Source organism: Pseudomonas syringae group sp. 247E2 (assembly GCF_032587795.1).
Lineage (GTDB): Bacteria > Pseudomonadota > Gammaproteobacteria > Pseudomonadales > Pseudomonadaceae > Aquipseudomonas > Aquipseudomonas amygdali.
Genome location: NZ_JAWHPK010000001.1, coordinates 1,142,568 through 1,257,392 on the forward strand (window position 1 = coordinate 1,142,568; position 114,825 = coordinate 1,257,392).

The 114,825-nt window shown below is 57.9% G+C and carries 106 protein-coding genes, 4 tRNA genes, 2 pseudogenes and 1 riboswitch (2 of these 113 running past the window's edge); of the genes and pseudogenes, 71 read left to right on the top strand and 41 right to left on the bottom strand.

Annotated elements, in window-relative coordinates; translation table 11 throughout:
- Together RYC18_RS05185 and RYC18_RS05190 are read left to right on the top strand one after the other, a co-directional pair.
- Positions 1-1,773 carry the final stretch of an NAD-glutamate dehydrogenase gene (locus RYC18_RS05185; protein ID WP_117139673.1) on the top strand. The gene continues 3,087 nt to the left of window position 1, outside the view, so 1,773 of the gene's 4,860 nt are visible here — the last part of the coding sequence; its start codon lies off the left edge, out of view; the stop codon is at positions 1,771-1,773.
- A 22-nt stretch (positions 1,774-1,795) separates the two neighbouring features.
- Entirely contained in the window at positions 1,796-2,011 is a 216-nt protein-coding gene (locus tag RYC18_RS05190; RefSeq protein ID WP_225231445.1) for a hypothetical protein, read from the top strand.
- Between the two features lie 402 nt (positions 2,012-2,413).
- Here RYC18_RS05190 and RYC18_RS05200 read toward each other — a convergent pair whose 3' ends face one another.
- From RYC18_RS05200 to acnB, 4 genes are all read right to left on the bottom strand, one after another.
- Positions 2,414-2,824: a hypothetical protein gene (locus tag RYC18_RS05200; protein WP_010194350.1), complete on the bottom strand. Its 411-nt coding sequence runs from the start codon at positions 2,822-2,824 to the stop codon at positions 2,414-2,416.
- Positions 2,805-3,968, bottom strand: a complete 1,164-nt coding sequence (locus RYC18_RS05205; RefSeq protein ID WP_010194353.1) for a polymorphic toxin type 44 domain-containing protein — start codon at positions 3,966-3,968, stop codon at positions 2,805-2,807. The genes RYC18_RS05200 and RYC18_RS05205 overlap by 20 nt, the downstream gene beginning before the upstream one ends.
- A 299-nt stretch (positions 3,969-4,267) precedes the next feature.
- Positions 4,268-4,840 carry a manganese efflux pump MntP gene (gene mntP / locus RYC18_RS05210; protein ID WP_005746742.1) on the bottom strand — a complete coding sequence of 191 codons (573 nt, stop codon included), beginning with the start codon at positions 4,838-4,840 and terminating at the stop codon, positions 4,268-4,270.
- A 278-nt stretch (positions 4,841-5,118) separates the two neighbouring features.
- The gene (acnB, locus tag RYC18_RS05215) at positions 5,119-7,719 is read right to left on the bottom strand and encodes a bifunctional aconitate hydratase 2/2-methylisocitrate dehydratase (protein WP_004665908.1); all 2,601 of its coding nucleotides are present in this window, start codon (positions 7,717-7,719) and stop codon (positions 5,119-5,121) included.
- A gap of 402 nt (positions 7,720-8,121) precedes the next feature.
- On the opposite strand from acnB, the gene RYC18_RS05220 reads away from it, so the two are divergent.
- The 5 genes from RYC18_RS05220 (at position 8,122) to RYC18_RS05240 (ending at position 12,825) form a co-directional block, all read left to right on the top strand.
- Positions 8,122-8,592 (top strand): DUF1289 domain-containing protein, encoded by a 471-nt coding sequence (locus RYC18_RS05220; protein WP_002554470.1) that lies wholly within the window; start codon positions 8,122-8,124, stop codon positions 8,590-8,592.
- Positions 8,593-8,688: 96 nt separating this feature from the next.
- On the top strand, positions 8,689-9,300 hold the full coding sequence (locus RYC18_RS05225; RefSeq protein ID WP_003368536.1) for a tRNA-(ms[2]io[6]A)-hydroxylase: 612 nt from the start codon (positions 8,689-8,691) through the stop codon (positions 9,298-9,300).
- Positions 9,301-9,449: 149 nt separating this feature from the next.
- The gene (locus tag RYC18_RS05230; protein WP_004659671.1) at positions 9,450-9,938 is read left to right on the top strand and encodes a MarR family winged helix-turn-helix transcriptional regulator; all 489 of its coding nucleotides are present in this window, start codon (positions 9,450-9,452) and stop codon (positions 9,936-9,938) included.
- 76 nt (positions 9,939-10,014) lie between these two features.
- Positions 10,015-11,223 carry an HlyD family efflux transporter periplasmic adaptor subunit gene (locus RYC18_RS05235; RefSeq protein ID WP_005746740.1) on the top strand — a complete coding sequence of 403 codons (1,209 nt, stop codon included), beginning with the start codon at positions 10,015-10,017 and terminating at the stop codon, positions 11,221-11,223.
- A 63-nt stretch (positions 11,224-11,286) separates the two neighbouring features.
- Entirely contained in the window at positions 11,287-12,825 is a 1,539-nt protein-coding gene (locus tag RYC18_RS05240; protein WP_005731352.1) for a DHA2 family efflux MFS transporter permease subunit, read from the top strand.
- Positions 12,826-13,008: 183 nt separating this feature from the next.
- Here RYC18_RS05240 and RYC18_RS05245 read toward each other — a convergent pair whose 3' ends face one another.
- A complete protein-coding gene (locus tag RYC18_RS05245) occupies positions 13,009-14,463 on the bottom strand; it encodes a TrkH family potassium uptake protein (RefSeq protein ID WP_004665905.1) in 1,455 nt (484 codons plus the stop codon).
- A 173-nt stretch (positions 14,464-14,636) separates the two neighbouring features.
- On the opposite strand from RYC18_RS05245, the gene RYC18_RS05250 reads away from it, so the two are divergent.
- Positions 14,637-15,197: a nitroreductase family protein gene (locus RYC18_RS05250; RefSeq protein ID WP_005781837.1), complete on the top strand. Its 561-nt coding sequence runs from the start codon at positions 14,637-14,639 to the stop codon at positions 15,195-15,197.
- Here the strand turns inward: RYC18_RS05250 and RYC18_RS05255 are convergent.
- The 6 genes from RYC18_RS05255 to RYC18_RS05280 all read right to left on the bottom strand — a co-directional run bounded on the left by RYC18_RS05255 (position 15,194) and on the right by RYC18_RS05280 (position 19,363).
- Positions 15,194-16,543, bottom strand: coding sequence for a sensor histidine kinase (locus RYC18_RS05255; RefSeq protein ID WP_005781839.1), 1,350 nt, complete (start codon positions 16,541-16,543; stop codon positions 15,194-15,196). The genes RYC18_RS05250 and RYC18_RS05255 overlap by 4 nt on opposite strands.
- Positions 16,544-16,629: 86 nt before the next feature.
- Positions 16,630-17,115 carry a Spy/CpxP family protein refolding chaperone gene (locus RYC18_RS05260; protein ID WP_003369834.1) on the bottom strand — a complete coding sequence of 162 codons (486 nt, stop codon included), beginning with the start codon at positions 17,113-17,115 and terminating at the stop codon, positions 16,630-16,632.
- A 109-nt stretch (positions 17,116-17,224) separates the two neighbouring features.
- On the bottom strand, positions 17,225-17,902 hold the full coding sequence (locus RYC18_RS05265) for a response regulator transcription factor (protein WP_002554461.1): 678 nt from the start codon (positions 17,900-17,902) through the stop codon (positions 17,225-17,227).
- Positions 17,903-17,909: 7 nt separating this feature from the next.
- Complete coding sequence (locus RYC18_RS05270) at positions 17,910-18,323, bottom strand: translation initiation factor 2 (protein WP_004659681.1); 414 nt, start codon at positions 18,321-18,323, stop codon at positions 17,910-17,912.
- Between the two features lie 142 nt (positions 18,324-18,465).
- Positions 18,466-18,765 carry a YciI family protein gene (locus RYC18_RS05275; protein ID WP_005781842.1) on the bottom strand — a complete coding sequence of 100 codons (300 nt, stop codon included), beginning with the start codon at positions 18,763-18,765 and terminating at the stop codon, positions 18,466-18,468.
- Position 18,766: 1 nt separating this feature from the next.
- Positions 18,767-19,363: a septation protein A gene (locus tag RYC18_RS05280; RefSeq protein ID WP_002554458.1), complete on the bottom strand. Its 597-nt coding sequence runs from the start codon at positions 19,361-19,363 to the stop codon at positions 18,767-18,769.
- Between the two features lie 65 nt (positions 19,364-19,428).
- On the opposite strand from RYC18_RS05280, the gene RYC18_RS05285 reads away from it, so the two are divergent.
- The 8 genes from RYC18_RS05285 to arfB all read left to right on the top strand — a co-directional run bounded on the left by RYC18_RS05285 (position 19,429) and on the right by arfB (position 26,476).
- Positions 19,429-20,292, top strand: coding sequence for a PHP domain-containing protein (locus RYC18_RS05285; protein ID WP_005754998.1), 864 nt, complete (start codon positions 19,429-19,431; stop codon positions 20,290-20,292).
- 13 nt (positions 20,293-20,305) lie between these two features.
- Positions 20,306-20,935 (top strand): L-threonylcarbamoyladenylate synthase, encoded by a 630-nt coding sequence (locus tag RYC18_RS05290; protein ID WP_002554456.1) that lies wholly within the window; start codon positions 20,306-20,308, stop codon positions 20,933-20,935.
- Positions 20,935-21,753 carry a segregation and condensation protein A gene (locus RYC18_RS05295; RefSeq protein ID WP_002554455.1) on the top strand — a complete coding sequence of 273 codons (819 nt, stop codon included), beginning with the start codon at positions 20,935-20,937 and terminating at the stop codon, positions 21,751-21,753. Before RYC18_RS05290 ends, RYC18_RS05295 begins: the two co-directional genes overlap by 1 nt.
- Before the next feature lie 15 nt (positions 21,754-21,768).
- Complete coding sequence (gene scpB, locus RYC18_RS05300) at positions 21,769-22,542, top strand: SMC-Scp complex subunit ScpB (protein WP_005781847.1); 774 nt, start codon at positions 21,769-21,771, stop codon at positions 22,540-22,542.
- A gap of 205 nt (positions 22,543-22,747) precedes the next feature.
- On the top strand, positions 22,748-22,939 hold the full coding sequence (locus RYC18_RS05305) for a DUF1289 domain-containing protein (RefSeq protein ID WP_002554453.1): 192 nt from the start codon (positions 22,748-22,750) through the stop codon (positions 22,937-22,939).
- Positions 22,940-23,123: 184 nt separating this feature from the next.
- Entirely contained in the window at positions 23,124-24,350 is a 1,227-nt protein-coding gene (gene rluB / locus RYC18_RS05310) for a 23S rRNA pseudouridine(2605) synthase RluB (protein WP_005781848.1), read from the top strand.
- 271 nt (positions 24,351-24,621) lie between these two features.
- On the top strand, positions 24,622-26,031 hold the full coding sequence (locus RYC18_RS05315; protein WP_005781850.1) for an amino acid permease: 1,410 nt from the start codon (positions 24,622-24,624) through the stop codon (positions 26,029-26,031).
- 31 nt (positions 26,032-26,062) lie between these two features.
- On the top strand, positions 26,063-26,476 hold the full coding sequence (arfB, locus tag RYC18_RS05320; protein ID WP_003314723.1) for an alternative ribosome rescue aminoacyl-tRNA hydrolase ArfB: 414 nt from the start codon (positions 26,063-26,065) through the stop codon (positions 26,474-26,476).
- Between the two features lie 259 nt (positions 26,477-26,735).
- Here the strand turns inward: arfB and RYC18_RS05325 are convergent, their stop codons facing one another.
- The 4 genes from RYC18_RS05325 to phhA form a co-directional block, all read right to left on the bottom strand.
- On the bottom strand, positions 26,736-27,935 hold the full coding sequence (locus RYC18_RS05325) for an MFS transporter (protein WP_054071201.1): 1,200 nt from the start codon (positions 27,933-27,935) through the stop codon (positions 26,736-26,738).
- Between the two features lie 138 nt (positions 27,936-28,073).
- Entirely contained in the window at positions 28,074-28,253 is a 180-nt protein-coding gene (locus RYC18_RS05330) for a hypothetical protein (RefSeq protein WP_002554448.1), read from the bottom strand.
- A gap of 454 nt (positions 28,254-28,707) precedes the next feature.
- Positions 28,708-29,064, bottom strand: coding sequence for a 4a-hydroxytetrahydrobiopterin dehydratase (locus RYC18_RS05335; RefSeq protein WP_005746723.1), 357 nt, complete (start codon positions 29,062-29,064; stop codon positions 28,708-28,710).
- Positions 29,065-29,099: 35 nt separating this feature from the next.
- Entirely contained in the window at positions 29,100-29,897 is a 798-nt protein-coding gene (gene phhA / locus RYC18_RS05340) for a phenylalanine 4-monooxygenase (RefSeq protein ID WP_316883989.1), read from the bottom strand.
- 268 nt (positions 29,898-30,165) lie between these two features.
- Between phhA and RYC18_RS05345 the strand changes: the two genes are divergently transcribed.
- On the top strand, positions 30,166-31,755 hold the full coding sequence (locus RYC18_RS05345) for a sigma-54-dependent transcriptional regulator (protein ID WP_316883991.1): 1,590 nt from the start codon (positions 30,166-30,168) through the stop codon (positions 31,753-31,755).
- A gap of 83 nt (positions 31,756-31,838) precedes the next feature.
- Here the strand turns inward: RYC18_RS05345 and RYC18_RS05350 are convergent, their stop codons facing one another.
- The gene (locus RYC18_RS05350) at positions 31,839-32,105 is read right to left on the bottom strand and encodes a DUF2790 domain-containing protein (protein ID WP_002554445.1); all 267 of its coding nucleotides are present in this window, start codon (positions 32,103-32,105) and stop codon (positions 31,839-31,841) included.
- 312 nt (positions 32,106-32,417) lie between these two features.
- Between RYC18_RS05350 and acs the strand changes: the two genes are divergently transcribed.
- The 14 genes from acs to astE all read left to right on the top strand — a co-directional run bounded on the left by acs (position 32,418) and on the right by astE (position 48,114).
- Positions 32,418-34,373 (top strand): acetate--CoA ligase, encoded by a 1,956-nt coding sequence (gene acs / locus RYC18_RS05355; protein ID WP_002554444.1) that lies wholly within the window; start codon positions 32,418-32,420, stop codon positions 34,371-34,373.
- Between the two features lie 528 nt (positions 34,374-34,901).
- On the top strand, positions 34,902-35,678 hold the full coding sequence (locus RYC18_RS05360; RefSeq protein ID WP_002554443.1) for an ABC transporter substrate-binding protein: 777 nt from the start codon (positions 34,902-34,904) through the stop codon (positions 35,676-35,678).
- 84 nt (positions 35,679-35,762) lie between these two features.
- On the top strand, positions 35,763-36,452 hold the full coding sequence (locus tag RYC18_RS05365) for an ABC transporter permease (protein WP_002554442.1): 690 nt from the start codon (positions 35,763-35,765) through the stop codon (positions 36,450-36,452).
- A complete protein-coding gene (locus tag RYC18_RS05370; protein ID WP_002554441.1) occupies positions 36,449-37,147 on the top strand; it encodes an ABC transporter permease in 699 nt (232 codons plus the stop codon). The genes RYC18_RS05365 and RYC18_RS05370 overlap by 4 nt, the downstream gene beginning before the upstream one ends.
- A gap of 1 nt (position 37,148) precedes the next feature.
- Complete coding sequence (locus tag RYC18_RS05375) at positions 37,149-38,261, top strand: succinylglutamate desuccinylase/aspartoacylase family protein (RefSeq protein ID WP_005781864.1); 1,113 nt, start codon at positions 37,149-37,151, stop codon at positions 38,259-38,261.
- Between the two features lie 22 nt (positions 38,262-38,283).
- Positions 38,284-39,048 carry an ABC transporter ATP-binding protein gene (locus RYC18_RS05380; RefSeq protein ID WP_002554439.1) on the top strand — a complete coding sequence of 255 codons (765 nt, stop codon included), beginning with the start codon at positions 38,284-38,286 and terminating at the stop codon, positions 39,046-39,048.
- Between the two features lie 135 nt (positions 39,049-39,183).
- The gene (gene argR / locus RYC18_RS05385) at positions 39,184-40,176 is read left to right on the top strand and encodes a transcriptional regulator ArgR (protein WP_004665895.1); all 993 of its coding nucleotides are present in this window, start codon (positions 39,184-39,186) and stop codon (positions 40,174-40,176) included.
- A 236-nt stretch (positions 40,177-40,412) separates the two neighbouring features.
- Positions 40,413-41,630 (top strand): aspartate aminotransferase family protein, encoded by a 1,218-nt coding sequence (locus RYC18_RS05390; RefSeq protein ID WP_005746294.1) that lies wholly within the window; start codon positions 40,413-40,415, stop codon positions 41,628-41,630.
- Between the two features lie 133 nt (positions 41,631-41,763).
- Positions 41,764-42,795: an arginine/ornithine succinyltransferase subunit alpha gene (aruF, locus tag RYC18_RS05395; RefSeq protein ID WP_005746295.1), complete on the top strand. Its 1,032-nt coding sequence runs from the start codon at positions 41,764-41,766 to the stop codon at positions 42,793-42,795.
- Positions 42,796-42,858: 63 nt separating this feature from the next.
- Positions 42,859-43,884: an arginine N-succinyltransferase gene (gene astA, locus RYC18_RS05400; RefSeq protein ID WP_004659722.1), complete on the top strand. Its 1,026-nt coding sequence runs from the start codon at positions 42,859-42,861 to the stop codon at positions 43,882-43,884.
- Positions 43,881-45,350, top strand: a complete 1,470-nt coding sequence (astD, locus tag RYC18_RS05405; RefSeq protein ID WP_316884004.1) for a succinylglutamate-semialdehyde dehydrogenase — start codon at positions 43,881-43,883, stop codon at positions 45,348-45,350. The genes astA and astD overlap by 4 nt, the downstream gene beginning before the upstream one ends.
- 48 nt (positions 45,351-45,398) lie before the next feature.
- Positions 45,399-46,745, top strand: a complete 1,347-nt coding sequence (gene astB, locus RYC18_RS05410) for an N-succinylarginine dihydrolase (protein ID WP_316884006.1) — start codon at positions 45,399-45,401, stop codon at positions 46,743-46,745.
- A 61-nt stretch (positions 46,746-46,806) separates the two neighbouring features.
- The gene (locus RYC18_RS05415; RefSeq protein WP_005731381.1) at positions 46,807-47,094 is read left to right on the top strand and encodes a hypothetical protein; all 288 of its coding nucleotides are present in this window, start codon (positions 46,807-46,809) and stop codon (positions 47,092-47,094) included.
- A 12-nt stretch (positions 47,095-47,106) separates the two neighbouring features.
- Entirely contained in the window at positions 47,107-48,114 is a 1,008-nt protein-coding gene (gene astE / locus RYC18_RS05420; RefSeq protein WP_002554431.1) for a succinylglutamate desuccinylase, read from the top strand.
- Between the two features lie 239 nt (positions 48,115-48,353).
- Here astE and RYC18_RS05425 read toward each other — a convergent pair whose 3' ends face one another.
- Positions 48,354-48,866, bottom strand: coding sequence for a 6,7-dimethyl-8-ribityllumazine synthase (locus tag RYC18_RS05425; RefSeq protein WP_005746300.1), 513 nt, complete (start codon positions 48,864-48,866; stop codon positions 48,354-48,356).
- Between the two features lie 126 nt (positions 48,867-48,992).
- Positions 48,993-49,159, bottom strand: a riboswitch (FMN riboswitch).
- A 212-nt stretch (positions 49,160-49,371) separates the two neighbouring features.
- Here RYC18_RS05425 and ltaE point away from each other — a divergent pair.
- The 7 genes from ltaE (at position 49,372) to RYC18_RS05460 (ending at position 55,334) form a co-directional block, all read left to right on the top strand.
- Complete coding sequence (gene ltaE / locus RYC18_RS05430) at positions 49,372-50,376, top strand: low-specificity L-threonine aldolase (protein ID WP_316884009.1); 1,005 nt, start codon at positions 49,372-49,374, stop codon at positions 50,374-50,376.
- Positions 50,377-50,520: 144 nt separating this feature from the next.
- Complete coding sequence (gene alaS, locus RYC18_RS05435) at positions 50,521-53,145, top strand: alanine--tRNA ligase (protein WP_316884011.1); 2,625 nt, start codon at positions 50,521-50,523, stop codon at positions 53,143-53,145.
- 93 nt (positions 53,146-53,238) lie between these two features.
- Positions 53,239-54,471, top strand: a complete 1,233-nt coding sequence (locus RYC18_RS05440; protein WP_002554427.1) for an aspartate kinase — start codon at positions 53,239-53,241, stop codon at positions 54,469-54,471.
- A gap of 171 nt (positions 54,472-54,642) precedes the next feature.
- Positions 54,643-54,831 carry a carbon storage regulator CsrA gene (gene csrA / locus RYC18_RS05445; RefSeq protein WP_002554426.1) on the top strand — a complete coding sequence of 63 codons (189 nt, stop codon included), beginning with the start codon at positions 54,643-54,645 and terminating at the stop codon, positions 54,829-54,831.
- Between the two features lie 62 nt (positions 54,832-54,893).
- Positions 54,894-54,984: transfer RNA gene (locus RYC18_RS05450), tRNA-Ser, on the top strand.
- A gap of 109 nt (positions 54,985-55,093) precedes the next feature.
- Positions 55,094-55,170: transfer RNA gene (locus RYC18_RS05455), tRNA-Arg, on the top strand.
- Between the two features lie 87 nt (positions 55,171-55,257).
- A tRNA-Arg gene (locus RYC18_RS05460) sits at positions 55,258-55,334 on the top strand.
- Between the two features lie 43 nt (positions 55,335-55,377).
- Here the strand turns inward: RYC18_RS05460 and bamE are convergent.
- Positions 55,378-55,869, bottom strand: a complete 492-nt coding sequence (gene bamE, locus RYC18_RS05465) for an outer membrane protein assembly factor BamE (RefSeq protein WP_316884013.1) — start codon at positions 55,867-55,869, stop codon at positions 55,378-55,380.
- 324 nt (positions 55,870-56,193) lie between these two features.
- Between bamE and mgtE the strand changes: the two genes are divergently transcribed.
- Positions 56,194-57,636, top strand: a complete 1,443-nt coding sequence (gene mgtE, locus RYC18_RS05470; protein ID WP_002554424.1) for a magnesium transporter — start codon at positions 56,194-56,196, stop codon at positions 57,634-57,636.
- 178 nt (positions 57,637-57,814) lie between these two features.
- Here mgtE and RYC18_RS05475 read toward each other — a convergent pair whose 3' ends face one another.
- From RYC18_RS05475 to RYC18_RS05485, 3 genes are all read right to left on the bottom strand, one after another.
- On the bottom strand, positions 57,815-58,141 hold the full coding sequence (locus RYC18_RS05475; RefSeq protein WP_002554423.1) for an Arc family DNA-binding protein: 327 nt from the start codon (positions 58,139-58,141) through the stop codon (positions 57,815-57,817).
- A 445-nt stretch (positions 58,142-58,586) separates the two neighbouring features.
- On the bottom strand, positions 58,587-58,772 hold the full coding sequence (locus RYC18_RS05480) for a PA3371 family protein (protein ID WP_002554422.1): 186 nt from the start codon (positions 58,770-58,772) through the stop codon (positions 58,587-58,589).
- A gap of 39 nt (positions 58,773-58,811) precedes the next feature.
- Positions 58,812-59,051 carry a hypothetical protein gene (locus tag RYC18_RS05485; RefSeq protein WP_016982656.1) on the bottom strand — a complete coding sequence of 80 codons (240 nt, stop codon included), beginning with the start codon at positions 59,049-59,051 and terminating at the stop codon, positions 58,812-58,814.
- 316 nt (positions 59,052-59,367) lie between these two features.
- Between RYC18_RS05485 and RYC18_RS05490 the strand changes: the two genes are divergently transcribed.
- From RYC18_RS05490 to RYC18_RS05535, 10 genes and pseudogenes are all read left to right on the top strand, one after another.
- A tRNA-Arg gene (locus RYC18_RS05490) sits at positions 59,368-59,444 on the top strand.
- Between the two features lie 683 nt (positions 59,445-60,127).
- A complete protein-coding gene (locus RYC18_RS05495) occupies positions 60,128-61,441 on the top strand; it encodes a metallophosphoesterase (protein WP_316884020.1) in 1,314 nt (437 codons plus the stop codon).
- Positions 61,431-62,519: a GTPase-associated system all-helical protein GASH gene (locus RYC18_RS05500; RefSeq protein ID WP_316884022.1), complete on the top strand. Its 1,089-nt coding sequence runs from the start codon at positions 61,431-61,433 to the stop codon at positions 62,517-62,519. The genes RYC18_RS05495 and RYC18_RS05500 overlap by 11 nt, the downstream gene beginning before the upstream one ends.
- A 219-nt stretch (positions 62,520-62,738) precedes the next feature.
- Positions 62,739-63,536 (top strand): TRAFAC clade GTPase domain-containing protein, encoded by a 798-nt coding sequence (locus RYC18_RS05505; protein WP_316884186.1) that lies wholly within the window; start codon positions 62,739-62,741, stop codon positions 63,534-63,536.
- An 11-nt stretch (positions 63,537-63,547) separates the two neighbouring features.
- Positions 63,548-64,411 carry a TRAFAC clade GTPase domain-containing protein gene (locus tag RYC18_RS05510; protein WP_316884024.1) on the top strand — a complete coding sequence of 288 codons (864 nt, stop codon included), beginning with the start codon at positions 63,548-63,550 and terminating at the stop codon, positions 64,409-64,411.
- Positions 64,396-66,471: a hypothetical protein gene (locus tag RYC18_RS05515; protein ID WP_316884026.1), complete on the top strand. Its 2,076-nt coding sequence runs from the start codon at positions 64,396-64,398 to the stop codon at positions 66,469-66,471. The genes RYC18_RS05510 and RYC18_RS05515 overlap by 16 nt, the downstream gene beginning before the upstream one ends.
- A 342-nt stretch (positions 66,472-66,813) precedes the next feature.
- A complete protein-coding gene (gene tnpB / locus RYC18_RS05520) occupies positions 66,814-66,957 on the top strand; it encodes an IS66 family insertion sequence element accessory protein TnpB (RefSeq protein WP_316884028.1) in 144 nt (47 codons plus the stop codon).
- Between the two features lie 17 nt (positions 66,958-66,974).
- A complete protein-coding gene (gene tnpB / locus RYC18_RS05525; protein WP_316884030.1) occupies positions 66,975-67,172 on the top strand; it encodes an IS66 family insertion sequence element accessory protein TnpB in 198 nt (65 codons plus the stop codon).
- Positions 67,173-67,188: 16 nt separating this feature from the next.
- Positions 67,189-68,719: pseudogene (gene tnpC, locus RYC18_RS05530) on the top strand (IS66 family transposase).
- A gap of 32 nt (positions 68,720-68,751) precedes the next feature.
- Positions 68,752-69,258: a hypothetical protein gene (locus RYC18_RS05535; RefSeq protein ID WP_316884032.1), complete on the top strand. Its 507-nt coding sequence runs from the start codon at positions 68,752-68,754 to the stop codon at positions 69,256-69,258.
- A 76-nt stretch (positions 69,259-69,334) separates the two neighbouring features.
- Here RYC18_RS05535 and RYC18_RS05540 read toward each other — a convergent pair whose 3' ends face one another.
- Complete coding sequence (locus tag RYC18_RS05540; RefSeq protein WP_316884034.1) at positions 69,335-71,749, bottom strand: DUF3772 domain-containing protein; 2,415 nt, start codon at positions 71,747-71,749, stop codon at positions 69,335-69,337.
- Between the two features lie 281 nt (positions 71,750-72,030).
- On the opposite strand from RYC18_RS05540, the gene RYC18_RS05545 reads away from it, so the two are divergent.
- The 4 genes from RYC18_RS05545 to RYC18_RS05560 all read left to right on the top strand — a co-directional run bounded on the left by RYC18_RS05545 (position 72,031) and on the right by RYC18_RS05560 (position 75,352).
- Positions 72,031-72,732 (top strand): glutathione S-transferase family protein, encoded by a 702-nt coding sequence (locus RYC18_RS05545; RefSeq protein WP_005754931.1) that lies wholly within the window; start codon positions 72,031-72,033, stop codon positions 72,730-72,732.
- A gap of 157 nt (positions 72,733-72,889) precedes the next feature.
- Positions 72,890-73,453 (top strand): TetR/AcrR family transcriptional regulator, encoded by a 564-nt coding sequence (locus RYC18_RS05550; protein WP_016982651.1) that lies wholly within the window; start codon positions 72,890-72,892, stop codon positions 73,451-73,453.
- Between the two features lie 128 nt (positions 73,454-73,581).
- Positions 73,582-74,310 carry an AraC family transcriptional regulator gene (locus RYC18_RS05555; RefSeq protein ID WP_316884038.1) on the top strand — a complete coding sequence of 243 codons (729 nt, stop codon included), beginning with the start codon at positions 73,582-73,584 and terminating at the stop codon, positions 74,308-74,310.
- Positions 74,311-74,389: 79 nt separating this feature from the next.
- Positions 74,390-75,352: a DMT family transporter gene (locus RYC18_RS05560; protein ID WP_316884042.1), complete on the top strand. Its 963-nt coding sequence runs from the start codon at positions 74,390-74,392 to the stop codon at positions 75,350-75,352.
- 21 nt (positions 75,353-75,373) lie between these two features.
- On the opposite strand, the gene RYC18_RS05565 is transcribed toward RYC18_RS05560, so the two are convergent.
- From RYC18_RS05565 to RYC18_RS05585, 5 genes are all read right to left on the bottom strand, one after another.
- A complete protein-coding gene (locus RYC18_RS05565) occupies positions 75,374-76,186 on the bottom strand; it encodes an oxidoreductase (RefSeq protein WP_316884044.1) in 813 nt (270 codons plus the stop codon).
- A gap of 77 nt (positions 76,187-76,263) precedes the next feature.
- Positions 76,264-77,265, bottom strand: a complete 1,002-nt coding sequence (locus RYC18_RS05570; RefSeq protein ID WP_316884046.1) for an NADP-dependent oxidoreductase — start codon at positions 77,263-77,265, stop codon at positions 76,264-76,266.
- Between the two features lie 75 nt (positions 77,266-77,340).
- Entirely contained in the window at positions 77,341-78,201 is an 861-nt protein-coding gene (locus tag RYC18_RS05575) for an alpha/beta hydrolase (protein WP_316884048.1), read from the bottom strand.
- Between the two features lie 16 nt (positions 78,202-78,217).
- Complete coding sequence (locus tag RYC18_RS05580; RefSeq protein ID WP_316884049.1) at positions 78,218-79,006, bottom strand: SDR family oxidoreductase; 789 nt, start codon at positions 79,004-79,006, stop codon at positions 78,218-78,220.
- A 333-nt stretch (positions 79,007-79,339) separates the two neighbouring features.
- Entirely contained in the window at positions 79,340-79,939 is a 600-nt protein-coding gene (locus tag RYC18_RS05585) for a TetR/AcrR family transcriptional regulator (RefSeq protein ID WP_316884051.1), read from the bottom strand.
- 116 nt (positions 79,940-80,055) lie between these two features.
- On the opposite strand from RYC18_RS05585, the gene RYC18_RS05590 reads away from it, so the two are divergent.
- From RYC18_RS05590 to RYC18_RS05600, 3 genes are all read left to right on the top strand, one after another.
- Positions 80,056-80,940 (top strand): alpha/beta hydrolase, encoded by an 885-nt coding sequence (locus RYC18_RS05590; protein ID WP_005781909.1) that lies wholly within the window; start codon positions 80,056-80,058, stop codon positions 80,938-80,940.
- Between the two features lie 45 nt (positions 80,941-80,985).
- Positions 80,986-81,300, top strand: coding sequence for a hypothetical protein (locus tag RYC18_RS05595; protein ID WP_002554386.1), 315 nt, complete (start codon positions 80,986-80,988; stop codon positions 81,298-81,300).
- A 257-nt stretch (positions 81,301-81,557) separates the two neighbouring features.
- Positions 81,558-82,589, top strand: a complete 1,032-nt coding sequence (locus RYC18_RS05600; RefSeq protein WP_004661284.1) for a methyl-accepting chemotaxis protein — start codon at positions 81,558-81,560, stop codon at positions 82,587-82,589.
- 68 nt (positions 82,590-82,657) lie between these two features.
- Here RYC18_RS05600 and RYC18_RS26315 read toward each other — a convergent pair whose 3' ends face one another.
- The 5 genes and pseudogenes from RYC18_RS26315 to RYC18_RS05620 all read right to left on the bottom strand — a co-directional run bounded on the left by RYC18_RS26315 (position 82,658) and on the right by RYC18_RS05620 (position 88,959).
- Positions 82,658-83,497 carry a methyl-accepting chemotaxis protein gene (locus RYC18_RS26315; RefSeq protein ID WP_410478349.1) on the bottom strand — a complete coding sequence of 280 codons (840 nt, stop codon included), beginning with the start codon at positions 83,495-83,497 and terminating at the stop codon, positions 82,658-82,660.
- Between the two features lie 15 nt (positions 83,498-83,512).
- Positions 83,513-84,547 (bottom strand): annotated as a pseudogene (locus RYC18_RS26320) (cache domain-containing protein); the annotation flags it as partial.
- A 219-nt stretch (positions 84,548-84,766) separates the two neighbouring features.
- Positions 84,767-85,096 carry a hypothetical protein gene (locus RYC18_RS05610; RefSeq protein ID WP_316884188.1) on the bottom strand — a complete coding sequence of 110 codons (330 nt, stop codon included), beginning with the start codon at positions 85,094-85,096 and terminating at the stop codon, positions 84,767-84,769.
- Between the two features lie 4 nt (positions 85,097-85,100).
- A complete protein-coding gene (locus RYC18_RS05615; RefSeq protein WP_316884070.1) occupies positions 85,101-87,173 on the bottom strand; it encodes a PAS domain-containing sensor histidine kinase in 2,073 nt (690 codons plus the stop codon).
- Between the two features lie 334 nt (positions 87,174-87,507).
- Positions 87,508-88,959, bottom strand: coding sequence for an NCS1 family nucleobase:cation symporter-1 (locus tag RYC18_RS05620; RefSeq protein WP_016982641.1), 1,452 nt, complete (start codon positions 88,957-88,959; stop codon positions 87,508-87,510).
- Between the two features lie 344 nt (positions 88,960-89,303).
- Here RYC18_RS05620 and RYC18_RS05625 point away from each other — a divergent pair, with 344 nt between their 5' ends.
- On the top strand, positions 89,304-90,023 hold the full coding sequence (locus RYC18_RS05625) for a GntR family transcriptional regulator (protein ID WP_005754903.1): 720 nt from the start codon (positions 89,304-89,306) through the stop codon (positions 90,021-90,023).
- Between the two features lie 10 nt (positions 90,024-90,033).
- Positions 90,034-90,765, top strand: coding sequence for an aspartate/glutamate racemase family protein (locus RYC18_RS05630; protein ID WP_002554379.1), 732 nt, complete (start codon positions 90,034-90,036; stop codon positions 90,763-90,765).
- Positions 90,766-91,009: 244 nt separating this feature from the next.
- On the opposite strand, the gene RYC18_RS05635 is transcribed toward RYC18_RS05630, so the two are convergent.
- Positions 91,010-92,245: a zinc-dependent alcohol dehydrogenase gene (locus tag RYC18_RS05635; RefSeq protein ID WP_316884079.1), complete on the bottom strand. Its 1,236-nt coding sequence runs from the start codon at positions 92,243-92,245 to the stop codon at positions 91,010-91,012.
- Positions 92,246-92,347: 102 nt separating this feature from the next.
- Complete coding sequence (locus tag RYC18_RS05640; RefSeq protein WP_002554377.1) at positions 92,348-93,253, bottom strand: LysR family transcriptional regulator; 906 nt, start codon at positions 93,251-93,253, stop codon at positions 92,348-92,350.
- A 172-nt stretch (positions 93,254-93,425) separates the two neighbouring features.
- On the opposite strand from RYC18_RS05640, the gene RYC18_RS05645 reads away from it, so the two are divergent.
- From RYC18_RS05645 to RYC18_RS05655, 3 genes are read left to right on the top strand one after another with little or no spacing between them, the layout of a single operon-like run.
- Positions 93,426-94,316, top strand: coding sequence for an NAD(P)-dependent oxidoreductase (locus tag RYC18_RS05645; RefSeq protein ID WP_004660684.1), 891 nt, complete (start codon positions 93,426-93,428; stop codon positions 94,314-94,316).
- A gap of 3 nt (positions 94,317-94,319) precedes the next feature.
- Positions 94,320-95,837, top strand: coding sequence for an aldehyde dehydrogenase family protein (locus tag RYC18_RS05650; protein WP_316884087.1), 1,518 nt, complete (start codon positions 94,320-94,322; stop codon positions 95,835-95,837).
- Positions 95,838-95,841: 4 nt separating this feature from the next.
- The gene (locus RYC18_RS05655) at positions 95,842-96,999 is read left to right on the top strand and encodes a M20 aminoacylase family protein (protein ID WP_057405045.1); all 1,158 of its coding nucleotides are present in this window, start codon (positions 95,842-95,844) and stop codon (positions 96,997-96,999) included.
- Positions 97,000-97,121: 122 nt separating this feature from the next.
- Here the strand turns inward: RYC18_RS05655 and RYC18_RS05660 are convergent, their stop codons facing one another.
- Positions 97,122-98,048 (bottom strand): LysR family transcriptional regulator, encoded by a 927-nt coding sequence (locus tag RYC18_RS05660; RefSeq protein ID WP_032638651.1) that lies wholly within the window; start codon positions 98,046-98,048, stop codon positions 97,122-97,124.
- 151 nt (positions 98,049-98,199) lie between these two features.
- Here RYC18_RS05660 and RYC18_RS05665 point away from each other — a divergent pair, with 151 nt between their 5' ends.
- Positions 98,200-98,982 (top strand): YqcI/YcgG family protein, encoded by a 783-nt coding sequence (locus RYC18_RS05665; protein WP_005733792.1) that lies wholly within the window; start codon positions 98,200-98,202, stop codon positions 98,980-98,982.
- A gap of 6 nt (positions 98,983-98,988) precedes the next feature.
- The gene (locus tag RYC18_RS05670; RefSeq protein ID WP_005781925.1) at positions 98,989-99,630 is read left to right on the top strand and encodes a LysE family translocator; all 642 of its coding nucleotides are present in this window, start codon (positions 98,989-98,991) and stop codon (positions 99,628-99,630) included.
- Positions 99,631-99,643: 13 nt separating this feature from the next.
- On the opposite strand, the gene RYC18_RS05675 is transcribed toward RYC18_RS05670, so the two are convergent.
- A complete protein-coding gene (locus tag RYC18_RS05675; protein ID WP_004664394.1) occupies positions 99,644-101,020 on the bottom strand; it encodes an L-serine ammonia-lyase in 1,377 nt (458 codons plus the stop codon).
- 129 nt (positions 101,021-101,149) lie between these two features.
- Here RYC18_RS05675 and RYC18_RS05680 point away from each other — a divergent pair, with 129 nt between their 5' ends.
- A complete protein-coding gene (locus RYC18_RS05680; RefSeq protein WP_002554369.1) occupies positions 101,150-102,061 on the top strand; it encodes a LysR substrate-binding domain-containing protein in 912 nt (303 codons plus the stop codon).
- 12 nt (positions 102,062-102,073) lie between these two features.
- Here the strand turns inward: RYC18_RS05680 and RYC18_RS05685 are convergent, their stop codons facing one another.
- The 3 genes from RYC18_RS05685 to RYC18_RS05695 form a co-directional block, all read right to left on the bottom strand.
- Entirely contained in the window at positions 102,074-103,402 is a 1,329-nt protein-coding gene (locus RYC18_RS05685; RefSeq protein ID WP_005746337.1) for a DUF3100 domain-containing protein, read from the bottom strand.
- Between the two features lie 519 nt (positions 103,403-103,921).
- Positions 103,922-105,313 carry a VOC family protein gene (locus RYC18_RS05690; protein WP_316884097.1) on the bottom strand — a complete coding sequence of 464 codons (1,392 nt, stop codon included), beginning with the start codon at positions 105,311-105,313 and terminating at the stop codon, positions 103,922-103,924.
- Between the two features lie 23 nt (positions 105,314-105,336).
- The gene (locus tag RYC18_RS05695; RefSeq protein ID WP_054994697.1) at positions 105,337-106,584 is read right to left on the bottom strand and encodes an aspartate aminotransferase family protein; all 1,248 of its coding nucleotides are present in this window, start codon (positions 106,582-106,584) and stop codon (positions 105,337-105,339) included.
- Positions 106,585-106,837: 253 nt separating this feature from the next.
- On the opposite strand from RYC18_RS05695, the gene RYC18_RS05700 reads away from it, so the two are divergent.
- Positions 106,838-108,328: an aldehyde dehydrogenase family protein gene (locus RYC18_RS05700; protein ID WP_005781933.1), complete on the top strand. Its 1,491-nt coding sequence runs from the start codon at positions 106,838-106,840 to the stop codon at positions 108,326-108,328.
- A gap of 42 nt (positions 108,329-108,370) precedes the next feature.
- Positions 108,371-109,657, top strand: a complete 1,287-nt coding sequence (locus tag RYC18_RS05705; RefSeq protein WP_316884102.1) for an FAD-binding oxidoreductase — start codon at positions 108,371-108,373, stop codon at positions 109,655-109,657.
- A 12-nt stretch (positions 109,658-109,669) separates the two neighbouring features.
- Here the strand turns inward: RYC18_RS05705 and RYC18_RS05710 are convergent, their stop codons facing one another.
- The gene (locus RYC18_RS05710) at positions 109,670-111,043 is read right to left on the bottom strand and encodes a sensor histidine kinase (protein WP_057405050.1); all 1,374 of its coding nucleotides are present in this window, start codon (positions 111,041-111,043) and stop codon (positions 109,670-109,672) included.
- Positions 111,040-111,702 (bottom strand): response regulator, encoded by a 663-nt coding sequence (locus RYC18_RS05715; RefSeq protein ID WP_002554362.1) that lies wholly within the window; start codon positions 111,700-111,702, stop codon positions 111,040-111,042. The genes RYC18_RS05710 and RYC18_RS05715 overlap by 4 nt, the downstream gene beginning before the upstream one ends.
- Positions 111,703-111,870: 168 nt before the next feature.
- On the opposite strand from RYC18_RS05715, the gene RYC18_RS05720 reads away from it, so the two are divergent.
- The 5 genes in view from RYC18_RS05720 to RYC18_RS05740 are tightly spaced (at most 38 nt apart) and all read left to right on the top strand, a layout consistent with a single transcriptional unit that may run on beyond the window.
- Entirely contained in the window at positions 111,871-112,134 is a 264-nt protein-coding gene (locus RYC18_RS05720) for a PepSY domain-containing protein (protein WP_002554361.1), read from the top strand.
- Positions 112,134-112,679: a cytochrome b/b6 domain-containing protein gene (locus tag RYC18_RS05725; protein WP_002554360.1), complete on the top strand. Its 546-nt coding sequence runs from the start codon at positions 112,134-112,136 to the stop codon at positions 112,677-112,679. Before RYC18_RS05720 ends, RYC18_RS05725 begins: the two co-directional genes overlap by 1 nt.
- 38 nt (positions 112,680-112,717) lie before the next feature.
- Positions 112,718-114,016, top strand: a complete 1,299-nt coding sequence (locus tag RYC18_RS05730; protein ID WP_316884110.1) for a sialidase family protein — start codon at positions 112,718-112,720, stop codon at positions 114,014-114,016.
- Complete coding sequence (locus RYC18_RS05735; RefSeq protein ID WP_002554358.1) at positions 114,013-114,633, top strand: hypothetical protein; 621 nt, start codon at positions 114,013-114,015, stop codon at positions 114,631-114,633. The genes RYC18_RS05730 and RYC18_RS05735 overlap by 4 nt, the downstream gene beginning before the upstream one ends.
- 10 nt (positions 114,634-114,643) lie before the next feature.
- Positions 114,644-114,825, top strand: partial view of an LTA synthase family protein gene (locus tag RYC18_RS05740; protein ID WP_046835375.1) — the 5' portion only. 1,852 nt of this gene lie beyond the right edge of the window; 182 of the gene's 2,034 nt are visible here — the first part of the coding sequence; the start codon lies at positions 114,644-114,646; the stop codon falls past the right edge of the window.

The following is a 114,825-nucleotide window of genomic DNA, read 5'->3' on the forward strand; positions in this document are numbered from 1 at the left end:
CGCCAGCGCCTGTTCAATCTGCCGCGCTCGTCCTGGACCGACTACGACACCAGCATCATGTCCGCTGGCGGCGGGATCTTCCCGCGCAGTCTCAAGAGCATCGCCATTACCGAACAGATGAAGGCGCGCTTCGACATCAAGGCTGACAAGCTGACCCCGACCGAATTGCTCCACGCGCTGCTCAAGGCTCCGGTCGATCTGTTGTGGAACGGCGGTATCGGCACCTACGTCAAGTCCAGCGAGGAATCGCACGCCGACGTGGGCGACAAGGCCAACGATGCGCTGCGCGTCGATGGCAACGAGCTGCGCTGCAAGGTGGTGGGCGAGGGCGGCAACCTGGGCATGACCCAGCTGGGCCGTGTCGAGTTCGGCCTCAATGGCGGCGCGACCAACACCGACTTCATCGACAACGCCGGTGGTGTGGACTGCTCCGACCACGAAGTGAACATCAAGATCCTGCTCAATGAGGTGGTGCAGGCCGGTGACATGACCGAGAAGCAGCGCAACCAGCTGCTCGAAAGCATGACCGACGAAGTGGGCCACCTGGTGCTGGGTAACAATTACAAGCAGACTCAGGCACTGTCGCTGGCAGCACGCCGTGCTTACGAGCGGATTGCTGAATACAAGCGTCTGATGAATGACCTGGAGGCCCGTGGCAAGCTCGACCGCGCCATTGAGTTCCTGCCTGCTGAAGAGCAGATCGCCGAGCGGGTGGCGGCCAAACAGGGCTTGAGCCGTGCCGAACTGTCGGTATTGATCTCCTACAGCAAGATCGACCTCAAGGAAGCGTTGCTGGAATCCCGAGTGCCGGATGACGATTATCTGGCGCGCGATATGGAAACTGCATTCCCGCCGTCGCTGGGTGCCAGATTTTCAACGGCCATGCGCAGTCATCGTCTGAAACGCGAAATCGTCAGCACCCAGATTGCCAACGATCTGGTCAACCACATGGGCATCACCTTCGTGCAGCGGCTCAAGGAGTCGACCGGTATGAGTGCTGCGGCTGTGGCTGGTGCTTACGTGATTGTGCGCGACATCTTCCACCTGCCGCACTGGTTCCGTCAGATCGAAGCGCTGGACTACAAGGTTTCCGCCGAGATCCAGCTGGCGCTGATGGATGAACTGATGCGTCTGGGGCGTCGTGCGACGCGCTGGTTCCTGCGCAGCCGTCGCAACGAGCTGGATGCCGGTCGTGACGTGGCGCACTTCGGTCCGCACCTTGCTGCACTGGGCCTCAAGCTTGACGAGTTGCTGGAAGACGGCCCTACCCGCGAGATCTGGCAGACGCGTTATCAGGCTTATGTCGAAGCCGGCGTGCCGGAACTGTTGGCGCGTATGGTGGCGGGTACGACGCATCTGTACACGCTGCTGCCGATCATCGAAGCCTCCGACGTTACCGGGCAGAACGCTGCCGACGTGGCCAAGGCGTACTTTGCCGTGGGCAGCGCGCTGGACATCACCTGGTACTTGCAACAGATCAGCAGCCTGCCGGTGGAAAACAACTGGCAGGCCCTGGCGCGTGAAGCGTTCCGTGACGATGTCGACTGGCAGCAACGGGCGATCACCGTGTCGGTCCTGCAAATGGCTGACGGCCCTTCGGAAATCGATGCGCGTCTGGCCCTGTGGCTGGAACAGCACTCGCTGATGGTCGAGCGCTGGCGTGCCATGCTGGTCGAGCTTCGTGCGGCAAGCGGCACGGATTACGCCATGTACGCCGTTGCCAACCGTGAGCTGCTGGACCTGGCCATGAGCGGGCAGAGCCTCACGATCTGATCCGCTTGTAACCGGTAGAGCCATGAAAAAACCGCATCGAGAGATGCGGTTTTTTTTGTGGTGCGACAAGCATGGCGCGTTGCGCCTAAGCGCAACCAGCTTGGATGTGGTGTTCCGTAAGGAGGTCGTCTCGGTCTGCATGATGGCCGTGCTGATTGTCTTTTTTGTATTGCTGGCAGGGCTCTTTAGGGCAGAAAGGGGTCAGATTCACCCACACATTGTTTCAGCCGGGCAATAACCTTAGGAGATGTTTTTTCGATATCGACCCTACCAGCCTATCAAGGTAGATGTCTATCGTTGCCCAGCGCTTAGGTGTGATGTCGATGCATTTTCGTAAACCTCTGTCGGTCCACCAAAAGAACACCATGAAGAAGTTCTTATCAGGGAATACATGACCAAACTCCGATGTCGCCTCCCCCGGTAGCATTCGCTGTCGTGTAATCTGGTCGTGAGTGTTCCAAATTAAGCGCAGTTCGTTCGGGGTTTCTTTAGGGTAGTGGACAATTACGCCGGGAGCAGCAAAATACCAAGCCACCAGCGGAGCTATCAATAGGAAAAGGAACAAGTAACGGACCTTGATTTTTTTGCATTTGTGCTCAATAACACGTGTTCCCCATTCTTGGGCGGCTGGTTGGGCACCTTAAGGCCGGAAAGGATCAGCGTCACCCTCACATCTCTTCAAGCGAGCCATAACGTCAGGGCCAGTTTTAGCAGTTTCGATGCGGCCTCTGCCATCGAGGTAGATGTCGATCACGCCGCCCCATTTTGGCGTAATTGCTATACACCTCCGCAGACTCTTTTCATTCCACCAATCAAAGTTCATAAAGAATTTCTCATTGGGGAAAATATGCCCGGTATCGTATGTGCCCTGACCCGGTAGCATTCCTTCTTTATGGATGTTGTGCTGGGTGTTCCAAATCACACGAAGCTCGTCTGTAGCTTCTTTAGAATAATGGACACGAACGACTGGGGTCGCCACGTACCAGAACAGCGCTGGAATAACTATGAATGCCCCAATAAGATACCGGGCCTTAATATTTTTCACAGACATGGACACTGGCGCCATCTCCCCATTCTGACGGTGTGACAGCGAGTACTTTGTCCATGATCATTCTTGCCGTGACGCCTCCGTTTGGATTCTCATAGAAGAGTTTAACGCCAATGCTAATAGAAATCCGATCCGGGACGTCATCCCATGCGCGCATCCCTTCTACGCCCTCAGTGGCATGAGGTCCTTTGAGTCTCTGATCTTCTTTGGCTTCGAATATCTGCTCTCCCCACCGTCGTAATTGATCAGAAACAATCTGCTCGACACCCGCGCCGTCTAAAAGGACGCTCTCACTGAGTCCTCCGGCCATGCCCACATAGCCGTAATGAATGTTGGACCAAATATCGTAGTAGTAGTCGTACTTGCCTTGCCTATGGCGATACCTGCCAAACTTCGCGTGGATCTTTGGTTTGTGGTCCCAATCACGACCCTGGCCTACTCGCTCAGTCCAAAGGATCATGGCTGCCGCCACGTTTGAAGCGCCGATAGCTTGAGGGCTGGTGTTCCCTATTTGGGCGTACCAAGGCAGGTCCATTTTTTTACGAGTCTCTTCCGCAACGTCATAGTTGAGCAGCTTATTCATCTTCAAGACGGAGGAGTGGTGGATATTGTTGTTCATCTCGTCTGCGATGTAGGTCGCCAGCTTTTCCATCATGTTCGGATGCGTACAGCCTTCAGGTCCATCATTTGGTACAGCTTCCTCTTCAGGTTTCTCACGGGCCGCATTTGGATTTACCAAAGCGTTCGCCGCCAAGGCTTTCTCCGTGAGCTTCGGGTCAGCCAACAAGGTCGCCATCTTCTCGTCGTCCACGGAACCGTCTGGTCGTAAGGCCCCCAGCGCCATGAAGTTAATAATGGTCGCGCCACCCGCGTCACCCATGACGAAGCCGCCACCAACATTATTGGAGCCCGTGATGATTGTCCCGCCGTGACTGGTTGGGCTTCCCAGGTGCGCCATAGGACGGCCATTCACTTGAATAGAGGGGAAACCCGAAGTGATGACCGCCCCGCACCCACAGGTATCACCCACACGTGCCGCGCCCATGCCGTTGATGTTGACGTCACCGGATGCAGAAGTGATTGGCGTTGTACCGTGACCCGGCAATGGGCAGGCGTGCTTGTCACCCAATCGAGCTGAAAAAATCATTGCAGGCCGTCCTTATGTCTTTGATCCGTAAACAATAACCAGCGTTTAGTTGACGCATGGGAGGCTATCGGAAACGTGAAAGGTGGTCTGTAGGAGAAGTCTTAATTTTCGCGTAGTGCCTTGAGAATCTGATCGGGATGTCATCTATATTTCTGGCTGTGCTGGGTGACATCGTTGTAGTGGTAACAAATCTTAGTGCCTGAAAGGTTCTGGCTGGTCGGCGGGGGGTGGTGTGAGAGGACGGCGGGTGTGAACCCGCCTCCTACTCGATTCTGCATTTATAGGTCTCGGGCCCTCAATCAGGCCGCCGCAGACAAGTGCTCATAAAGAATCGTTGCGCCAACCACGATCAGCACGATGCCGCCAACGATTTCAGCGCGCTTGCCGACCATGGTGCCGAGCACGCGACCGAGCATCACGCCAATGGTAACCATCACGGTGGTGGCCAGGCCGATAGCCAGCGCTGCGGCCATGATATTGACGTCGACAAACGCCAGGCCTACGCCGACCGCCAGTGCATCGATGCTGGTGGCGAATGCGGTGACTGCCAGTATCCAGAAGGAGTGTGAGCCGGGTTTTTCCTGCTCTTCATCGTCATCGTGCTTGATGCCGTTGTAGATCATGTGCAGGCCCAGCACCAGCAACAAGGTGAAGGCGATCCAGTGGTCCCAGCTTTCAGCAAAGCGGGCAGCGACCTGGCCGATGCCCCAACCGATCACCGGAGTGATGGTCTCGATAGCGCCGAATATCAAACCGGTACGCAACGCTTCGATAAAGCGCGGTTTATGCAGGCTTGCCCCTTTACCAAGGGCCGCAGCAAAGGCGTCCGTGGACATGGCAAGCGCGAGAAAGAGGAGGGAAATCGGGTTCACGGTTATATCCAGTCGGGCTATGAGTCAACGACGCAACCACACGCCCGACTTTAGGCATGGATGCATCGTTGGTCTCGCCAACCAGAAGGTGTCCGCACCACGGCATGCAGCCGAGAATGTTGATGCGAACGCTCAGTGACCGGAGTCAAGAGCAGGCTACTCCCCAACAAGGGCCGCTACTATAGCCATCCGGATGTGAAAAATATATGTACGGGGATGATTCAAACCAAAAAAACCCCATCACAAGGATGGGGTTCTTTTAACGCCTGCTTTCGTGCTTACACTTGAACGGCCGGGATGTTGGCGTTCGCAGCGGCTTCACGGAACTCGGCGATCTGATCGAAGCTCAGGTAGCGGTACACGTCCGCTGCCATGGTGTCGATCTGGTTGGCATAGCCCATGTACTCTTCGACGGTCGGCAGGCGACCCAGAATCGAAGCAACGGACGCCAGCTCGGCGGAGGCCAGGTAGACGTTCGCGCCGTCACCCAGACGGTTCGGGAAGTTACGGGTCGACGTCGACACTACAGTCGAGTTCGGTTCCACGCGTGCCTGGTTACCCATGCACAGCGAGCAGCCCGGCATTTCCATACGCGCGCCAGCCTTACCGTAGATGCCGTAGTAGCCTTCTTCGGTCAGTTGGTGAGCGTCCATCTTGGTCGGCGGCGACAGCCACAGACGCGTTGGCAGCTGGCCCTTGACCTGATCCAGCAACTTGCCCGCAGCGCGGAAGTGGCCGATGTTGGTCATGCAGGAGCCGATGAACACTTCGTCGATCTTCTCGCCCTGTACCGAAGACAGCAGGCGGGCATCGTCCGGGTCGTTCGGCGCGCAGAGCACAGGCTCTTTGACGTCGGCCAGATCGATTTCGATGATTTCGGCGTACTCGGCGTCCTTGTCGGCTTCCAGCAGCTCCGGGTTGGCAACCCAGGCTTCCATCGCCTGAGCACGACGCTCCAGGGTGCGCGGATCACCGTAACCCTGTTCGATCATCCAGCGCAGCAGGGTGATGTTCGAATTCAGGTATTCGATGATCGGCTCTTTGGCCAGCTTGATGGTGCAACCGGCAGCCGAGCGCTCGGCAGAGGCGTCGGACAGCTCGAAAGCCTGCTCGATGCTCAGGTTGTCGAGGCCTTCGATTTCCAGGATGCGGCCGGAGAATGCGTTCTTCTTGCCTTTCTTCTCTACGGTCAGCAGGCCAGCCTGAATCGCGTAGTAAGGAATGGCGTGAACCAGGTCACGCAGGGTGATGCCGGGTTGCATCTTGCCCTTGAAGCGAACCAGGATCGACTCAGGCATGTCCAGCGGCATGACGCCGGTGGCAGCGGCAAACGCCACCAGACCGGAACCGGCCGGGAAGGAGATACCGATCGGGAAGCGGGTGTGCGAGTCGCCACCGGTGCCGACGGTGTCCGGCAGCAGCATGCGGTTCAGCCAGCTGTGGATGATGCCGTCGCCTGGACGCAGGGAAACGCCGCCGCGGGTCATGATGAAGTCAGGCAGCGTGTGGTGCGTCTTGACGTCGATAGGCTTCGGATAGGCTGCAGTGTGGCAGAACGACTGCATGACCAGGTCGGTCGAGAAGCCCAGGCATGCCAGGTCTTTCAGCTCGTCGCGTGTCATCGGGCCAGTGGTGTCCTGGGAACCGACGGTGGTCATCTTCGGTTCGCAGTAGGTGCCAGGACGAACGCCTGCAACGCCGCACGCCTTGCCGACCATCTTCTGCGCCAGGGTGTAACCCTTGGTGCTTTCGGCTGGCTGGTCAGGGGTCTTGAACAGGTCGAACTCAGGCAGGCCCAGTTCGGCGCGTGCCTTGCTGGTCAGGCCGCGGCCGATGATCAGCGGAATACGGCCGCCTGCGCGAACTTCGTCGAGCAGCACCGGGGTCTTCATTTCGAAGGTGGTGATGACTTCGTCGCTGTCGTGCTTGCACACCTTGCCGGCGTACGGGTAGACGTCGATCACGTCACCCATGTTGATGTTCGAGACATCGAATTCGATTGGCAGGGCGCCAGCATCTTCCATGGTGTTGTAGAAGATTGGGGCAATCTTGCTGCCGAAGCAGAAACCACCGGCACGCTTGTTCGGCACGTAAGGAACGTCGTCGCCGAAGAACCACAGTACCGAGTTGGTTGCCGATTTACGCGAGGAACCGGTACCGACCACGTCGCCGACGTAGGCAATAGGGAAACCCTGACCGCGCATTTCTTCGATCTGTTTCATCGGGCCGATAGAGCCCTGAACGTCTGGAACGATGCCGTCACGGGCCATTTTCAACATGGCAAGGGCGTGCAACGGGATATCCGGACGGGACCAGGCATCAGGTGCCGGGGACAGGTCATCGGTGTTGGTTTCGCCGGTGACCTTGAAGACGCGCAGGCTGATCTTGTCGGCCAGCGTCGGACGCTTCTTGAACCACTCGCCGTCAGCCCAGGACTGCAGGACAGCCTTGGCGTGAACGTTGCCGTTTTTGGCTTTTTCGGCCACGTCGTGGAAGGCATCGAACATCAGCAGGGTGTGCTTGAGCTGTTCGGCGGCGACCGGCGCGAGGGTGGCGTCGTCGAGCAGTTCAACCAGAGTGACGATGTTGTAGCCGCCCTGCATGGTGCCCAACAGTTCGGTTGCACGTTTTTTGTCGATCAGGGGAGAAGTGGCTTCGCCCTTGGCCAGGGCAGACAGGAAACCGGCCTTGACGTAAGCGGCTTCGTCAACGCCTGGCGGAACGCGGTTGGTGATCAGATCGACAAGGAAAGCTTCTTCGCCAGCCGGGGGATTCTTCAGCAGCTCGACCAGGCCTGCAGTTTGTTCGGCGTTAAGCGGCTGGGGCACGATGCCCTGGGCGGCACGCTCTTCGATGTGTTTACGGTAGGCTTCAAGCACAGTATTAACCCTCATCAGTGGTCCCAAATGGGTGTCCGGGACGCTCATCCAGAAATCGTCCGTACCCACGCAAGGCTTATTGAGCCTTGTTGGCAGGGTGTCGGCGATTCCTAACAGAAGCTGTTTTCAAAGTTTTACGCCTGCAGAACGGGGGGAGTGACGGTCGACACGGCCATTCTTGATGAGGGAATGGCCTGTCGACGCCGCAATGCGGGGTTAACCTGACTGTGCTCGTGACGCTTTGAAAACAGCTTCCAACGGACATTGGCGCCTTAAAAGGCTCGCTGATTCTACGCCAAAACTTCGCTAAAGGTAAGTTAGCCCCTACATCTTCGGGGGTGAACTTGCTTAGACAAAGGGCTAACATGAGCCCCTGTTTCGCCTTCCCCAGTCCTGCCTGACATGCCTGATTACATTATCAAAACCCCCTGCGTCGGCCTTTGCTCCACTGTTTACGGGGACCTGGTGTGCCGTGGCTGCAAGCGGTTCCACCACGAGGTCATCCACTGGAACGGCTATAACGAGGATGAAAAAAGAGCGGTATGGCTGCGTCTGGAACAATTGCTGGTCCAGGTGATGACTGCCAAGCTTGAAGTCTTCGATGCCGACAAGCTGCGCGCGCAGCTCACCCAGCGCAAGATCCGTTTCGTGCCGCACCAGTCCGAGTATTGCTGGGCCTACCAGTTGATCGCGCGCGGCGCACGGGTCATCAGTCAGGTTGAGGCCTACGGCTTTGTGCTGCTGCCGGAGTTTCGTGACTGGACGCTGCCGGAATTGCGCGATGCGATCGATCGCGAGTTTTTCCTGCTGTCCGAGGCGCATTATCAGCGTTACATCGCACCGGGCTTTCTGCGCGATGCGTTCGGGGCCTGATCAGGCAGCCGTCCTTCACTGCATGCATTTGTATCGCGAGGCATCGTCGCTCCTCGTATAATGCCGGGCTTTGTCTCTCTGTCATTCTGTGAGCTTATGTACCCGATCCCCGAAATCGAAGCCTTTCTGCTTTGCCGCACCCCCGACAGCTGGGTTCAGGCCGCGTTGCGCAACCTGGATATCTTGCTGATCGACCATGCGAACAATGAGAAGAAGGCGGCCGGGGCTGCGTTTCAGTTCATGTTTCAGTACAACGACAAGTTCGACCTGTTGAGCAAGATGTCGCGTCTGGCTCGGGAAGAGCTGCGCCATTTCGAGCAAGTGATCAGCATCATCAGAAAGCGCCAGATCCCTATGGCCAACATCAGCTCGGCGCGTTATGCCGGAGCGCTGCGCAAACTTGTGCGCAATCACAATCCTTACCGACTGACCGACGCGCTGATCGTCGGTGCCATTGTCGAGGCCCGTTCCTGTGAGCGCTTCGCTGCGCTGGTGCCTCACCTGGACGAAGAACTGGCCAAATTCTACGGCGGCCTGCTGAAATCCGAAGCGCGGCATTTTCAGGATTATCTCAAGCTGGCTTACAGCTACGGCGACAAGGCTGATGTCGATGCCAAGATCGAGGAAATCCGTCTGGCCGAGCGTGAGCTGATCGAAAGCCCTGACGAAGAGTTTCGCTTTCACAGTGGTGTGCCCGTCGCCGCCTGATTCCCCGCGCGCACCTTCAAAAACGACCGCCTTGCCAGCGGTCGTTTTTTTATGGGTATTTAGTAAGCAAGCTAATAAATGCTTTGACAACGGCTGCCTAGGCAGTAATATTTTGCAATCACTGCCTAGGCAGCTATCTGGATGACTTCTTGAAACATTTCAGCCCCGACAATTTCGATTCCAGCCTGATCGGGCTGCTGGTCGGTCGTACCAATGCGCTCAAAGACCGCATGCTCGACAAGTACCTGCTGCCTTATGACGTGACGTTCGCGCAGTTCAAGGTGCTGATCATCATTGCCCAGTTCTCGACCGACACCCCTGTGGAATTGTGTCGTCACCTGTCGCTGGACAGCGGTTCGATGACCCGCATGCTCGATCGTCTGGAGCAGAAAGGGCTGGTCGTGCGCCAGCGGTCAGCGACTGATCGTCGCCAGGTGCGCCTGGCGCTGACGGAGCAGGGGCAGGCGCTCTCGGACCTGCTGCCGCAGATTGGTGCGGACGCCATGAATGACACCTTTGCAGCGCTCGACAGTGATGAGGTCGAGACCCTGACAAGGATTCTCACCAAGGTACTGGTGGCCGCCGATGACCACATCACCCTGACTCGTCTGAGCTTCAACCCCAAAGCTAAAAGCTGAGCGGCAGACCTGTCGGCAGGCGTGCGCCTGCCGCTCGTTCCTGTCTCGCCGCTTCGCTGATAAAAAGGTAACTGCCATGGCCACTGCCGCCACTGAAAACACATCTGCCCCGTCCTCGCAGCAAACGCCGAAGCCCGGCAAGCGCAAGTTCCTGCTGATCGGGCTCGCCGTCATCGTCGTGATTCTTGGTTTGGCCATCTGGGCCTGGTACGAGTTTTACGGCCAATGGAGCGAAGAGACCGACGACGCCTACGTGAATGGCAATGTCGTCGAAATCACCCCGTTGGTTACCGGAACCGTTATCAGCATTGGTGCCGACGACGGCGATCTGGTGCACGAAGGGCAGGTGTTGCTCAAATTCGACCCGAGCGATGCCGAAGTTTCGCTGCAAAGCGCCGAGGCCAATCTGGGTAAGGTTGTGCGTCAGGTGCGTGGTTTGTACAGCAATGTCGATGGCATGAAGGCACAACTGGCTGCGCAGCGCACCGCCGTGCAGACCGCTCAGGAGAACTACAACCGTCGGCGCAGTCTGGCTGCGGGCGGGGCGATTTCCCAGGAAGAGCTGTCGCATTCCAGAGACAGCCTGACCAGCGCGCAAAGTGAGTTGAACAACATTCAGCAGCAGTTGAGCACCAGCGTGGCGCTGGTCGATGACACGGTTGTTTCTTCACATCCCGACGTCAAGGCTGCTGCCTCCCAGTTGCGTCAGGCCTTTCTGGCCAATGCACGCAGTACGCTGGTAGCGCCGGTCACCGGTTATGTGGCCAAGCGCAGCGTGCAACTGGGCCAGCGCATCCAGCCGGGCACCGCGACCATGGCTGTGATCCCGCTGGATCAGTTGTGGATCGATGCCAACTTCAAGGAAACCCAACTGGGCAAGATGCGCATCGGTCAACCAGTGGAGATCAGCTCCGACCTGTATGGCAGCGATGTGAAGTACAGCGGCACCATCGACAGCCTGGGCGCAGGCACCGGCAGTGCCTTTGCGCTGTTGCCGGCACAGAACGCGACGGGTAACTGGATCAAGATCGTCCAGCGTGTGCCGGTCCGTGTACATATCAACCCTGAAGAGCTGGCGAAGCATCCGTTGCGCATCGGTCTGTCGACCACCGTCGAGGTCAATCTGCATGACCAGAGCGGTCCGGTGCTGGCGCAACAGCCGCGCAAGCAGGCCGCTTTCAGCACTCAGGTTTACGCCGCGCAGCTGGCCGACGCTGATGCGTTGATCGCCCGTCTGATTCACGAGAACAGTGCTTCCAGTGGCAAGACTGCCGTTCAGCGCTGAACCGCCAATCCGTGAACCCCGGCCACTTGGCCGGGGTGTCGCACTCGTCTTCAGGGATTTGCGATGAGCAACAACGCCCCCGCTTCTTTTACCCCGCCAAGCCTGTTGCTGTGCACCATCGGTCTGTCGCTGGCGACCTTCATGCAGGTGCTCGATACCACGATTGCCAACGTGGCGTTGCCGACCATCGCCGGCAACCTGGGGGTCAGCTCCGAGCAGAGCACCTGGGTGATTACCTCGTTCGCAGTCAGCAACGCGATTGCCTTGCCGCTGACCGGCTGGCTCAGTCGTCGCTTTGGTGAGGTGAAGCTGTTTCTGTGGGCAACCATTCTGTTCGTGATGGCGTCGTTTTTGTGTGGCATTTCCCAATCCATGCCGGAACTGGTGGGGTTCCGGGCGTTGCAGGGCATGGTGGCCGGTCCTCTGTATCCGATGAGCCAGACATTGCTGATCGCGGTTTATCCTCCGGCGAAAAGGGGCATGGCGCTGGCATTGCTGGCGATGGTGACGGTGGTTGCGCCTATCGCCGGGCCGATCCTCGGTGGCTGGATCACTGACAGTTACAGTTGGCCGTGGATTTTCTTTATCAACATCCCCATCGGCTTGTTCGCTGTGCTGGTGGTGCGTTCGCAGATGGCTAAAAGGCCGGTCAGCACTGCTCATCAACCGCTGGATTACATCGGCTTGCTGGCCTTGATTGTCGGTGTCGGTGCGTTGCAGATAGTGCTCGACAAGGGCAATGATCTGGACTGGTTCGAGTCGAACTTCATCATCTTCGGTTCGCTGATTTCGCTGGTCGCGCTGGTCTTCTTCGTGATTTGGGAAATGACCGACAAGCACCCGATCGTCAACCTGCGGCTGTTTGCCTACCGCAATTTCCGTATCGGTACGCTGGTCATGATCGGCGGCTATTCAGGCTTCTTCGGTATCAACCTGATTCTGCCGCAGTGGTTGCAGACCCAGATGGGCTACACCGCGACCTGGGCGGGGCTGGCCGTCGCGCCGATTGGCATCCTGCCGGTGCTGATGTCGCCCTTTGTCGGCAAGTACGCGCACAAGTTCGACTTGCGTCTGCTGGCAGGGCTGGCGTTTCTGGCGATGGGGCTGAGCTGTTTCATGCGTGCCGGCTTCAATACCGACGTGGATTTCGAGCACGTAGCGATGGTGCAGTTGTTCATGGGCATTGGTGTGGCGCTGTTCTTTATGCCGACCCTGAGCATTCTGCTGTCCGACCTGCCGCCCAATCAGATCGCCGACGGCTCGGGACTGGCGACCTTCCTGCGCACCTTGGGCGGCAGCTTCGCAGCCTCGCTGACCACCTGGATCTGGATCCGTCGCGCCAACCAGCATCATGCTTACCTGAGTGAAAACATCAGCACCTTCGACCCGACAACCCGGCACGCCCTCGACAGTCTGGGCGGCGCGAGCCCGCAGGCCTACGCCCAGCTGGAACGCACCCTCAACGCGCAGGCCTACATGATGTCCACGGTGGATTATTTCTACCTGCTGGGCTGGGTATTCGCGGGGCTGATACTGCTGGTCTGGCTGGCCAAACCGCCGTTTGGCGCCAAGGCGGGGCCAGCGGCGGGGGGCGGGCACTAGTTGCTATGCGCCTGGCTGAACCGAGCCTTGGCCAAACCTCCCCAGGGCGCTTTTCAACCGCGATGGCACTGACGACGCAGAGTGCGACTGCATTACCATGCGGAGCTTGGGAACGATAAATCAAATGCCGTCTTCGCGACTAAGCGAAGCGTCGCCCGGTCTGCTCCCGCGCCCAGCCAGACCTCAATGCCGCCAGAACGCCGGCACACACAGCACCAGCACGGTAATGATCTCCAGGCGGCCGAGCAGCATGCCGCCGGAGAGAATCCATTTGGCAGCATCGGGCAAGGTAGAGAAGTTGCCCGCAGGCCCAATCACCTCGCCCAGCCCCGGCCCTACGCCGGACACAGTGCTGGCAGCGCCGGTCAGTGCAGTCATCCAGTCCAGCCCGAGCAGCGACAACATCAATGCGATCAGGCAGATGGTGATGGTGAAGAAAAACGAAAAGGTCAGAATCGAGCGAACGATTTCGTCGTCCAGTCGATGGCCGTTGTATTTCTGCTTCATCACCGCGCGTGGGTGAATCAGTTGGTTAAGGTTGGTCTTGAGCAGGATATAGGCGACCTGAAAGCGGAAGATCTTCACCCCGCCCGCCGTCGAGCCCGAACAGCCGCCGATGAAACCCAGATAGAAGAACAGCATCAGCGAGAAGTTGCCCCACAGGCTGTAGTCACCGAGCGCAAAACCGGTAGTCGTCACCACCGACGTCACGTTCAGGGCCACGTGACGCAGCGCCTCGGTCCACGGCAGGTCGGTGGTGTTGGCGTACCAGACGGTCATTACCAGCCAGGTGACCAACAGCAGCCCGATCAGCCCCTGCACCTGCTCATCCTTGATCAACGCCTTGCGATTACCGCGCAGGGTCGCGACATACAGGGTAAAGGGCAGGCTGCCGAGGATCATCACCACAATCGCGACCCAATGCACCGCAGGCTGCGGCCACTTGGCCAGCGACAGGTCGGAGGTGGAGAACCCGCCCGTGGAAATGGCTGACATCGCATGGTTGATCGCATCGAACAGGCTCATGCCCGCCGCCCAGAAGGCCAGGCTGCCCAGCGCGGTAAAACCGACGTAGGCCAGCACAATGAACTTGGCCACCATGTGCGAGCGGGGCATGACCTTTTCCGAGCGGTCCGACGATTCGGTCTGGAACAGGCGCATGCCACCAATACGCAGCAACGGCAGAATCGCCACGGCCATACCGATAAAGCCGATACCGCCAAGCCAGTGCAGCATCGAACGCCAGATCAGAATACCCGGTGACATGCTGTCCAGATGGCTGAGTACGGTCGAGCCGGTGGCGGTGATGCCTGACATGCTTTCAAAGAACGAATCGGTGTAACTGATGTGCTGGGTCAGCAGAAAGGGCAGGGCGGCGAAAATGCACACCACGATCCAGCTGGAGACGGTCAGCATGTACATGTCCCGCGGGCGCAACTGGACGTTGTCGGGGCGTCCGGGCACCACCAGCGCCAGGCCGGCGATAAAGGTGATGGCGCTGGCCCACAGAAACTCGCGCAGGTCCTCGAAACGGTCGTAGATGACCAGCGTAGCCATAGGCACGATCATGGCGACAGCCAGGGTGATCAGGAAGATGCCGATAATGAAACCGATGATGCGAAAGGTCGGCAACGACATGAATGGCTCGGGCGGGTGTGAGGGAAGGCGCCATTCTACCCGCGCTTGAAGGCATGTAAACCAGTGCAGCCAGGGGCAGGGTTCGACAGAGTGGGTAAGGAATTGTCCGTCGCACTCGTTATTGACGGTAAACAGGCTCTAGAATGCTCGATCACTTTTCAAGGAGACCGCCCATGCAGGCGCTCGACGTTTTGCTCAATCGCGTATCGGTTCCGCGACTGGTCGACCCGGCCCCGGATGCTGCGCAGCGGGAAATCATGTTCGGTGCGGCGCTGCGCTCACCGGATCATGGACAGCTCAAGCCTTATCGTTTCCTGACCGTCGAAGGCCCGGCGCGTGATCGCATGGGCGAGCTGCTGGTGGAAGCGCTGCAGCAAAGTAGCGGTGAGATTACCCCGCAGGCGCTGGAAAAGGCCCGTCTGGGACCGTTGCGCGCACCCTTGGTCGTGGTGGTGATCGCTCGCTTGCAAGACCATTTCAAGGTTCCGCGCTCGGAACAACTGATCACCGCCGGGTGCGCCGCCCACGGCGTGTTGCTGGCGGCATATGCACTGGGTGTCGGCGCGGTCTGGAGGACGGGTGAGCTGTGCTATACGCCACACGTCGCCAAAGGGTTCGGGCTTGAGGCCGACGAAGAGGTAATTGGCTTTCTATACCTCGGCACCCCGCAGAACCCGCCGCGCGAAGCCCCGAAAGTCGACGTTGGCGGGTTTGTCAGCGAGTGGCAAGGCTAAACAGATGATGAGCTGAGCGGTTCTCTGGGCAGATCCAGCGTGGCAATGAAGCCGCCGTCCGGGTGATTGCCCAGTATCAGGCTGCCGCCATGCCGTTCCGCTGCACGTTTTGCAATCGCCAGGCCCAGACCGTGTCCCGGCGTCGTCTGGCCGGGCGCGCGATAAAACGGCTCGCCCAGTTGTGCCAGATGTTCGTCGGCAACCCCCGGGCCATGATCGCGGACGCTCATACGGACGTAATCGCCGACCTGAGTTGCCTGCAGATCGATGCGCTGACCGGTGGAGTTGAAGCGCAGCGCGTTGCGCAGCAGGTTGTCCAGCGCACGTTCGATCATGTCCGGCCAGCCTTTGAACTGCAGGTTGTCCTGCACCTCGACGCGAATGTTCTGGTCGATACCGTCCAGTTGGGTGTCGTTCTTCAGGTGCTGCAGCAGTGCTTCGAGGTCGACAGGCTCAGGGCCGCGAAGCTCGGCGTCGAGGCGCGCCAGGGCCAGAATCTCGCTGATCAGCGCCTCCAGTCGGTCGCATTCACGACCCAGCCGTGGCCAGAGCTTTTCCCGCTCAGCGGGCTCCGCACGTTCAGCCAGCGCCAGGGCGATGCGCAATCGGGCCAGCGGTGAGCGCAATTCATGAGACACATCGCGCAGCAACTGGCGCTGACTGCCAATCAGGCTTTGCAGGCGCGCGCCCATGCGGTTGAAGTCCTTGGCCAGCACGCCGAACTCGTCACGCCGATTGGCCAGTTGGCCGAGGCTGTGCTGCTGATAGCTGGTCTGCCCCAGATCATGCACAGCGCCGCGCAGACGGCTCAGCGGTCGGGTGATCGAGAGTGTCACGAACAGGCTGAAAAGGGTCAGCACCACCAGTGCAATGCCCAGCGCACTCAGCGGCCACATCAGGCTCTGGCGGTGCCACTCGTCGAGCTCCGGGTGTGGAACGCGGTAGATGAACAGGTACGTTTCACCGGTTTTCGGGCTGCTGTACTCGGTGGCCAGACGGCGCCAGGGCAGTTTGCGGCCCTGATCCTCGTCGGCCTGCTGTCGAGCTTCCAGCGCGGCTGCGCGCGGCGGGAAAGTGCCACGCACCATAGGCTCGCCGCTGTCGCTGAGCACTTGTGTGTCGATACGATTGCGACGTTTGATCTCCTGAAGAAATTCCTGAGCGCTATCCGCGCCCTTGTCCTCGAAGCGTTGCGTCCACTGCTCGGGCAACGAGTTGAGCACCGGGTGACGACTGAGGATCCACGCATCCTGATTGAGCATGTGCCCCATGAGCACCGACAGGCCGCCTACCAGAGCTATGGCCAGCCAGAAGCTGGCCAGGATTCGCCAGAACAATGAACGCACGGGATTTCCTCGGTCTCAGTAAAAAAGCCCGGCATGCGCGTGCATGCCGGGTTGTGTTCAGCTTATCGGGCCGCGAGGCCTGATGATTACAGCGTTTTTGCCGCTTTTGCTGCTTTCCAGGCCTTGAACTCGGCCCATTCGGCGCGACGCTCATCTTCTTTCTTCTTGATTTCGTCAAACAGCTTCTGCTGGTCAGGCCTCAGCAGAGCACGAACTTCGCTGTCGGTCTTGGAGCGTTTGGCTTCGATTTCGTCGTGCATTGCTTTCTGGTCGGCAGCAGGCATTTTTTCCAGGTAGCTTTGAGTGATTTCGCGGCGCTCGTGCCGTTGCTCGCGCATCAAGCGTTCGATCTGCTGACGCTGTTCACGTGTCAGGTCCAGCTCGGCCATCGGTCCCATCGGGCCAGGGCCGCGATCCATACGTGGGCCAGGGCCAGGGCCGCGGTCATCGCGATCCATGTGCATGGCAGGTGCGTCAGCATCCGGGCCACCGGCAGGTGGCGCTGGTGGCGCGGCCATGGCAATGGTCGGCAGGGCAGTGGCAAACATCAAAGCGATCAGGGTCTTGCGCATGGTGTATCTCCTTGTCTCTAGTGCGGCTCGATGCCGATGAGCCCAGTTTAGGGAGATCAAGGTCAAGCGCAGTCAGCGCTTGGTAAAGCTTGTGTAAGGGGGCAGTTGCTTACAAAGCATAATAATAGCCGCGGCTGCGCAGGGCGACGATGCGTGGACGACCGTCAGCGTGAGGGCCGATTTTCTTGCGCAGGTTGCTGACGTGCATGTCGAGGCTGCGGTCGTAGAGCGTCAGTTTGCGGCCCAGCGCCAGTTGCGCCAGCTCTTGCTTGTCCAGTGGTTCGCCGGGCTGGCGCATCAGTGCTTCAAGCAGACGGCTTTCGGAGACGGTGAGGGTCAGTTCCTTTTCGTCGACACTGACCACGCCGCGCATCGGGCTGAAGGTCAGGTCACCCAGTTCCAGTTGCGTAGACGACGCCACCGGGTGACTGCGACGCAGCACGGCGCGCAGGCGGGCGGTGAGCTCACGCGGGTCGCAGGGTTTTGCCAGGTAGTCATCAGCGCCCAGTTCAAGGCCCAGAATGCGGTCCAGCGGTTCGCCGCGTGCCGAGAGCATGACCACCGGCAGGTCCGGGTGGTCATTGCGCAATTGCTTGAGCAGTTCCAGGCCGCTGCCATCAGGCAGCATCACGTCCAGCACCACGGCCGCCGGAGCTGCATCGGCCAGAGCCTGACGCGCACTGGCCCCGTCGTGACAGGCGCGCACCTGAAAGCCTTCCTGGCTCAGCCAACTGCTCAGCAGTTCGCACAGCTCCTGATCATCATCAATTAGTAACAGCTCGCTCATGACTCACTCAATTTAGCCACTGCCGACGTTGCCTACGCCAACCGCTGACCAATATACCGCACAGAAGGGCGAACATCGCAACGCCACCGCCTGCGACGAACCATTGTTGTTGCTCGGTCAGCAAGCGAGGAGGCGCTGCCGACAGTGCTTCTTTGAGCTGCAACTTGAGCTTTTGGTTCTCTTGGCGCAAACGTGTCAACAAGGCGTTGTCGCGTTCCGGATCGACGTTTTGCAACTGCCGTGTCAGCTCGTCGCGCTGACGCTCGCTGTCCTTGAGCCGCAACTGAAGGTCGGCAATCTGATTGGCGGGGCTGGGCAGGTGCAAAGGCTGCACTGCGCCGCTCTCATTGACCGTCTCGGCGTTCACCTGAAACCCTGTCGCCATCAAAACTGCCAACAGACACCACGTACCTGAACGCATCTGAACTCCCTTTTACCGAGCCGTATAAATTCGCACATTGAGCAGGGTATCGGCAGGGTGTCAGGAAGGATGAGCAAGAGGCGGGGTTCAATACGGCTATGCCTCGGTTGAGGCAGAGCCGTAAGGGTGTCAGAGGAGGTGATCAGGGCAGGACGAGCTTGAATGGCTTGACCACGACATTGGCATAAACGCCTGCCGCAACATATGGATCGGCTTCGGCCCACGCCTTGGCGTCGCTTTGCGATTCAAACTCGGCCACGATCAGGCTGCCGCTGAAACCGGCAGCACCCGGGTCGTTGCTGTCGACTGCCGGGTGTGGGCCGGCCAGCACCAGACGGCCTTCATCCTTGAGCGCGTTTAGGCGCTCAAGGTGTGCCGGGCGCACGCTGAGGCGTTTTTCCAGCGAGTTTTCGACGTCGGTGGCGATGATTGCGTAGAGCATGTCAGTCCTCGGATTTGGTCGTATTGGGTGCGGTGTCGTGCAGATGGCGTGACAGGTAGATCCCCTGGCCGACCAGGAAGATCAGGGTCATGCCCAGGCTGCCGAATACTTTGAAGTCGACCCAGAACTCCTGATAGGTGAAGGCCACGTACAGGTTGGCCGCGCCGCAGAACAGGAAGAATACGATCCAGGCGATGTTGAGCCGGGTCCAGATCGCCGCTGGCAGGGTCAATGCATGGCCCATGATGCGCTGGATAAGCGGGCGGTCACCGATGAAATGACTGCCGGCGAAAGCCACGGCAAATAGCCAGTTGACCACCGGGGCTTTCCATTTCAGGAAGGTTTCGCTGTGGAAGGCCAGTGTCAGACTGCCAAACACCAGACAGGCGACCAGTGTGAGCCACTGGCTTTTTTCCAGCTTGCGCTGTTTGAGGTAAAGAATGCCGTAGACCACCACCGAACTGATGATCAGCATCGCCGTTGCGCTGAAAATGCCGCCTACCATATAGGTATTGCCGAGGATATCCACGGCACGCGGCTCGGTTTTGTAAACGATGAAAAACAGGAGCAGCGGGATGAAGTCGATGAATTGTTTCACAATGGCAGCCAGAAGCAGGATGTGGCGGCATAATAACAAACATCAATGAACACGAAAGCACCACTATGAATGTTGACCTGCACTGTCACAGCACCGCTTCCGACGGGGCGCTCTCGCCCACGGCACTGGTTGCCCGTGCTCATGAAAACGGCGTGCGCGTCCTTTCGCTGACCGACCACGACACCCTCGAAGGGCTTGAAGAAGCCCGCGCGGTAGCGCATTCATTGGGCATGCAGCTGGTCAACGGGGTGGAGCTGTCCTGCACCTGGGGCGGTGCGACCATCCATATTCTGGGCTATGGATTCGATACCCAGGCCCCGGCGCTGACTGAAGCTATCAGCCGTTTGCATGAGGGACGCTGGCTGCGTGCTGAAGAAATCAGCCGCAAATTGGCGATCAAAGGTATGCCTGGCGCGCTGGAAGGTGCTCGCGCGATCCAGCAGGAGCTGGGTGACAGCGGTAATGCGCCTGCGCGTCCACACTTTGCTGACTTCATGGTGCGCGCAGGTTTCGTCAAGGACCGCGCCGAGGCGTTTCGCAAATGGCTGGGGGCTGGCAAACTGGGCGATGTGAAGCAGCACTGGCCAACGCTGGAAGAAACCGTCGCCACCTTGCGGGCATCGGGTGCATGGGTCAGCCTCGCGCATCCTTCACATTATGACTTTACTCGCAGTAAACGGCGTAAACTGGTCGGCGATTTCGTCCAGGCCGGTGGACACGCCATAGAAGTGGTCAATGGCATGCAGCCTGCCGATCAGGTTGGGACCCTTGCCATCCTTGCACGCGAGTTCGGTCTGCTGGTTACTGCCGGCAGCGACTTCCACGGTCCTGGCAACTGGGGCGAGATCGGCACTTATCGTCCCGTGCCTGAAGATCTACCGCCTTTGTGGTGCAGATTCAAACATGAACAGCCTACTGCCGCCGTCTGAACAGGAAGTTACCGTGAGTCAATTTTTCCAGGTCCATCCGGAAAACCCGCAGCCGCGCCTGATCAAACAGGCCGCGGAAATCATAAAAGCCGGCGGGCTGGTGGTGTACCCGACAGATTCGTCCTATGCGCTGGGTTGCCAGATCGGTGACAAGAGCGCCATCGAGCGTATCCGCCGTCTGCGTCAGCTGGACGACAAGCACAACTTCACCCTGATGTGCTGCGACCTGTCGCAACTGGGGCTTTTTGCCAAGGTCGACACCGGCGCTTTCCGCGCACTCAAGGCGCACACGCCGGGGCCGTACACCTTTATTCTCAACGCCACTCGCGAGGTGCCGCGCCTGGTGCTGCACCCCAAGCGCCGCACCATCGGCCTGCGCGTGCCGAGCCACCCCATTGCCCAGGCCTTGCTCGAGCAATTGGGCGAGCCGCTGATGAGCGTCAGCCTGATCATGCCGGGTGACACTGTGCCGCTCAGCGATCCCTACGAGATGCGCCAGATTCTCGAGCATCAGGTGGACCTGATCATTGATGGCGGGATCGGCGGTATTTCGGCGTCCACAGTCATCAACCTGGCTGGTGGAGAGCCCGAAGTGGTTCGGGTTGGCTGCGGTGATCCAACGCCGTTCGGTGAACGCGCTTAATGACCGTCGTCGAGTCCGTCGACAGCCAGGCAGACGCCCAGCAGGAGCTGCCGTTCGCACTGGTCTACGGGCGTGCGGTCACGCAGATGCCGCTGGACCTGTACATCCCGCCCGATGCGCTTGAGGTCTTTCTTGAAGCGTTCGAGGGGCCGCTCGACCTGCTGCTGTACCTGATCCGCAAACAGAACATCGATATCCTCGATATTCCCGTGGCCGAGATCACCAAGCAGTACATGGGTTACGTCGAGTTGATGAAAACCGTGCGCCTGGAGCTGGCGGCCGAATACCTGGTCATGGCCGCCATGCTGGCTGAGATCAAGTCGCGCATGCTGCTGCCGCGCTCGGCGGAAGTCGAAGAGGAAGAAGGCGACCCGCGCGCCGAGCTGATTCGCCGCCTGCAGGAATACGAGCGCTTCAAGGCCGCTGCTGAAGGTATTGACGGCCTGAGCCGGGTCGGCCGCGATGTCATCGTGCCGAAACTGGACGCCCCCGAAGCCCGCGCGCGCAAGTTGCTGCCGGATGTCAGTCTTGAAGAAGTGCTGATGTCGATGGCCGAAGTGCTGCACCGCGGCGACATGTTCGAAAGCCATCAGGTCAGCCGCGAGGCGCTGTCGACGCGTGAGCGCATGAGCGACGTGCTGGAACGTCTCAAGGGCAGCGGTTTTGTACCGTTCGCCGAGCTGTTTACCGCAGAAGAAGGTCGTCTAGGCGTGGTCGTGACATTTATGGCGGTGCTGGAGCTGGTCAAGGAATCCCTTGTCGAGCTGGTCCAAAACGAGCCCTTTGCGGTGATCCATGTCCGGGCGCGAGCCGAGTAGAGCAAGAACACACCCATGAACCTCAACGAACCGCGTGAACTGGCCCCGTTGCTTGAAGCCTTTCTGCTGGCCTCCGGAAAGCCGCAGACACTGGAGCGGCTGTATGAGCTGTTCGAAGAGGGCGAGCGTCCCGAACCGCCGATTTTCAAAAAAGCGCTGGAGGTGCTGCGTAAGTCTTGCGAGGGGCGTGCTTTCGAACTCAAGGAAGTCGCCTCGGGGTATCGCCTGCAGATTCGTGACCGGTTCTCCCCTTGGGTCGGACGGTTGTGGGAAGAACGGCCGCAGCGTTACTCCCGCGCCATGCTGGAAACCCTGGCTTTGATCGCTTATCGCCAGCCGATCACGCGGGGCGAAATTGAAGACGTGCGCGGTGTTGCGGTGAACAGCCACATCGTCAAGACCCTGCTGGAACGCGAGTGGATTCGGGTGGTGGGCTATCGTGACGTGCCCGGTAAGCCGGCGATGTTTGCCACCACCAAGGGTTTTCTGGATCACTTCAACCTCAAAAGCCTGGACGAGCTGCCGCCGCTGGCCGACCTGCGCGAGATGGAAACCGAGCCGGTCCTGGATTTCGAAGACGCCCCCGTACCCGCGCACCTGCAGGCCTTGGCCGACGCCAGCCTCGATCCGGAAGCGGAACCCGAAGCACCTCGCGACGAAACCAGCTTCCGCAGCCTGCTGGTGGAGCTGGATTCGATGGAGCAGGGCCTCAAGACCGATTTCGATGACCTGCTGCGGGCGGAGCCTGAGATCGAGAGCGAGGATGGCGACGAGGATAAAGGCTCCTGATTATCGCTCCCACGCTCCGCGTGGTAGCGCTTTTCTGGACGCTCTGCGTCCTCTTGGCGACGCAGAGCGTCGAGAACTGCATTCACACGCTGGAGTGCGGAACGGTAATCAGAACTGTCGTGCACAATGCCCAGCGCACTTCGGTCGAATTCATACGCCTGACCAGAGTCACAAACTATATCCCTCGCCATGAGACCCGCTGCCCATGAGTTCGACCAAGAACCCCTGCATCAGCCTGTGCAAGTTCGATGATGATATCTGCCTGGGCTGTGGCCGCAGCAAGCGTGAAATCAAGGCCTGGAAGAAACTCGACAAGGATGACAAGCGCACGGTACTCGAGGAGTCTGCCAAGCGGCTGGCGAAGCTCAAGACCGCCGGTCGTAAAAAGAAGAAGTGATTCGGGCATTTGCCACTGACGCTGGATGCGTAAACCGGCGCAGGGGCGTATGATGGCCGACCCTCGGCGATCAAGTGTCGCCCGGGCTTTCAAGTATTTCGCCCTGCCGCTATCCATAGCGTGCCGGGCACAGGTCTTGCCGGTTCTCGGCCAGCCCTGATTCGACACACCGGGAGGTGCCCAGATGAGTGAAAAAGACAAGCAGGACAGCCAGGAAATCGGACCCGCAGGCGAAAAGCTGCAGAAGGTTCTGGCGCGCATTGGCGTGGGTTCACGCCGTGACGTAGAAGCCTGGATTACCCAAGGCCGCATCAAGGTCAATGGCAAGGACGCGACCCTCGGTCAACGCGTCGACCTGCATGACGCCATCAGTGTCGATGGTCGCGTCATCAAGCGCGAAGAAGCAGCCGAAACGGTTCGCCGCGTGATCATGTACAACAAGCCCGATGGCGAAATCTGCACCCGTGACGACCCTGAAGGTCGTCCGACCGTGTTCGATCGTCTGCCGCGCCCGAAAGAGGGTCGCTGGATCAACATCGGCCGTCTCGACATCAACACCACCGGTCTGCTGATGTTCACCACCGACGGTGAACTCGCCAACCGCCTGATGCACCCGTCGTTTGAAATGGACCGTGAATACGCGGTTCGTGTGCGTGGCGAAGTCGATGACGACATGCTGCTGCGCCTCAAGAATGGTGTGATTCTTGAAGACGGTCCGGCACGTTTCACCGATATCCAGCAGGCACCGGGCGGCGAAGGCTTTAATCACTGGTATCACTGCGTGGTAATGGAAGGTCGTAACCGTGAAGTGCGCCGTCTCTGGGAATCCCAGGGGCTGGTGGTCAGCCGTCTGAAGCGCGTGCGTTACGGGCCGGTGTTCCTCAACTCCGACCTGCCGATGGGCCGCTGGCGCGAAATGAGCCAATACGAAGTCGACATTCTGGCTGCCGAAGTCGGTCTGCAACCTGTGGCCCAGCCGCAGATGAATGCCAAGACCAAAGACAAGATGGAACGTCTGCAGCGTCAATCGTCGCGCCCTCTGGGCAAAGGCGAGCGCGTTCGCACCTTGCGTCCGGCTGCTGGCGCTCCGGCGACCGGCGATCGCGCACCGCGTCAGCCGCAAATTACCGGCAGCGAACGTGATCGTCCGCGTGGCGGCGACTCCACGCAGCGTCCTTCGCCGCGCAAGGACTCGGGCAAGCCCGGTTCGCGTGCACCGCGTCCGGCAGACAACAGCCGTGGCACACCGGTCGCCGAGCGTCCGAGCGAGATGAATAAGCGCCCGGCCAAGCCTGGGCCAAAGCGTGTCGGCATCAAGCTGGTCAACGACGATGCGCCGTCAGGCAAGCGTCGCGGTCCACCGGCAGGTTCGGGTCAGCGTCCTGGCTTCGGTCGTCGCAAGCCTGAGTGATCCTGTGGTGTGAATGAATGGCATCGCCAGCCCCCAGGGCTGGCGTTGTCGTTTTTGGCGATGTGAAAAACCTTGTCATACAGCCCCGCTGCATTCATTTCCCTGTTTCAAATCTCAACCTGGATGCAGGTGTACAATGCCGCGCTTTTTTCTGTGAATCATTGCTGCTCAATACTTCGGATCACCCGTCCGGGGTGCTGCAATTCTGTTGCGTCACGAGCGCGGCAGGTCCTTTTCGGTCACAGAACAAGAACAATCAGGTAGCTATCGAATGAGTGAAACAACTGCACCCTCGGGTGAATTGAAGCGCGGTCTGAAGAATCGGCACATTCAGCTGATTGCTCTGGGCGGCGCTATCGGCACTGGCTTGTTTCTCGGGTCGGCGGGCGTGCTGAAATCGGCCGGGCCTTCGATGATTCTCGGTTATGCGATTTGTGGCTTCATCGCTTTCATGATCATGCGCCAGCTGGGCGAGATGATCGTCGAAGAACCCGTCGCCGGGTCGTTCAGCCATTTTGCCCACAATTATTGGGGCGGTTTCGCCGGGTTCCTGTCCGGCTGGAATTGCTGGCTGCTGTACATCCTGGTCGGTATGTCGGAGCTGACTGCTGTCGGCAAGTACATTCATTACTGGCTGCCGGACATCCCGAGCTGGGTTTCAGCGGCTGCGTTCTTCATTCTCATCAATGCCATCAACCTGACCAACGTCAAGGTGTTCGGCGAGACCGAGTTCTGGTTCGCGATCATCAAGGTGGTGGCGATTATCGGCATGATCGCGCTGGGCAGTTACATGCTGGTCAGTGGCAGTGGCGGCCCGCAGGCGTCGGTCAGCAACCTCTGGGAGCATGGCGGATTCTTTCCCAATGGTGTCGGCGGGCTGGTCATGGCGCTGGCAATCATCATGTTCTCGTTCGGCGGTCTGGAAATGCTCGGCTTCACTGCTGCCGAGGCCGAACAGCCGAAGACCGTGATCCCCAAGGCGATCAATCAGGTCATCTACCGCATCCTGATTTTCTACATCGGCGCACTGGTGGTGCTGTTGTCGCTGACACCCTGGGACAGCCTGTTGGCCAGCCTCAATGCCTCGGGTGACTCCTATAGCGGCAGCCCGTTCGTGCAGGTGTTCTCGATGCTGGGTAGCGATGCGGCGGCGCATATCCTGAACTTCGTGGTACTGACTGCAGCGCTGTCGGTCTATAACAGCGGCACTTATTGCAACAGCCGCATGTTGGTAGGCATGGCTGAGCAGGGCGATGCGCCCAAAGCGCTGGCGCAGGTCGACAGGCGCGGGGTGCCGGTCAAGGCTATCTTTGCGTCTGCCGCGGTGACCGTGGTGGCGGTTCTGCTCAATTACTTCGTGCCGCAGCAGGCGCTGGAGCTGTTGATGTCGCTGGTAGTGGCCACGCTGGTCATCAACTGGGCTATGATCAGCTATTCGCATCTGAAATTCCGCCAGCACATGAACCGTACCGGCCAAGTGCCGCTGTTCAAGGCGCTTTGGTATCCCTACGGTAACTACGTGTGTCTGGCGTTTGTGCTGTTTATCCTTGGCATCATGCTGATGATTCCCGGCATCCAGATATCGGTTTACGCGATACCGGTCTGGCTGGCGGTCATGTGGGTGTGTTATCGAGCCAAGAACAGGCGTAGCGTTGTCGTGAATGCCGAGACTGGCAAATAACTGTGCCTGTTGCAGAAAAGAAGATGCCCCGATGCTGGTGATTTCCAACAATGTTCATTTGCCGGACGCCGAGATCGAGCTGACGGCCATTCGCGCCCAGGGCGCGGGTGGGCAAAACGTCAACAAGGTCTCCAGCGCCGTGCATTTGCGTTTCGACATCAACGCCTCGTCGCTGCCGCCGTTCTACAAGGAGCGGCTGCTGGCGTTGAGTGACAGTCGCATCACCAGCGATGGTGTGATCGTGCTCAAGGCCCAGCAATACCGCACTCAGGAACAGAACCGCGCCGACGCGTTATTGCGCTTGAGCGAACTGATCGTCAACGCCGCCAAAGTCGAAAAGAAACGCCGCCCGACACGGCCGACCCTGGGTTCCAAGACCCGCCGCCTGGAGTCCAAGAGCAAACGCGGCTCGATCAAGGCTGGACGCGGGAAAGTGGATTTCTGAGTACAGCTGGCCCTTCAAGATCGGACGCAGAGCGTCCAGAACGGCGTTACCACGCGGGAGCGTGGGAACGATCAGCCCGAATATCGTGCGACGCTCTGCGTCGCATGCCTTTCCGGACGCTCTGCGTCCTCTCGGCGACGCAGAGCGTCGAGACCTGCATTCCCACGCTGGAGCGTGCGGAACGATAATCCCAACTATCGTGCGTCGCTCCGCGTCGCATGCCGTTCTGGAGCGCGGGAGCGATGACCGGAACAGATCATCACTGGCGTACCACCTGCGTCTGCTTGTACAGATAGACGCTTAACGCCAGCCCGGTAAGTGACGCCAGCGCCGCAAACAGGAAGATCGAGACAAAGCCGAAGCCTGCGGCAATCGCGCCTGCCAGTGGGCCGGTGATGCCCAGGGACAGGTCGATGAACAGCGAGTAAGCGCCGACCGCAGCGCCCCGGCTGGAGGCAGGGACGAGGTTCACAGCTTCCACGCCCAGCGCGGGAAACACCAACGAGAACCCGAAACCGGTCAACGCCGCGCCAGCCAGTGCCAGCTCCGGAGTGGGGGCCATCCAGAGCAGCAACAGCCCCAGGCTTTCCACTGACAGGCAGACAATCGCCACCCGAAAGCCGCCCAGACGATTGATCAGGTTGCCGAACAGCAGGCGCGCCGCGATGAAGCTGCCACCGAACAGCGTCAGGCACAGCGCCGCATTCGGCCAGTGGTTGCTCGCGTAATACAGGGTGATAAAGGTGGCGATGGTGCCGAAGCCGATGCCGCCCAGCGCCAGGCCCATGCCGTGTGGAAACACTCGCCCCAGTACGTGCATGAAGGGCAGCCGTTCACCTGGCACAATCGGTGCGGCCTGCTTGTGCCAGGTCAGGTACAGGCCGAGTGCGCAGAGCAGCATGATGCTGACACCTACTGTCCATAACCCGAGTGAGTCAACCATCCAGACACCCAGCGGTGCGCCGATGGCCAGAGCGCCGTAGCTGGCGATACCGTTCCAGGAGATCACTTTGGCAGTGTTCTGCGCGCCGACCCGGCCGATGCCCCAGCCAATCGAGCCCGAACCTACCAGACTTTCCGCGCTGCCGAGAATCACCCGGCCAATCAGCAGAATCACCAGGCTCGCCATCGGCCAGCTGTCCAGCCAGACCGGCACCAGCATGAACACACCGCTCAGTCCGCAGCCGGTCAGGCCGATCTGCACGGCTTTCTTGCTGCCTAGATTGTCGATGATACGGCTCGCCCATGGTCGACTGATCAATGTCGCCAGGTACTGCACGCTGATCACCAAGCCTGCGATAACCGCGCCGAAGCCTAAATCGCTGTGGACGTAGCCTGGCAGTACGGCAAGCGGAATACCGATATTCAGGTAGCCGATAAACGTGAACATCACAATGGAAATGACGGTTTGGGTAACAGCCATAGGGGTTTGCGGCGTGGTTTGCTGTGTCTCGGGCATGGGGCAGGCTTTCATTCTGTGCGGGTATGGCGTTCGAGCGGGCAGGGAAAAACCCTTAGCAAGCTCTCGAAGTGCTTATCATACCGACGCATCGCGTCATGCAGGTGCAACGAAGTGAAATAAACGGCGAATGGAGGATTATTTGTTTGCCGGGGCGACAAGCTGTGTTGTCACGAGCGCGGCCAAGGCGTTTTCCTGAGTACCGAAACGGGCGAGCAGGGCGCTCTGCTTTTCCGGGCTGAGGCGTGACCAGATTTCGATCATTTTCTCGGCGGTGCCAATCAGGGCATTGGCCTGCGTTTCAGTGAAGTCGCTCATAAAAATCTGCTGTTTGCCTGTTACTGGTTTTCCAGGCGTATTGAAAATCGGCAGAACCGTTTTTCGATACGCCTGAAAACAATCGCCTTCAGTCTTTGCTTCCGGCTTTCTGGCTGTCTTGAGCCGAGGGTGCTGCTTTCATTGCGACAGGTTGACCAAGCTCCTGTTGAGCCAGGGTCGACTGTTGTGGTTCCTGTTGGCCTGGTGGGAAGTTAGGGATTTCATGCATCGTCGTCGCTCCTCGCAAGGGGTTGCAGATAGAACCGTGCTTTAAAAAAGCCTGCGCAGGATAACCCACCGAAAATGACAATCAGGATATTTTTTTACCCCGATTGCCCTGATTGTGAAACAAAATGGCTTTTTTACTGTCCGGCTTTTTATCTCGCGAGGCGCTGACGAGCTTGATTTCATTGGGCCAGACCGCGTGAGCAGGGTCTGCGGCCCGTTGAACATTTTATTTTCGGCCTTCTGCATCCTTGGCTACTTCGTCAGTGCGCGCGGCCATGATGAGATCGTTGCGGTGCAGGCCTTTGATCGAGTGGCTCCACCAGGTCACGGTCACTTTGCCCCACTCGGTCAACAGGCCCGGGTGATGGCCTTCCGCTTCAGCAATTTCGCCCACTGCGTTGGTGAACGCCAGCGCCCATTTGAAATTCTTGAACAGAAACACTTTTTCCAGCTGCATCACCGCGTCGCGGACCTCGATGTTCCAGTCCGGGATCTGCTTGAGCAGTTCCGGCAATTCGGCTTCGCTGACCTGCGGCGCGTCGGCACGGCAGGCTTCACAGTGAGCTTGATTCAAGGTGGTCATAAGCAGAGGGTCCTTTTCGGATAGCGGGCCGAGGGTCAGGCGGCGTGGCTTTTGGTTTTAGGTGGAAATTTGGGAGCGTGCAAGCCCAACTGCATGCCTTGCCCGACCAGCGCCATGATGTCTTGCTGCGCCAGATCGAACAGACGCTTCAAATCCGGCAGGACAAAGTACAGCGGTTGCAGAATGTCGATGCGATACGGTGTGCGCATCGCTTCAAGCGGATCGAAAGGCTGGTGTTCGGGGGCTGATGACAAACTGTAAACCGCTTCCTTGGGCGAAGAAAGAATACCGCCGCCGTAGATTTTGCGCCCCTGTGGTGTGTCGACCAGACCAAATTCGATGGTCATCCAGTACAGCCGGGCCAGATACACACGTTGTTCCTTGCTCGCGCTCAGGCCGAGTTTGCCGTAGGTATGGGTAAATTCGGCAAACCAAGGATTGGTCAGCAGCGGGCAGTGACCAAAGATTTCGTGAAAGATGTCCGGTTCCTGAAGATAGTCCAGCTCTTCCTCGGTGCGAATAAAGGTCGCCACCGGGAAGCGCTTGCTGGCCAGTAGTTCAAAGAACGTCTGGAACGGGATCAGCGCTGGCACTCGCTCAACCTGCCAGCCGGTGGTTGCACCCAGCACCTTGTTGATTTCACCCAGCTGCGGAATACGGTCATGGGGCAGGCCCAGTTGCTCGATACCGTCCAGATACTCCTGACAGGCCCGACCTTCAATGATCGTCATCTGCCGGGTGATCAGGGTGTTCCATACCGCATGTTCGGCAGCTGTGTAATCAATGAAGCCTGAAGCGTCCGGCTCGCGTGCCACGTAAAGCGTCTGGGCCATGCTGATGTCCTCGAAAGGCTGCTCTTGTGAACGTATTTTTGTAAAAGCCTGCCTGCAGGAATAACCCGCTTTCGACGATGGGTCTGCCTGTGAAAGTCGTCGCGCTCCCGTCCTGTCGCCAGATTTCGTAACGAAAACTTTACGACTGATTCCCTTGGGTCAGGAATTCAGCAGATTGCTCTCTCGCGAAGCGTGCGTCTGTAACGTATTGTTGACGGAAAACTTTGCCACTCTCTAAAAAAACCATGCTCACAGGGGCGAATGAATCATGCGCATCAAGGTGCATTGCCAGAACCGGATCGGCATTCTTCGCGACATTCTCGATCTGTTGGTGGCCTACGGCGTCAACGTGGCGCGTGGTGAAGTGGGGGGCGAGCATGGCGACGCTATCTATCTGCATTGCCCGAACCTGATCAATCTGCAGTTTCAGGCCCTGCGCCCGAAGTTTGAGGCGATCACCGGTGTATTCGGCGTCAAGCGCGTCGGGCTGATGCCCAGCGAGCGTCGGCACATGGAGCTCAATGCCTTGCTCGGCGCGCTGGAGTTCCCTGTGCTGTCCATCGATATGGCCGGTGCAATCGTCGCAGCCAATCGTGCAGCCGCGCAGTTGCTGGGCGTGCGGGTCGATGAAGTGCCGGGGATGCCGCTGTCGCGCTATGCCGAGGATTTCGACCTGCCTGAGCTGGTGCGGGCCAGCCAGTCGCGGATCAATGGTCTGCGTGTCAAGGTGCGCGGCGATGTGTTTCTCGCCGACATCGCCCCGTTGCAATCGGAGCACGATGACAGCGAAGCCATGGCCGGGGCTGTATTGACCCTGCACCGCGCTGATCGGGTTGGTGAGCGCATCTACCATGTGCGCAAACAGGAGTTACGCGGCTTTGACAGCATCTTTCAGAGTTCGAAGGTCATGGCTGCGGTGGTCCGCGAGGCGCGGCGCATGGCACCACTGGATGCGCCGCTGCTGATCGAGGGCGAAACCGGCACCGGCAAGGAATTGCTCGCCCGTGCCTGCCACCTGGCCAGCCCGCGTGGCCAGTCACCGCTGATGGCGCTCAACTGTGCCGGGCTGTCGGAGTCCATGGCCGAGATTGAGCTGTTCGGCTACGACCCCGGTGCGTTCGAGGGCGCGCGAGCGGAAGGCCGGCTCGGGTTGCTGGAGCTGACAGCAGGCGGCACGCTGTTCCTTGATGGTGTGGGTGAGCTGAGTACGCGCATGCAGGCCAAGCTGCTGCGTTTCATTCAGGACGGCAGCTTTCGCCGCGTCGGCAGCGACGAGGACATGTTTCTCGATGTGCGTGTGATGTGTTCGACCCAGGTCGACCTGTCGGAGCTATGCGCCCAAGGGGTCTTCAGGCAGGACCTTTATCATCGCCTCAATGTGCTGTCGCTGCACATACCGCCGTTGCGCGATTGTCTGGACGGTCTTGAGCCGCTGGTGGAGCACTTTCTGGATCACGCCAGCCGCCAGATCGGCTGCCCGTTACCAAGCATTGCGCCGGGTGCCATCAAGCGCCTGAGTCAATACCACTGGCCCGGAAATGTAAGGCAATTGGAAAATGTATTGTTTCAGGCTGTATCGCTGTGTGACGGCAGCAAGGTGCAGGCCGAGCATATTCGTTTGCCGGATTACGGTGTGCGGCCAGGGCTGAGCGACGTGTCTCTGGAAGGGGGGCTGGACGCTATTATCGGGCGTTTCGAAAAATCGGTGCTGGAACATTTATATGCGCAATATCCCAGCAGTCGCCAATTGGGCAAACGCCTGGGGGTGTCACATACAACCATTGCCAACAAGTTGCGTGGCTATGAGTTGGGGCGTGAGTCAGACCGGCACGCAGTCGATCAACAATCCGCTGATTGACCGCCCGGCAATCAACGCTCGTGTATACGCCCCGCAATCAATATCTGCGAGGCGTCGAGCACGGGTCGTAATAGCGAAAAGCATCAACCGTTACTGCAGCCGTTGCCCATCACCTGGTAGCTCATGGTGTGCCTTGCGCCTTGCGAGTCTTCATAGACCATGCGCGCCGGGACCACTTCGCAGACATTGGGGATCTGGCTGATGGAAATAACCCGGGCGATATCCAGATGAGTGCCATACGTGTATTGCTCGACACGGGCTTGCTGGGCAGCAACTTTGGTCTGCGATTCTTCGGCCATGGCGAAGCTGCTGACACCGCACAGTGCCAATGTCACTAATAAAGCTTTCATTGTGTTTTACCTTTTTGAAAGTGAGCGCGTCTGCATCACGCTTTTAGCGTCATGTGCGAACTCTGTTTGATATCTAGAAGCGGGCTGCGTGGGGGCAGCTGATAGTTGCCGTGTTGGCGAGATGAATTCTAGGCCTGTTGCAAGACGACATATATAAAGACTTTGGATAAGCGCTTTCATCAAAACGGTAATAATCCGGAGGCCGCCTGAGGCTCCGGCCTTGCCCGGTAATACCAACGTCGAATGGCCCCACCGGGTGGGGCGGGATACAACGGGTGCATAAAACAACAACTATCCACCGAGGTAACCAAGATGAGTGCAGCTTCCCTGTACCCCGTCCGCCCAGAAGTCGCAGCGACTACGCTGACGGATGAAGCGACCTACAAGGCCATGTACCAGCAGTCGGTGGTCAACCCTGATGGTTTCTGGCGTGAACAGGCTCAGCGCCTCGACTGGATCAAACCTTTCAGTGTGGTCAAGCAAACCTCGTTCGACGACCATCGGGTCGATATCAAATGGTTCGCCGACGGTACGCTGAACGTTGCCTATAACTGCCTGGATCGCCATCTGGCAGAGCGCGGCGACACGATTGCGATCATCTGGGAAGGCGATGACCCTTCCGAGCACCGTGAAATCACCTACCGCGAGCTACACGCCGAAGTCTGCAAGTTTGCCAACGCACTGCGCGGCCAGGACGTGCACCGTGGTGACGTCGTCACTATCTACATGCCGATGATCCCCGAGGCGGTGGTCGCCATGCTGGCGTGCGCCCGGATCGGTGCGATTCACTCGGTGGTATTCGGCGGTTTCTCGCCGGAAGCACTGGCTGGCCGGATCATCGATTGCAGTTCCAAGGTGGTCATTACTGCGGATGAAGGCCTGCGCGGTGGCAAGAAGACTGCGCTCAAGGCGAATGTCGACCGTGCCCTGACCAACCCGGAAACCAGCAGCGTGCAGAAAGTCATTGTCTGCAAGCGCACCGGTGGCGAGATCGAGTGGAACCGTCATCGTGACATCTGGTACCACTCGCTTCTGGAAGTGGCCTCCAGCACCTGCGCGCCAAAAGAGATGGGTGCCGAAGAGTCGCTGTTCATCCTTTACACTTCGGGCTCGACCGGCAAACCCAAGGGTGTGTTGCACACCACCGCAGGTTATCTGCTTTATGCGGCGCTGACCCACGAGCGTGTGTTTGACTACAAGCCGGGCGAAATCTACTGGTGCACCGCCGACGTCGGCTGGGTAACCGGGCACAGCTACATTGTCTATGGCCCCTTGGCCAATGGTGCAACCACACTGCTGTTTGAAGGTGTTCCGAACTACCCGGACATCACGCGTGTGTCGAAAATCATCGACAAGCACAAGGTCAATATCCTCTACACCGCGCCGACCGCGATCCGCGCCATGATGGCCGAGGGCACCAAGTCCGTTGAAGGTGCCGACGGGTCCAGTCTGCGTCTGTTGGGTTCGGTGGGCGAGCCGATCAACCCTGAAGCCTGGGGCTGGTACTACAACACCGTTGGCAAACAGAACTGCCCGATTGTCGATACCTGGTGGCAGACCGAAACCGGTGGCATTCTGATCAGCCCGCTGCCAGGCGCAACAGCGCTGAAACCGGGCTCGGCAACACGTCCGTTCTTCGGCGTGATTCCGGCGCTGGTGGACAACCTGGGCAACCTCATCGAGGGCGCGGCCGAAGGCAATCTGGTGATTCTCGATTCCTGGCCGGGTCAGTCACGCTCGCTGTATGGCGATCACGACCGTTTCGTCGACACCTACTTCAAGACCTTCCGTGGCATGTACTTCACCGGTGACGGTGCCCGTCGCGATGAGGACGGCTATTACTGGATCACCGGGCGCGTAGATGATGTGCTCAACGTTTCCGGCCATCGCATGGGCACCGCAGAGATTGAAAGCGCGATGGTTGCGCACCCGAAAGTCGCCGAAGCCGCAGTGGTCGGTGTGCCGCATGACTTGAAAGGGCAGGGCATCTACGTCTACGTCACCCTCAACGGTGGCGAAGAACCGAGCGACGCGCTGCGCACTGAGTTGCGCAACTGGGTGCGCAAGGAGATCGGCCCGATTGCTTCGCCTGATTTCATCCAGTGGGCGCCTGGATTGCCGAAGACCCGTTCGGGGAAGATCATGCGCCGTATCCTGCGCAAGATTGCCACCGCTGAGTACGATGCGCTGGGTGACATCTCGACGCTGGCCGATCCGGGTGTGGTGCAGCACCTGATTGACACGCACAAGACCATGAACGCTGCCTGACCTCTCATTGACTGAGCGCGCCTCGTCCGGTGAACGCCGGGCGGGGCGCTTTTGTTTGTGCGGCCCGGTATCGGAAACGAGATATATATCGGTTTGTTACGGGTTTACACGGCGTTGTCGGACGGTGCTTCATTGTGGGACGTTCTCTGGCTTTCTTGTAGGAAGCTGCGACGCATCAGGGCGTTTCATCCGTCATATGGAACGCTGGGCTTGCCGGATTAGAAGGGTTTGCCAATAATGGGCGCGCTTTTTGCTGTTATGACAGGTTTAGCTGGCTCTGCTGGATCAGCATAAATATGCTTCGTCAATAGCTGGTAGTGGGTTTTTCGGTGCATCTGTAACTAGTTGTCGCATTGAAGAAATATCGACTTCGAGCCTGTCGTTAAAATGCCCGTCATTCGCCGAAGGTCCGTGAGCCACCAATGCGGTGTCACGCCCCCGGCGTCGCTCTCCCCCGAGATGTCCTTTCGCACATTGGGCGCTTGCTCACTTTGCCACTTGTCGTGCTTTACCGATGGAGTCCTGGAAATGAAGAAGCTCATGCTTATTGGCGCGATGGCGTTGTCCGTGCTCGCCCAGCCGATCTTTGCTGATGAAAAACCGCTGAAAATCGGCATCGAAGCGGCTTACCCTCCGTTCGCTTCCAAGGCTCCGGATGGCAGCATCGTCGGTTTTGACTACGACATCGGCAATGCGCTGTGTGAAGAAATGAAGGTCAAGTGCACCTGGGTCGAGCAGGAATTCGACGGCCTTATCCCGGCACTGAAAGTGCGCAAGATCGACGCGATCCTTTCGTCCATGTCGATCACCGACGACCGCAAGAAGTCTGTGGATTTTACCGGTAAGTACTACAATTCCCCGGCCCGTCTGGTCATGAAAGACGGCACCGTGATCAGCGACAGCCTGGCGGAACTCAAGGGCAAGAAAATCGGCGTGCAGCGCGGTTCGATCCATGAGCGTTTCGCCCGTGAAGTTCTTGCTCCCAAAGGTGTGGAAGTGACGCCGTACGGTTCGCAGAACGAAATCTACCTGGACATCGGTGCGGGTCGTCTGGACGGCACCATCGCCGACGCCACCCTGCTGCAGGACGGTTTCCTGAAGACCGACGCAGGCAAGGGTTACGCGTTCACAGGTCCATCGTTTACCGACCCGAAATACTTCGGTGACGGCATCGGCATCGCCGTGCGCAAGGGTGACAAGGCCAACCTTGAGCGCCTGAATGCCGCCATTGCAGCCATCCGTGCCAACGGCAAGTACAAAGCGATTCAGGACAAATATTTCGACTTCGATATCTACGGCAAGTAAGTCGTCATACCGATCCTGATCAATGGCGCAAACAGAATTGCCTGGCTTGCGCCATTTTTATTCCACGCTTGAGGACCGCACATCATGTTGAAAGGTTACGGAGCTGTCATCCTCGAAGGTGCCTGGCTGACGTTGCAGCTGGCCCTGTCGTCGATGGCTCTGGCGATCGTTCTCGGTCTGATCGGCGTGGCGCTTCGTCTGTCGCCGGTACGCTGGATTGCCTGGCTGGGCGATCTGTACAGCACGGTAATTCGCGGCATTCCCGATCTGGTCCTGATATTGCTGATTTTCTACGGCGGTCAGGACCTGCTCAACCGGGTTGCGCCGCTGCTGGGTTTTGATGACTACATTGATCTTGACCCCTTGCTGGCCGGGATCTGCACTCTGGGCTTCATCTTCGGTGCCTATCTCTCGGAAACCTTTCGCGGTGCGTTCATGGCCATCCCCAAGGGGCAGGCCGAAGCCGGCATGGCGTATGGCCTGAGCAGTGGCAAGGTGTTCTTCCGCATTCTGGTGCCGCAGATGATTCGTCTGGCGATCCCCGGTTTCACCAATAACTGGCTGGTCTTGACCAAGGCCACTGCACTGATTTCCGTGGTCGGACTGCAGGACATGATGTTCAAGGCCAAGCAGGCGGCCGATGCCACCCGCGAGCCTTTCACCTTCTTTCTGGCGGTTGCGGCGATGTACCTGGTGATCACCAGCGTGTCGCTGCTCGCCTTGCGTTACCTCGAAAAACGCTACTCGGTAGGCGTGAGGGCGGCTGACCTATGATCTTTGACTACAACGTGATCTGGGACAGCCTGCCGCTGTACTTCGGCGGTTTGCTGACCACCCTGAAACTGCTGGCGATTTCCCTCGCGTTCGGGCTGCTCGCGGCGTTGCCGCTGGGCCTGATGCGGGTCTCGAAAAACCCTTGGGTCAATATGCCGGCCTGGCTGTACACCTATGTGATCCGCGGCACGCCGATGCTGGTCCAGCTGTTCCTGATCTATTACGGGCTGGCCCAGTTCGACGCGGTGCGCGAAAGCTTTTTATGGCCTTGGCTGTCCAGTGCTACGTTCTGTGCCTGTCTGGCGTTCACTATCAATACCAGCGCCTATACAGCCGAGATCATTGCCGGCAGCCTCAAGGCCACGCCGGCCGGTGAAATCGAGGCTGCGCGGGCCATGGGCATGTCGAAGGCCAAAATGTATCGGCGCATTCTGCTGCCGTCGGCCTTGCGCCGGGCGCTGCCGCAGTACAGCAACGAGGTCATCATGATGCTGCAGACGACCAGTCTGGCCTCCATCGTGACCCTGATCGACATCACCGGCGCTGCCCGCACGGTCAACGCGCAGTTCTACCTGCCGTTCGAGGCTTACGTTACCGCAGGCGTTTTCTATCTGTGCCTGACATTCATTCTGGTGCGGCTGTTCAAAATTGCCGAACGCCGCTGGCTGGGCTATCTGGCCCCACGGAAGGTCTGAAATGCAAAGAATCGATCATGTATTGCCGTGGAGCACCCTCGGCACCGAACGCACGCTGAGTGTCTTTCGCTTCGGCACTGGCGAGCGAAAAGCCTACATTCAGGCCAGTCTGCACGCAGATGAACTGCCCGGCATGCGCACCGCCTGGGAGTTGAAGAAACGCCTGACCGAGCTGGAACAGCAAGGCGCGCTCAAGGGCGTCGTCGAGCTGGTGCCGGTGGCCAACCCGCTGGGGCTGGGGCAGTTGCTGCAAGGTGCGCACCAGGGGCGTTTCGAGTTCGGCAGCGGCAAGAATTTCAACCGTGACTTCACCGAGCTGAGCGAGCCGGTCGCCGAGTTGCTGGAAGGCCAGTTGGGCGATGACCCGCGCGCCAATACCCAATTGATTCGTCAGGCGATGATGACTGCACTTGAAGGCTTGCCTGCCGCGCAATCGGAGTTGCAAGGCATGCAGCGCATCCTGCTCAAGCATGCCTGCATCGCTGATGTGGTGCTTGATCTGCATTGCGATGCCGATGCCGCGCTGCACATGTACGCCTTGCCACAGCACTGGCCGCAATGGCGCTCGCTGTCGGCGCACCTGAATATTCAGGTGGCACTGCTGGCCGAGGATTCCGGTGGCAGTTCCTTCGATGAAGCCTGTTCGCTGCCGTGGTTGCGTCTGTCACGGACCTTCCCGCAGGCGCAGATCCCGCTGGCGTGTCTGGCGACCACTATCGAGCTGGGTGGTCAGGCCGACACCGGCAAGCCTCAGGCTCAAGCGCACGCCGAAGGCATTCTGGCGTTTCTGGCCGAACAGGGTTTTATCAGCGGTGACTGGCCGCAGCCGGCACATCAAGCCTGTGAAGGTCTGCCATTCGAAGGTACCGAATTGCTCTATGCGCCGCATCCTGGCGTGGTGACATTCCTGCGTGCCGCAGGCGATAAAGTCGAAATCGGCGATGCGCTGTTCGAAGTCATCGACCCGCTGTCCGATCAGGTCAGTACCATTTGTGCGAATACTGCCGGGGTGCTGTTTGCCATCGAGCGGCTTCGTTACGCTCAACCAGGTTTCTGGCTGGCCAAAGTGGCGGGGCGCACCGCGCTGCGTCATGGACGTCTGCTCAGTGATTGACCGTTCTGTGGGAACCCAAAGCATGAACAAACTGGAAGTGCAGGACCTGCACAAGCGCTATGGCAGTCACGAAGTGATCAAGGGCGTGTCCCTGACCGCCAAAGCTGGCGATGTCATCAGCATCATCGGCTCCAGCGGCTCGGGCAAAAGCACCTTTCTGCGCTGCATCAACCTGCTCGAACAGCCCCATGCCGGCAAGATCCTGCTCAACAACGAAGAGTTGAAGCTGGTGCCGAACAAGGACGGCGGTCTGAAAGCTGCCGACGCCAGACAGTTGCAGCGCATGCGCTCACGTCTGTCGATGGTGTTCCAGCACTTCAACCTGTGGTCGCACATGACGGCGCTGCAGAACATCATCGAAGCGCCGGTTCATGTTCTGGGCGTGTCGAAAAAGGAAGCGCTGGAAAAAGCCGAGCACTACCTGGCCAAGGTCGGCGTGTCCCATCGTAAGGACGCTTATCCAGGACACATGTCCGGTGGCGAGCAGCAGCGTGTGGCCATTGCCCGCGCGCTGGCGATGGAACCTGAAGTGATGCTGTTCGACGAGCCTACCTCGGCGCTCGACCCTGAACTGGTTGGTGATGTGCTCAAGGTCATGCAGGGGCTGGCTCAGGAAGGCCGGACCATGGTGGTGGTGACTCACGAAATGGGCTTTGCCCGGGAAGTCTCCAACCAGCTGGTTTTCCTGCACCAGGGTGTGGTTCTGGAGCGTGGTGACCCGCGCGAGGTACTGGCCAACCCGCAGACCGAGCGTCTGCAGCAGTTCCTGTCCGGCAGCCTCAAGTGACGATCGGCATCGCATGGCGATGCCTTTTTACGGCAGAACAGGGCATGCTGCGCGACGCGCGACATGACCTGGATGTTCCAGATCGAGCCATCTTCTGAGGCTCGGCTTTTGCGGCAATACGTATCGGATGTCCCAATGACTGCCCATCGAATAGGTTTTCTCGTCTGGCCTGGCACCAAAGCCCTGACTCTGGCACTTGCCGAGGAAGCCTTGCGTGTCGCTCAGCGCGTTCATCCTGAAGTGGTCTACGAATTGTCGTTTCTACAGGCCGAGGCAGGGGAGCCGACAGCGGTTGCCGGAGCCTGGCAATTGCCGGGCGAGCCCTGGACCGGGCGACTGGACGGTTTTCAGAAGCTGTTTCTGCTCGCTGATGAGCCTCCGGCAGCCGTGGCTCCGGCGCTGGGCAGCGCGCTCAAGCAACTGGTGCGTGCCGGCTGTTCGATTGGCGGGCTGTCGGCGGGCGTTTACCCGCTCGCGCAACTGGGCCTGCTGGATGGCTATCGCGCTGCCGTGCACTGGCGCTGGCAGGACGACTTCGCCGAGCGCTTCCCCAAGGTCATCGCCACCAGCCATTTGTTCGATTGGGACCGGGATCGCCTGACTGCCTGTGGTGGCATGTCGGTGCTCGATCTGCTGCTCGCGGTGCTGTCCCGTGATCATGGGGCCGAGCTGGCCGGGGCGGTTTCCGAGGAACTGGTGGTCGAGCGCATTCGCGAAGGCGGCGAGCGTCAGCGCATTCCGTTGCAGAACCGTCTGGGCTCCAGCCATCCAAAGCTGACCCAGGCTGTACTGTTGATGGAAGCCAACATCGAAGAGCCGTTGACCACTGACGAAATCGCCCAGCACGTGTGTGTGTCGCGCCGTCAGCTGGAGCGAATCTTCAAGCAGTACCTCAACCGTGTACCCAGTCAGTATTACCTGGAGCTGCGCCTGAACAAGGCGCGTCAGATGTTGATGCAGACCAGCAAGTCGATCATTCAGATCGGTCTTTCGTGCGGTTTTTCCTCGGGTCCGCACTTCTCCAGTGCCTACCGCAACTTCTTCGGCGCCACGCCGCGTGAAGACCGTAACCAGCGACGCAGCAGCAGCCCGTTCGAACTTTCGCCGGTGCCTGCCGAGCGCGGTTGATTGTCTTGTCGCGATAGAAGTGCTGCCGCGACAGCTCTGGTCCAGACAGGCCGGCCTCAATCCGTTTAAACTGCGCCTTTGTGACGCAATATGTCGCATTGCCGAAAACCTTGAAAAAACCCGGTTTTGCGCTGTAACAAGTTGTCGCCTGGCGGCAAGGCCGAACACAATTCAGTCCTTACAATCTTTCCATCGCTCGCCAGTTTCAGGCAGGCGTTCCTCATCAGGAGACTCCGATGTCCGTTGAGCATGCTGCGGTGCAACGCGCCGATTTCGACCAGGTAATGGTCCCCAATTACGCCCCGGCCGGGTTCATTCCCGTGCGCGGTGCGGGCTCCCGGGTCTGGGATCAGGCGGGACGCGAACTGGTGGATTTCTCGGGCGGGATCGCCGTCAACGTATTGGGCCACTGCCATCCGGCGCTGGTCGGTGCCTTGACCGAGCAGGCCAACAACCTCTGGCATGTGTCCAACGTTTTCACCAACGAGCCGACCCTGCGTCTGGCCAAAAAGCTGGTGGATGCGACGTTCGCCGAGCGCGTGTTCTTCTGTAACTCGGGCGCTGAAGCCAACGAGGCGGCCTTCAAGCTGGCGCGCCGAGTGGCGCACGACCTGCACGGTCCTGAAAAATACGAAATAATTTCGGCCGTAAATAGTTTTCATGGACGCACCCTGTTTACCGTCAGCGTCGGTGGCCAGCCGAAATACTCCGATGGTTTCGGGCCGAAAATCACCGGCATCAGCCACGTGCCGTATAACGACCTTGAAGCGTTGAAAGCGGCTGTTACCGACAAGACCTGCGCTGTGGTGCTGGAGCCGATTCAAGGCGAAGGCGGCGTGTTGCCGGGCCAGCTGGAATACCTGCAAGGCGCGCGCAAGCTGTGTGACGAGCACAACGCGTTGCTGGTATTCGATGAAGTGCAGAGCGGCATGGGCCGTAGCGGTCATCTGTTCGCCTACATGCATTACGGCGTGACCCCGGACATCCTTTCCAGCGCTAAAAGCATCGGTGGCGGCTTCCCCCTGGCGGCCATGCTGACCACTGAAAAACTTGCCAAACACTTTGCGGTCGGCGTTCACGGCACCACGTATGGCGGCAACCCGCTGGCCTGCGCGGTCGGTGAAGCGGTGATTGATGTCGTCAATACGCCTGAAGTGCTGGCTGGCGTGCAGCGCAAGCATCAGCAATTCAAGACCCGCCTGGAGAGCATCGGCCAGCAATATGGCGTGTTCACCGAAGTGCGCGGCCTGGGCCTGTTGATCGGCTGCGTGCTGTCCGACGCCTGGAAAGGCAAGGCCAAGGACATTTTCAACGCCGCTGAAGCCCAGGATCTGATGATTCTGCAGGCCGGTCCCGACGTAATCCGTTTCGCGCCGAGCCTGGTGATTGAAGACGCAGACATCGAAGAAGGCTTGAACCGCTTCGAGCGTGCCATCGCCAAGCTGACGTCCTGATTCATCCGCTTTATCCCGGTGTCTGCCTGACCGGCAAACACCGGACATTTTCCTGTGCTGTGCGGCACGATGCCGTGTGGTGCTTTTACCAGTGCCGGTCGTAAATGCCGGTCGATCTACAAGGAGTGGCACCATGCTGGTGATGCGCCCTGCGCAAATGGCTGATCTGGCCGAGGTTCAACGCCTCGCTGCCGACAGCCCTATCGGTGTCACGTCCTTGCCCGACGATGCTGGCCGCCTGACCGACAAGATCGGCTCGTCGGAGGCATCGTTCGCCGCCGAGGTCAGCTTCAACGGTGAAGAAACCTACTTCTTCGTGCTCGAAGACAGCGAAAGCGGCAAGCTGGTGGGCTGCTCGGGCATTGTTGCTTCGGCGGGCTACTCCGAGCCGTTTTACAGTTTTCGCAACGAAACCTTCGTGCATGCTTCCCGCGAACTGAAAATCCATAACAAGATCCATGTTCTGTCCCAGTGTCACGACCTGACCGGTAACAGCCTGCTGACCAGTTTCTACGTGGTCCCGGAACTGGTCGGCACGGCATGGTCGGAGCTCAATTCGCGCGGCCGTCTGCTGTTTGTCGCCAGTCACCCCGAGCGCTTTGCCGATTCGGTGGTCACCGAGATCGTCGGTTACAGCGACGAGCAGGGCGATTCGCCATTCTGGGATGCCATCGGGCGCAACTTCTTTGATCTCAACTACGCCGCTGCCGAGCGTCTGTGCGGTCTGAAAAGCCGGACCTTCCTCGCCGAGCTGATGCCGCATTACCCAATCTACGTGCCATTGCTGCCTGACGCTGCGCAGGAGGCCATGGGCCAGGTGCATCCGCGTGCGCAGATCACCTTCGACATCCTGATGCGCGAAGGCTTTGAAACCGACCATTACATTGACATCTTCGACGGTGGTCCGACCCTGCATGCCAAGGTATCCGGAATCCGGTCCATCGCGCAGAGCCGTCTGGTGCCGGTCAAGGTCGAAACCGCGCAAAGCAGCGATGTCGGCACAGGCGGGCGTCTTTATCTGGTTGCCAACGGCCTGTTGCAGGATTACCGCGCGGTGCTCCTGGAACTGGACTGGGCACCTGGCAGACCGGTGGTGCTGAGCCTGCAGGCCGCCGACGCACTGGGCGTTGGTGAAGGTGCCAGTGTGCGGATCGTCGCGGTCTGAGCCAGACGTTCGATAGCCGATTAGCGAGTTTCAAGGCTCTCGATGAGCCGCTGAGGAGATAACATGATCGTTCGTCCTGTACGCAGCAGTGACCTGCCTGCGCTGATCGAGCTGGCGCGCAGCACCGGTGCCGGTCTGACGACACTGCCCGCCAATGAGCAGCGTCTCGCGCACCGGGTAGGCTGGGCTGAAAAGACCTTTCGCGGAGAAGCCGAGCGCGGCGATGCCGACTATCTGTTCGTGCTTGAAGATGACGATGGTCGGGTGGTCGGCATTTCTGCCATCGCCGGGGCGGTCGGCTTGCGCGAGCCCTGGTACAACTACCGGGTCGGCCTTACGGTCAGTGCTTCGCAGGAACTGAACATCTACCGGGAAATCCCGACCCTGTTCCTGGCCAACGATCTGACCGGCAATTCCGAGCTGTGCTCGCTGTTCCTGCACAGCGATTCACGCAATGGCCTCAATGGCCGCCTGCTGTCCAAGGCGCGCATGCTGTTCATCGCCGAATTTCCGAAGCTGTTCGGTAACAAGATCATTGCCGAGATGCGTGGCATGTCCGACGAGAATGGCCGGTCGCCGTTCTGGGAAAGTCTGGGTCGGCATTTCTTCAAGATGGAATTCAGTCAGGCCGATTACCTGACCGGCGTTGGCAACAAGGCATTCATTGCCGAGCTGATGCCCAAATTTCCGCTTTATAGCTGCTTTCTTTCCGAAGACGCACGCAATGTGATCGGCCGCGTGCATGCCGACACCGAGCCTGCGCTGACCATGCTCAAGGGCGAAGGGTTCTCGTATCAGGGTTACGTCGACATCTTCGATGCTGGGCCTGCCATCGAGTGCGAGACCGGCAAGATTCGCGCAATCAAGGACAGCCAGGCGCTGGTACTGGCCATCGGTACGCCAGGTGACGATGCGCCGCAGTTTCTGATTTACAACCGCAAGCGTGAAGACTGCCGCATTACGGTAGGCGCTGCGCGTTTCGCCGCTGGCACGCTGGTGGTTGCGCCACAAACCGCCAAGCGGCTGCGCATGAGTGCAGGCGACAACGTGCGCGCCGTGCCTTTGTCAGCGGCGCGGGAGGGCGTTTGATGAGTACCCTCTACATTGCAGGTGCATGGCAGGCCGGGCAGGGCGAGCTGTTCCATTCTTTGAACCCGGTGAGCCAGCAAACTTTGTGGTCCGGGCAAAGCGCTACAGCAGAACAAGTCGATTACGCTGTGCAGGCTGCGCGTCAGGCATTTCCCGCCTGGGCGCAGCGCTCTCTGGATCAGCGCATTGCTGTGCTGGAGGCCTTTGCTGCCAGCCTCAAGGGCCGCGCCGACGAACTGGCGCATTGCATCGGTGAAGAAACCGGCAAGCCTTTGTGGGAGTCAGCGACCGAAGTAACCAGCATGGTCAACAAGATTGCCATCTCGGTGCAGAGCTATCGCGAACGAACCGGCGAAAAGAGCGGGCCGCTAGGCGATGCCACCGCAGTATTGCGCCATAAGCCACATGGCGTAGTCGCGGTGTTCGGGCCGTACAACTTTCCTGGTCATTTGCCTAACGGGCACATCGTTCCGGCCTTGCTGGCGGGCAATACGGTAGTGTTCAAGCCCAGCGAACTGACGCCTAAAGTCGCCGAACTGACCGTCAAGTGCTGGATCGAAGCCGGGTTGCCTGCCGGTGTTCTCAACCTGCTGCAAGGCGGGCGCGAAACCGGTATCGCACTGGCTGCCAACCCAGGCATCGACGGGCTGTTCTTCACCGGCTCAAGCCGCACCGGTGATGCGCTGCACCAACAGTTCGCCGGGCGTCCCGACAAAATTCTCGCGTTGGAAATGGGCGGTAACAATCCACTGATCGTTGATCAGGTTCAGGGCATCGACGCAGCGGTTTACACCATCATTCAGTCGGCGTTCATTTCTGCAGGCCAGCGCTGCACGTGCGCGCGTCGCCTGTTGGTGCCCGAGGGCGACTGGGGCGATGCCTTGCTGGCGCGGCTGGTGGCCGTCAGCGCGACTATCGAGGTGGGGGCGTTCGATCAGCAGCCGTCTCCGTTCATGGGCTCGGTCATTTCACTGGAGGCCGCACACGCCTTGCTCGACGCGCAGCGCAACCTGCTCGCCAACGGCGCAGTGACCTTGCTGGAAATGCGTCAGCCGCAGGCCGGAGCAGCGCTGCTGACGCCGGGCATTATCGATGTCAGCGCGGTCGCCGAGCGGCCTGACGAAGAGCTGTTCGGCCCGCTGTTGCAGGTTATCCGCTACGCCGGTTTCGACGCCGCCATCGCCGAAGCCAACGCCACCCGCTATGGCCTGGCGGCAGGCTTGCTCTCGGACTCCGAAGCACGCTATCAGCAGTTCTGGCTGCACAGCTGCGCCGGGATTGTCAACTGGAACAAACAGCTGACCGGCGCCGCCAGCAGCGCACCGTTCGGCGGGGTCGGCGCCTCGGGCAACCACCGCGCCAGCGCCTATTACGCAGCCGACTATTGCGCCTATCCGGTGGCTTCGCTGGAGACGGGCAGCCTGACCCTGCCGACGACACTGACCCCCGGCATCAGGCTGAGCTGACAGGGTGCGCACGATTGCTTATAAAAACAGATCCACGGAGCCTTGCCGATGAAGTCCTGTGAAGTGAATTTTGACGGTCTGGTCGGGCCAACCCACAACTACGGCGGGTTGTCCTACGGTAATGTCGCCTCCCAGAGTAACAGCCAGCAATGCGCGAACCCGCGTGAGGCGGCGCTGCAAGGCCTGGCGAAAATGAAAGCGCTGATGGACCTGGGCTTTACCCAGGGCGTGCTGGCACCGCAGGAACGCCCCGATGTGGCCGGTTTGCGGCAGCTGGGTTTCACCGGCAGCGATGAACAGGTGATTGAAAAAGCCGCCCGTCAGGATATGCCATTGCTGGTTGCCAGTTGCTCGGCGTCGAGCATGTGGGTGGCCAACGCGGCGACGGTCAGCCCCAGTGCCGACACCGCAGATGAGCGCGTGCATTTCACGGCAGCCAACCTCAACTGCAAATACCATCGCAGCATCGAACACCCGACCACCAGCCGCGTGCTGGGGGCGATGTTTGCCGATGCAAAGCACTTTGCCCATCATCCTGCGTTGCCACCAGTCGCGCAGTTCGGCGACGAAGGCGCAGCCAACCACACCCGTTTCTGTCAGGACTACGGCCAGGCCGGCGTGGAGTTTTTCGTTTTTGGCCGCAGTGCGTTCGATACTCGCTACCCGGCACCGCAGAAGTATCCGGCCCGCCAGACCCTGGAAGCGTCACGAGCTGTTGCGCGTTTGCATGGCTTGAGCGAGGGTGGCGTGGTTTATGCTCAGCAGAACCCGGCTGTCATCGATCAAGGTGTATTTCATAACGATGTGATCGCGGTCGGCAACGGTGAGGTGCTGTTCTATCACGAGGATGCATTCCTCAACACCGAGCCAATGCTTAATGAGCTGCGCGACAAACTCGGCCGTGTCGGCGGGCAGTTGCGGGCGATTTGTGTGCCGCGTGCCGAGGTCTCGGTGCAGGATGCGGTGCGCTCTTACCTGTTCAATAGCCAGTTGTTGTCACGCCCGGACGGCTCGATGCTGCTGATCGTGCCGCAGGAGTGTCAGGCCAATGCGAGCGTCTGGGCTTATCTGCAGCGGTTGATTGCCGATGACAGCCCGGTCGCCCAGGTCAAAGTGTTCGATCTCAAGCAAAGCATGCAGAACGGCGGCGGCCCTGCCTGCCTGCGACTGCGTGTAGCGCTCAAGGAAACCGAGCTGGCTGCGGTGAACCCTGGCGTGATCATGACCGCGCCGCTGTACGACACGCTGACGCAATGGGTCGACAGGCACTACCGTGATCGCATGAGTGAAAACGATCTGGCCGATCCCCGATTGCTGACCGAATGCCGTACGGCATTGGATGAACTGACGCAAATCCTTAAACTGGGTGCCGTCTATCCGTTTCAACTGAATTGAAACACCCTGCGCGCCGGGCAAATGTCTGGCGCATGATTTCTTTATCTAGAGCATTCCGACTATGAGCGACGCCCTGCAACTGATCCTTGAAGACACCGATGGCACCCAGCTGGAAACCTCTTGCACCCGCGTTGCCATTATCTGGCAGGGCAAGGAGCTGTGGATTCAGCAGGATGGCCGTGGCCAATTGCTGATCGGTGTTGATGTCGAAGAAGACGATGCCGAGTACGCCAACCTGCTGCTGCGCCCGTTGGCAACCAACCTGGTCAGCCTGCAACTGGAAATGGAACCGGCCGACGCAGGTGCCGACGAAGACGGTCACGTTCACGGTCCTGACTGCAACCACTAAGGAAGTTGCCCTATGCTCGCCCTCGGCAAATTGCTTGAACTGACCCTGGCTGGACGTGAGCCAGCGGAAAAGACTCAACTGACCGTCGAAGGCGTGCGAATGCGATGGATGGGCGAGGGGGCTCTGGAGGTCCGCCCGCCGGAGGTCCGTGACAATGGCACGGACCTGCTGCTCTCTGCCGGTATTCATGGCAACGAGACTGCACCCATCGAGCTGCTGGATGAGCTGATCCGCAGCATCGCGCGCGGCGACCTTAAACCGCGCGCACGTATTCTGTTTCTGTTTGGCAATCCCGACGCCATGCGGCGCGGTACCCGGTTTGTCGAGCAGGACGTCAATCGGCTGTTCAACGGTCGTCACGAGCAAAGTGGCGGTGCAGAAGCCCTGCGTGCCTGCGAGCTGGAGCACTTGGCCGCCAGCTTTTTCAGCCTGCCGGATCGCTACCGCCTGCATTACGACCTGCACACTGCCATTCGCGGTTCGAAGATCGAGCAGTTCGCGCTGTACCCGTGGAAAGAAGGCCGTCAGCACTCGCGTCTCGAACTGGCCCGGCTGCGTGCTGCGGGGATGAGTGCGGTGTTGCTGCAGAACAAACCGTCCATTGTGTTCAGCGCCTATACCTACGATCAGCTGGGTGCCGAGGCCTTCACTCTGGAACTGGGCAAGGCCCGGCCGTTCGGCCAGAACCAACAGGTCAACCTTGCGCCGCTGCGTCTGCGTCTGGAGCAGATCATCGAAGGCCGCGAGCCCGAGCTGGATGAAAATCTTGAGGGGTTGCAACTGTTCAGCGTGGCGCGCGAAGTCATCAAGCGCACCGATGCATTCACGTTCAACCTCGCCGATGCTGTAGAAAACTTCTCACCGCTGGAAAAGGGCTACGTGCTGGCCGAAGACGCGGGCGGTTCACGCTGGGTGGTGGAGGAGGATGGCGCGAGAATCATCTTCCCCAACCCGAAGGTCAAAAACGGCCTGCGGGCGGGGATTCTGATTGTGCCGACTGATGCGGGTAGCCTTGGCTGATCGCCTGGCACCCTCAAGATCGGACGCAGAGCGTCCAGAACGGCATTCCCACGCAGAGCGTGAGGAACGATAATCTCAACTATCGTACGACGCTGCAGCGTGAGGAGCGATAATCTCGACTATCGTGCGACGCTCCGCGTCGGCATGCCGTTCTGGACGCTCTGCGTCCTCTTTGCGACGTAGAACCTGCGCAACGAGAGTCGTCCTGATGAACGCCTCTCGTGCCGCTGCTACGCGTTTCAGCAGGCCGCTTTTTGCTGAGCGTCCAGGCGACGCAGGCTGCGTACCTTGTTCAAGGTGTCAGCGCAGGTCTTGGCCGCTTCTTCGCCTTTGTGGGAGAAGTGATCGAAGAAGAACTTCTGATGTTCTTCGCCCGCATGGAAGTGGTGCGGTGTCAGAACCACGGAAAACACCGGTACTTCGGTTTCCAGCTGGACCTGCATTAGCGCGCTGACCACTGACTGCGCAACGAATTCATGGCGATAGATGCCGCCGTCCACTACCAGTGCAGCGCCGACGATGCCAGCGTAACGGCCGGTATTGGCCAGCAGTTTTGCATGCAGCGGAATTTCGAAGGCACCGCCCACTTCAAAGATGTCGATGTCACTTTCCGCATAGCCATGATTGGCCATCTCGGCGATAAAACCTTTACGGCTTTGATCGACGATATCCTTGTGCCAGCAGGCCTGGATGAAGGCGACGCGTTCGTTCGGGTGGCTTTTGCTTTTGCTGTCGATTGCAGTAGGTTGCACGTGTTCTGACTCCTGTTTATGGAAAAAACAGGGCGTTTGGATCGAAAGGGATTCAAGTCGCGTAGGAAAGCCTCCTGAACGATGTCGTTCATGGTGAGGTTTTGCAGACGTTCTTGCAGACACCAATCCCGCTCTCTCTTCATCCGGACTATGACCGTCGGCCCCGGAATCACACCGGGTCTGCTGACCTTGCCGATCGCCAGCCAAAGCTGCGACCCCCAAGCGCTCGCGGGCTAGACGCATTGCGCGCCATTACCGCCGGTGGGGAATTGCACCCCGCCCTGAGAACGTTGCCGGCACTTTACGTGGCCGGCGCAGGATTTTTATCACAGTTCGCCGGATCATGCATGGACACTTTCGTACGGTGCACCTACCTTTTTCTTATAAGGGCACAGAGTATCGAGAGTGACGGCGCTTGATTATCATGTGCTGTGGCCTCAGTAATGCCTTGTTGCAAGCCAAAGGTTGCATGCATTATCGATCTTCAACTTCAGGGAGCTTTTTCGTGACTGTCATCGATCTGCGCAGCGACACAGTGACTCTGCCTACGCCCGGTATGCGGGATGCCATGGCGCGTGCGCCCGTCGGCGATGACGTCTATGGTGAGGACCCCACCGTCAACCTGCTCGAAGCGACGCTCGCCGAGCGCCTCGGGTTTGATGCCGCGTTGTTTGTCCCGTCAGGCACCATGAGCAATCTGCTGGCGCTGATGGCGCACTGTGAGCGTGGCGATGAATACATCGTTGGCCAGCAGGCCCACACGTACAAGTACGAAGGCGGCGGTGCAGCCGTGCTGGGTTCCATCCAGCCGCAGCCACTGGAGGTGCAGGCCGATGGCTCCCTTGACCTGCAGCAGGTGCTCGACGCCATCAAACCCGATGACTTTCACTTCGCCCGCACACGCCTGCTGGCCCTGGAAAACACCATGCAGGGCAAGGTGCTACCGTTGGAATACCTGGCCGCCGCACGCACACTGACGCTGGAAAAAGGCCTCGCCCTTCATCTGGACGGCGCACGGCTGTACAACGCATCGGTCAGGCTGGGCGTCGATGTTCGCGAGATTACCCGGCACTTCGATTCGGTATCGGTGTGCCTTTCCAAGGGCCTGGGCGCACTGATCGGCTCGGTACTGTGCGGATCGCAGCCATTGATCGCCAGAGCGCGTCGCCTGCGCAAGATGCTCGGTGGCGGCATGCGTCAGGCCGGAGGGCTGGCTGCCGCAGGGCTCTACGCGCTGGATCATCAGGTCGAGCGGCTGGCGGATGACCATGCCAATGCTGCGTTTCTGGCCGAAGGCCTGAGCGGGCTCGGCTACGCTGTCGAGCCGGTGCAGACCAACATGGTCTACGTGCAGATTGGGGAGCGCGCTGCAGCACTCAAGGCGTTCTGCGCCGAGCGTGGCATCGTGCTCACAGCCGCAGCGCGGCTGCGCATGGTGACCCATCTGAATGTGTCGCGTGCGCAGGTTGAACAGGTCATCGCTGCATTTGCAGCCTTTGAACACTCATGAGATCACGATAATCCAGTTACTTGTTTCTATCGCACAAACACACTGTACCGAGGGCGCAACGCCTATATAATGCGGCCCTTTGCCGTCGCTACGTCATTTGACGTTTTGCACTTGCCTCTGGCCGCAGTCTCCGTGGAAGAACCTATGAAAAGCGCAGAAATCCGTGAAGCCTTCCTTGGCTTCTTCGAAGAGCAAGGCCACACCCGTGTTGCTTCAAGCTCCTTGATTCCGGGCAATGACCCAACCCTGCTGTTCACCAACGCAGGCATGAACCAGTTCAAGGATTGCTTCCTGGGCCAGGAAAAACGCGCCTACACCCGCGCCGTTACCAGTCAGAAATGCGTGCGTGCCGGTGGTAAGCACAACGACCTGGAAAACGTCGGCTATACCGCTCGTCACCACACTTTTTTCGAAATGCTGGGCAACTTCAGCTTCGGTGACTATTTCAAGCGTGATGCCATTACCTACGCCTGGACCTTCCTGACCTCCGAGAAATGGCTGAACCTGCCCAAGGAAAAGCTTTGGGTCACGGTCTACGCGACCGACGACGAAGCCTACGACATCTGGACCAAAGAGATCGGCGTGCCTGCCGAGCGCATGGTTCGTATCGGCGACAACAAAGGCGCGCCTTACGCCTCCGATAACTTCTGGACGATGGGCGATACCGGCCCGTGCGGTCCTTGCAGCGAGATTTTCTTCGATCACGGCCCTGAAATCTGGGGAGGCCCGCCAGGCTCGCCGGAAGAAGACGGTGACCGTTACATCGAAATCTGGAACAACGTATTCATGCAGTTCAACCGGACTGCAGATGGCGTGCTGCACCCGCTGCCAGCGCCGTCGGTCGATACCGGTATGGGGCTTGAGCGTGTCAGTGCCGTTCTGCAACACGTACATTCCAACTATGAAATCGACCTGTTCCAGAGCCTGCTGGCTGCGTCGGCCAAGGCCATTGGTTGCAGCAATGACAACCAGGCTTCGCTGAAGGTCGTGGCGGACCACATCCGTTCTTGCGGTTTCCTGATCGCGGACGGCGTGCTGCCTTCCAACGAAGGTCGTGGCTATGTGCTGCGCCGCATCATTCGGCGCGCCTGCCGTCACGGCAACAAGCTGGGTGCCAAGGGCAGTTTCTTCTACCAGATCGTTGCTGCGCTGGTGGCTGAAATGGGCTCTGCGTTCCCTGAGCTGGTGCAACAGCAGTCGCATATCGAGCGCGTGCTGAAAGGTGAAGAGGAACAGTTCGCCAAGACCCTTGAACAGGGTCTGAAAATTCTTGAACAGGATCTGGCTGACCTCAAGGGCACCGTGGTGCCGGGTGAAGTCGTGTTCAAGCTGTACGACACCTACGGTTTCCCGATGGACCTGACGGGTGACATCGCCCGCGAGCGCAATCTGACCCTGGACGAAGCCGGCTTCGAGCGTGAAATGGACGCCCAGCGCGTGCGCGCCCGTTCGGCCAGCTCGTTTGGCATGGACTACAACAGCCTGGTCAAGGTCGACGTCGCCACGCAGTTCACCGGTTACTCTGCAACGACTGGCAGCGCCAGCGTTGTGGCGCTGTATAAAGAAGGTCAGTCGGTCACTCACCTGAATGAAGGCGAAGAGGGCGTGGTGATTCTCGACACTACCCCGTTCTATGCCGAATCGGGCGGTCAGATCGGCGACAGTGGTTTCCTGCATGCCGGTGATGTGCGTTTTGATGTCAGTGACACCACCAAGACTGGCGGTGCGTTTCTGCACCACGGTGTTGTGGCCTCCGGCAGCCTGAGCGTTGGCGCCCAGGTTGAAACACAGGTGGCCGATGAAGTTCGCGATGCAACCAAATTGAACCATTCGGCCACTCACTTGCTGCACGCCGCATTGCGTCAGGTGCTGGGTGAGCATGTTCAGCAGAAGGGCTCGCTGGTCGACAGTCAGCGCCTGCGCTTTGACTTCAGCCATTTCGAGGCGATCAAGCCCGAGCAACTGCGTGCGCTGGAAGATATAGTCAACGCCGAGATTCGCAAGAACACCGAGGTAATGACCGAAGAAACCGATATCGACACGGCGAAGGAGAAGGGCGCCATGGCGCTGTTCGGCGAAAAGTACGGCGACAGTGTTCGCGTACTGAGCATGGGCGGCGAGTTTTCCGTCGAGCTGTGTGGTGGCATTCACGCCAGCCGCACCGGTGACATCGCGCTGTTCAAGATCGTCAGTGAAGGCGGTGTGGCTGCAGGTGTGCGGCGTATCGAGGCGGTTACCGGTGCTGCTGCGCTGGCTTGGCTGAATGCGGCCGAAGATCAACTCAAGGAAGCCGCGACGCTGGTCAAAGGCAATCGCGACAACCTGCTGGACAAGCTGACGGCTGTGCTTGAGCGCAACCGTCTGCTGGAAAAACAGCTGGAACAACTGCAAGCCAAGGCAGCCAGTGCCGCCGGCGACGACCTGTCGGCTGCCGCGCTGGATGTCAAAGGGGTCAAGGTTCTGGCTACGCGCCTGGATGGCCAGGACGGCAAGGCGCTGCTGGCGCTTGTCGACCAGTTGAAGAACAAGCTCGGCCGCGCAGTGATCCTGCTCGGCAGTGTTCATGAGGACAAGGTTGTCTTGGTCGCAGGCGTGACCAAGGACCTGACTGGCCAACTCAAAGCCGGTGATTTGATGAAGCAGGCGGCTGCCGCTGTCGGTGGTAAAGGCGGTGGGCGTCCTGATATGGCTCAAGGCGGTGGTGTCGATGCAGGTGCGCTGGATTCAGCGCTGGCACTGGCCGTTCCTTTTGTAGAGCAGGGTATCTGAGTCGAGTCTGCAGGCCTGTCGATTGCCGGCAGGCCTTGCAAGGATTTGAATGGGTTAATGGGTGCTCTTAACGGGTTCTGAGGCGGCTTTGAGATGGCTTTAATCGTACAGAAATTTGGCGGCACCTCGGTGGGCTCTGTAGAGCGCATCGAGCAGGTGGCCGACAAGGTCAAGAAATTCCGTGAGGCTGGAGACGACCTTGTGGTCGTGCTGTCGGCCATGAGCGGCGAAACCAACCGTTTGATCGAGCTGGCCAGGCAGATCAGTGATCAGCCGGTTCCCCGTGAACTGGACGTGATCGTTTCCACTGGCGAGCAGGTCACCATCGCGCTGCTGGCGATGGCGCTGATGAAGCGTGGCGTGCCTGCGGTGTCCTACACCGGCAATCAGGTCCGTATCCTTACCGACAGCGCGCATAACAAGGCGCGCATCCTGCAGATCGACGACCAGAAGATCCGCTCCGACCTGAAAGCCGGTCGTGTGGTGGTGGTCGCCGGCTTCCAGGGCGTCGATGAGCACGGCAACATCACCACCCTCGGCCGTGGTGGCTCGGACACTACCGGTGTTGCGCTGGCCGCAGCGCTGAAAGCTGACGAGTGCCAGATCTACACTGACGTCGATGGTGTGTACACCACCGACCCGCGTGTCGTGTCGCAGGCTCAGCGCCTCGACAAGATTACCTTCGAAGAGATGCTGGAAATGGCCAGCCTCGGGTCCAAGGTGCTACAGATCCGTGCGGTCGAGTTCGCCGGTAAATACAACGTCCCGCTGCGCGTTTTGCACAGCTTCAAAGAGGGGCCGGGCACCCTCATTACAATCGATGAAGAGGAATCCATGGAACAGCCGATCATTTCCGGCATCGCCTTCAACCGCGATGAAGCCAAGCTGACCATCCGTGGTGTGCCAGACACCCCCGGCGTAGCGTTCAAGATTCTCGGCCCGATCAGCGCGGCCAATATCGAAGTGGACATGATCGTGCAGAATGTCTCGCACGATAACACCACCGATTTCACCTTCACGATCCATCGCAACGACTATCAGGCGGCCTTGCAGGTGCTTGAGTCCACCGCGCGTGAGATCAGCGCTCGTGAAGTGTCCGGCGATACCAAGATCGCCAAGGTGTCCATTGTCGGCGTCGGCATGCGCTCGCACGCAGGCGTTGCCAGCCGTATGTTTGAAGCATTGGCCAAGGAAAGTATCAATATACAGATGATCTCCACGTCGGAAATCAAGGTTTCCGTGGTCATCGAAGAGAAGTATCTGGAGTTGGCTGTGCGCGCGTTGCACACGGCTTTTGAGCTGGATGCTCCGCGGCAGGGTGAGTGATCCTGTCGTCGAAGGGCGCGGTCTGACCGCGTCTTTCGGGTGCTGCGCAGAAAGGCTGTGGTTTTCTTTGCGTTAGTCGATACACAGGTAAGGGTTGTGGCCTTGTGCTACAGGTCGATGCCTACTGGTTTGCAGACTGTTGTCCCTGAATAAAGGCGTAAGGAGAAAAGTATGCTGATTCTGACTCGTCGGTGCGCGGAAAGCCTGATCATTGGTGACGGTGAGATTACCGTGACCGTGCTCGGAGTGAAGGGTAATCAGGTGCGTATTGGTGTCAATGCGCCCAAGGAAGTCGCTGTCCACCGTGAAGAGATTTACCTTCGCATCAAGAAAGAGAAGGACGAAGAACCAAGCCATTAATTTTTATTGAATTTTTGGTTTGCAAACGGGGAAAAGGGTGGTTATTATACGCCCCGTGTTGCGGAGAGCTGGCCGAGTGGCCGAAGGCGCTCCCCTGCTAAGGGAGTACACCTCAAAAGGGTGTCGGGGGTTCGAATCCCCCGTTCTCCGCCATTATTTATGTAGTGCGTAAAATTGGGCTTGATCGGTAAGTTGTTGAATTTACTAGAAAAAGTGCTTGACTAAATAATTTTACGACCTATAATGCGCGGCACCAACACATGCACTCGTAGCTCAGCTGGATAGAGTACTCGGCTACGAACCGAGCGGTCACAGGTTCGAATCCTGTCGAGTGCACCATTTAAAGTTGTTTGAAGTGTTGTAAGAAATTACAAGGTTTCCGATAACTGGCTTCAACCAGAGGTGATCTGGTCTAAAAACACCAATGCACTCGTAGCTCAGCTGGATAGAGTACTCGGCTACGAACCGAGCGGTCACAGGTTCGAATCCTGTCGAGTGCACCATACAACGAAAAGCCCACATCGAAAGATGTGGGCTTTTTGCTTTCTAGCGTTTTCCTTTAACGCATCCGTTCCCGTCGAATGTCACATTGTTGCTGCGGCCCTTTTTCTGGTTGTACACGTAATGCAATTCGCCATTACGGTTGGTGATTTTGTCCGGACGCCCCAGCAGGCTCTCGACATCACGCATAGTCATGCCGGGAGGTGTGCGCTGGTTGATGATAGCTGCCCGACGCTGTTCGGCGCTCAGGCGGTTGCCGCAACCATCATCGCGCGTGCCGACCACGACCAGTTCCTGGCTCGCGGGCTTCCTGCGTGTTGGCGCTGAAAGGTTTGCGGGCGGGAGTAGATCGATGTTGGTTCCCGGTGGCGCATTGAAGGCCCTTTGCATGCTGGTGCTGTGGCCTTCGGGACAGCCGAGAGTGGTGAACATGATTTTTCCGGAAGCGTCTTCGCAGCGATGAACAGTGCTGGCGGTCGCGGGTGCAGGAGCGCAGAGTAGAGCGCTCCACAGGGATATATGAACGGCTGTGCGCATGCTCAAGTCCTCCATGACAGGGTGTTGTGCAAGCCTAGCCGCAGCCTCTGGAGGCGGCGAGCATGTTTTCTTGGCTGAATGTGACGTCGAGGCCGGGCCAGCTCACAGAGTTTTACAGGTTTGTGCTGCAAACGGTTGTTATAGGCCGAATTTCTCGCATGCGCTTCTCTAAAAGCGGTGTATCATTGCGCCCGTCAGCTCCGCCGGGGCTTGTGGAACACCTCCATGGACTTACCCAGTCGTTACTCAATAATGTTTTTCAACAATCATGAATTAACTGATTGATCTCCCGGCGTGCTCCGCTGCTGGGAGTGGAGTTCGCCTATGACCGAAAGAGAAGTAAAAAAAACGCAGGAAAGCTTGCAGGATCGCCTGGCTCAGGTTGTCGATCTGCTGCAGCGCCAGCGTATTGTTGAAGATCTGACCCATCGTCAGGAAGGTCAGCATCAGGACCGTGTAGAAAACCTGGTTCACCGGCAGAACCTCGTCGAGTTGCAACGCAAGCTCGAAGACCTTCACTCTGCCGACGTCGCCTATATCCTCGAAGCCCTGCCTCTGGAAGATCGTCTGACCGTATGGCAGCTGGTCAAGGCTGAGCGTGACGGCGACATTCTTCTTGAAGTATCCGATTCCGTTCGTGAAACCCTGATCGCCGACATGGATGATCACGAGTTGCTCGCGGCGGCACGGGACATGGACGCCGACGAACTGGCCGACCTTGCTCCCGAGTTGCCCCGTGATGTCGTTCACGAGCTTATGGAGGCACTGGATTCACAACAGCGTGAGCGTGTCCGTTCGGCTTTGTCCTATGACGAGGACCAGGTCGGTGCGCTGATGGACTTCGAGATGGTGACGATCCGTGAGGATGTCAGCCTTGAAGTGGTGCTGCGCTACCTGCGCAGGTTGAAAGAGCTGCCGGGCCACACCGACAAACTATTTGTGGTCGACTCCGAAGGCGTGCTCAAGGGCGTGCTGCCGATCAAGCGCCTGCTGGTCAATGATCCGGAGAAGCAGGTTGGCGAAGTCATGGCCAACGACCCGGTCAGCTTTCACCCGGAAGACGATGCCTACGATGCGGCACAGGCCTTCGAGCGTTACGACCTTATCTCTACGCCGGTGGTGGACAAGAACGGCAAGCTGATCGGCCGTCTGACCATCGATGAAATGGTCGACCTGATTCGTGAGGAGAGCGAAAGCGAAGTTCTCAACATGGCGGGTCTACGCGAAGAAGAAGATATTTTCGCTTCGGTATGGCGTTCGCTGCGCAACCGTTGGGCCTGGCTGGCAGTCAATCTGGTGACGGCCTTCCTGGCTTCGCGCGTGATCGGCCTGTTCGAAGGCTCCATCGAGAAGCTGGTGGCGCTCGCTGCACTGATGCCTATCGTGGCCGGGATTGGTGGCAACTCCGGTAATCAGACCATCACCATGATCGTTCGCGCGATGGCGCTGGATCAGGTCAATACCGGTAATACCGCCCGCTTGCTGCGCAAGGAACTGGCTGTCGGCTTGATCAACGGTTTGCTCTGGGGCGGGGTGATCGGCGTGGTTGCCTACATGCTGTACGGCAGTTGGTCGCTAGGCGTGGTCATGACCGCAGCCATGACGCTCAACCTTTTGCTGGCGGCGCTGATGGGCGTTTCCATCCCTATGGCGCTGGCGCGCCTGGGGCGAGACCCTGCCATGGGGGCAAGCGTCATGATTACGGCGATGACCGACAGCGGCGGTTTCTTCATCTTCCTGGGGTTGGCGACGATCTTTCTGCTCTAAGCTTTCTGTTTCAAGATAGGCTCTTAAAATAAAAAAACCGCCATGATCAGGCGGTTTTTTTATGCCCTGACGAAGTCTTCGGCTTGCCATGTACTGCCACTAGGCCTACGACTACTAACGAAAAAGGCTACAACGAAAAAGGCCAGCTTTCGCTGGCCTTTGTCTGTTACACCAAGTCTCAGGACTCTTCGGAAGCGAGTTCCGTGTCATGAGCAATCAGCGAAACAAGTGCATTCTGTTGACGATGTGAAAGCTGACGAAAACGTTGCAGCAGCTCGCGTTCGTGCAAGGACAGCTCAGGACTGTCAAGACGCAGGCTTGGTTCATCACCAAGTGCGCCTTCCTGAATCAGGCTTTGTTCGAGGCGAGCAATGATTTCCGAGTTCATGCTGCGGTGATGATTCTTGGCTACCTCTTGCACGCGATTACGCATGCCGTCTGGTAGGCGAACGACGAACTTGTCAGCCGTGCGGCTGGAATAAGTAGCCTGTTTCATAGGGCTCATATATTTAACCGGTTAGTTCAGGGGAAGCGGTTCTAGCAAGTGGCCGCAAGATTGTCATCGTGAGACAGTCATTTTGGCCAAATGTTCAACCGGGGTTCCAAGGGGCCGACATCATGCCGTAATACGTCGAATCCTTGGCGTCAATTCTGTGACAAATATTGACTCAGGTGGCGGCGTTTGGCCAGCACCAATTATCAGAAATGCGAGCAAATTTGCAAAGTCTTCGCATTTGCCCCTGAATAACCGGGCACGTCACCGAGCTTCTTTTTGCCATCATGGCCATTTGACTCTGAGAGTAGGTCGGAATTCAGCGCAAACGAAGCTACCCGACCAAGGGTTGCGAGGGCGGGGCGAGAGGAGGATTTGGAGGATATGAGCGCGGTGCTCGGCGCGATAAGCGGGTTGAGCGAGAGGGTTGTGAGCTTTTGGTGCTATGCCTTTTAGATTAGCGAAGCACAGGGTCAAATTTGATACGACGGCCGAGAAAAAGCGCTACTACAAAAAGACTGGCGAACACGCCTGCAGCGATGTTGGCAGCGATGCTCAGGGTGTGAGCTTGAACAGGGAGCAACAAGTCAACGATCACAGCCATAATCGCCAGGACCAGAAATGACAACGCGGATTTTGACATGGCTACTCTCTCTATAAAAAATGGCTGGTTCAAACGTTCTCAGAAAATCCAGCGCTGCTCGGCGCGTGGCATCTGAAGTGAATCATCATCGTCATTGGCCAATACCGCTGCGCTGGCAATGCGGTCAGTCATGATAGCCAACTGAGGCGCATGGCTGATCTGGTGATGAACAGGAGCAGGTGCGGTGACCTGCGTGTCACTGGCACCGGAGTCATGAAAATGAAATGCCACCAGAGCCACCAGAGCTGCCGCATTCAACGCTGAGAGAGTCTTGTTCATTTTCCAGTACCTGTGCCCGACCGTTTGGGAGGAGATGTGTTCACTGATACTGATAATGCAGTCTGCATGCCAATCGGAAAATGATAAAAATTCCTTTTAAATCAATGATATATGAATTGAAAAAAAGTCGGGTGCAGTGCGTTTTGCAATGATGGCTTTTTGGGGGATTGCAAATTGCATGATCGGTTTATTCAGCCGTGTTTCGGGGCGACATCGGCTACAGCTCTGAAGGGCAATGACGACATGACAAAAGCGGCACATGTCGCTAAGATGCACGCCGTCCTCGCTGGCACCGATCGGTGTGCTGGCACGCAGTGTCTCAGTAGCTCAATTGGATAGAGCATCCCCCTCCTAAGGGGAAGGTTGCAGGTTCGAACCCCGCCTGGGACACCAATTCAATGCTTAGAGCATTTTCTGATGATTCTCTAAGTTCTCGTGCGTGCAGAGTGGATGCGGTTAGGCTCCTTTCAGATCTTCGTCTATTAGTGGTGTATGGCGCAGACATACGATCAACCTGACGCCCTTGCCACATAGCTCCCTTCCTTTGTCGACTGCCAAAAGACTTGTTCAGCCGCGCATGCGTATTGGTTGAGGGGCATTGGTGACGTTCGCGTTCTAGGTCGAGCATTACACCTCCGCTCTTTGCCTCGGCGCGCTGCTTGCCGCGATTGAGGTAAGCATACGCAGCGGTCGGTTGGATTGATCGCTATTCCCGCATGATGCGGCTTCTGGCCGAGGCGATCATTTGAGCATATGAGCACCCTCCCACTTTAAACGCTGCGCAGATGTTTAAAACGCATGTGACACTGGTCGATTGCCGGAGAGTCGAACTCTCGCAAGAACGTGCTGCCAAGCAAGCCGCGAAGCCTGGTGATGAATGAGTTTCCCGCTCGGTGGACTAGCCAACACTGCGCTCCAGCGGGACGCTGGCCCAGAAAAGCGTAAGCAGTCACCAATGTTAAGCGCCATAACACCTCCTGAACGGCGAAGTCTTACGGTTCATTCGGAAACGAACTGATGCGAGAGCAATATTAAAATGCTACCTTTTCGCGCAAAGAACAGGAAAGGTTCGCCGTATGTTGCTTCTTCAAATCGCAGATATCCATTTTCGTTACCCAGAATGCAATACGCCTGACATGGACCCTGATCGGGTGTACCGCACGCGCCTGATCAGCGATGCGAAAGAGCGGGTTCGTACATTGGGTTCAGTGGGTGCAATTCTGGTTGGGGGGGACATTGCTTTTCGAGGTATCGAAGCTGAGTACACTGCCGCACTCGCATGGCTGAAGGAATTAGCAGAAGCATCGGGCTGTCCTATAGAACGGGTGTTCGTCGTGCCAGGTAACCATGACGTCGACCGTTCAGTGATTACGAAATCTCTCGCTGTCCAAAACGTTCAAGCTGCGATTAGCAGTGCCCCCGCGGAGCGCCGTGAAAGACTTTTGCGGGCTCAGTTTATGAACGCTGAGACTGGGCGTACGCTGCTGGAGCCACTGGCTGCATACAACGAATTTGCAAAGATATTTAGCTGTCAGGTTTTTCCACCTGAACGTCTGTACTGGAAGCAGAGCCTCGAACTAGATGATGGGGTGACGCTTAGGATTCACGGGCTGACCTCTACCATTTTGTCGGGCATACATGGCCTAGACGACACACGCGAAAGCCTATACCTCAGCCCATTGCAAACAATCCTGGATCCAGTGGAAGACGTCGTAAATTTGGTGATGAGCCACCATCCACCTGACTGGTTTAAAGACCACGACGAAATTGAAGATGCTGTACAAGGACGAGCAGCAATACACATGTTCGGCCATAAGCATCGCCAGCGAATTGCTAGGGATCGCCGCTATGTAAGGCTGGCAGCAGGGGCTGTGAACCCTGATCGCTATGAGCCTGGCTGGCAGCCTGGGTACAATCTAGTCAATGTACAAGTTGAAGGGTACGGTGCTGAACGAAAGCTTTTAATTGATTCGCACCTTCTTGCCTGGCAGACAAATCCCGAAATGTTCCGCCCTATGGCGGACGGCACGGCGGGTGAAATATTCAGCCATAGCGTTGCTTTCCCTAGTCGAAATTTGAGTCATCCCGTTTCGCTACCACCCGTTAGAGTAGAAGCAGCACAAAGAACTGAAGCTATAGAACTGCCCAATGATAGTGTGGAGGCGTCTATGAGCGATGAGCACACAAGAAATTTGGTGTTTCGCTTTTGGAAGCTAACAGCAAGCCAGCGTAGAGATGTCTCTTTGAAGCTTGGGTTGATCGAAAAAAGCGAGCTAAAATTGCCGGAACCTGAACGTTATGGACGAGCTTTGCTTCGTGCGGGAGAACGTGGGTTGCTTGAAGCTCTCGCCAATGAAGTAGCTGAAAAGGAGATCAATCATGGTCGATAGTACTGTTCGGGAAATGCATCCAGAATTTGCTCGATGGATCAGTGTAATTGGATTTGGTGATGAAATAACCCGACGGCAAGCTCGATGGGAGGGGGTTTTAGCCGTGGCGAAGGACTTTGACCGCGAAACCATCGAGGCGTTAATCCGGCTTGCATATCAGACGAAGCAAAAAGCCAATGCTGACGCGATTGAGTTGTTTCGAAAAGCTTTCAAAGATATTGATGATACCTTTGAGCTTCATGGAAACGATCGCGAGTTGCAGGTCCTTGCAGGTATTTGCTTAGTTATAATCATGGAGTTAGATAGTGGAGAAGGTGCATCCGCTGCACTTGCAGTCACCACGACTTCATTCGCAGGTGCAAGAGGCACCGATCTGCCCATGAATCTCTGCATATTAGCAGAAAATGCAATTTTAAAAGCGGCGGAATTTCATCGTAAGCGTCCTGCTCTGGCTACTACGTCTGGAGTAGTTAAAGCAGATTTTGAACCAGCAATCGCCAAATTAAAAGAAACTGCCGATGTAGCAGGCATGGTTCTTGCGCTCCAACTAGCAAGTAGCGCAACGACATCTGCAATCAATCAAACGGCACAGCGCCAAACGAAAACTATTAGATCTCTTTGCAATTTTGTAAAAATTCAAGATGAAGAGCTTCAGATGCTATGGTGGCTTATAGGGCAACATAGCACTGATTATGATAAAGCCTTCGATGCGTTACCTACGGAATTACAGCCGTTGGTGTTTGCCAAGGAGTTATCCGATTCCACAACCTTAACTCCAGGCCCGGCTTCGATTAAGTCATTACTCTCACGAGCAGGATTGAAAGGCAGTAAAAAAATATCTATCAGTGCCGCAATTAATTCTGCTGAAAAAACATGGTTACAGACTTTTTTCAGTAAAAGTATCTCCCCAGTGACTACCCCTTTGCATTTTGCCATACAAAGACAACTCGAAACGGATGGCGGTGATGCTTGGGTACCAAATTGGGCTGCTGTTACCAATATTGCTGACAAAGAGCTTACACCTATAGTCTTGGGCACGCTTTTCTATCGTGAACGCCTCCTGCTTATGTTCGAGTGATATATGTCAAACGAAGAACTGACACTCAAATGTGGGAACCCTGAATGCCGAGTATCGGAAACAGGTCGGTGCGTAGAAGGCTTCGAGTTAACGGCGTGCCTACAATTTGGTTCTGATCCTGAAGAACTCAGCCAGGAGGATGAGGCCGACGAGGTCGAGGTCATTGCACCTTGTGTTCAACTTCGCAGCGCCGAAACCTTAAGCTTAGAAGACGCCTCAATGCTCTTACGCGCAGCTCCGACTCGGGTAATAGCAATTATAGGACCCAGTGATTCTGGAAAGACAAGCCTAATAGCAGGGCTTTATGAGCTTTTCCAAGAGGGGCCTATAGGCAATATAAGCTTTTCGCGATCAGTAACTCTTCATGCGTTTGAGCAAACCTGTCACGATGCCCGGTCTGCCTCTAGACGAACTAGTCCGCATATCCATCGTACTAGGCGCGGAGAAGTGAGATTCTATCACTTGGACATTTCGGGAGCCGGACTGGCCAAATCATTAACACTTGCACTAGCTGACCGCGCAGGGGAAGAGTACAAAGGCGCAGCAGACGACACATCTACGGGGGTTGATTTCCCTGAGGTACAAAGAGCAGACACTCTTACACTCCTTGTGGATGGGCAGCGGCATCTTGACTCGGGAGCTCGCCATAACCTCCGCAGTGAGGTGATCATGATTATCCAGGCTTTGGTTGATGGCGGTGCACTTCAGAACGGACAGCGACTGGCGGTAGTGCTAACAAAGATCGACCAGATAATTGGTAGCCCAAATGAAGAACGAGCGTTAAGCGAGTTCTCGAAATTGGTCAATAAAATCGAGGAACTCTTTCCAAATATTTTCACAACGATTGTATCTTTTAAAGTTGCCGCTTCCCCTAAAACAGGCGAGATAAAAAGAGGGACTGGTGTAGACGAGCTACTGGACTTCTGGAAAGATCCAGCTCCACCTATAGCTGAGCCAGCGACTATTACTATTTTTCCAAAAAGAGCTTTTGCTCGGCTCAGACAGCTTGAAGAATAAATGAGGGATATATGACTGATCAGTCAGTTGTGATTGTTGGATTGCCTGCATCGGGAAAAACGACGTTCCTTGCTGCTTTATGGCATCTGGTAACAGAGCGAGAGTTCAAAACTTCCCTGACTTTTGGAAATTTACGCTCGGGAGATCTAACATATTTAAATGAAATCGCTGCACTTTGGAGAGATGCAAAAAAACAAGAGCGGACAGCTGTCGGTGGTAGCCGAATCGTTAGCATGAATCTGATGAGTGCTCAGAAGTCGTCGCTGCGTGTTACTTTTCCTGATCTTCCGGGCGAAGCATACCTTCGTATGTGGGAAGATCGGGATTGCGAGCAGGAAGTTGCTGATGTAATGAAAGCTGACGGTGTTTTGTTGTTCATTCACTCTGATACTATCAATGCTCCTCAATGGGTCATAGATGAAGTAGCACTTAGTCGGCATCTCAATGTTGAAATACCGAAAGGTCAAGAAGTAGAGTGGCACGCACGGCATGCCCCTACGCAAGTACAGTTAGTTGATTTGCTGCAGCTTCTTCGAACTGATCCGTTAGATATCGGCCCACGCAAACTCGCAATAATATTTTCGGCTTGGGATAAAGCAGAAGATGAGGGCTTAAGTCCGCAAGAATTTCTCGCTGAAAAGCTTCCTTTACTTGCTCAATACTTGACATGCGATTCCGATGACTGGTCATGGCAAGTTTATGGCATTAGTGCGCAGGGCGGAGATTACGACAACACCGATGATGGAGCAAGGCCCTGTGACGATGCTGAAAGACTCAGAGGTCTCGACTCTCCCTCTTTGAGAATTAAACTAGTTAAGAAAGACCAAGAAAGTTCAAATGACATAACGGAGCCTCTCGCATGGCTCATGAAGTAAAAGATAAGAGTCGAGTGCGGTTAAACCAAACACTGCACGGGTACTCTGACGGCCATCGTCAGCTGGCGTCGTCGATAGCCCTCAAGCCTAAAGACATAAAAACTATGCTAGTGCTGAGCGATATTTCCGGTCCTGGTGCTCGAATTAATGAAGAAGGATACTTGACAGGATACCCTCTTCCAGACTCAGGCATGTATGCACTTGCACGTACGTGGTTAGCTCCCGAAATGTCGAGGCCTGGCTGCGTCTGGACTCATACACTTCTTATTGACTACGCAGATCTGGCGACTTTTGAGTCATATGACGTACTTCTTAAACTGTTTAGCAGACCTATTGACTCCAAAGTCGCTGATTACAACGAGCCAATAACGATTCCGAAAAATGGGTTTGATAAAAGCTTCGACGCATTCGCTCTTACGTGGGCTCAAAAAGTAATAGGGGGGCTTTATGGCGCACCTAAGAGTAAGATTGTTGCTCTGCGTAGTTCAGAGTTTAACGTTGATGAAGTAGTACTCGCGATATGGCTTCAGCAATGGCCTCGATTGCGACGGGCCTTTCGATTTTGTACCTTCGCATCATCCGATAGATCAGTTGAAGGCAATATTTTTGATTTGCAAGTTTTATCTTCTAACGATCGCACTGTTCGAGCTCGTTTTTCCAATTCTATAGACTCTGATAACTATTTGAAATCAGATGTCGGTTGGGTTGATACTGCTCTGAATGATTTATTCGGCCCGGACAATCTTGGCTTACGCACGTTCTTACGTTTTATAGGCGGTGACATTGCGACAGGTCGAGCTGCATTTCGACCGTTGTGTGAACTGTCCTTACTTACTGAGAGCTTTAATAGGCAACCTGAAACTATCGAAAAAGCAGTGTTGTTATTAGAGACTGAATTTGGACCTACGCAAGCTAAAGCAGCAAGAGCTTACGTAGCTGAAGCAGCTTTATCTAATATAGAAATAATAAACGACCATTCGATTGACTTTATTTTTTCAAACTTGGAGCTAATTCCAGAAAGGATTTCTATTGATAACTACAGGAAAATTGGTTTGGTCCTATGGAAGCGTAACCGCTACCAGTTTTTCAATCTTATCAATAGTAATGGAATATTATCGAATATAGCGGAAACACTGCTTCAAACATTGCCAGTGCTAGAGTTAATTGAAGAAATAAAAGAACTTCCTCACTTAGCCGGTTTGGTGATAAAGTTCCGTAAAGAGATACTGGAGGAAAAGGAGTTCTGGAAAATTTACTCCAGCCTAAGACATGGATTTACATTGGCAGATGTCGAAGAAATATTGGCTGAAAAGATACTGGCAGCAATTATTTCGGCGCAGCGTATTGATTTAGCCTCTGAAGTAATACGCCGTTTCGGCTCGACTACTACTCTTGAAGTGCTAGGTCAGAACCCACTCTTATATGACCAAGCTTATTTTTTTCTATGGGTAGAGTTTGCGGCTGCTGATTGTAGCGCAGTTTCAGAATATTTGCTCAGTGAGACCAAAAAAAGCAAGTATATGGTGTATGTTATTTCAAGGTATATATACCCTGATCAAATTAAAAGTAGAGCAGGCACTGATCCTTGGGCAAAAAGCTATCGAGCTGCAATAGGGGATATTCCCAAAGATGCTGAAATTTATTTAAATTCTTTTTTATTAAGCAGAGCGCTAGGTGAGTCTTCTAGTTTTTCCGCAGAGCTGGCGTGCATCAGTTTTATGACCGTCCATAGCGCTGCTGAAGTTAGTCGATTATCTGGAGAAGCGTGGGGCTTACTAGACTCACGTCTTCCTTCCACATATTTTTGGTTAGACTGGGATAAATGCCAAAGAATACGCGCCGGTGTGGTTGGACTATTTTTCGAGAGACAACTGAACCCCATTGCGTTTGCAATGTTAACTAAATCTCAATCTGTATTCCGGCTACTTATTACTCAGGCAAACAGAAGTGGGCGTGGTCATGACTATCTAAAGCAGGTTTGTTACACACTTCAGAATAACTCGGATCTCGGATTTTATGTGCAGCTTAACGAGCTGGAAAAGATACTAAAAGTCCGCTAGTGTTAGATATAACAATGACCGGTTTTATTCGGTCATTGCTATGCGTTGTAATGCTATTATCTCCCTGCTTGATGTGCTTTGATGGTGCGCGCTCTCGTAGAAAAGCGTATAATAATATTTGCTTCTTGTTGGTAGTTGAGCGCAAGCTTCGATGTATAGCGAAGTTTGGGTTTTAGGAAAAATAAGGCCCCGTCCTGGATTTATCACGGAGGGGCGTTTAAGTTTTGTTAGTTGACTAGTAGTCACGTAGGATCTTCGTAAGCGCCTCATGACCCCCACATTCCCAACCAGCCATTGAAGCTTGATGCTGTGCTCCCGATTCTTTTCAGGAGTCAGCACCTCATGATGCGACCCGACGCCAAAGTCGAAAAAGTGTACCTCTACCCCAAACCGGTGGACTTTCGAAAGTCTATTGACGGCCTGGCTGCACCGGTCGAGCTGGACATCAAAGTTGCCGCGTTCGACCCCGTGCTTTTGTTTTTCTGAATCGCCCTCGTAACCAAGTGAAAATCCTTTACTGGGAGCGCAACGGCTTCTGCCTTTGGCTCAAGCGCCTGGAGTCCGAGCGTTTCAAAACATCTCCCGATGAGACAGACGAAGCCATCGTGCTGACGGTTCAGGAACTGAACTGGTTGCTTGACGGTTTTGATCTCTGGCGCAACCGCCCTCATCAGGTTTTAACTCTAGGATTGGTCGCCTGACAGGTATAATTCGGGCCTGATTTCCATGCCCGAAGATCTTCCAGATGACCCTGTATTGCTCAAGCAACTGCTCGCGCAGTTACTGATTGAGCGCACGACTGACAAGGGGCATATCGTCGATCTTAAAGAACAGATCAAGTTACTGCGCGGCCGTCTGTTCGGACGCAAGTCCGAACAGACGGTCGAACCCAACACGCCGCAGCTCGCCTTGTTCAACGAACCCGAAAGCGAGCCGATGCTACCCGTCGGCGACGCTGACGAAGAGGTCGTTGCACCGGTCAAAGGCCGTGGTAAACGCAAACCTCTGTCGGCTGATCTTCCTCGCATTGAAATCATCCACGAACTGCCCGAGCACGAACTGACCTGTGCCTGCAGTTGCCGCAAGCATGTCATCGGCGACGAAACCAGTGAGCAGCTGGATATAGTGCCGATGCAGATCCGTGTGATTAAACATATCCGCAAGTCTACGGTTGCCGCGGTTGCGAAACGGCACCGTTCACGGCTTACAAACCGGCTCAGTTGATCGAAAAGAGCATTGCCAGTCCGAGCGTACTGGCCATGCTGCTGACCACCAAATATGTCGACGGTTTGCCCCTGCATCGTTTCGAAACGGTGCTGAGTCGACATGGCATCGAGATACCGCGCCAGACGCTGGCGCGCTGGGTAATCCAGTGCAGCGAGCACTTGCAGCCGCTGTTGAATTGGATGCGTGATCGATTATTCGAAAGTCCGTTTATCCACTGCGATGAAACCCGAGTCCAGGTACTAAAAGAGCCAGATCGTGACCCGACCAGCCAATCCTAGATGTGGGTACAAGCCAGAGGACCACCAGACCGAAAAGTCGTCCTGTTCGACTACACCACCAGCCGTGCGCAGGAAGTGCCGCTATGCCTGCTGGAGAGTTATCGGGGCTACGTGATGACCGACGATTACGCGGGCTATAACGCTTTGGCGTTGCAGCCGGGAGTGGAACGTCTGGTGTGCATGGCCCATGTACGACGCTAGTTCGTGGAGGCGAAGAAAGTGCAGCCTCAAGGCAAAACGGGCCGCGCTGATGCTGCACTGGTATGCATTAACAAACTGTATGGCATCGAGCGTGAACTCAAGGATGTCAGCGATGAGCAGCGTTACATCGGTCTTCAGGAAAAAAGCCTGCCTGAGCTGACGAAGCTGAAAGCATCAATGGAAAAAACGCAGCCGCAGGTCACGTCGCAAAGTGCCTTGGGTAAAGCGGTGAACTACCTGGCCCACAACTGGAGCCGGATAGAGCGTTATATCGAAGCTGGTTTTCTACCCATCGACAACAACGCTGCCGAAAGAGCAATCAGGCCGTTCGCCATCGGACGAAAAGCCTGGCTGTTCAGCGACACGCCAAAAGGCGCCACGGCCAGCGCCCAGATCTACAGTTTGGTCGAGACCGCCAAACTCAACGGCCAAGAGGCTTATACGTAGCTGCGCCACGTACTTGAGCGGTTGCCGCAGCTGCATCGGTAGAAGATTACGAAGCCTTGCTGCCGTGGAGCTGCTCGCCAGAGATGCCTCGCTAAACCCAATCCTCATTTTCTGCTAGGTGGGATTTGTGTCGCAGATACAAAGATTTCCTTCCGACGGTCGATATCAATCCGGTATGCATTTTGGTGTCGCGTTACCTATTATTTTGAAGAAGGAAGTTCAGGTGAAACGGAGCATATCAATTAGTATCATCGTCCTTGCAGCAGTGCTTGGCGGCTGCGCAGCTAGCAGGCTTCCAAATGATCTAGCTCTGGTCGGATCGTGGAAGGGCTTGCGAGAGGCAAACGGTAAGTGTCAGTTCTTGTCTTGGAATACCAACTTTCAACAAGACGGAAAATTCACCGTTACGTTCTATCGGGACGCTCAGCAAACCCAGCGGATCCAGGTCGAGCATGGGACATGGTCAGCAGCTAACGGAAAGAATGCCATGAAGACGGTTGGCGTGTCCTCGCCAGATGTCTACAGCTATAAATTCCTCGATGCCGACACCGTCCATTACACCAGCGTCGAATCAGATCCTTCAGGAGATTGCCAGGAAGACTATGCATTCACGGAACGTCGGACTCGCCTCTAACCGTTGGAGCTACGGGCCGTCCGCAGGGATCTCCCCTAGTGTCTTCAGATGGCTGCCCACGCATTTCATTCCTACGCTAAGGCGTCACCGACTCTTCCGTGACCTCCTTCCCAGCCCCCTCATTGATCAATACCATGCTCTGCGGCGCAGACAGCGCTATACCCAGCTCCCTCAGACGCCCCAGGACCGTAAACAACAGATCACTCCGCGCACCTCCCACCGAACGCGGGCTGTTTACGTAGCCGCTGGCGCTGATGATCAAACCGGTATTGGTCAGGTCCTTGAAGGTGACTGAAGGCGCAGGCGTGTCGAGTATCGCTTCGTGCTCGGTAAAGGCCTGTAACAGCAGCTCGCGTATTTGCAGAACATCTGTTTCCAGTGGCAGGGTAAGCGTGATCCCAACCACCCCCAACGCATTGCCCATGGTGACGTTGCGCACGTTTTGCGTGATGAACTGCGAGTTCGGCACGATCACTGTCGAGCGGTCGCCCATCTGGATTTCGGTCGCGCGGACGTTGATCCGGCGAATATCGCCTTCGACCCCCGCCAGGCTTACCCAGTCTCCGACTTTGACCGGGCGTTCTGTCAGCAGAATCAGGCCGGAGATGAAGTTCTGCACAATGGCTTGCAGGCCGAAACCTATCCCCACCGACAGCGCACTGACCACCCAGGTCAAATTGGTCAGGCTGATCTTGAGCGTGGACATCACCACGGCCACCACCAGCACAAAGCCGATGTAGCCGATCAAGGTCACCAGCGAGGCCTGCATGCCCGCGTCCATGTTGGTCTCGGGCAGAAGGCGTTCTCCGAACCACTCCTTGAGTACCCGCACGCCCAGCAGGCCGACGACCAGGCAAATCAGTGCCATCAGAATATCGCTGGGGACGATGTTCAGATTGCCCAGGGATTTGGACGTGACGTCCATTTGAGTGAAACTTGCGAGCAGGTCGCCCGGGCTGGAACCCGAAGGCAGGAAAGCCAGCAGCAATGCGGTAAGCAACAGCAGGGTACGGCCTATGCCTGCCAGTACCGTGCTTGCCTGGGCTTGGTGACGGGCGGACAAGCCCAGCGCCGAACCCAACGCCATGCCGCCAGGTTGTTTGGGCGACAGAAGGGTCTCGCAGATGTCACCGAAGCAGGCGATCAATAGATACGCAGTGGACGCCACCACGCTCACCCAAAGCAGTTTCACTGCCAGAAAGTAAGCCAGCGTCAGGTAGCCGCTGAGCAACGCCAGCAAGCTCAGGCCGACCCATACCGCAACTATAAAGGGAAGCAGTCCGACGAAGCCTGCTGGCCGCTCCAGCTCGAAGCGTCGGCGGGTTCGGCGGTACCGCACCAGAGCGTAGAAAAACACCAGCGAAACCGCCAGCGCCGTCAGGCCATTGACCGCCACCGTCAGGGCCAGGCTGCTGGCTATGACACTGTTGATGCGTTCCTGCGTGCCGATGATCATGAGCGCCAGCGCCAGGGCTGGCGGGAAGCGGCCCAGTGCCGTGGCGATCTGGTCAGGGATTTGCGGCAGACGCCATGAGGCGTGTGCCCGCATCAACAACGCGCGGCCCAGACCGACGATGAAAGCGCAGAAAGTGATCAGCGTCTGCACCTGATCGAGCAGGTTGACCACGTCGTTGCTGAGCACCGCATTGCGCACGATCCCCCAGCGCAACAAGGAAGTGGCAACGGTAATGGTGAGAATGGTCGATAGCCCTACAGCCAGTGCCAGGGCGCTGCGCCGCAGGCGGCCTTCGGGTAGCCAGCGAATCATCGACCAGATCAGCAAGCGCTCCAGCAGGCGGCGAACAACGACCCATACGAACAGCGCGGCGACTACGATGCTGATGAATTGCACACGGTTTTCCGGTGCCAGCGTGCTGCTGAGCACTTGGCGGACATCCACCAGAAGTCTGTTCAAGCGTCCCAGGTCGTCATCGGTAGGACGAATCAGCGTGGACCAGAACGCCGAGCTGAGCGGGCTCGCTGTCCGCGTGCTTATCTGCGAATCGAAAAGGCTGCGGCGCAGATTGAATATCTGCGTAGCCAGATCACGGGCTGACTGGCTTAACGTGTTGGTTTGGCGTTCATCATTGACCAGCGCGTTTTTCTGAGCGGTCAATGTCTTGCGCTGACTGGTCAGACTTGGCGCCTCGTCCGGTTGCGCCGGCCCGAGAATGTTGAGCTGATCATTCAAGTGTTCGATGTCGACAGCTTGTCGGGCAGTCAGATTGTCGGCTTGTTTCTGGACCTGCAAAGCGGCCTGCCGCAGGCTTGAAAGCAGGTCATCGTTGGCACTGCCCGTCACTTTTTGACGGATCTGATCCAGTTGTTCGCTCAAGTCATCCAGGCTCGGTGCATCCACTGCTGGGGATGCGCTACTGGTGCTATCGGTTTGAGGCGCCGGGCTATTCTGGGCCATGGCTGGCAAGGTCACGCACAGCAAAAGCAAGGCGAGCAGCCCAGTATGAAAACGGTTCAGCGAAGCGTGCTGCATTATTTTCCCTTCTTTGCACTAAGCGGCCTGGCAAGACCTGTGTATTTCAGGCATGGGCCTTGTCTGTCTTGAGCTGCACTCACGAGTCTCTGGAGCGCAGCCAATAGAATATCAAGGACTTCGTGTTTGAGCGCTGAAAACACGGGCCAGCGAAAATAGGGCGCTACGGTCATCCACCTAACAAATGTTAGGTAGGGTATTGACTGGGCTCAGGAGTGTGCTACGGTCTATCGACCTAACAGTTGTTAGGTAGATGCCCACTCCATTTCACAGGCCCGACCATGACCTCCAGATTGCGACTTTTCACATCTCCTTCGGCTTTTCCGAACCCCCAGCGCCTGCGCCTGTTCATCCACGAAAAAGGCATTGCCGATCAGTTCGATGAGACTATTTACGACATGACCCCCGGCGGAGAGCAGCGTGGCTGGCGTCATCTCAATATGAACCCTTGGGGAGAAACGCCCACCCTTGAACTGGCAGACGGCAGCTTCATTTCCGAGACCGCCGCTATCGCTCGCTATCTGGATCAGTCTTATCCGGGCCGCAAGATCATGGGGGAAGGCGCTCTGGAACAAGGCCTTGATAACATGTGGGATAACCGGATCTGGGTGCATATTCTCTACCGGATCGTTACCGCGTTTCATGTATTGCACACCGGGCTCGGCTTCAAACTTGAACTGACGAAGAACGAAGCATGGGGCGAGCACTGCCGCAAAGAGGCGCTGACACACGCCGCATTGGTCAACCGTCATCTTTCCGATGGCCGCGAGTGGCTGTTGGGCGGCGAGGCGCCGACTTTCGCGGATATCACCCTTGCAACCGCCATTGCCTTCTCCAAGTTTCCGGTCAACGCCATGCCGCTGGATGAGCGTTTCGAGTTCCTGGACTTGTACTGGAAGCGCTGGCAGAAACGCCCGGGTTTCCAGGCCGCCTATGCTGATCGCAGCAGCGGTATACCCGAACTGGACTCGCCGGCCGAGTGACCGACCTGTTGCGCGCGCACATTATCGTCGGGACCGTCATTGCATGGCGTTCTCGACTTCCCCGTGCCTCGCACAACCGTTCTACCTGACAACAGTCAGGTTTTTGAATTAGCATGCGCCCGTTTGCAGAAACCTGTCCGAAGCACAAGGCACCACGATGACCATCAACGCACGAGAGGCCATTCTGCTTGCCGCGAGAAACATCGCTCAGTCTCAGGGTTATAACGGCCTGAACTTTCGCGATCTGGCGGCTCAGGTTGGAATCAAACCAGCCAGTATTTACTACCACTTTCCAAGCAAGGCTGACCTGGGTGTGGCGGTTGCCAGGCGCTACTGGCAGGACGGTGCTGCTGCTCTTGAGGCTATTTCTGAAGAAACACCAGACCCTGTCGAAGCGCTGCACCGTTTCCCGGAAATTTTCCGCCGCTCGCTAGAGGCTGAAAATCGCCTTTGTCTGGGCAGTTTTATCGGCGCTGAAACCGATAAATTGCCGCCAGAGATGACTCAGGAAATTCAGCTTTTTGCCCAGGTCAATATTGCCTGGCTGAGCAAGCTTCTGGTGGCGGCGAATGTGTGTATGCCAGCGGCCAGCGAGGTGCGGGCGCAGGCGATTTTTTCGGCTGTGGCGGGCGCTCAACTCATTGCGAGAAGCCGGTCAGACATTGCCCTTTTTGATACGCTGATCGATACCTATCGTGCCTGCGGGCCGCTGCCGGCTTAAGTAGATGCTGATCAAGCGGGATCAGGATTGCCAGCCAGTTGACCTGTTGCTGACGCCGCTGAACCTGTAAGCGCGCAGACACTATGGAACGCCAGACCTCGAATCACCCGACGGCAAGGGGTGCACTAATGTTTTTAAGCCTTGAAGTTCGCAGCTACAAGACGCAAAGCCCTCAGCACTGCCACGACCATACTCAATTGGTACTGCCGATTCGTGGCCGAATGGAAATTGACGTGGACGGTCGCGGTGGCTTTATCGATCAGTCACTGGCCGCGCTGGTAAAGCCTGGTTCGCGGCACTCGCAGGACACTCACGTCGACAGCCGTTTTCTGGTGCTGGACTGCGCACCGACGACGCTGGAGACAATCCAGATGGGGCGTCTGGCCGAGAAAATATATGTGCCTGTTTCGCCCGCGACCCGTCGCCTTATCGAATTCGCCGAGCTGATCGGTAACCAGCAACTGGCCATTGCTGCCTCACAGTTGGGCCCTCTGCTTCTGTCGTCCCTTGGCTCGGACACCTGCCGTTTTTCGTCCCCGATAGAGCAGTTGATAGCCCGTCTGCGAGCAAATCCTGAGGCACACTGGAGCAATCAGGCCATGGCCCAAGTCGCAAACATGAGCATGAGCCAGCTGCACCAGCGATTCCGGCAATTATTCGCGATGAGTCCTCAAGCCTGGCTGACTGAACTACGCATACAGGAGGCTGAACGGTGGTTGCGCGGCACCTCGCTGCCGATAGCCGAGATTGCCTTGCGTGCGGGCTTTTCCGATCAGGCATCGCTGACGCGCACCATGCAGCGTTTGAGCGCTACGACCCCGGCGGTTTATCGTAAAGCGCAAAAACAGTCCGGGTAAAAAATTCCGCAGTTACCGACAAGACCCTCCAGGCCCGACGCTCCAGACTTCATGCTTTAGGCGTTGGAGCGCAGGTGAAATGTTTGCTGATCGATCATTGCCCAAGGGCATTGTTTATGGCGTTTGCGCCGGTCTGTGCTGGGGCGTGATTTTCCTGGGCCCGCAGCTGACTCCAGGTTTGAGCGGTGTGCAGTTCGCGGTCATAAGATTTCTCTGCTACGGCGCCATTTCTGCGGCCCTGCTGATGCTGCGTTGGCGGCGTGTTTGCGCCAGTCTCACCCTGGCCGACTGGAAGTCACTCTTCTGGCTTAGCCTGATCGGCAACCTCATCTACTACTCGCTAGTGGGCACAGGCGTGCAGTTGGTCGGCATCGCCACAACGTCGTTGATTGTCGGACTTATTCCGGTGCTCGTAACCCTGGCAGGTCGTCATGACGCAAATGCCGTTTCTCTGCGCAAGCTCTTCCCCTCACTGTGCTGCGCAGTGGGGGGCGTTGTGCTTATCAGTTGGCACGCGCTGATCAATGACGAGAGGCCCGATACAGCGGCAAATATTGTCGGGATTTTATGCGCGTCAGGTGCGTTGCTGACGTGGAGCTGGTTTGCGGTGAGCAATGCCCGGCGGCTGGTGCAGGTCACCAACGTCTCCGCGCATGACTGGGCGTTGCTTATGGGGGTCATGACGGGCGCTCAATCACTGCTTTTGGCAGCGCCGGCCCTGGGTTCTCAAGTGGGCACCTATGGTATTTCCGAATGGCTGCATTTTCTCGTGGTGGCCGGTGGCGTTGCGCTTTTGTCTTCGGTGGTGGGTGGTGCCTGCTGGAATCAGGCGAGCCGACTTCTGCCCTTGGCACTCAGCGGGCAAGTGCTCGTGATTGAAACGCTGGCGGCGCTCGTCTTCGGTTTTTTATGGGAGCGCCGGCTACCCGACGGCTATGAGCTGGCGGCCATTGCCTTGCTGGTCAGCGGTGTGGTCTGGTGTCTGAATTGTCATCTTACGCCCCTGCATTCCCCGGCTGTCCAGCTCAAGCACCGCCCCTGAAGTGACCGCCTCACCTGCATTTCAAACCGGCAAACGAAGCTCCTTGCGCAGGCTCTTGTCAAACACCCCGGCAGGTGCAAAGCGACGCAGCATGCTGATTTGTCGGGCTGTCTTGCCGGCAGTGTAGCGCCGCTTGGGGAGTACATCGCTCGCCGCTTTAAGCACTACAGCCGCCACCACTTCCGGCAAATCGGCTTTCGGCATTACATCGGCGAGCAACGCCTTGAATCCTGCTCGGGCCTGATCGTATTCCTTCAATAACCGGTCCGGCTCAAGGCCGTTTTGATCGAAGACGGTTCGTACAAAAGCCGGCTCAATGACCGAGACGCGAATATTGAAGGCGCGCACTTCGTGATCAAGAGATTCCGAGTAACCTTCCAGCGCATGCTTGACCGCCGAATAATGCGAAGAGTAGGGCGCGGGTATCAAGCCCAGAATCGAACCGATATTGATAATGCGCCCCTGGCCATGTTCGCGCATCGACGGTAATACTGTATTGGTCATGCGGATGACGCCGAACAGATTGACGTCGAACAACGCCTGCACCTGGGGTATCGAGAATTCCTCGGAGCCGCCTATCAGGCCAATACCTGCATTGTTGACCAGCAGGTCGATCCGCCCGGTCTGCGCAAGTACGCTGGAAACGAGCGCGCTGACCGAGTCATCGTCAGTTACGTCACAAGTACGCATGGATACCTGCGTTGCACTTTCGCCAATCTTGCGGCTGGTGCCGAATACGGTATAGCCCGAGCGCACCAGCGCCTCGGCCGTTGCGCGGCCGATACCGGATGATGCACCGGTGACAATGGCCGTTTTTCCGGAAGATGTGCTCATGTAATGCTCCAGTGTTCAAAAGGCTGGGGGCCGACAAGTTGCTTATGTGGGGAATTGAAAACGCGGGTCACCGACACTTACCTGATCTTCACAACTACTTTGCCTTTGGCACGCCCCCGGGCCAGGTACTCAAGTCCTTCTTTGGCCTGCTCAAGCGCAAAGACCCTGTCAATGACGGGTTTGATTTGCCCGCTTTCAAGTAACACGGCAATCTTCTCGAGTTGAGCCCCCTGCGGGCGTACGAACAGGAACGAGTAGGTCACGTGGTGTTTTTTCGCACGGCGCCTGATTGAGTGGCTCATCAGCCCGAAGAGGAAAGTGAAGAAGGCATTCATCCGGCGTGCCTTGGCGAACGCCTTATCCAGTGGCCCGACGAGGGATACGATCAAACCTCCTGACTTGAGGATGCCGACGGCTTTTTTAATCGTGTCTCCTCGCGTTGTACCCAGCACCAGGTCGTAGTCGCGCAATACTTGCTCGAATGCCTGCTTTTTATAGTCCACCACTTCATCTGCACCCAGGCTGCGCACCAGCTCTACATTGCCGGTACTGGTGGTCGTGGCGACGTTGGCCCCCAGGTGTTTAGCCAGTTGAATAGCGAAGGTGCCGATGCCTCCAGCCCCCGCAGGTATGAATACCTTCTGGCCGGTTTGAAGATTGGCGCGTTCTTTCAAGGCTTGCCAGGATGTAAGCCCGACCATTGGAATAGAGGCCGCTTGTACGAAATCCAGATTCGCCGGTTTAAGTGCAGCAGCGTGCTCAGGCACGGCTGCAAATTCGGTGATGCTACCTTTGCCGAGGTCAAAGAGGCTGGCGAAAATGGCGTCACCCGCCTTGAAACGGGTGACGGCTTTGCCTACCGCGATGACCACGCCGGAAAGATCGCTGCCCATAATGGCGGGTAATTCGTACTTGAGGACGGCCTTGAACGTGCCTGTAGTAATCATGTTGTCGATCGGGTTCAACCCGGCCGCGTGAACTTCCACTAACAGTTCATCAGGCTTGATGGTCGGCAGAGGTACATGCGTTATCGCAATTTCAGGCGACTTGCCATAGCTTTCGAAGGTAAGTGCTTTCATGACGCTAGGTTTCCAGGGTCGTCTGACAGTGATGGGTTGTTTTTAAAAACGATGTGCAGTTGAAGTTCGAACGCTTTATGCAAGGAACTCCAGAGCCGTTGAGACGAAGTCGGCGTGATACTGAAAGACGCAACCGTGGCCTGCGTCTTGATAAACCACCAGTTGCGCCTGCGGGAGACGTTGGCTCATATCGCGACTCAACTCGTTTGCGACCATGACGTCGCTGTCCCCGACGACGATAAGTACAGGCACCCGCAGGCGTGCAAGATCCTGCGCGGGTTGTTTGCCCCAGGCTTTGATTGCTTTGAGTTGGCGAAGCAGCAAGCGAGGCGTTGGCGGCTTGTCGCGGTCAACCGTACGTTCCTTCACCCTGCTCAGATAGTTTCTGGCAGCGCGTCGGCCATTTGGCGTGGAGGTGAAAAACATATCGACCTTGGGGTCTCGCAGCCTCAGCAAACCTTTGAGAATAAGTGGCCAGGACAGCGCACCTATGCGCTCGATACCGTGTCCGCCTGCCGGTCCGGTGCCTGCCAGAATAACTTTGCGTACCAGATCGGGTGCTTTCAATGCCAGGTCCTGGGCCACGAAACCGCCCATTGAAAAGCCAATCAGATCCACTTGCCTGTAGCCCATTGCCCGCACCAGCTCGAGGGTGTCCCGAGCCATCTCGCCTATCGTCAGCGGCGCGGTGCCGGTCGATAAACCAGCCCCGCGATAGTCGATGGCGATAACGTGATGCCTGGTAGCAAGACCATCAACAATGCGCGGGTCGAAATCGTCCAGTACCGCGCCCCAGTAGTTGAGCAACAAGAGCGGCACGCCACCACGCAAACCTGACTGGCGATAGGCGAAGGCAATGCCTGCGACTGTTGCGATTTTATTAGGCGCCTGGACAAACGACTGTGCCGAATGAGTCTGCAGATTTGAGCTACTCATGATGGGTACCCTGGTTTCAGGCTTTGGTCAGATAGCGCTCTGCGGCGTTCGCCTGTCGAATGTCCGACAGCAACCCTTGCCGCGCGCCATCAAGCGCGTCCCAACGACCCGCAACGTGCAGTGGCGGAATGGTCACCAGTTCGCGACGATCGAAGCCCACCAGCGCTGCATCGACCAGTTCTTCAACGTCCATTACCTCGGGGAGGCTGTTGAGGTCGATCCCGGCGCGCTCCCAGATTTCGGTGCGGGTAGCTGCCGGCAGGACCGCCTGGATGTACACGCCCTTGGGTGCCAGTTCCAGGTTCAAGCCTTGAGACAGGAACAGCACATAAGCCTTGGTGGCACCGTAAACGGTCATGCCGAGCTCTGGCGCCAAGCCCACCACCGACCCGAGGTTGACGATTGAACCGGTACCGGACTGCGCGAAGCGAGGGGCCACTGCGGCAGCGAGGCGCGTCAGCGCAACAATGTTGAGGGCGACAAGCTTTTCAATGGCCTCAGCGCTCTGCTCAATGAATCCGCCGGACTGAGCAATACCTGCGTTATTGATAAGGACGCCGATCCGGGCATCGTCGCGCAGGCGAGTTTCAAGCGCTGCGAGGTCGGCAGAGTTGGTCAGGTCGGCCTGAAGCACTTCGACAGATACGTCGTTTTCTTTACCCAGCCTTGCTGCCAGAGCATCGAGGCGTGGCTTGTCACGTGCGACAAGCACCAGGTTGTGGCCGCGACGGGCAAATCGCTCGGCATAAATGGCACCAATACCGCTGGAAGCGCCAGTGATGAGAACAGTGGAGAGAGTAGTCATTGGTGATGTCCTGACAAGTAATGCAATAAGGGCAGCCAGGCGTTTGCGCCTGCGATTGTCGGTCACCCGGCAGGGCCTTCGACGCTGACGCAGAAGGGCCCTGCCAATTGATCCTTGGCGTTATGATTACGATCAAAATCTAAAATGTCAACGTATTGATGTTGGTCGACATCAAAATATGGCGAGGTTGTGTGCGCCTGCATTCATAGGCGAGAGGGGCGAAGAGAAATCTCGCGCGCAGGCGCTTTGGCCGCTCGGGAGATGCGGCGCAGAGGGCGTTTCAGAGGGCGAAGTGGGCATATAGGCCCGGGCGCTTTTGCGGGGCGCGGAGCGCTATGGTGTAAGCAAAAAAGACGCCATCGGTTTGAGTATCGATTCGGCCGAGGCCACAGAGAGTTCGTCCGGCTTTCTGTCGATCGCCAATGAGGCATATCCATGCGCAGTGCTCCAGGCGAGGAAGGTGCGTTGCTCAAGCACTGTCGAGTCTGGTTCGGCACCGTTTTTTGCGACCCATGCTGTACGTATCGACTGACGAAGCAGTTGCAGCGTGGCTTCGCCTGAAGTGAGCAATCTGGGTAATGTGCGGTTGACCCCGCCCATTCCGAACATCAACCGGAAATGCTGTGGGTAGTTTTTAGCGAAATTGACATAGCCTATCCCACAGCCCAGCACACAGTCGCCAAGGTCCCGCTGCGCGGCATGGATAGCGTCGACCATCCGTTCATAACCATCGGCCACCACCTCTGCCATCAGGTTTTCCAGAGATCCGAAATGGTGCGCAGGTGCGGCGTGTGAAACGTTCGCCCGTCTTGCGCATTCACGCAGTGAGAGTCCTCGCATGCCTGCTTCCCCTACGATGTCCCAGGCCGCCTGCCGCAAGACGGTCGGCAAGTTGCCATGGTGGTAAGTACGCGGGGTATCTGAGGTCGACATACGAAGCTCCCTGTCATGAAATAAAAGTTATATAGCCATCGTACAGCTTATCTTGTCAGTGACAAGATAGGCTGCTCTAATTGCTCCAGGTCTTATGGCTGGTGCGGAGAATACCGATGAGCAAACTTACCAACAGGCTTCGATTATTGACGCTGCGGGGCACCTTCATGCTTGCCAGCCGTATTCTACCTGGCCCCACCGGAAGATACCTTGCCCGACGTTTCGTGACACCCCAGGCCGCAGGACGTGCCGAGGCTGCCGCTGCGCTGAGCGCATCGGCGGATGTGCAAACGGGTACTCTGGAACTGAACGGGATCAAGATCTGCACCTACGTGTGGGGAGATCCTTCCAGTCAACCTTATGTGTTGTTCTCCCATGGGTGGTCAAGCTACGCGATGCGTTTTGTCGGCTGGGTGCCGTTGTTACGATCGATGGGCTATGCGGTGGTTGGTTTTGATCAGCCTGCCCATGGATTAAGCTCTGGCGATATCAGCCACATGCCGCAGTTTGTGGAAGTGCTTCAGCAGGTAGGACGCCATTTCGGAAAGCCTGCGGCCGTGATCGCTCATTCGTTGGGCGCTTCGTCAATCATTTTCGCTCAGGAAGAGCAGTGGCGTCCCGACCGGTTTGTGTTGATTGCGCCGTTCCTGGCCCCGGCTGACAACGCGCTTCATCAGTTTGAAACTTTTGGTATCGCGCACAAGGTTTTCGCACCTTTTGAAGGATACTTGCATGCGCTGAGCGGCCGCCGCTTCGCGGATTACGACGCTTCTGCGCGACTGCAGTTGCTTGATCGTCCAGCGCTTGTTATTCATGACCGCCGAGATCGCGAAACCCCGTGGGAAAAGGGTGCCCGGTTCGCAAAGCTATGGCCCGGAGCACGTCTTTTTACCACGGAAGGGCTGGGCCATAACCGGCTGATTGATCACCCCTCCGTTACTGCTGAAGTGATGGAGTTTCTGAAGCCGGATAGTCACTTGCCAACGCCGATTGAACCATGACCTGGCTGGAGACGCGGGTCGTGGTTCCTGAAGCTGGAGGTCACTGTGAGCAATCATCATTTTTCCGATGAGCTGGCCGTGCTGGAGATCGTTGACAGCGCCCATTTTTTCCGCCCTGGAAAGATGACGTCTGGTCAGCTGTACCTGAGTTTGATTCGTCTCCAGCCAGCGGTTCCGGCAATAGGGGAATTCATGGAGATGATCGATACTCTTGTGAAAGAAGGCCTGTTGATTTCAGGTGCCGTATTGCCCTGTGACGCTTCGTTTCCCTATGTGCAGCATATTATTTTCGGTCTTACCGAGGTGGGCGAGGCTGTAGTGCAAGCAACAAAGTCTGAGATCGAAAGCGTCAACAGCTGAGCGTTCGCACTCAGCCCGAAGCCCTTCCGCATACATGCTTCTTAAACCCGTCGTGCAAACGTTCCGTGCGCAATGCTTGCAGATTGTCGACCTTCAAAACTACATTAGCGGGGTTGAGGGCATTACGACATCAGTCGATAAAAACAGGAAGCCCAGACTTCCGCGCCCTTGAGAATGACAACTTCTTTCCCTCTGTTTTTTGCACGACGATTGTGCGATGGCTGCCGCCTACGGTAACTCATTGAAGCAGAAAGAAAATGATCGAACCCGAACGAATTGTGACCCTGTCCCGTGAAGTGGAATCTCTGGCAACTCGTGGCGTCAGCGATATACAACTGATCACCCGCCAGACTCGATTGCTGGCAATAAACGCGCTGATCGAAGCGGCGCATGCAGGTAAAGCCGGTCGGGGTTTTGCGGTGGTGGCCGAGGAGGTGAAGAATATCTCCGAGCAGATTTCGAAGATTGCCAGCGGTCTGACTCAAGACCTGCAAGCATCGGTCAATGAACTGACCGAGCTTGGTAAGGGCATGTGTTTTGATGTGCGAGGTCAACGGCTGGCAGACCTCGCACTGAACCTGATCGAAATCATTGATCGCAATCTATATGAGCGCACGTGCGATGTTCGCTGGTGGGCGACCGATGCATCGCTGGTTGATGTACTGATGACCCCAACTGCGCAGAGTCGCGCACACTCCAGTGAGCGCCTCGGCGTCATTCTGGACAGTTATACGGTGTACCTGGACATCTGGGTTGCCGATACAACCGGCTGCGTGATTGCGTCCGGTCGGCCCGATACCTTCGACAAGGTTATCGGTGCGAATGTAAATGAGGCGACCTGGTTCAAGCAGGCGGTGCGGCACTCGTCTGGCGATCAATACTTTGCCGGTGAAGTCGCTGTGGAGCCCTTGCTCAACGGCTCGCAAACCTGTGCGTTCAGTGCAGCCGTGCGCAGTAACGCCGGCAAACACTCACCTGTGATCGGCGTCATCGGGATTTTCTTTGACTGGAAGAATCAGTCGGACTCGGTGATCAATGGCGTGCGTCTGAGTGATGAAGAGCGCACCCGCACCCGAGTGATGATGGTCGATGCCAGCCACAGGATAATTGCCAGTTCCGACCCCCAAAGCCCGTTGGGCCACAGTATCGACTTGCAGACCAGGGCGGGGCAGGCCACCGGTTACAGCACACTGCCCAACAACAGCATTCAAGGGTATTCAATGACCCCTGGCTTTGAGACTTATCCCGGCATGGGGTGGCTGGGGGTGATTGAACAGCAGTTGCCTTAGTTGCGCGTGCTTCCTGGCAGTCGGGATGTAGAGCCGCTGCCAGAAATTCTCTGGCAGCGGCTTGAGCGTTATATACGGAAGCTACCCACCAGCTGCGTCAAGCGGGTGGATTGCTGTTCAAGGTCAGTGCAGGCGCGCAGGGTAGCGTTCAAGTTCTCCACGCCTTTCTGGTTCAGGGTATTGATCTCTGTGATATCCACATTGATCGCTTCCACAACGGCAGTTTGTTCTTCGGTCGCCGTGGCAACCGAATGGTTCATGCCGTCGATTTCGCCAATGCGTTCGGTAACGTGTTCAAGGCTTGCAACGGCCTTGTTGGCAATGCCGACCGTTTCAACACTTTCACGCTGGCTTTCGTTCATGAGCGCAACAGCCTCGCGAGCGCCCGATTGCAGCTGCTCGATCATCTCTTGCACCTGGCTCGCCGATTCTTGCGTTCGGTGGGCCAGGCTGCGTACTTCGTCGGCCACCACGGCAAAACCTCGGCCGGCTTCACCCGCGCGTGCCGCCTCGATGGCTGCGTTAAGGGCCAGCAGGTTGGTCTGTTGAGAGATGCCGGTAATCACTTCAAGTATCTGGCCGATGTTGGCGGTTTTTGTATTGAGCGTTTCAATCTGTTCACTTGCGTTGCTGATGCGCTTTGACAGGCGGCTCATGGCCGCGATGTTCTGCCCGACCACGTCCTGACCGTCCGAGGCCAGCGTGCGTGCATCGCTTGAATGGCCAGAGGCGCGCGCGGCGTTCTGGGCAATCTCCTGGGTTGCAGCGCCCAGCTCATTGATGGCTGCGGCCACGCTGTTGGTACGGTTGGACTGCTGATCGGAATTGAGCATCGACGAGTTGGAGGCATTCACTACCCGCTGGGCAACTTCATTGAGCTGTACCGTGGAGGAGGCTACTTCACGCATCGAGTCGTGGATTCGTTCTACAAAGAGGTTGAAGCCGTTGCCCAGATACCCGAACTCGTCTTCGCTCTGAATCGTCAAGCGTTTGGTCAGATCACCTTCGCCGGCAGCAATATCGTGCATGGCGCGGCCCATCAGGTTGAGCGGCCGCATCAGTACGCTCAGAAGCATTCCCAGCAGAAGGATGATCAGCACCACCGCAATGACAGTCGCCACGATGGCCGAGTTTCTGAACTCGCCCAGTGATGCATAGGCGATCTCTTTGTCCATCGCCACGCCCACATACCAGTTGACGGAAGGCAGCCCGTCTACATGGGCAAACGTAAGAATCTGAGCTTTTCCGGCATGCTCGCTTTCGCTCAGGTCCTGGGACAATTTCGGCGTATTCGCCGGGTAGACTTCTGCCAGCGTTTTCATTACCAGCGAAGTGTCCGGGTGGACCAGAATGCGGCCATTCGCATCGACCAGAAACGCGTAGCCGTCGCCATGAAGGCGCAGCGAACTGATCATTTTCACCAGTATTTCCAGGCTCAGATCACCGCCAATGACCCCGGATACACCCGATGCACTTTTGACCGGTGTGGCAAGGGTCACGATCAACCCTTTGGTCACAGCATCCAGATACGGTTCGGTGAGGATCGTCTTGCCTGCGCGCACGGCATCGACATACCACGGCCGGGTCCTGGGGTCATAGTCGGCCGGCATGTCATCAGGCGGCTGAGTGACGAAAGAACCATCGCTCTTACCCTGGTAAATACTCATGAAGGTGGCGATAAGCGTGGGTTGGCCGAGGGCAAGATTCTGCGCGTCGGTTGATTGCGGCGAAGACGCATTTTCCGCCAGGTTCTCTACCAGAAGAATTCGCCCTGAAAGCCAGTTGCGGATGTTGCCTGCGGTGCTGTCACCCGTCTGATTCAGGTTCTCCTTCAATTGCAGACGCAGGGCGTTGCGTTGCAGATAGTCGTTGTAAAACGTGAACAGGGTGAATGCGGCGATCACTACGAGAGACGCCGCCAACAGGATTTTATGGCTGAATTTTAGCGATTTTGTCATGCCGATAAGGGCCTTTAGAGGGGGAGTGCCGAGAGGTGAAGTACAGCGAAAGCAATAGCGGTTTATCGGCGGGCGCGCCGATTAATGAATGCTGGTTATCATATAAATGCTTCGCGGAGCGTCTATCACAGCGCCTCAGGGGCAAGGCGAGGCCTAATCCGATGATCAAGCGGGGCGGTGAATAGTAATGAATGAGGTTTGCCGCTGTATCGAAGGCGTTTACTTAGCCGATCGTTGTGCTTCTGACCCTACATACCACTGCGCATATGGCGTGTTTTCCACCTTGCACCGATTGAAATCCCTCGCCCCGTCAGTCCACCAGACGTCGCCGCGCTCCCCAAGTGCAACCTTGGCCTGGTGAACCCCGGCCCGGGCGGCTTTCAGTGCATCTGAATCCGCGCTTGCCTTGGCTGCCTTGACCTCGCGCCGGGCATCCATCAACTCATTCACTAATCGCTGACGAACCTCTTCGCTCAGGGACGGATTGGAACATCGCCAGAGTTGTCCCTTGACCACAAAATACCGGCCATCGGGTGTCGTAGGGTGCACGCTATCAATAGCAGCGAGTGGCTGCATCCGCGCCGATCAGGCCTGTCACTCGCCCGGCGAGCGCATCCAGCCCGAACGGCTTGGTCAAAACTTGTGTGCAGGGCCGCAGGTGGCAGTCGTCCAGCACTGAAGTCTTGGCGTAGCCAGTGATAAACAGGGTCGGCAGCCCCGGTCGGCAGTCGCCCGCAGCGTCAGCCATTTCCCGGCCGTTCATGCCGCCCGGCAAACCGATGTCACTGATGAGCAGGTCGATGCGGGTATCTGACTGCAGGATCTGCAAACCTGACTGAGCGTCGCCTGCTTCCAGGCAGTTGTAGCCCAGGCCGGTGATCACCTCGGCGACAAGCATTCTGACCGACGGCTCGTCATCAACGATCAGAACGGTTTCGCCGGTGTGGTGCGCTGGCTCTTCGGTTATTTCGGGCTCGGCAGCGCGTGGAGTATTTTCAGCAATATGGCGTGGCAGGTGCATGACCACGCTGGTGCCCTGACCTTCAACCGACTCGACGCGGATCTGACCGCCGGACTGGCGCACAAAACCGTAGACCATCGACAGGCCCAGGCCGGTTCCGGCGCCAATCGGTTTGGTGGTGAAGAACGGTTCAAACGCCTTGGCGACGGTGTCCGGGCTCATCCCCATGCCAGTATCTGTGACACGGATGCTCAGGTGCTCGCCGGCAGGAATGCCATGGTCAGGGTCGGTACATTCTTCAATGGACGCATTGGCTGTTTCGATGACGATGCGCCCGCCACTGGGCATTGCATCACGGGCGTTCAGGCACAGGTTCAGCAACGAACTTTCCAACTGGGCATGATCGATCAGTGCAGGCCACAAGTCATCGTGGGCGACGACTTTTATATCTATCTCCGGGCCGACCGTGCGTGCAATAAGTTCCTCCATGTCCTGAATCAACACGTTGACGTTGGTGACTCTCGGGGACAGGTTCTGACGCCGCGAAAACGCCAACAGCCGGTGAGTCAGCGAAGCCGCGCGCCGTACTGCGCCCTGAGCGACCGACACGTACCGGTCTACATCACCGACACGGCCTTGAGCGAGTCGTTTGGTGATCAGTTCAAGGCTGCCGGAAATGCCGGCCAGCAGGTTGTTGAAGTCATGTGCGATGCCGCCTGTCAGTTGTCCGACGGCGTCCATCTTCTGGGAATGGCGCAGGGCGTCTTCGACCTGCTCACGTTCGAAAACGGCTTGTTCGATGCGCTGTTCGAGTGTCTGATTGAGTTCTCTGACCGCTTCTTCGGCTTTTTTTCTGGCGGTGACATCAACAGACGAGCCGATCAGACCGATCACCTCGCCGTTTTCATCGAGCAAGGGCGCTTTGGTCGAGAGCCACGTCGCTGCAGAGCCGTCAGGCAGGTTGACCTGTTCTTCGATCTGTTCGCTGACATTGTTCTGCATGATCCGGCGGTCGGTTTCCATGAGCACCCGTGCCTGTTGCTGATCATCCAGAAACTCCAGGTCCGTCTTGCCGATGAAAAACTCGGGCGGCTTGCCGATCAGTTCAGCGGTGCCACGATTGGCGACCAGCATGCGACCTTCTAGATCCTTGGCGTAGACAACGCCCGGAACGGCAGCCGTGAATATCCTCAGCAACTCATTGAGCCGGTCGCGCTCGTCTTCAGCCATGCGACGGCTGTCTATATCAAGCAATACGCCCGGACTGCGAACAGGCTTGCCGCGACTATCACGCTCGATTTTTCCGCTGGCTTCAACCCAGCGATAAAGGCCGTCTTCATGCAGAACCCGGTATTCGCATCGGTAGGTTTCGCTGTTCTGAAGCGCGTCCTCGATTGACTTGTCGACTCTGGCCGAATCGTCGGGATGAATGGAAGCTATCACCAGCTCCAGTGGCAAGCCTTTGGCGCACAGCTTCGGGCACAAGCCGAAGGTCCGGGCAAAACGCTCATCGCCGGTCAACTGATCGGCAATGATGTCCCACACCCAAGTGCCGACAACTGCCCCTGAATCAAGGGCGAGTTGTAGCTGCTCGGCCGCTTCCTGCTCTGAAGGCGGGAGTGGCTGGGGGGCGAATGGCATGCCGCCGGAAACATCATTGCTCATCACTATCGACCCACTTGAACGCCTGGTTCACAAAGACTCAGTCATAGGGCAGCGCAGCGGCCTGAAAGTTGTACAAATTTTATTCTATTTTGTGCCCCAGGCCTTACAGGCGATCAGTGACACTTCATCATTCCATGGGTTTGGCCTGAGAGTGATATTAAATTAATATCACCTGATAAGTGCAGTATTTTGTACGGAGGCAGTCTGGGCAGTGCTTTCAGGTCATATCGAGCTTGCCGAGCCAGCTGAAAGCGCTGATTTCGCGAGGCGACCGGTGTTTGTGTAACGTGCAGGCGCTGGTCCCGGTCAGGTGCCAGCGCCCCTACAGTAGCTCTTAGTTCTGGCCGACAGGCGCAGGCAGGTTGGCAGTCTGCACGGGCGACCATCGGGTCATCACATAAAACAGCGCGCCACCCAGGATGCACCCGGTGAACCACGCAAAGTTGGCAATGGGCTTGAACCACTCGACAAAGGTAAAGCACAGACCCACCAGCGCCGTCAGCACTAGCGCTTTGACCGCGATCCAGTTCACGCCATTGGTGTACCAGTAGCGACCGCTTGGCGTGTCATTGAACAGGGCGTCGACATCAATCTGCTGCTTCTTGATCAGGTAGTAATCCACCAGCAGGATGCCGAACAGTGGGCCGATGCAGGCCGCGAGCACGTCCAGGGTGTAATGGATCACTTCAGGGTTGTTGAACAGGTTCCAGGGCGTGATGAAGATCGAAGCTACGGCAGCAATCATGCCGCCTGCACGCCAGCTGATGCGGCTGGGGGCCACGTTGGCAAAGTCGAAGGCCGGGGAAACGAAGTTGGCGACGATGTTGATGCCGACAGTGGCGGTCACGAAAGTAAATGCGCCGAGCAGCACGGCGGTGGTGTTATCGATACGCGCTACGGTGGCAATAGGGTCGTGGATCATTTCACCGAAAATCGGCAGCGTGCCAGAGACAATCACCACCGTCACCAGCGAGAACGCCAGAAAGTTCACCGGCAAGCCCCAGAAATTGCCGCGACGCACGTCAGCCATGCTGCGGCAATAGCGGCTGAAATCACCGAAGTTCAGGGTCGGGCCGGAGAAGTATGAGACCACCAGCGCGATGGCCATGACCACCTGCCCGAACGCCGCCCAGCCGGATAACTCTTTTTCAGCCAGGGTGAAACTGATGTTATCCCAACCGGCGCGCCAGACAATCCAGCCTGCCAGCGCGAACATCACCGCATAAACGGCAGGACCGGCCCAGTCGATGAAGCGTCTGATCGATTCCATGCCGGTCCAGAACACAGCAGCCTGGACCACCCACAACGCCAGAAAACCTAGCCAGCCAAGCCACGACAACCCGAGAAAGGTCAGGTTCTGATACGCAGCCAGTTCCGGGAAGAAGCGTAGAACCACGATCACCAGTGCGCTGGACGCCAGATAGGTTTGAATGCCGTACCACGCCACTGCAATCAGCCCGCGGATGATTGCAGGAATGTTGGCACCGAATACCCCGAAGGCCAGGCGGCAGATGACCGGGTAGGGCACGGCGGCTTGCTGGCTGGGTTTGGCGACCAGATTGGCAATCACCTGAATGATGCAGATGCCCACCAGCAGCGCAATCAGCACTTGCCAGCTGGCCAGACCGAGCGCGAAGAGGCTGGCGGCGAAAACGTAACCGCCGACGCTGTGCACGTCGCTCATCCAGAACGCCAGAATGTTGTACCAGGTCCACTTTTGCGGCACCGGCCCCAGATCATGGTTGTGCAGGCGCGGGCTGTATCCGGCCGGGCGTTGGTCTGTCATAGCGTTACTCCCTCGATGGATCGTGGCGGGATCGGGGTACGATCGATGATATTTTTGTATACGATCGTGTACGCAAAAGATGTGCCATACGTTTTTTCATAGGCAAAAAGTCAATGCGCGCTATGCCAGCTGGCGTTCCAGTCCAGAAAAGTCAGCACAGTGGGCACGTCCGTCATAGCGTTTAAAGCGCACACTAACGGAGCGCAATGGCCCATTTTCGGTGCGATTTTGCAGGCTGCCCAGCCCATAGGCGTTGCTTGGCGGCTTAGATAGCGCTATTCATCAAGTGGTACATCGGGCACTATTCCTGTATACGATCTGTACCGAAAAAGTGATCTGAAACCATGACTCGACCTGCCAGCGCTCCCTTGTTCCTGACGCCCGCTGCCGATGAAAAAGGCCGCGACGAGCAAATTTATCAGCACGTACTGGAAGCAATCGTCGAGCACCGGCTTGCGCCAGGCACGCGTTTGCCCGAGGACGCATTGGCTGAAGTGTTCGAGATCAGCCGGACCGGCATTCGCAAGGTCTTGCAGCGCCTGGCCCTGGAACGGCTGGTGACCTTGCGTCCCAAGCGCGGCGCAGAGGTCGCGCAACCGTCGGCGCAGGAAGCGCAGGATGTGCTGGGTGCCAGGCAGTTGATCGAACCCGCGCTGATGGCCGATATCGCCGCACGGGCAGGCGGTCAGCGTCTGGAATCACTGCGTGCGCTCTGTGAACAGGAACATGAGGCGCAACACGCCGGGCGTCACAGCGAAGCTATTCAGTTGTCGGCCAGATTTCATGTGCAATTGAGCGCGTTGGCGGGCAATCAGGTATTGACCGAGCAAGTCGCGCAGCTCACTACGCGTTCTTCGCTGATCGTGGCGGTTTACGGTTCGCGGCGCAGCGTCGGCTGTGATTGTGGTCAGCACGTTGACTTGCTGACCTTGCTCGAGGCCGGGCAGGGCGAACAGGCCCGCGAGTGGATGGCCGAGCATCTGCGCCGTATCCGCGCCAGCCTGAATGTAGATGCACCGGTGAGCGAGACAGTAGATTTTCATAGCATTTTCAAACGGCGCTGAAGGAGTTCCGGTGCGTATTCAAGTGATCAACCCCAACACCAGCGAAGCCATGACCCACAAGATTGGCCTCGCGGCGCAAGCCATTGCACGCCCCGGTACGCAGATTCTTGCGTGCAGTCCCGATGATGGCCCGGTGTCTATCGAAGGCCATTTTGACGAAGCGATAGCGACCCTTGGCGTGCTGGAAGAGATACGCAAAGGCCGTGAGCAACAGGTCGACGCGCACATCATCGCCTGTTTCGGCGATCCTGGCCTGCTGGCAGCCCGCGAGTACGCCAGCGCACCTGTTATCGGCATTGCCGAAGCGGCTTTCCATATGGCCAGTCTGATTTCCACCCGCTTCGCAGTGGTCACCACGCTGACCCGAACTCGGATCATCGCCGAGCACCTGTTGCAGCGCTATGGCTTCAGCGAACTGTGCACCTCGGTACGTTGTATCGATCTACCCGTACTGGCGCTGGAAGAGAGCGGGCCCGAACTGATCGAGTGCATGGCCGAACAGGCTCGCCGTGCGCGCGATGAAGAGGGGGCAGGTGCCATTGTACTGGGCTGCGGCGGGATGGCGGATTTGGGCAGGCAATTGAGTGAAGCGATTGGTCTGCCGGTGATCGACGGCGTGGCGGCGGCGGTGAAACTGGCAGAGTCGCTGGTGGACCTTGGGCTGAGTACCAGCAAACACGGCGACCTTGCCGACCCCATCGGCAAACCGTTCAAAGGGCGATTTGCCTACCTGAGCCGATAAAATGTGCGTCCGCAAATGCACTGACACACGCTTTGGGTGATGCTCCGCGGCACAAAAATCGGACGCAGAGCGTCCAGAACGGCATTCCCACGCTGGAGCGTAGGGAACGATAGTCTCAACGACCACTATCTTCTGGACGCTCCGCATTCTCTAGCGACGGAGCGTGTGGCGATCACTCCCACGCTCCGCGTGGTAGCACACTTCTGGACGCTCTGCGTCCGATCTTGAGCACCAAGGGTGCGCCTTACATGGCCGGCACGCCACCCGCAATCAGCGCTTCTGTCGTGGCGTCTGGCACCACAATGGTGTTGTTGCCCGGAGTCAGAATTACCTTGCGGCAATCCTCTTCCTTCTTGTCGAACAGCTTGTAACCTTTCGCAGCATCTTCCAGCGACATGCGGTGGGTGATGATGGCTTCCGGTTCGAGTCGTCCGGCTTCGATGTGCTCGAGCAGTTCAGGCATGAAGCGATGGACATGGGTCTGGCCCATCTTGAACGTCAGGCCTTTGTCGAACGCATCGCCGAACATGAAACCGTGGATAAACCCTGCGTAAACGCCCGGTACGCTCACTACGCCGCCACGCCTTACCGCTGCGATGCACTGACGCAATGCCTTGCCACTGCTGCCTTCCAGTTTCAGCGTGGCCAGAATGGTTTCGGTGGTGCTGCCCTTGGCTTCGAAACCGACTGCATCGACCACACCGTCCACGCCGCGCATGCCAGCTGTCTGACGGATGATGGTGTCGGCCGGGTCATCGTCGTCATCGAAATTGATCGGGATCACACCATAGGTTTTCTGCGCATAAGCCAGGCGATACGGATGGTGATCGACCATGAATATCTTCTCGGCGCCGAGCATTCTCGCGCATGCGGCGCTCATCAGACCCACTGGACCAGCGCCATAGATGGCAACGCTCGAACCTTGGCCGATGCCCGCATTGGTTACCGCCTGCCAGGCAGTGGGCAAGATGTCGGAAAGGAATAGAACCTTCTCGTCAGCCAGTGTGCCCGGCACTTTGAACGGGCCGACATTGGCCTTTGGCACGCGCACGTACTCAGCCTGACCGCCGGGAATGCCGCCATACAGATGACTGAAACCGAACAGTGCTGCCCCTGGCGGAATGGACTTTTTGTTGATGATCGCGCCGCGCCCGGTGTTGGTGGTTTCACAGGCTGCGAACAGGTCGATGTTGCAGAAAAAGCAGCTGCCGCAAGCAATCACAAAAGGGATCACTACGCGATCACCTTTCTGCACAGCGGTGACCGCCGGGCCAGTCTCTTCGACAATGCCCATGAACTCATGGCCGAATATGTCGCCGTGTTCCACCGTGGGTATCTTGCCGCGATACAAGTGCAGATCAGAGCCGCAGATTGCGGTCGCGGTGACTTTCAAAATGATGTCGTCAGCTTCTTGTATTTCCGGGTCCGGCACTGTGTCGACCTTCACACTGTTCGCGCCGTGGTAAGTCAAAGCTCTCATGATTAATCCTCGATGGCAGCAGAAGTTCTGATCCGTACTGAAGATGAACCATGAGGATTTTGTTGGTTCAGCGCGATTGGTCGAAGCGGGACTAACGGTAGGTCAATTGCGAAACGCCGTCATGTCCTGCAACAGCATGCCCATCAGGCGGTTGGCACCGACGCTGAGCTGCCGACCCAGACGGCTGATCAAATGCGTCTGCGGGCTGCTGAACACCTCATGCTGCAAGGGCAGGGCGCGCAGTTTTCCGGCCTTTATCTCCTCCTCCACAACAAAGGTCGGCAACAACGTGACGCCACCCTGCATGGCGAAATGCTTGAGCATGGCGAAGGTGCTGCAGGTCAGTGTCGGCTGCACTGTAATACCCAGTTGATGTTCGGCCTGCAGAAGAATCTGGCGAATGCCATAAGACACAGCAGGCAGCGCGACACGGTAGTGTTCCAGTGCCCGCAGCTCTATCGGAGCCTGCTCTTGCGTCAGCGGATGATCGGGTGCGGTGATCACGCACACTGGCTTGCGTTGATGGGCGTGAGAGCGGATTTTCGGGTCGGCAGCGGGGTTGAAGACCAGGCCGATATGCGCTTCGTCCTCCACCACCTGGCGAATCACCTCGTTACTGCCACAAACGTTCACGAGCAGTTCGATGCGCGGGTACAGCTCGGAAAACCGGGCCAGCGGCTGGGCGAGGCTTTCAAGAAAACCTTCTCCGGACACCAATGTCACCGAGCCGCTGTGCAGGCCCTTCAGCGCCTGGATCGAATCCAGCAGGACCTCCTGCTGCGTCAGTCGCTGGCGGTAGTAGGCCAGCACCTTGTCGCCTGCTTCAGTGGGTTTGACCCCTCGGCGATGGCGCTCGAGCAATGGCGAGCCGAGCTCCTGTTCCAGTTGCGCGATCTGGCGGCTGACCGCCGAGGGCGCGACGTTGAGGAAGTCGGCGGCAGCCCTGACGCTGCCCAGCCGCACGGCTTCGAAGAAATACAGGATGCGTCGATCTTGCACCAGGCTCATAAGGCTCCTGTAGAGGCTCTGTGTTGCGCTAAAGGCAACATAAATTCGATTTGAGGATTATTGCTGAGAGGTGAGAGCGCTGTCCATACTCGGATCATCAGCACATTGCTCGCCGACAAGGCTCGCAGCGTCGTTCTCGAATTCGTACAAAACCTTTGACCGGGATGCAGACATGACTTTGAAAGCAGGTGTGATCGGATTGGGCAACATGGGCGGCGGCATGGCTGCCACGCTGGCGGGCAAGGGCTTTGATGTCAGCGGCTTCGACCTGTCGCAGGCTGCGTTGGCCCAGGCTGAAAGCAAAGGCGTCAAGCCGGTTGCCGACCGCAAACAACTGATTCAAGGCGTGGATATTCTGATCCTGTCGCTGCCCAAGGCCGAGCATGTGGAGTCGGTGTGCCTTGGTGCGGGCGGTATCAGCGAGTTCGGTCGCAAGGGCTTGATCGTGGTCGATACCACCACATCAACACCGGAAATGAGCCGTAAGGTCGCCGCCGAACTGGCCAAAACCGGCATTGCCTTTATCGATGCACCTGTCTCGGGCGGCCCGAAAGGCGCAGCTACCGGCACCATGTCGATGGTCATCGGCGCTGAAGATGCCGATCTTGCGCGCGCCATGCCGATTTTGGAAGGAATGAGCGGCACACGCGTGCACGTCGGCCAGTGCGGCGCAGGCAATGTGGCCAAGATCGCCAACAACATGCTCGCCGCCTGCCACCTGATCAGCACTGCCGAAGCCGTGGCGATGGCCGCGCGTGCAGGTGTCGATCCGGAAAAACTTCTGCAGGGCCTGAATGCCGGCTCGGGACGCAGTGGTGCCACGCAAGTGATGTTCCCGACCTGGGTACTCAACAAGGCCTATGACTCGGGTTTCACCATGGGCCTGATGCGCAAGGACGTCGGCCTGGCCAGCGATCTGGCGGACAGCCTCGACATGGACCTGCCGCTGTCGCGCGTCGTCGCGCAATTGTGGCAGGCCAGCAGTGAAACCCTGGCGGACAACGAAGACTTCTGCGCCATCGTGCAACGCACCGATGGCAAACTTTACGGTCATGGAGAATAAGCGATGAGCACTGCAAAAATTCTTGAACTGATGCGTCCTTACTGGGGCGATCGCAGTGTCATTGCCAGCTACGTCGGCGGCCAGTTCATTGAAGGCCATGGCGCGCCGGTTGAAGTGCGCAATGCCCATGACGACAGCCTGTTGCTGAGCTTTCCGGACGCTGACGAGTCGTTGGTCGACATCGCCGACAAGGCGGCCAAGGCTGCGCAGCAGCAATGGTGGGCGCTGACCGCTCAGGCGCGGGGTCGCGCCATGTATCAGGTAGGCAATCTGATTCGTGAAGAACTGGAAAACCTCGCGCAGATCGAATCCCTGACCGCCAACAAGCCGATCCGCGATGCCCGCGTTGAAGTGCTCAAGGTAGCCGAGATGTTCGAGTATTACGCCGGCTGGGCAGACAAGCTGCATGGCGAAATCATCCCGGTGCCGACCACCCACCTCAACTACGTGACCTACGAACCGCTGGGCACGGTGTTGCAGATCACCCCGTGGAACGCGCCGATCTTCACCTGCGGCTGGCAGATCGCCCCGGCGATTGCGGCGGGTAACGCAGTCATCCTCAAACCGTCGGAACTGACGCCGCTGAGCTCTTTGATGGTCGGTGTGCTGATTGAGCGCGCGGGCGTACCGAAAGGGCTGGTCAACGTGATTGCCGGTTTCGGCCATTCCATCGGCCAGGCGTTCATTGCCAAGGCTGACATCCGCAAAGTGGTGTTCGTCGGCTCGCCAGCGACCGGTCGGCATATCGCCGTGGCTGCGGCGCAGCGCTGTATTCCCGCGGTGCTGGAGCTGGGTGGCAAGTCAGCCAACATCGTATTCGACGATGCGGATCTGGAAGTGGCCTTGCGTGGCGCTCAGGCGGCGATTTTCTCCGGTGCCGGGCAAAGTTGTGTCTCCGGCTCACGGCTGTTGGTGCAGGAATCGATTTTCGAGAAGTTCACCAACGCTCTGGCGGTGGCGGCGACTCAGTTCAAGGTCGGCGACCCCGGCGACCCGGACACCCAGATCGGCCCGATCAACAATGCCAAGCAGTACAACCATGTGAAGAGCATGGTCGAGCGCGCATTGAAAGACGGCGCAAGACTGGTTGGCGAGCAGGCTGATCCGATCCCGAACAAGCCGGGTTATTACGTCAACCCGACGGTGTTGGCGGGCACCAACGAGCTGCATTGTGCGCAGGAAGAAATCTTCGGCCCGGTGGTGGTAGCGATTCCGTTCAAGGATGAAGAAGACGCGATCCGCATCGCCAACGACAGCCGTTTTGGCCTGGCCGGTGGCGTCTGGACCCGTGATGTCGGGCGTGCCCATCGCGTTGCCAGACAGGTGCGTGCCGGGACGTTCTGGGTCAATGGCTACAAGACTATCCACGTCAGCTCGCCGTTTGGCGGCTATGGTGAAAGTGGTTATGGCCGTTCTTCCGGCCTGGATGCACTGCGCGAGTACAGCGAAGTGAAAAGCGTCTGGGTCGAAACCGCCGCCAAGCCTGCCGCCAGTTTTGGCTACGGCGCGAGTCTGGAGTAAGTACATGCCCATTTCAAAGACACTGATCGACGAAGCAACTGTCTGGCGCCGCACGATCCACGCTGCGCCGGAGCTGGGGTTTCAGGAGCTGAAAACCTCGGACAAGGTGGCTGATCTGCTGAGTAGCTTCGGCATTCAGGTGCACCGCGGTCTGGGCGGTACTGGCGTGGTCGGCACCCTGCGCAATGGCGACGGCCCGACCATCGGCATTCGCGCCGACATGGACGCCCTGCCTATTCAGGAGCTGGGCGACAGCGTGCACAAGTCGGCCCATAAGGGCTGCATGCACGCCTGCGGACACGATGGCCACACGGCAATTCTGCTGGCCACCGCCCGGCACCTGTCGGAAACCCGCCGGTTTGCCGGCACGGTGCATTTTGTCTTTCAGCCTGCCGAGGAAAACCTCGGCGGCGCGCAACGGATGATCGAAGACGGTCTGTTCGAGCGCTTTCCGATGGAAGCGATCTACGGTTTGCACAACTGGCCGGGCGTGCCTGCTGGCAAGGTGGTCATCAATCCAGGGCCGATGATGGCATCGCTGGACACCTTCGAAGTCACCCTGACTGGCAAGGGCAGCCATGCGGCCATGCCGGACAAGGGCAATGACCCGATCGTGGCCGCAGCCGAGCTGGTGCTGGGGCTGCAAACCATTGTTTCCCGGCGCCTGTCACCGCTCGACTCGGCGGTGGTCAGCATCACTCAGTTCAATGCCGGAGAGGCGATCAACGTGATCCCGGAAACCGCCACGCTGCGTGGCACCGTGCGTTGCCTGCAAACCCCTGTGCGGGAAAAGGTCCAGCGATTGATCGGCGAGTTCGTCGAGCGTTTGCCGACGGCCTTCGGCGTGCGCGGCGAACTGGTTTACAACGTCGGCTACCCGGTGACCGAAAACCATGTCGAAGCAGCAGCCACGATCCGTCGTGCAGCAGTCTCCGCAGTCGGCGAGGCCAACGTGCAGTGGGGCTGTAACCCGTCGATGGCCTCCGAAGACTTCGCCTTCATGCTGCATGCCTGCCCGGGTGCGTACATCTGGATGGGCGTCGATGGCGAGAAACCGTCGGCGGCGTTGCATAACCCGTATTACGACTTCAACGACCAGGTGATCGAACCGGGTGTGGCGGTCTGGACATCGCTGGTGGAGCAGTGTCTGCCGCTGAGTTGAATGGCTTGCATACTATGCCGTAGGAGTGAGCTTGCTCACGAAGGCAATGGTCCAGACGCCCTTTTTATGGGGTTGTCCGGCTTCTTCGTGAGCAAGCTCACTCCCACCGGGAACGGACTCCTTCAAGGTGCCGCGAGCAACTCCACTGCAATACCGGATATGTCCGGCAGGCAGGTCAGCAGGTGGTCGCGCAGTTCCAGTACTCGCTGGCGCTTGAAGCTGTCCTGCAGCCAGACCAGGTAATAGGCATCTCCGGTGCCAACCGCCGAGTTGAACGGCAGAAAGACCTGACCTTCGTTCAGGTCATCAGCGACCAGAAACAGATCGCCAATCGACACACCGTGCCCTCTGACTGCAGCGGTAATGCCCTGATCAAGGGTGTCGAACACCTTGCCTTTGCTCAACGTCACCTGACCAGAGAGGTCCATCCGGCTCAGCCAGCGCCGCCAGTCGCGGCGGTCGCTGGAAGGATGGATAAGTTCCGCAGCCTGCAGCCTCTCTGTTCCCCACGGCTGGTCGCCTAACGTGTCTGCCGAGCAGATCGGAATCAGCCACTCATCGAACAGCTTGCAGGTTTCCACCTCGGCACCAAAGCTGCCATTGCCCAGCAGAATCGCGCAGTCGAAAGGCTCCGAATAGAAGTCCACGCTATCAAAGTCCATCCACACGCTGGAGAGCTGTACCGGCAGGGCGGGCGCAGGCTTTTTGAAAGACTCCAGCGCGTGCAGCAGCCAGCGCATGGTCAGGGTGGACGGTGATTTGAGGCGCAGATTCGCGCCCTGACCCCGGAATGGCTGGCAGGCGTCCTCGATAATCCGGAAGCCGATCTTGAGTTGACTGGACAGCCGCCGGCCCTCGTCACTGAGCGAAAGCCGCGGGCCATTGCGCTCGAACAATCGACAGCCAAGGGTTTCTTCCAGGGTACGAATATGACGACTGATGGCACTCTGGGTAAGGGAGAGTTCCTGCGCAGCACGCGTAAATGAACATGATCGAGCCGCGACTTCAAAGGCTCTCAGCGCGTAAAGAGGCGGTATACGTTCAGTCATGTGATAACTAACCATGATTATTTGTCATAGTAGGTTACACCTTTTTCCATTTTTCCGCGCACGCGTCTCCGGTCAGAATCGCCGGCTCGTCCACTGTCGTAAAAATCAAACAATAAGGCGGTGTTCTTATCTGCTGCGTGCGTGAGGGAATATGCTGCCCAAGTCCGAAAAGCTGTTACGCCAATCTGTTGTAAGACATTTGCTGGAAAGTGACACCGCCCTGGAAATGGGCTGGAGGGTTCAGGCTTACAGGCAGTTCGAGCAGGTGCTGAGTGACAAGGGCTTTCCTTGTCTGTTTGGCCGCCGTGCCAACAAGTCCGGAAGCTGTCTGCTGCTGTTCATCCCCTGTGAGAATGAGCAACAAGCGCTACGTGACGGCATGGAAGCGTACGTAAAGTTCGTTAATGACACGCCACTTGAAGATCGCCTGTTCAACCCGTTGATTGTCATTTTCGAGAAAACCGATTTCAACACCTTGGCCGAAGAGCAGGCCTATGCGTGGGCCACCTTGCAGCATTTACATGACGGTGACCGAACGCCCTGGCCGGCCAAAGCCTGCACAGACCCTGAAGTGTTCGAGTGGACCTATCACTTCGCCGGACTGCCGATGTTCATCAACATGAGCTTTCCCCGTCACAGCGCGATGAAAAGCCGTTCGCTGGGTGGGCACATTGTGTTTGTGGTCAACCCTCGGGAGAACTTTGACGAGGTGGCAAGCGCCGAGACGGAAAGTGGTCGCAAGGTCAGGGAAAAGATTCGCCAGCGAATCGCCGATTACAACAACGGCGTGGTACCCGACACGCTGGGTTTTTTCGGCGACCGTAGCAGCCTGGAATGGAAGCAATACCAACTGTATGAAGAAGGCGGGCTTTCACTGTCCCGTTGTCCTCTGCATATCAAAGTCGACAAGACTGACCATTTGAACGAGCGTTGAGTACCCATGGATATATCGTTGCTGCTGATCTACATGTTCAGCGTCTTCATGCTGATCATCACCCCTGGTCCGGTGGTGGCACTGATCGTCAATACCAGCCTGGCGTGCGGGCCGAAACGCGCGATGCTGACGGCGCTGGGCACCAACTGGGCATCACTGGTGTTGGTGTTGGTCGCGGCATTGATTCTGACGGGCACGCTGTCGGTGAGCGTAAGCATGCTCAACTGGATCAGCCTGGTGGGCTGTTTCTTCATCGCCTATCTGTCGATGCAGGCGCTGGAACAGGCGTTGCGTTACGCCCCGACGCCGCCTGAAGCAGCGCCAGCGCCGTTGCCTGCGCGTAGCAGGCACAGCGGGCTGGTGACCGGTTTTCTGGTGGGGATTTCCAATCCGAAGGACATCATCTTCTTCGTCTCGTTTTTCCCGCAGTTCATTCACGTCACCGAATCGTTCAAGGGCAGCATTGCCTTGTTGTCGTTGCTGTGGATCATCATTGACCTGTCGATCCTGTTTGCCTACATCTTCCTGATGCGTCAGAAGCTGGCCTTGAAGTACAAGCGCAAGATCGAAGTCGCCTCCAGCGTGACCTTGCTGCTGATCGCGCTGGGCGGAATCTTCTATTCGGGCTCGGCACTGTTGAATCAGTAAACGCCTGAGCCGATCAGCACTCGATCAGATTGACTGCCAGCCCGCCGCGTGAAGTTTCCTTGTATTTATCGTGCATGTCCGCGCCGGTATCGCGCATGGTGCGGATGGCGTGGTCCAGCGAGATGAAGTGCTCGCCGTCGCCGCGCAGCGCCATTTGTGCAGCGTTGATTGCTTTCACGGCAGCAATCGCGTTGCGCTCGATGCAAGGGATTTGCACCAGCCCGCCAACCGGGTCGCAGGTCAGTCCCAGGTTGTGTTCCAGACCAATTTCCGCCGCGTTTTCCACCTGTTCGGGCGTGGCACCGAGAATTTCCGCCAGGCCAGCGGCGGCCATTGCGCAGGCCGATCCTACTTCGCCCTGACAACCCACTTCGGCACCGGAAATGGACGCGTTCTTCTTGCACAGAATGCCGACCGCAGCAGCGCTCAGGAAGAAACGCACCACGTCGTCATCATTGGCCGTAGGCTTGAACTTCATGAAGTAATGCAGCACCGCAGGCACGATACCCGCCGCGCCGTTGGTGGGCGCAGTCACCATGCGCCCGCCCGCGGCGTTTTCCTCGTTGACCGCCAGGGCGAACAGGTTGACCCACTCCATGGCGCTCAGGGTCGAGCCGATCACGTTCGGGTTATCGAGGTTCTGCAGGCTCTGATGCAGGCGGTAGGCGCGACGGCGCACGTTCAACCCGCCGGGCAGGATGCCGGTTTCAAGCAGGCCCTTGTCGACGCAGGCGCGCATCGCGGCCCAGATGACCATTATTTTCTCGCGAATTTCTTCCTCGCTGCGCCATACCTTCTCGTTGGCCATCATCAGTTCGGAAATACTCATGCCGTGGGTCTTGCACAGCTTCAGCAACTGCGCGCCACTGAAAAAGTCGTAAGGCAGAACAGTAGTGTCGTTGTCCAGCACGCCGCTGGCTGCCTGTTCGGCATCGATCACAAAGCCGCCACCCACCGAATAGTAGGTCTGCTCGTAAACTTCACCGGTCTTGCCGTAGGCGCACAGCGTCATGCCGTTGGGATGGTACGGCAGGTTTTCATTGAGCAGGCACATGTCCCGCTCCCAGACGAAGGTGATGGCCTGCTCGCCCGCCAGCATCAGCTGGTTATCGGCACGCAGCGCGTCGATGCGCTGGTTGACCTGGCCAGGGTCGATCTGGTCCGGCCATTCGCCCATCAAGCCCATGACTGTTGCGCGATCGCTGCCGTGTCCGATGCCGGTGGCCGACAGAGAGCCGTACAATCGCACCTCGATCCGTTCTACGCTGTGCAACCGGTTCTGGTTGCGCAGCTCGGTCACGAACAGTGCCCCGGCGCGCATTGGCCCGACGGTGTGAGAACTGGACGGCCCGATGCCGATTTTGAACATGTCGAAGACGCTGATAGCCATCACGAAGGTCCTTCAGGTGAGATGATGCACGGGAATTTGGTATTCCCCTTTTTCTGTTACTCATCTTTGGCTTCGGCTGTCGAAACGACAAACGATTGTTGCTATGCAACGCTTTAGCGGAACTCTTCAATGAGCAGAATCTTCAACGCACAGATGCACGCCTGGTTACAGGTGTTCGCCTGCGCAGCCCGACATCTTTCCTTCACCCGGTGCGCCGAAGAGCTGCACGTCACTCCTGGCGCGATCAGCCAGCAGATGCGCCAGCTTGAAGAGCGCCTGGGCTTCGCGCTGTTTCACCGGGTCGGGCGCGGGCTGGAGCTGACCGCCGAAGGCCAGCGTCTGGCGGTGGTCGCCAACGAGGTGCAGAGCCGTATCAGTGAAGAGCTGCGTCTGCTGTATTCCGGGCGCATCGGCGGAGTGTTCAAGTTGCGCTGCATCCCCTCATTCCTCAGCAAATGGCTGATGCCGCGCCTGCCACGCTTGCAGGAAGCGTTTCCGGACATCCAGTTGCGGATCATTGCCGAAGACAGCAGCGGGTCGTTGCGCGATGACGATTTCGATCTGGCCATCGACCTGAACGACGGCAGCTATCCGGGGCTGTCGACCACTCCATTGCTGGAAGAGGAGCTGTTTGCGGTCTGTTCGCCAAGCCTGTTGGTGGGCAAGCCGCCACTCGATACGCCCAGCCAGCTGGTGCACTTTCCGTTGCTGCATGACATCACTGCCTGGCGCGGCAGCTATGAATACGCTGAGTGGGAGTTTTATCTGACCGCCATCGGCGCTGATGGTATCGACGTGCGCCGTGGTCACACCTTCAACCGCAACCACCTGACCATCGACGCCGCGCGCATGGGCATGGGCGTGGCCATTGCCCGCAAGGCGCTGATTACCGACGAACTGGAGCAAGGCTTGTTGATTGTGCCGTTCGGGCATCCGATCAAGGCCAGGAAGAAATACGTCCTGGCCTATCGCGAAGGGGCGCTCTCTACTCCGGCACGCCGCGCCGTGCATGACTGGCTGGTGAACGAAGCAGTGATCTAGTCCGCTCCAGAATCAATGAAACATCTCTGCAATCAGCACGGCGCCGATAAAGGTACCGAAGTTGGCCAGGAACGATACCAGCACGATTCGCCAGCCCAGACGGCGGAAGGCTGGCAGGTCCTTGGCAATCGACAGGCCGGCAAAGGTCAGCATCGGGGTAATGACCGCCAGCATGTTGATCGAACTGGTCATCCGGGCAATCTCGGCCGCCCAGGGGCAGGCCGGTGAAGTCAGGAACATCGCCACCAGCGACACCATGCACACTGCCGGGATCTTGCGACGGATCAGGTTGCACAGCGCTTCGCCGACGAAGGCACAGAAAATCATGATACCCATGCCGGTGAATGCATCGGCCGACAGCGTCTTGTAGCCGACATAATTGGCAATCAGCGCCAGTGCACCGGCGGCCAGCCACGCACTGATCTTGCCCGCCCAGCCCAGTTCCGGAACTTCCAGTGACACATCGCTGTGGCGCAGGCCTTCATCAGTCATGGACGCCTTGGTGGTGCGGCCGATCAGCGGCTCCAGCACCCGATAGCCCCACACTGCCAGTGGCAGGGAGATAAACAGGGTGAAATAAGTACCGATGGTGGTGGTGATCAGGTTTGATGCCGCCGCCAGCGTCATGACCTCCTTGGCGACTTCCGGTGTTTGCTGCGCGGCAATTGCACCGGCTGCAGCAGCCATCATGCTGCCCGAGCCGATGCCCGAGCCCATCGCCAGCGAATTGGGATGGAAGATCCCCAGGCTGGCGATAAAGCCGGCAACGATGGCAATAAACAGCGCACCGAACAGGGTGCCGGTCAGGTACTCGGCCAGTACGCCGCGGCCTTCCGGGGAGTCCATGCCGTAGCGCTCGCCGATGATTGCCAGACTGGGCTCGCGGCCAACCGAGAACGTCGCGCCGATTGCCTCACGCTTGATGCCCAGCAGCAGTGCGACCGGCAGGCCGAGCACCACGGTGCCGACAAAGTGACCAAACTCCTGAAACACCAGCGCCCATCCCGAGGCGAACACTACCGGCAGCGAGCCGCCGACGACGAGACCGAGTTTGGCAATGAAAATCAGCAGGGCGGGTTGCAGGATCGAGGCCGAGCGTAGCTGGATGCCGTGATCGATACCGATGCTGCCTGGCAGGCGGCGACTGGCGATACCCACCATCGCGCCCAGCAACAGCGCCCATACCATCGGTAGCAGCACCACCTTGCCTGGGCCCAGCGGGATACTGACGGCACCGATCATCTCGGCAATGATCAGGATAACGGCGGCCCAGAGATACAGCTTCACCGTCGATGAAACGGCCTGATTGTCGCCCGACACTGCAGCGTGTGAGTTTTGCATGGTGATCCCCTTGCCTGCTGAATGGCCTTTTTCAGGCCTTATCAATCGTTATTCTGTTTTTCAGGTCGGCGCGATGAGGCGCCAGGGCAGCGTTGGAAAGTCCATGAAGTCATGGAGGCCGTTATCCGGCAGAGTATTTTTATGAGGTCTGAACGTGATCCGGACCCAGGCTGCTTCGAGCCTTTGCAAGGGGATTACAGGGTGCGTTATTTGAAGGGATGAGCCTTTGAATACGGCACTTTGCTGTCCACACGCAATCGCAGTATGCATAGCGCGAGGTTGCACACCAATATTGCGAATTTTATTTATCGTTGCGTTAAACAGAACACAGAAAGGGCTACACGGCCCTTGAAAGTGACTATCGTGCGACGCTCCGAGCCGCATGCCGTTCCGGACGCTCTGCGTCCTCTTTTGCGACGCAGAGCGTAGCGAACTGCATTCCCACGCAGAGCGTGAGGAACGATCATCTTAACTATCGTGCTGGCGCTCTGCGCAGGCATGCAGCTCTGGTTGCTCCCACTAGTAAGCGGGACTGCTCAGCTCAAGCGCCTTGGCGCATTCCTCCAGCGAGCGCCGCTGGGTGTCCGCATACAACTCCAGTTCGTTGAGCGTATTGCGCCCCAACGCCCGCTCAAAATCCTGCTGGTTCGAATTCGTCGCGTAATGCGCCTGCGCGTTGTCCCCCAGGTTGGACTGGAAGATGCCTGCCGCACTGACTGGCAGAAAGTCTTCATACACCAGCGGCTCGAAACGCACATGACCTGCTTCCACAAGCTGCTCCAGGCTGCCGGATGCACGCTCGGCAATGCCTGATTCAGTCGGAAAGTAGCGAAAGTAGGCCAGCCCCTGCGTGCGCATTTCATCATGATTGTCCGGAAAAGCCTGAAATGCCTTTTCCAGCAATTCTGCATAGCGCACGGCGTTGGCTTCGTTGGGAAACTCACCCAGTTCGTCGCGAGCTTCGTTCAACAGCCTGTCATACAGCGCGCGACCCTTGGGCGTCAGGGCTGCGCCGCGCTGTTCGATCTCGCCGAAGCGTGCCGAATGACTGCCCGACTGACTGCCCCCCTGACCAATGAACGTAATGGGTTCTTCAAGCGCCTTGAAGCTGGTCTGGCGCAACAGAATCGGACACTGGCGACGCGGTGGCCCTTCAACCACGGCCTTGGGCGTGATGCCTTTGCCGGGCATGCCGCTTTGCACCGCATCTATATCCAGCGTGCGCGGGGTGAGGTGATTGATATGCGGACCTCGAAATGCCACCACATCAGCGATCAGGCGATGCTGGACATTGAGCTTCTGGTACTCGTCAAGCGAGACCGTCGCCGTGTTATGCCAGCGAAAGGTTTCCAGCGCCTGCTGAATGAACTCGGCAGCGTCGGGCTCGCTCAACCCGCCGTCTGTCTCATGCTTGTCGATCAACGCCAGGGCACCGGGCGTGAAGATTCTGCGCTTGGCCAGCACCTGACTGGCAAACTCGCGCAGGCTGTCACTCTCGATCAGTTCCAGGCGCAGCAGTGAGGTGAACACCCGAAACGGACTGACCTGCAACGCCTGTTCATGCACGGCACGAAAAGCTGTGGAGTGAACCGGCACACCGGCTTCGGTCAGGTCGTAATAACCCACCGGCTGCATGCCCATCACCGCAAACAGGCGGGCGAGGGTGGCGAGTTCCTCAGCCGTACCGACGCGGATCGCACCGTGGCGTTCCATGTCCAGCCGCTGGATCTCGCCGGTCTGGCGCAGGCTGTTCAGCACCTCGCTGTCGCGGCTCATGACCTGCGCATTGACCTCGCTGACCAGCCCCATCAGCGTGCCGTATAGCGGCACTTCGTGCTGGTACATCTGCGACATGGCGCGAGAAAAGCCCGCGCGGATCTGGTCCGGGTCGGCAAAGCGTGCAGTGCTCATCAGGATGGTTTCTCCGTACGTGTTCAAGCCAGCGCTGCCAGGCAACGCTCGAAAATATCCAGCCCTTCGTGCAGAACATCGGGCTCGATGGTCAGCGGGATCAGCAGGCGGATGATGTGCCGCGACTTGCCGCTGGGCATCAACAACAGGCCAGCGTCCCTCGCTGAGGCCAATAGGTCGGCAAGCTGCCGGGTCCCTGGCTCGCCATCCGCTGTGATCAGTTCGATACCGCGCATGCAGCCTACGCCGGTCAGCCTGCCCAGGTAAGGCGACAGCTTGCCTGCCTGCCAAGCGTTGTAGCGCGAGACAATGGCGTTTTCCTGCTGTTCACCCCAGGTAGACAAATTGGCATCAGTCATTTGTGCCAGCGAGGCAAGGCCCGCAGCGCAGCCAATCGGGTTGCCGGAATAGGTGCCGCCGAGCCCGCCCTTGGGCAGGTTGTCGAGCAAATGCTTGCGACCGACCACGGCGCCCAGCGGAATGCCGCCTGCGATGCTTTTGCCCAGCAGAATAAGGTCCGGCTCGATGCCCAGGCGGCTGAACGCAAAGCGCTGCCCGGTACGGCCGAAACCGGACTGAATTTCGTCGGCGATCAATACGATGCCATGTTCATCGCAGAACGCTCGCAGCGCCTGAGCGAAATCCGCCTCCATGGCCAGGAAACCGCCTTCGCCCTGCACCGGTTCAAAGATGATGCAGGCCACATCGTTGACATCGATCTCTACGCTGAACAGTCGCTCCAGTGCCTTGAGCGCCTGCTCGGTGGTCACGCCGTTGTCCTTGCTGGGAAACGGAATGTGAAACACCGGGCCGGGCAGCACGCCGACTTTCTGTTTATAGGGCGCCACCTTGCCATTGAGGTTCAGGGTTGCCAGTGTTCGGCCATGAAAGCCGCCATCGAAGGCAATCACAGCCGTGCGGCCCGTCGCGCCACGTACGATCTTCAAGGCGTTTTCCGCCGCTTCCGCACCGCTGTTGGTGAGCATGCCGCTGAGCGGGTAACTCACCGGTACGAACTCCGTCAGTTGCCGCATGAAGCGGATATACGGATCGTGAGGCGTAGCGTTGAAGCAATAGTGGGTCAGCTTTGCCGCCTGATCCTGAATGGCCGTGACCACCTGAGGGTTGCAATGCCCCAGATTGAGCACGCCGATACCGCCGACAAAGTCGATGTAACGCTTGCCGGTGGTGTCCCATACTTCGGCATTGCGGCCGTGGGACAACGTTATGCTGTGGACAAACGAAATGGATTCGCTGATGTGTTCGCTCATCGGCCTGGACCTGACTTCGGGGGATCATGATGGCCTTATCCAAACAAACATCGGGCAACGCTCGCAAACGAAATAAAATCACCGGGTCATTCCAATAATTCCCGATGTAGCGGCTTTCGTTGCTGTTAATGGCAGGCAGTTCATTCCTAAAAGGAATCATGTTTTTCAAAAACGTCGTTTGTGGGTCAGCCCCGAGTGGATCAATACTGGGTTCATCAGTGATTTCCACCGTTTCCATGACAGGAGAATCAACATGGTTGCCGAGTTATTAGCACGTCTGGGCGTGGCGAACAGTGCCCACACACAAGGGGACTATCCGGTTTACACCCCGATTGATGGCAGCCAGATTGCCTCGGTCACGCTTGAAGGCAAGGCGCAGGTCGTGGCGCGCATCGACAGCGCCCACAGCGCGTTTCTGAAGTGGCGCACAGTACCGGCACCGCGCCGTGGCGAGCTGGTGCGGATCTTTGGTGAAGTGCTGCGTGAGCACAAGGCTGATCTGGGCGAACTGGTATCGGTCGAGGCCGGCAAGATCACTCAGGAAGGTCTGGGTGAAGTGCAGGAAATGATCGACATCTGCGACTTTGCCGTCGGTCTGTCGCGTCAGTTGTACGGCCTGACCATCGCCTCCGAGCGTCCCGGTCATCACATGCGCGAAACCTGGCACCCGCTGGGTGTGGTCGGCGTGATCAGCGCGTTCAACTTTCCGGTTGCGGTCTGGGCCTGGAACACCACGCTGGCGCTGGTCTGCGGCAACCCGGTGATCTGGAAGCCTTCGGAAAAGACTCCGCTGACCGCCTTGGCCTGCCAGGCGCTGTTCGACAAGGCGCTGAAGATTTTCGGCGATGCACCCGCAGCGCTCGCGCAGTTGGTGATCGGTGATCGTGACGCCGGTGAAGCGCTGGTCGATGACCCGCGCGTGCCACTGATCAGCGCCACCGGCAGCACCCGTATGGGCCGCGAAGTCGGTCCGCGTGTTGCTGCCCGTTTCGGGCGCAGCATCCTGGAGCTGGGCGGCAACAACGCGATGATTCTGGCCCCCAGCGCCGATTTGGACCTGGCCGTGCGCGGCATTCTGTTCAGCGCCGTGGGCACTGCCGGTCAGCGCTGCACCACGCTGCGTCGTCTGATTGTGCATCGCTCAATCAAGGACGAAGTGCTTTCCCGGGTTAAAGCGGCCTACGCCAAGGTGCGTGTCGGTGATCCTCGTGAAGGTAATCTGATCGGTCCGCTGATTGACCAGCAAGCATTTTCGGCCATGCAGAATGCGCTGACCAAGGCGCGCGACGAGGGCGGTCAGGTGTTCGGTGGCGAGCGTCAGTTGCAGGACAAATACCCGAACGGCTATTACGTCACACCGGCCATCGCCGAAATGCCTGGCCAGAGCGAAGTCGTGCGTCACGAAACCTTCGCGCCGATTCTCTACGTGCTGGCTTACGACGACTTCGAAGAAGCCTTGCGCCTCAACAACGAAGTACCTCAGGGGCTGTCGTCGTGCATTTTCACCACTGACCTGCGCGAAGCCGAGGCTTTCCAGAGTGCCGCGGGCAGCGATTGCGGTATTGCCAACGTCAATATCGGCACCAGCGGTGCGGAAATCGGCGGGGCATTTGGTGGCGAGAAGGAAACCGGTGGAGGGCGCGAGTCCGGCTCCGATTCGTGGCGCGCCTACATGCGCCGGCAGACTAATACCGTCAACTACTCCCGCGAGTTGCCGCTGGCTCAGGGCATCGTTTTCGACTGATGTGAACCGGGCGCTTATTGCCGACATTGCTGGAGCTTTTCGATGGTGCAGTTTGCTGAAGGCTGTCTGTGGGAACAATTGACTCCGCAACGTCCGGTCAGTCCGGCCTTGATTGGGGAACGAAGCGCCGACGTGTGCATCATCGGTGCAGGTTTCACCGGTTTGTCGGCGGCGTTGCGGTTGCTGGAAGGCGGAAAATCGGTGTGCGTGGTCGACGCTCATCAGGTCGGCCATGGCGGCTCCGGGCGCAACGTCGGTCTGGTGAATGCAGGCACCTGGGTGGCACCCGACGAACTGGACAAGGTATTGGGCAGTGTCGAGGCCAGCCGCCTCAATAGCGCATTGGGCGCGGCTCCGGCGCTGGTGTTTTCGACTATCGACAAGTACCGCATCGAGTGTCAGGACACCCGCACCGGCAACCTGCACATGGCCCACAATGCAAAAGGACTGGCTGATCTGCGCAGCCGTGCCGAGCAGTGGCAGCGGCGCGGTGCCAGGGTCGAACTGCTGACCGGAAAACCCTGTGAAGACGCCTGTGGCACCGACAAGGTCAGCGGTGCGTTGCTCGATCACCGTGCCGGTACGGTGAACCCGATGGCGTATGTGTCAGGCATGGCGCTCAATGTCGTGGCGCTGGGCGGTCAGCTGTTTGGCGAGTCTCCCGTCAACGGGCTGCAACGCACTGCCGATGGCTGGAAAGTGTCCACCGCCGCGGGCAGTGTGCGCGCCGAGAAGGTCATCATTGCCTCCAACGCCTACACCGAAGGTGAGTGGACCGACATCAAGGATCACATCTTCGCAGGCTACTACTATCAGGTCGCTTCACAGCCGCTCAGCGGCAGCGAGCAGGCGGGCATTCTGCGTGGCGGGCAGGGTTCCTGGGACACGCGCACGGTGCTCAGCAGTATTCGTCGCGATGCCCACGGGCGACTGGTGCTGGGCAGCCTTGGCAACGCTGGCAATTATCCGCTGTGGTTTATTCGTCAGTGGGCTGATCGCATCCAGCAGCACTACTTTCCCCAGTTGGGTCGGGTTGAGTGGCAGAGCACCTGGACTGGCCGCATCGGTTTCACCCCAGACCACTTGCTGCGTCTGTTCGAGCCTGCGCCCGGCCTGCTGGCCGCGACCGGTTTCAATGGCCGCGGCGTAACCACCGGAACGCTGATCGGCAAGTGCTTTGCCGATTACCTGCTGAGCAACGACGCAACTGCGCTGCCGGTGAGCTTTTCCAGCAGCAAAAAGGTCTCGGCCAATGGCCTGCGTACGCTGGCTTACGACGCCGGTTTCACGCTGTATCACGCTGGCCAGTGCTTACGCGTGGTGCTCTGAGTCGACTGGTTTTCAAGCCATTCTGCTTTTGATTCGCAGCTCCGCACACAGCCCGCCCTGCGCTGAATTGCGCAGGTGCAGGCTGCTTTCCAGTTTGCGCACGATCATGTCGACGATCGCCAGCCCCAGCCCAGCGCCATTGCTGTGGCCCTGACTGTAGAAGCGTTCAAAAAGGCGTGCTTTCTGTTTCTCGTCGATACCCGGCCCTGCGTCTTCGACTGACAAATGTGCGCTGCCGTCTTCCTGGCGGTTGAGCATCACGCGAATCTCGCTGGCCGGCGGGGCGAAGTTGAGCGCGTTGGTCAGCAGATTCTGCAGTGCGATGGTGATGGCTGATGGGTCGCTGTGGATCACGCAGTCATCGCCCGCCTCGAACACCAGATCGACACGCTTCTCCAGTGCCAGCGGCGTGAGCTCGGCCATTTCCTCGCGCACCAAAGTGTTCAGTTCAAAGGTTTGTAACTGGCTGACTTCAAGGCGCGGCTCAAGTCGGGCCATCGTCAGCAACTGGCTGGCCAGACGGGCAGCACGGTCGACGCCGTGCACGAGAAAATCCAGTGCCTCCAGACGCTGTTCCGGGGTTTCAGCCTGGCGGGCGTTCTGTGCGTGGATGCGCAGAATGGTCAGCGGTGTACGCAGTTCGTGGGCGGCGTCGGCGATAAACCGCCGCTCGCGCTCCAGCACGCTTTCGATCTGGGTCAGCAGACGGTTGAGCGCGTGTTGCATGGGTTCGAGCTCTTTGGGCAGCGGTGTTATATCAAGCGGCTCAAGGCTTTCGGCATCGCGTTGGCGAATAACCCTGGCCATCGACTGCAACGGGCGCAGGCCCCAGCCTATCGCCAGCCAGATCGCGACCACCAGCAGCGGCACGCCGATCAGCGTCGGCCACAAGGTGTGGCTGACAATGCGCTGAATCAGGTCCTGACGCACATCGTCGCGCTCACCGACCCAGATCAGGAAACCCTGCTGCGGGTCGGCCAGGAGGAAGCCGCACCACTCATGCCCGTTCTCGACCAGATCATGCGAGCCTTCTTCTGCGGGAGGCGCACTGAGCAGCGGCGCTTCGGCCGAACGCACCAAAAGCTCGCCCGACGTGCGCCAGACCTGAAACGTCAGCCGGGTTTCGTACGGATGGGCAACGCCACTGGTACCGACCCGGCTCATGGCCTGATCGAACGCTTGATAAAGCTTGTCCAGATCCTGCTCACCCGTAGCGCGCTGGCGCAGCACACCCTGCAACAGGCGCGCGCTCTGGGCCAGTTGCGCATCGTAGACTTCTTCTATTTCGTGATGGCTGTCGCGCAGCGCGAGCAGGCTGATCGCCAGGTCGCCGAGCAGCAACAGCACCAGCACCGGGACCAGAATGCGCGCGCGTACCGAGGTCATGCCTTGAGCTCCAGCAGGTAGCCGACGCCGCGCACGGTGCGGATCAGTTCGGTGGACAGTTTCTTGCGCAGGTTGTGAATCAACACTTCCAGAGTGTTGCTTTCGACCTTGTCCTGCCAGCCATACAGGGTATTGGACAAGCGCTCGCGGGTGACCACCTTGCCGGGGCGGATCATCAATTGGTGCAGCAGTTGATATTCCATTGGCGTCATCGGCACTTCGCTGCCCTGAAAACTGACCTGCTGCGAAGCCGGGTCGAGGCTGATACCGGCGTGTTCCAGCAACGGCTGCGCACGTCCCTGGCTACGCCTGAGCAAAGCCCGGACCCGGGCTTTGAGTTCATCGACGTCGAACGGCTTGATCAGGTAGTCGTCGGCACCGGCGTCCAGGCCGGCAATGCGGTCGGCGGTGCCGTCGCGCGCGGTCAGGATCAGCACCGGCAGGGCAAGCTCTTCGGCGCGCAACTGGCGCAGCAGATCGAAACCATCCATGCGCGGCAGGCCGAGGTCGAGCAGCAACAGGTCGAAGGGTTCGCTGCGCAGGGCGTGCAGCGCGCTCAGCCCGTCTTCCAGCCAGTCCAGCGTGTAGCCCTCGGTGTTCAGGGCCACACGGATGCCTTGGCCAATCGCACGATCATCCTCGACAAGAAGCAGGCGCATAGGGTTGTGACCAATGAATAGGGTGAGAAGGGCGCCATCATGCCGTCAGCAGGCAGCGTCGCGAAGTGCCGTGTGTCCGGGAAGATGTTACGAGCTGTTGCGTATTAAGCTTTTCCTAAGACTGGTTTCGCACAGTAGCGGCTCCTTAACTGCCTGTGAGTATCTGTCATGCGTAAAGTCCTGCTGGTTTCCCTGTTGCTGGCCAGCCCGCTGGCCCTTGCCGGTCCGCAATGCACCACCGCTGAAAAGTCCCAATGGCAGGATCAGGCCAAATTCCAGGAGCAGCTCAAGGCTCAGGGTTACGAGATCAGCAAGTTCAAAGTGACTGACGGCAACTGCTACGAGATTTACGGCTTCGATAAGGACAAGCGCAAGGTCGAGATCTATCACGATCCGGTCACTGGTAAAGCGGTCAAGACCGAGATCAAGTAATGAACCGGGTTTCCCTGCGCCTGTGGGACCCGCTGGTCAGACTGTTTCATATCTCGATCGCGGGTGTTTTCGTTGCCAATTACTTCTTCAATGAGGCGGGTGACGACTGGCACGTCTGGCTGGGCTATTACGCGGTTGCCTGGCTGGCGGTGCGAGTGGTGTGGGGATTTATCGGACCAGCCAGCGCGCGCTGGAGCGATTTCTGGCCGAGCCCGGCGCGCCTGCGTGCGCATGTCCGGTCGCTGATCAACCGGCAGCCGGTACACAGGCTCGGTCATTCTCCGCTCGGTGCGCTGGTCATGGTACTCATGATGGCGCTGATCTTCGGCATGGGCCTGACCGGCTTCCTGATGGAGGAAGTTGATGCCTTGTGGGGTGCTGACTGGCCTTTGCAGGCTCATGAAATTCTCGCCAATACATTGTGTGCCCTGGTAGTGCTGCACATGGCCGCGGCCATCTTCGAAAGCTTTCAAGTGCGTGACAACCTGCCCTTGTCGATGCTGACAGGCAAACGACGTCCGTTACCTGAAGATCGCCATCGCTGAAACCACCTCCTTGCCCTTCATCACAGTGATGCCTCCTGATGCGTGTTATTTCCCAAAACCTGACTGCATGGAGCGCAGGCCTGATTGTTGTAGTGATTTTTCTCAGTGCATGGCTAAGCCATCCACAGCACCGGATATCTGCCTTTGCCGTGAGCACCGCACCGGTCGATGCTGAAAGTGTGGCACCCAAGGCATCCTACATTTCGCGTTTCGCGTCTTCTGATCTGGACGATTTCGTGCATTCGTCAGCCGTGACGGCATTGCCTGGCGGCGACCTCATGTCGGTATGGTTCGCCGGTTCTCGCGAAGGCGCGGGAGACGTTGAAATACGTACCTCGCGGTTCGATGCGTCCAACGGTGAATGGGGCGGCGAGCAGGTCCTGGCGACCCGGGCGTCCACTCAGTCAGGTACTGGCAAATACATCCGCAAACTGGGCAACCCGGTGATCGCGCTGGCTCCGGACAATCGCCTGTGGCTGTTCTACGTGTCAGTCTCGGTCGGCGGCTGGGCGGGCAGTACTGTCAATGCCATGGTGTCCAGCGATATGGGGGTCAGTTGGTCGCCGCCGTGGCAGCTGGTGACATCGCCGTTTTTGAACATCAGCACGCTGGTACGTGGCGCGCCGGTGTTTCATACCGACGGCTCGATCGGCCTGCCGGTCTACCACGAGTTTCTCGGCAAGTTTGCCGAATACCTGTATCTGAGCGCAGATGGCGAAGTCATCGACAAGTTTCGCATCAGCCGCGGTAAAAATTCCCTGCAGCCCACCGTCGTACCGTTGGACGGCCAACGCGCCGTAGCCTTGCTGCGTTATGCCGGCGAGACGTTTCACCGGGTACTGGCCAGCCGTACCGAAGACGGCGGTCAGACCTGGAGCGAGCCGCAACCGCTGACACCCAGCAATCCCAACTCGTCGCTGGCCGCCGTCGGCGTACCGGGTAAGGGCTTGCTGGTGGCGTTGAATGACCTGCGCGAAGGTCGCTTCAAGCTCAGCCTGTACAGCACCGACGAGCAGATGAAGGTCTGGCGGCCACTGCCGGATCTGGACAAGTCACCCGATCCGCTGGGTACACCGTTTGCCCTGGAAGCCTACAAGGCTGCCATCGGCGAAGGCTTTCGCGCTTCCAGTGGCGCACGTCGCCAACCGATGGAAGCCGAGTTTCTGAGCAATCTGGACCAGCGTGTCTGTTCCGCGCAGGGGTGTGATTTCGAATACGAATACCCGTACTTCATCCGTAGCCCGGACGGCCTGTATCACCTGGTCTACTCGTGGAATAACACCTTCATCAAACATGTCAGCTTCAACGAGGCCTGGCTGGCGGAGCAACTTTTATGATCGCTTTGGGATTGGCTCATCTGGCGTTTGCCTGGACCCTGTTTGTGCTATTGGCTCCGCTGACCGCATCGTTATGGTGGCGCTGTGGCCTGCTGGCAGCGACCTCGCTGTTGAGCGTTATTTCATTCGACGGTTTGTCGATGGCGTCGTACGCTCGCAGCCTGACCGACGATCTGGCAATCAGCAGTCTGGTGGTGCTGGGCTGGCTGACCTTGCAGCGATTGGGTGTGCTCAGACCGATGGCAGTTTCCCGGCGATGGGTGATGCTGCTGGTGTTCGCTGTGCTGGCGCTGACGTTGTATCCGGCCACGCTGGGTCTGACTTACTTCGACCCCTACCGCTGGGGTTACAATCCGCGACCGATGATCATTATTGTCGCCGTTATCGCGTTGGGGCTGGTCTTGATGCGTAATGCGCTGGCTGTAGTGATGCTGGCTGCTGCGACGCTGGCATTCACATTTCGTATCAAACCGTCGGAAAATTATTGGGATTACCTGATTGACCCGCTTCTCGCCCTGTACTGCTGCGGGGCTTTGCTGAGCCTGGGCATCCGTTTTGTTTATCGCCGGGCAACGGAGTCGCGCCGTTCGGCCACTCTGTCTGCTGGCAATGTCTAGAGGAATGACGATGAGTTGGTTGCAATCGCGACGCCTGCATTATTGGCTGGGCGCGGTCATGTTGGTATTCCTGCTGTCGGCGTTACTGAGGGGGGTGTTTTTCTTCGGATTTTCTGGCGTCGAGCCGGGCGCCCTGTTTACCCATGGCGAGGTTGCGCAGACGCTGGGTATCGGCGTGCGTTTCGACCTGCG

Bases quoted from the DNA above. Each gene is read 5' to 3' on its own strand.
- RYC18_RS05250 (WP_005781837.1), top strand. From the start codon at position 14,637: ATGCAGGCGCTCGACGTTTTGCTCAATCGCGTATCGGTTCCGCGACTG.
- RYC18_RS05565 (WP_316884044.1), bottom strand. From the start codon at position 76,186: ATGAGCACATCTTCCGGAAAAACGGCCATTGTCACCGGTGCATCATCC.
- RYC18_RS05710 (WP_057405050.1), bottom strand. From the start codon at position 111,043: ATGACCTCGGTACGCGCGCGCATTCTGGTCCCGGTGCTGGTGCTGTTG.
- RYC18_RS05265 (WP_002554461.1), bottom strand. From the start codon at position 17,902: ATGAGCGAGCTGTTACTAATTGATGATGATCAGGAGCTGTGCGAACTG.
- bamE (WP_316884013.1), bottom strand. From the start codon at position 55,869: ATGCGCACAGCCGTTCATATATCCCTGTGGAGCGCTCTACTCTGCGCT.
- RYC18_RS05650 (WP_316884087.1), top strand. From the start codon at position 94,320: ATGAGCACTGCAAAAATTCTTGAACTGATGCGTCCTTACTGGGGCGAT.
- RYC18_RS05485 (WP_016982656.1), bottom strand. From the start codon at position 59,051: ATGAACAAGACTCTCTCAGCGTTGAATGCGGCAGCTCTGGTGGCTCTG.
- RYC18_RS05560 (WP_316884042.1), top strand. From the start codon at position 74,390: ATGTTTGCTGATCGATCATTGCCCAAGGGCATTGTTTATGGCGTTTGC.
- RYC18_RS05365 (WP_002554442.1), top strand. From the start codon at position 35,763: ATGTTGAAAGGTTACGGAGCTGTCATCCTCGAAGGTGCCTGGCTGACG.
- astB (WP_316884006.1), top strand. From the start codon at position 45,399: ATGAAGTCCTGTGAAGTGAATTTTGACGGTCTGGTCGGGCCAACCCAC.
- astE (WP_002554431.1), top strand. From the start codon at position 47,107: ATGCTCGCCCTCGGCAAATTGCTTGAACTGACCCTGGCTGGACGTGAG.
- RYC18_RS05735 (WP_002554358.1), top strand. From the start codon at position 114,013: ATGATCGCTTTGGGATTGGCTCATCTGGCGTTTGCCTGGACCCTGTTT.
- astA (WP_004659722.1), top strand. From the start codon at position 42,859: ATGATCGTTCGTCCTGTACGCAGCAGTGACCTGCCTGCGCTGATCGAG.
- RYC18_RS05220 (WP_002554470.1), top strand. From the start codon at position 8,122: ATGCCTGATTACATTATCAAAACCCCCTGCGTCGGCCTTTGCTCCACT.
- RYC18_RS05515 (WP_316884026.1), top strand. From the start codon at position 64,396: ATGGCTCATGAAGTAAAAGATAAGAGTCGAGTGCGGTTAAACCAAACA.
- RYC18_RS05705 (WP_316884102.1), top strand. From the start codon at position 108,371: ATGGTGCAGTTTGCTGAAGGCTGTCTGTGGGAACAATTGACTCCGCAA.
- RYC18_RS05620 (WP_016982641.1), bottom strand. From the start codon at position 88,959: ATGACAGACCAACGCCCGGCCGGATACAGCCCGCGCCTGCACAACCAT.
- RYC18_RS05655 (WP_057405045.1), top strand. From the start codon at position 95,842: ATGCCCATTTCAAAGACACTGATCGACGAAGCAACTGTCTGGCGCCGC.
- RYC18_RS05635 (WP_316884079.1), bottom strand. From the start codon at position 92,245: ATGAGAGCTTTGACTTACCACGGCGCGAACAGTGTGAAGGTCGACACA.
- argR (WP_004665895.1), top strand. From the start codon at position 39,184: ATGACTGCCCATCGAATAGGTTTTCTCGTCTGGCCTGGCACCAAAGCC.
- RYC18_RS05370 (WP_002554441.1), top strand. From the start codon at position 36,449: ATGATCTTTGACTACAACGTGATCTGGGACAGCCTGCCGCTGTACTTC.
- arfB (WP_003314723.1), top strand. From the start codon at position 26,063: ATGCTGGTGATTTCCAACAATGTTCATTTGCCGGACGCCGAGATCGAG.
- RYC18_RS05345 (WP_316883991.1), top strand. From the start codon at position 30,166: ATGCGCATCAAGGTGCATTGCCAGAACCGGATCGGCATTCTTCGCGAC.
- RYC18_RS05240 (WP_005731352.1), top strand. From the start codon at position 11,287: ATGAGCAACAACGCCCCCGCTTCTTTTACCCCGCCAAGCCTGTTGCTG.
- RYC18_RS05315 (WP_005781850.1), top strand. From the start codon at position 24,622: ATGAGTGAAACAACTGCACCCTCGGGTGAATTGAAGCGCGGTCTGAAG.
- RYC18_RS05675 (WP_004664394.1), bottom strand. From the start codon at position 101,020: ATGGCTATCAGCGTCTTCGACATGTTCAAAATCGGCATCGGGCCGTCC.
- RYC18_RS05725 (WP_002554360.1), top strand. From the start codon at position 112,134: ATGAACCGGGTTTCCCTGCGCCTGTGGGACCCGCTGGTCAGACTGTTT.
- RYC18_RS05685 (WP_005746337.1), bottom strand. From the start codon at position 103,402: ATGCAAAACTCACACGCTGCAGTGTCGGGCGACAATCAGGCCGTTTCA.
- RYC18_RS05495 (WP_316884020.1), top strand. From the start codon at position 60,128: ATGTTGCTTCTTCAAATCGCAGATATCCATTTTCGTTACCCAGAATGC.
- RYC18_RS05555 (WP_316884038.1), top strand. From the start codon at position 73,582: ATGTTTTTAAGCCTTGAAGTTCGCAGCTACAAGACGCAAAGCCCTCAG.
- RYC18_RS05275 (WP_005781842.1), bottom strand. From the start codon at position 18,765: ATGCTCTACGCAATCATCGCCACCGACGTCGAAAACTCGCTGGAAAAA.
- RYC18_RS05540 (WP_316884034.1), bottom strand. From the start codon at position 71,749: ATGCAGCACGCTTCGCTGAACCGTTTTCATACTGGGCTGCTCGCCTTG.
- phhA (WP_316883989.1), bottom strand. From the start codon at position 29,897: ATGGCCCAGACGCTTTACGTGGCACGCGAGCCGGACGCTTCAGGCTTC.
- RYC18_RS05305 (WP_002554453.1), top strand. From the start codon at position 22,748: ATGAGTTCGACCAAGAACCCCTGCATCAGCCTGTGCAAGTTCGATGAT.
- RYC18_RS05235 (WP_005746740.1), top strand. From the start codon at position 10,015: ATGGCCACTGCCGCCACTGAAAACACATCTGCCCCGTCCTCGCAGCAA.
- RYC18_RS05415 (WP_005731381.1), top strand. From the start codon at position 46,807: ATGAGCGACGCCCTGCAACTGATCCTTGAAGACACCGATGGCACCCAG.
- RYC18_RS05285 (WP_005754998.1), top strand. From the start codon at position 19,429: ATGAATGTTGACCTGCACTGTCACAGCACCGCTTCCGACGGGGCGCTC.
- RYC18_RS05330 (WP_002554448.1), bottom strand. From the start codon at position 28,253: ATGAGCGACTTCACTGAAACGCAGGCCAATGCCCTGATTGGCACCGCC.
- RYC18_RS05575 (WP_316884048.1), bottom strand. From the start codon at position 78,201: ATGAGTAGCTCAAATCTGCAGACTCATTCGGCACAGTCGTTTGTCCAG.
- RYC18_RS05640 (WP_002554377.1), bottom strand. From the start codon at position 93,253: ATGAGCCTGGTGCAAGATCGACGCATCCTGTATTTCTTCGAAGCCGTG.
- RYC18_RS05205 (WP_010194353.1), bottom strand. From the start codon at position 3,968: ATGATTTTTTCAGCTCGATTGGGTGACAAGCACGCCTGCCCATTGCCG.
- RYC18_RS05660 (WP_032638651.1), bottom strand. From the start codon at position 98,048: ATGACTGAACGTATACCGCCTCTTTACGCGCTGAGAGCCTTTGAAGTC.
- RYC18_RS05720 (WP_002554361.1), top strand. From the start codon at position 111,871: ATGCGTAAAGTCCTGCTGGTTTCCCTGTTGCTGGCCAGCCCGCTGGCC.
- RYC18_RS05295 (WP_002554455.1), top strand. From the start codon at position 20,935: ATGACCGTCGTCGAGTCCGTCGACAGCCAGGCAGACGCCCAGCAGGAG.
- alaS (WP_316884011.1), top strand. From the start codon at position 50,521: ATGAAAAGCGCAGAAATCCGTGAAGCCTTCCTTGGCTTCTTCGAAGAG.
- RYC18_RS05700 (WP_005781933.1), top strand. From the start codon at position 106,838: ATGGTTGCCGAGTTATTAGCACGTCTGGGCGTGGCGAACAGTGCCCAC.
- RYC18_RS05500 (WP_316884022.1), top strand. From the start codon at position 61,431: ATGGTCGATAGTACTGTTCGGGAAATGCATCCAGAATTTGCTCGATGG.
- rluB (WP_005781848.1), top strand. From the start codon at position 23,124: ATGAGTGAAAAAGACAAGCAGGACAGCCAGGAAATCGGACCCGCAGGC.
- scpB (WP_005781847.1), top strand. From the start codon at position 21,769: ATGAACCTCAACGAACCGCGTGAACTGGCCCCGTTGCTTGAAGCCTTT.
- RYC18_RS05730 (WP_316884110.1), top strand. From the start codon at position 112,718: ATGCGTGTTATTTCCCAAAACCTGACTGCATGGAGCGCAGGCCTGATT.
- RYC18_RS05550 (WP_016982651.1), top strand. From the start codon at position 72,890: ATGACCATCAACGCACGAGAGGCCATTCTGCTTGCCGCGAGAAACATC.
- RYC18_RS05615 (WP_316884070.1), bottom strand. From the start codon at position 87,173: ATGAGCAATGATGTTTCCGGCGGCATGCCATTCGCCCCCCAGCCACTC.
- RYC18_RS05585 (WP_316884051.1), bottom strand. From the start codon at position 79,939: ATGTCGACCTCAGATACCCCGCGTACTTACCACCATGGCAACTTGCCG.
- RYC18_RS05690 (WP_316884097.1), bottom strand. From the start codon at position 105,313: ATGAGCACTGCACGCTTTGCCGACCCGGACCAGATCCGCGCGGGCTTT.
- RYC18_RS05190 (WP_225231445.1), top strand. From the start codon at position 1,796: ATGAAAAAACCGCATCGAGAGATGCGGTTTTTTTTGTGGTGCGACAAG.
- RYC18_RS05375 (WP_005781864.1), top strand. From the start codon at position 37,149: ATGCAAAGAATCGATCATGTATTGCCGTGGAGCACCCTCGGCACCGAA.
- RYC18_RS05270 (WP_004659681.1), bottom strand. From the start codon at position 18,323: ATGCGTTCAGGTACGTGGTGTCTGTTGGCAGTTTTGATGGCGACAGGG.
- RYC18_RS05225 (WP_003368536.1), top strand. From the start codon at position 8,689: ATGTACCCGATCCCCGAAATCGAAGCCTTTCTGCTTTGCCGCACCCCC.
- RYC18_RS05695 (WP_054994697.1), bottom strand. From the start codon at position 106,584: ATGAGCGAACACATCAGCGAATCCATTTCGTTTGTCCACAGCATAACG.
- RYC18_RS05665 (WP_005733792.1), top strand. From the start codon at position 98,200: ATGCTGCCCAAGTCCGAAAAGCTGTTACGCCAATCTGTTGTAAGACAT.
- RYC18_RS05505 (WP_316884186.1), top strand. From the start codon at position 62,739: ATGCTCTTACGCGCAGCTCCGACTCGGGTAATAGCAATTATAGGACCC.
- RYC18_RS05390 (WP_005746294.1), top strand. From the start codon at position 40,413: ATGTCCGTTGAGCATGCTGCGGTGCAACGCGCCGATTTCGACCAGGTA.
- RYC18_RS05570 (WP_316884046.1), bottom strand. From the start codon at position 77,265: ATGAAAGCACTTACCTTCGAAAGCTATGGCAAGTCGCCTGAAATTGCG.
- RYC18_RS05580 (WP_316884049.1), bottom strand. From the start codon at position 79,006: ATGACTACTCTCTCCACTGTTCTCATCACTGGCGCTTCCAGCGGTATT.
- RYC18_RS05480 (WP_002554422.1), bottom strand. From the start codon at position 58,772: ATGTCAAAATCCGCGTTGTCATTTCTGGTCCTGGCGATTATGGCTGTG.
- RYC18_RS05360 (WP_002554443.1), top strand. From the start codon at position 34,902: ATGAAGAAGCTCATGCTTATTGGCGCGATGGCGTTGTCCGTGCTCGCC.
- RYC18_RS05600 (WP_004661284.1), top strand. From the start codon at position 81,558: ATGATCGAACCCGAACGAATTGTGACCCTGTCCCGTGAAGTGGAATCT.
- RYC18_RS05325 (WP_054071201.1), bottom strand. From the start codon at position 27,935: ATGCCCGAGACACAGCAAACCACGCCGCAAACCCCTATGGCTGTTACC.
- RYC18_RS05510 (WP_316884024.1), top strand. From the start codon at position 63,548: ATGACTGATCAGTCAGTTGTGATTGTTGGATTGCCTGCATCGGGAAAA.
- RYC18_RS05545 (WP_005754931.1), top strand. From the start codon at position 72,031: ATGACCTCCAGATTGCGACTTTTCACATCTCCTTCGGCTTTTCCGAAC.
- RYC18_RS05200 (WP_010194350.1), bottom strand. From the start codon at position 2,824: ATGTCTGTGAAAAATATTAAGGCCCGGTATCTTATTGGGGCATTCATA.
- RYC18_RS05475 (WP_002554423.1), bottom strand. From the start codon at position 58,141: ATGAGCCCTATGAAACAGGCTACTTATTCCAGCCGCACGGCTGACAAG.
- aruF (WP_005746295.1), top strand. From the start codon at position 41,764: ATGCTGGTGATGCGCCCTGCGCAAATGGCTGATCTGGCCGAGGTTCAA.
- RYC18_RS05350 (WP_002554445.1), bottom strand. From the start codon at position 32,105: ATGAAAGCTTTATTAGTGACATTGGCACTGTGCGGTGTCAGCAGCTTC.
- tnpB (WP_316884028.1), top strand. From the start codon at position 66,814: ATGATGCGACCCGACGCCAAAGTCGAAAAAGTGTACCTCTACCCCAAA.
- RYC18_RS05715 (WP_002554362.1), bottom strand. From the start codon at position 111,702: ATGCGCCTGCTTCTTGTCGAGGATGATCGTGCGATTGGCCAAGGCATC.
- RYC18_RS05680 (WP_002554369.1), top strand. From the start codon at position 101,150: ATGAGCAGAATCTTCAACGCACAGATGCACGCCTGGTTACAGGTGTTC.
- RYC18_RS05335 (WP_005746723.1), bottom strand. From the start codon at position 29,064: ATGACCACCTTGAATCAAGCTCACTGTGAAGCCTGCCGTGCCGACGCG.
- RYC18_RS05440 (WP_002554427.1), top strand. From the start codon at position 53,239: ATGGCTTTAATCGTACAGAAATTTGGCGGCACCTCGGTGGGCTCTGTA.
- RYC18_RS05590 (WP_005781909.1), top strand. From the start codon at position 80,056: ATGAGCAAACTTACCAACAGGCTTCGATTATTGACGCTGCGGGGCACC.
- mgtE (WP_002554424.1), top strand. From the start codon at position 56,194: ATGACCGAAAGAGAAGTAAAAAAAACGCAGGAAAGCTTGCAGGATCGC.
- RYC18_RS05645 (WP_004660684.1), top strand. From the start codon at position 93,426: ATGACTTTGAAAGCAGGTGTGATCGGATTGGGCAACATGGGCGGCGGC.
- RYC18_RS05625 (WP_005754903.1), top strand. From the start codon at position 89,304: ATGACTCGACCTGCCAGCGCTCCCTTGTTCCTGACGCCCGCTGCCGAT.
- RYC18_RS05670 (WP_005781925.1), top strand. From the start codon at position 98,989: ATGGATATATCGTTGCTGCTGATCTACATGTTCAGCGTCTTCATGCTG.
- RYC18_RS26315 (WP_410478349.1), bottom strand. From the start codon at position 83,497: ATGCGTGAAGTAGCCTCCTCCACGGTACAGCTCAATGAAGTTGCCCAG.
- csrA (WP_002554426.1), top strand. From the start codon at position 54,643: ATGCTGATTCTGACTCGTCGGTGCGCGGAAAGCCTGATCATTGGTGAC.
- RYC18_RS05245 (WP_004665905.1), bottom strand. From the start codon at position 14,463: ATGTCGTTGCCGACCTTTCGCATCATCGGTTTCATTATCGGCATCTTC.
- acs (WP_002554444.1), top strand. From the start codon at position 32,418: ATGAGTGCAGCTTCCCTGTACCCCGTCCGCCCAGAAGTCGCAGCGACT.
- RYC18_RS05380 (WP_002554439.1), top strand. From the start codon at position 38,284: ATGAACAAACTGGAAGTGCAGGACCTGCACAAGCGCTATGGCAGTCAC.
- RYC18_RS05260 (WP_003369834.1), bottom strand. From the start codon at position 17,115: ATGCGCAAGACCCTGATCGCTTTGATGTTTGCCACTGCCCTGCCGACC.